Genomic DNA, 110,708 nt, shown 5'->3' with positions numbered 1-110,708 from the left:
GCCCGGTCACATTCCGAACCCGGAAGCTAAGCCCTCCAGCGCCGATGGTACTGCACTCGTGAGGGTGTGGGAGAGTAGGACACCGCCGGACAATCATTCCAGGAAGGGTCACCCGTACAGGGTGACCCTTCCTGCGTTTTTATGCGTCAGGGCCACCCCCACCGGGGTGGCCCTGACGCATATCCGTACCCGGAAAACGGAGTCGGTCAGTTCCGGGTCTGCATGTCCGCGCGGAGGTTGCGCAGCAGGCCCCCGGCGTCGGTGACCGATCGTCCCGGGAACATGGCCATCACGACGCTGCCGTGATCGGCCCAGCCGCACACCGCGAAGTCGCCGCCCTCGCCGCTGGTGCTGCCGCACTTCATCACGCCGCCCAGCTCGCCCGCGGGCACCTCGCGCAGGCCGGTCACCGCGCCGGTCTCGTCGGACATCAGGCCGAAGAGGCTGTCCAGGTCGCGCTCCGGCTGCCAGAGCAGGGTGGTGCCCCCGAAGACGAGCACCGACCGCTTGTCGTCGGCCGGGTCGCGGTAGACCGTGCCGAAGCTGCGGTCCAGCTCGATGTCGGCGGCGAGGCCGCTGCGCAGGTAGTCCGCAGTGCTCTTCGCCCGCTCGCTGTCGTCCCGGGTCAGGCCCGCCACCTGATCGGGCGAGGTCAACTGGGTGTCCTTCTGCTGTGCCACCCGCCATCCGCCGACACCTAGGACACCCGCACCCGCCAGGCCGACGACCAGTGCGACCGTCCAGCCGATCCGGCGGCGCCGGGACCACCCACCCTGCGGCTCGTCGGGGTCGCCGCCGGTATCCCGGGTGCTCAGCTGGATCGGCTCGTCGGTCAGCTCGACCGGCTCGCGACCGTCGTCGAGCGGGCGCTCAGTGAGATGTGCGTCGGACATAGCCGACACCGTACGCGAATGGCAGGCGGTGCACGCCGGGTCCGCCGAAGCCCTCCGTAGACTTTCCAGGGTGACCGACAGACTCGATGCCCGACGCCCCGACGCCCCCACCCTGGCCGGCCAGTACCAGCCCGGCGAGGTAGAGCAGCGACGGTACGAGCAGTGGGTAGCCGCCGGGCACTTCCGGGCCTCCGCCGACAGCGACAAGCCGCCCTTCACGATCGTCATCCCGCCGCCGAACGTCACCGGTTCGCTGCACATGGGCCACGCGTTCGAGCACACGCTGATGGACGCGCTGACCCGGCGTAAGCGCATGCAGGGCTTCGAGGCGCTCTGGCTGCCCGGCATGGACCATGCGGGCATCGCCACCCAGAACCTGGTCGAGCGTCAGCTCGCCGGCGAAGGCCTGTCCCGGCACGACCTCGGCCGGGAGAAGTTCGTCGAGCGGGTCTGGCAGTGGAAGGCCGAGTCCGGTGGGGCGATCCTCGGTCAGATGCGGCGCCTCGGTGACTCGGTCGACTGGGACCGGGAGCGCTTCACCATGGACGAGGGCCTGACCCACGCCGTCCAGACGATCTTCAAGAAGCTCTTCGACGAGGGCCTGATCTACCGGGCCAACCGGATCATCAACTGGTGCCCGCGCTGCCTGACCGCGCTCTCCGACATCGAGGTCGAGCACACCGACGACGACGGTGAGCTGATCTCCATCCGGTACAGCGACGAGGTCGTGGTGGCCACCACCCGGGCCGAGACGATGCTGGGCGACACCGCCGTGGCGGTGCACCCGGACGACGAGCGGTACCAGCACCTGATCGGCACCGAGGTCGAGCTGCCGCTGACCGGTCGTCGCATCCCGATCGTCGCCGACGCGCACGTCGACCCGTCCTTCGGCACCGGCATGGTCAAGGTGACCCCCGCGCACGACCCGAACGACTTCGAGATCGGCCAGCGCCACGACCTGCCCGCGGTGACCGTGATGGATGAGCGTGGCGTGATCACCGTGCCCGGCCCGTTCGAGGGGCTGGACCGGTTCGAGGCGCGGCCCGCGATCGTGGCGGCGTTGCGCGAGCAGGGCCGGATCGTGGCCGAGAAGCGGCCGTACGTGCACGCGGTCGGGCACTGCTCGCGGTGCAAGACGACCGTCGAGCCGCGGCTGTCGTTGCAGTGGTTCGTCAACACCGCGCCACTGGCCCAGGCCGCCGGCGACGCGGTGCGCGACGGTCGGGTCCGCATCGAGCCGGCCGAGCTGGCCAAGCGCTACTTCGCCTGGGTCGACAACATGCACGACTGGTGCATCTCCCGACAGCTGTGGTGGGGGCACCGGATCCCGGTCTGGTACGGCCCGCAGGGCGAGATCGTCTGCGTCGGCCCCGGCGAGCAGCCGCCGACGGGGGACGGCTGGCGGCAGGACGAGGACGTGCTGGACACGTGGTTCTCCAGCGCGCTCTGGCCGTTCTCCACCCTCGGCTGGCCGGAGCAGACCCCGGACCTGGCCAAGTTCTACCCGACCAGCGTCCTAGTCACCGGCTACGACATCCTCTTCTTCTGGGTCGCCCGGATGATGATGTTCGGCCTGTACGCGATGGACGGCCGGCAGCCGTTCGACGTGGTGGCCCTGCACGGCATGGTCCGCGACGAGCACGGCAAGAAGATGTCCAAGTCGTTCGGCAACGTGGTCGACCCGCTGGACTGGATCGACCGGTTCGGTGCCGACGCGACCCGGTTCACCCTGGCCCGCGGCGCGAACCCCGGCCAGGACGTCCCGGTCAGTGAGGAGTGGTGTCAGGGCTCGCGCAACTTCTGCAACAAGCTCTGGAACGCCACCCGGTTCGCCCTGATGAACGGCGCGCACACCTCGGGCGACCTGCCCGCAGCGGAGCGGCTCTCCACCGTCGACCGGTGGATCCTGTCCCGGCTGGCGCACGTCACCGCCGAGGTTGACGAGCAGTTCGAGGCGTACGAGTTCGCCAAGGTGTGCGACCTGCTCTACCACTTCGCGTGGGACGACGTCTGCGACTGGTACGTCGAGCTGAGCAAATCGGTGCTCGCCGAGGGCGGCGAGCGGGCCGAGAACACCCGGCGGGTGCTCGGGCACGTGCTGGACCAGCTGCTGCGGCTGCTGCACCCGGTCATCCCGTTCGTCACCGAGGAGCTGTGGCTCGCGCTGACCGGCGGCGAGACGGTGCAGAGGGCCGCCTGGCCGGTGGCCGACCGTTCGCTGATCGACGACGCCGCCGAGGCGGAGCTGGCCGGCGTGCAGCGGGTGATCACCGAGATTCGCCGGTTCCGTTCCGACCAGGGGCTGCGCCCGACCCAGCGGGTGGCCGCCCGGCTGGACGGGTTGGCGGGGGCCGGTATCGCCGCCCACGAGCCGCTGATCCGCTCGCTGGCCCGGCTGGACCCGGTCGCCGAGGACTTCCAGGCCAGCGCCACGCTGGCCATGCCCGGGGCGGTCGGTGTCGCGTTGGACACCCGGGGGTCGATCGACGTGGCCGCCGAGCGGGCCCGGCTGACCAAGGACCGCGCGGCGGCCGAGAAGGAGGTCGCGCAGGCCCGGGCGAAGCTCGACACCCCGGCCTTCATCGGCAAGGCCCCCGAGCCGGTGGTCGCGAAGATCCGCGACCGGCTCGCCACCGCCGAGGCCGACCTGGTCCGGATCGACGCTGCTCTGGAGACGCTTTCCTCGTGACCGACCGTACCGATTTCGCCACTGTCGAGGCCGAGCTGGCCGCTCGCGGCTTCACCCGCATGGTCTTCGAGCTGGACCGGATCGAGTCTCTGCTCGACCTGCTCGGCAGCCCGCAGCGGGCGTACCCGGCCATCCACCTGACCGGCACCAACGGCAAGACCTCCACCGCGCGAATGATCGACTCGCTGCTTCGGGCGTTCGGGCTGCACACCGGCCGGTACACGAGCCCGCACCTGGAGACGGTCCGGGAACGGATCAGCCTGGACGGCGAGCCGGTCAGCGAGGAGCGCTTCGCCGCCGTCTACCGGGAGATCCGGCCGCTGGCAGAGCTGGTCGACGCCGGGTCGGACGAGCCGCTGACGTACTTCGACATGACCACCGCGCTGGCGTTCGCCACGTTCGCCGACGCGCCGGTCGACATCGCGGTGGTCGAGGTGGGCCTCGGCGGCGCCGAGGACGCCACGAACGTCATCCAGGCCGGGGTCTGCGTGATCACGCCGATCGGCCTGGACCACACCGAATGGCTCGGCGACACGCTTCAGGACATCGCGCTGGCCAAGGCCGGCATCATCCACCAGGGCGCCACCGTGATCGCGGCGGCGCAGGAGGAGGAGGCGGCTCGTCCCCTCCTCGAACGGTGCGCCGAGGTGGGCGCCACCCTCGCCCGGGAGGGTGCCGAGTTCGGCGTGCTGGGCCGGTCCCTCGCGGTCGGCGGCCAGGTGCTCACCCTGCAGGGGCTCGGCGGCATCTACGAGGACGTGTTCATCCCGCTGCACGGCGCGCACCAGGCGCAGAACGCCGCCGTGGCGCTCGCTGCGGTGGAGGCGTTCCTGGGCGCCGGGACCACGCGGCAACTGGACGTCGAGGTGGTCCGGGAGGGCTTCGCCGAGGCCAGCTCCCCGGGTCGGCTGGAGCGGGTCCGGAACGCCCCCACCGTCCTGCTGGACGGCGCGCACAACCCGCACGGCATGGCCGCCACCGTCAAGGCGTTGCAGGAGGAGTTTGCCTTCAGCAAGCTGGTGGCGGTCGTCGGCGTGCTCGCCGACAAGGACGCGTCCAGCCTGTTGGAGCTGCTGGAGCCGGTGGTCGATCTGGTGGTGGTCACCCGCAACACCTCGCCGCGGGCGATGCCGACGGCGGAACTCGCCGCGCTGGCCGGCGAGATCTTCGGCGAGGAGCGGGTCGAGGTGGCCGAGGAGATGCCGGACGCGATCGAGCTGGCGGTGGCGCTGGCCGAGGAGGACGTCCCCGGTGAGCTCAGCGGGGTCGGGGTGCTGGTCACCGGGTCGGTGGTGACGGTGGCCGACGCACGTCGGTTGCTGAAGCGATGACCGGCCCGGAGCGGGACCCCCGCACCGCAGAGCACCCGACAGCGGACCAGCCTGCGGCCGGGGCGCCGGTGGACCAGCCCGAGGCCGAGGCGCCGGCGGACCAGCCGGTGGCCGGGCAGCCGCGGCGGTCCGGGCTGCGCAACCCGGAGGGGGCGGTACGCGGCCTGGGTGCCGGGACGCTCAGCCTGGAAGCGCTGGTGCTGGTGCTGGCGATCCAGCCGATCCGGGTGGTCGGCGGTGACCTGAGCGGCACCGCGATCGGCGCCGTGGTTGCCCTGGCGGTGGTCGCCGTCCTGCTTGCCGGCATGATGCGCCGTCCGTGGGCCTGGCACGCCGGCACCGTGCTCCAGGGCCTGCTGCTGTTGTCCGGCCTGCTGCACTGGTCGCTGTTCGCGCTGGGCGTCATCTTCGCCCTGGTCTGGGCGTACGCGCTGCACGTCCGCCGGGTCATCCTCGGCTGAAGCCCGACCCGGACAGCCGCGCCCGTGCCGTGTCGGCTCAGGCGTCGGCGCGTTCGCGCCACTGGGTGAGGGCGATGCCGTGGCCGTCCGGATCGCGGAACGCCGCCGCCCACACCTCCAGCTTGGTGCCCCGGTTGACCACCCGAGGCGCGTACGTGAAGCGGACGCCCGACCCGCGCAGCCGCCCGTACGCCGCCTCGATGTCGTCGACCTCAAGGTTGACGTGCACCAGCCGGCGGCTGATGGGCGCCGCCCCGGTCACCTCGCGCAGCACCAGCCGGGTCGTGCCGGAGGCGAGCACCGCGTTGCCGGCGCCCTGGTCGACCTCGGTGAAGCCGAGCACGTCGCGGTAGAAGCCGAGCGACCGGGACAGGTCGGTGACCAGCAGGGTGAGGCCCACCCCGCTGATCGGGGCGGCCGAATCGGCGGCGGTCGTCGCGTCGTACCCGAAGATCGCCTCGTCCAACTCCTCGGCGGTGACGGTCTCGCGTGCCGCTCCGGCCGGGGTGGGATCGTCCAGCGGCAGGTCGAGCGGGTCCAGCGGGTCCGTCACGAACGGGCCGGACCGCTGTGCGGGAGGCGGGTCGAAGCGTTGTGCGGCAGGCGGGTCGGAGCGCTCCTCGGCCGGCGGGGGCGGATCGTCTGCCGGCTGGTCGAAGCGGTCGGTGTCGGGCTGGTCGAACTGCTCCTCGGCGGGCGGCCGCGGCGCGGGGGTGGCCCGCCGGGGCAGCCCGCCGCCGGTCTGCTGCTCGACCAGGACCCCCTCCAGCACCACCGGGCCACCCGGGCTCTGGTGCACCACCACCGGCTCGCGCTCCTCGGGCGCGACGCCGAGGTCGTCGCGCAGCGGGTCGGGGTCGAGCGGGCTGCGGAACGGGTCACCGCCGCGCGGATCGCGGAAGTCGTCCCGGAAGTCGTCGTCGGGCGCGCGGTCGGCCCACGGTGGCGCGTCCTGCTGGATCAGCACCTCGTCCAGGGCCTCGGCGTCGGCGAACTCCGGCGGCAGGTCCGCGACGGCCGCCGCGGTCTCGGCGTGGGTCAGCACCTCGTCCCAGAGGACCTTGACGTGCCGCTGGTCGTCCAGCGCAACCCGGATCGGGAGGGTCTGGCCCAGCGACGGCCACTTGGAGACCGGCACCCGCGGCTCGATGATCTTCTTGGATCGGGGCGGCAGCCCGGGCGCGTCGATCACCAGTTGCAGCTCGCAGCGGCCGAACGTGTACTGGGTGGGTGGTTCGGAAGCGCTGTGCACATGCCCGACCCCGACCACCCAGGTGCGCCCGCCACCGCGCACGGTGGCCAGCGCGATCGCCAGCACCAACAGGGCGACGCCGAGCGCCACGATGGCCCAACTGGTCATGCCCAGCCCGAAGAGGACGACGAACGTGGCCACGGTGCCCAGCACCGTGCCGATCAGCTTGCGTACCGGCGCGATGGGTCGGTTCCCGCCATTCGCCACAGTGGACCTCCCGGGGGTCAGGGCCAGGCTAGGCCGGACCGGCCACCGGGGGGAAGACCGGCCGCCGCGCCGGCGCCGGGACCGGGTCGCTAGGCTGACCGTACCGACCCCGAGCGTTCAGCGCGTACAGGAGGAACCCAGCGTGTCCAGCAACAGCGCGGATGAGCGCAGCCTCGTTCTGATCAAGCCCGACGCGGTCCGCCGAGGCCTGGTCGGCGAGGTCCTCTCCCGCTTCGAGCGCAAGGGGCTGCGGATCGACGCGATGGTGCACCGGACGATGGACGCGGCACTCGCCGACGAGCACTACTCCGAGCACGTCGACAAGGCGTTCTACCCGCCGTTGAAGGACTTCATGACCGGCGGCCCGCTGGTGGCCCTGGTGCTCTCCGGCGACCAGGTCATCGAGGTGGTCCGCGGGCTGGTCGGCGCGACCGACGGGCGTAAGGCTGTCGCCGGCACCATCCGCGGCGACCTGTCGCTGTCCAACCGGGAGAACCTGGTGCACGCCTCCGACTCTCCGGACAGCGCCAAGCGCGAGATCGCGCTCTGGTTCCCCGAGCTGGGCTGACGCGTCCTCGCCGGGTCCGGCTGACGGCATCGGCTGACGGTGCCGGGGCTCAGTCGAGCGGCGGTAGCTTCGCCGGATTGCCGACCACGTAGATCCCGGTGATCCGCCCGTCGGCCGCGGTGACCGTCAGCGTGTACCGGCTGCCGTCCGCGCGGGTCATCAGGGCGGCGGGTTCCCCGTTCAGCTCCAGGTGGCGCGCCGCCCAGCTGTGGCGCGGGCCGTAGATCCCGGCGAAGAACCGGGCGATCCGATCCGCTCCGCTGATCGGCCTGCGGGCGGCCGACACCCGGCCGCCACCGTCGGTCCAGGCCGTGGCGTCCGCGGCAACCAGGCCGGTGAGCGTCGCCAGGTCACCGTCCCGGGCGGCGGCCAGGAACGCGTCCAGCAACCGTTCCCGCTCGGACCGGCTGGCGGTGAACCGTCGTTGCTCCTGGTGCACCCGGGCGGTCGCGCGGTGGTGCAGTTGCCGGCAGTCCGCAGGGGTCCGATCCAGGATTTCCGCGATCTCGGCGTACGGCATCTCGAAGGCGGTGTGCAGGACGTACACCGCGCGCTCCGGCGGGGTGAGCCGTTCCAGCACGTGCAGTAGCGCGGTGGACAGCGAGTCGCGTAGCTCCGCGCGGTCCAACGGCCCGAACGGCGAGGGCGCGGTGGGCACCGGCTCGGGCAGCCACGTCCCGACGTACGTCTCACGCCTGGCCTGCCGCGTCCGCAGCCGGTCCAGGGCCAGCCGGGTGACCACCCGGGACAGGTACCGGCGCGGCTCGTCCACCGCTGACCGGTCCACGCCCAGCCAGCGCAGGTACGCCTCCTGGAGCACGTCCTCCGCGTCGTCCCGGCTGCCGAGGAGGCGATAGGCGAGCCCGAGCAGCATGGGCCGGTGCGCCTCGAGCGCACCGGCCGCCTCTGCCGCCTCGGTCGTCACACCTGTGCCGGAGGCTCCAGCTGCATCGTCACCGCGATCCGATTCCACACGTTGATTGTGGCAATCGCGATGACCAGGTCGGCCAGTTCCTTTTCCGACCAGACCTTCGCGGCGGTGTCCCACACCTCATCCGGCACCCCGTGCTCGCCGAGCCGGGTGACCGCGTCGGTGAGCGCCAGTGCGGCGCGCTCCCGCTCGTCGAAGAACGTCGCCTCCCGCCAGGCGGCCACCGCGAACAGCCGCCGGCTCGACTCGCCGGCGGCGAGCGCGTCCCGGCTGTGCATGTCGACGCAGAACGCACACCCGTTCAGGATCGACGCCCGCAGCTTGACCAGCTCCAGCACGGTGTGGTCGACGTTCGTCTGGACGTACTTCTCCATCCCCATGACGGCCTTGTACGCCTGGGGTACCAGCTCGGCCGGGTTCATCCGTGGCACGACTACCTCCCTGATCGGTTCGACACCGTCACGACGGGTGGGCCGGGGTGTGCCGTGACAGTGGGCCGCTGTGACCCCGGTCATGCCGTCCGGAACAGGTCGGGGAAGAGGTCAGCCGCGGGCCGCCGGGGCGGTGTCCGCCAGCACCTCGCGCGGGCGGGGGATCAGCTCGGCCGCGGGGACCTTGGCGGCGTCACCTGTCGTACCGCCCGCACCGGCGTTGTCGCCGCTGTCGCGCGGGCCGCGCCGGGTCACCCGGGCGGCCAGCCGGCGGCCCACCTCGATCATGGGTAGCTCGACCCACCGGTAGAGCACGTCGGCGATGAGCAGCGCCACCACCACGGCACCCAGGAAGAGGCCGGTGCTGCGACGTCCCATGGTGGGCAGCAGTCCGATCGCCGCCCGCGCCGCGATGGACTGGACCAGGTACATCGAGTACGACCGCTCGCCGATGAAGACCAGCGGACGAAGCCCCAACCCGCGGGCGAGCACACTGCGCGAGAGCAGGGCAGGCAGCAGCAGCGCCGCGGCGGCGGCGTAGGTGCCGATCAGCGCCTCCTGGCCGAACCGGATCGGCCAGTACTGCACGGCCACCTGGAACGCGATGAAGACCACGATCACCACGGTGGCCGTCGCCGGGTGGGTCAGCGGCCGGACCAGCGCGAAGCCTCGGGGGTGGTGCATGACCACCGCGGTCAGGCAGCCGAGGAGGATCGCCACGTAGTGGATCGGCCAGCTCAGCCAGGCGATGTCCGGCGGGATCAGCGCGATGAAGAGCACGATCAGGCCGGCCGTGACGGCCAGCCGGCGGCGGAACGCGGCGGTCACCAGGACGAACGCGATGGCCGGCCAGAACAGGTAGAACTTCTGCTCGATCCCGATCGTCCAGGAGTGCAGGTACGGCGCGCTGTCCGGCAGGAGTTCGTTGAGGAACAGCAGGTAGTACTTCATCAGGCGTTCGATCGAGTCGGCACTGCCGCTGAGCCGGGCCAGCCCCCAGGTCAGGAAGAGCACCAGCAGGTAGACCGGCATGATCCGGAAGAACCGCCGCAGGTAGAACGCGCGCAGCGAGACCTTGCCGTACCGGTGCTCCTCACGCAGCAGCAGCGTCGTGATGAGGAAGCCGGAGAGCACGAAGAACAGGTGTACGCCGATCCAGCCGGTCAGCCACTTCCAGGACGGGCCTCCGTAGTGGAAGGCGAAGACCATGATGGCGGCCACTGCCCGCAGCCCGTCCAGGGCGGGGAATCGACGCATGGCCTGGAACTCGTCGTACCGAAGCGAACGCACCGGCGAAGTTTGCGCGAGCGCGCCAGCCGGGTCAAGCCGGCCGGACAACCGGGGTTCCCGCTCTCGTCACCCGGACCGCCGGTCGCGGCCATCTCCGACCGGTAGACCGACGGGGTCAACCCATCATCGGGAGGAAGCATGACCGAGCTTGATCGACGTACCCTGCTGCGGGCCGGCCTGGTGGCCGGGGCCGGAGTCGCCGGCGGCGGCCTGCTGGGCGGTGCCGGGGCGAACGCGGCGCCGGCCTGGCGCCCGGCGGGGCGCCCGGTGCTCACCCATGGTGTGCAGAGCGGCGATGTGACCGCGGACTCGGCGCTGGTCTGGACCCGGGCTGACCGGCCGGGTCGGATGCTGGTCGAGGTGAGTCGCCGGCCGGACTTCCGGGGCGCGCGGCAGCTGCGTGGGCCGGTGCTGGCCCCGACCGGTGACTTCACCGGCAAGGTCCGGCTGCGGGGTCTGCCGGACGCCGAGCGGCTGCACTACCGGGTCCGGGTGGAGAGCCTGGAGCGGCACGGGCTGGTCAGCGAGCCGCTGACCGGGTCGCTGACCACCGCGCCGGGTCGGCACCGGCGGCGCGACGTGCGGTTCGTCTGGACCGGGGACGTGGTCGGGCAGGGCTGGGGGATCGCTCCGGACTTCGGCGGGATGTCGATCTTCAAGGCGATGCGGGAGACCCGGCCGGACTTCTTCCTGTGCAGCGGTGACACCGTGTACGCCGACGGCCCGCTGGTCGAGTCGGTGACGCTGCCCGACGGGCAGATCTGGCGCAACCTGGTGACCCCGGAGAAGAGCAAGGTCGCCGAGACGCTGGCCGAGTACCGGGGACAGTTCGCGTACAACCTGCTCGACGAGCACCTGCGGGCGTTCGCCGCGACGGTGCCGCAGATCAACCAGTGGGACGACCACGAGGTCCTCAACAACTGGTACCCGGGGGAGATCCTGGACGACTCCCGCTACACCGAGCAGCGGGTGGACGTGCTGGCCGCCCGGGCCCGTCAGGCGTTCAACGAGTGGCTGCCGGTGCCGGTCGACGGGCCGATGTACCGGCGGCTGTCGTACGGGCCGCTGCTGGACGTGTTCGTGCTGGACATGCGGACCTACAAGGACGCGAACGACGGCAACACGTACGCCGACCCGAAGCGCGGCCTGCTCGGCCGCGAGCAGCGGGAGTGGTTGATCCGGGAGCTGAAGCGGTCCCGGGCGACCTGGAAGGTGATCGCCAACGACCTGCCGATCGGGGTGGTGGTGCCGGACGGTCCGGGCGCGCAGGAGGGTGTCGCGCAGGGCGACCCGGGCGCGCCGGCCGGGCGTGAGCTGGAGTTCGCCGAGGTGCTGCGGGCCACCCACCGGGCCGGGGTGACCGGCATGGTCTTCCTCACCGCCGACGTGCACTACACCGCCGCGCACCACTACGACCCGTCGCGCGCGGCGGTCGGCGACTTCACCCCGTTCTGGGAGTTCGTCTCCGGGCCGGCGCACGCCGGCGCGTTCGGTCCGAACGCGCTGGACGGCACGTTCGGGCCGCAGGCGGCCTTCGTGCACGCACCGCCGCGCGCCAACACCTCGCCGGCGGAGGGCTTCCAGCACTTCGGTGAGGTCTCCATCGACGGGGAGTCGGCCGCCCTCACGGTGCACCTCCGCGACCGCGATGGCGCCGCCCTGTGGAGCACCACCCTCCCGGCACCCTGATCCGAGCACGGTGATCATGAGGTTGGCGGGCGTGCGCAGTTCGGCGCGCCCGCCAACCTCATGGTCGGCCTCGGTCAGCCCTGGGGTTAGAGGGTGTCGAGGGATGCTCGGCGGCGGGACTCGGCCTCGAAGAGCTTGAGCAGGGTGGCGGCGAGCAGGGCGTAGGCGACCGCGATGGCCAGCTCGACCGCGAGCTGGGGTGCGGCGGCCCGGAAACCCTCGCCGGCGACCAGCCGGCGGGCCGCCTCTGCGGCGTGGGTGATCGGCAGCAGCTCGCCGGTGACCCGCATCCAGGCCGGTAGCCCGGCGGCGGGCACGTTCACCCCGGTCAGCAGGAGCAGCAGCGCGATCGAGACGTTGGAGACCAGCCAGACGTCCCGGAACCGCAGCCCGATCGCGCCCAACGTCAGGCCGAAGAAGCCGCAGGCCAGCGCCGCGACCGCCAGGGTCAGCAGCAGCCCTGGTAGCGCGTCGACCGGCACCCGCAGGCCGAGCAGCAGCGACGCGGCGGTCAGCGTGGTCACCGCGATCAGCAGGCCGTTCGCCGCGTACGGCAGGACCCGGCCGAGGAAGACCGCGGTGCGGCTGCGCGGTGAGAGCAGCACGTGCCCGAGGGTGCCGAAGCGCCGCTCGTTGGAGACCGCCATCGTGCCGCCGAACACGCACGCCAGGGAGGCGGCCAGCACCGCGTTGCCGGTGATGTAGAAGCTGTCGTCGGCGACGCCGAGCTGCCGTCCCAGATAGGCGAAGAAGAGCAGTTGGAACAGCGGGCCGACGAGCAGCGTGCCGACGAACATCGCAGGGGTGGTCCAGTTGAACAGTGCCCGGTAGGCGATCACGCCACCGATGCCGACCAGGCGGAGCAGTGCGGTCATCGTCGCCTCCTCAGGCCAGAGCGAGCGTGGCCGCCGCGCGGGCCCGCCGCTCGACGTGGGTCATCATGATCGCGCCGAGCGCCAGGCAGGCCAGGCTGATCGCCAGGCAGACGCCGAGCGACGGCCAGACCGGCCCGCTGCCGGTGGCCGCCTCGCGGACCGCACGCGCTCCCCACGTGGTGGGCAGCACGGCTGCGATCGGGCCGGTCCAACCGGGCAGCGCGGTGATCGGCACGAGCATCCCGGAGACCAGCCAGATCGGGTACTCCAGCGTGTTGGCCAGCGCGTTGGCGTTGCGGAGCAGCACGAACGTGGAGGCGAGCAGCAGGCCGAACATGCCGAGCCCGATGATGCAGCCGGGCACCGCGACCGCGAACGCCCACGGGTGGGCGAAGGACAGCGGAATGCCGTACAGCAGCCGACCCCAGGCCAGCGTGGCGAGCATGGCGTTCGTGCCGGTGAGCGCGGTGGCCAGCGTGATCGGCAGCACCACCAGGGCGGGCGGCCGGGGCGCCAGCATGATCATCTCCAGGGTTCCCTGCCACCGCTGGTTCTGGATGGCGCCACCGGAACCGAACAGCACCGACGACCAGATGCCCATCAGCCCCGCTCCGACAGCGGCCTCCAACAGTCGGCCCGGCTCCCCGCCGGCCCGGAACAGGTAGACGGCCAGGGTCGCCTGCACCACCGGCACGATCAGCGCGGTGGCGATCTCGAACGGCGACCGGCTGAGCTGCTTGGCGTGCAACAGCGCACCGACCGCGATCATCCGCAGCGTCCTCACCCGGCCACCGCCTCGAACGCACGGGCCTGCGCGTCGACCCGGTTCACGATCGCCACGTACGCGTCCTCCAGGGTGGGCTGCCGCGCGGTGACCCGGCCCAGCCTGACCCCGTCCAGCGCGCGCAGCACGTCCGCCTGCACGTCCACCCCCGCGTCGGACTGCACGGTCAGCACCTGCGCCGCACCGGTGACGGCCACGCTCGCCTCGCGTACCCCGGGCAGGGCGTGGATCACGGCGAGCTGGGTGTCGCCCACCCCGTACGCCTCCACCTCCAGCACCTGCCGGCCGTCGGCGTGGTGCCGAGGGCCTGGATGGTGCCGTTCGCGATCACCGCGATCCGGCCGCACAGCTCGTCCGCCTCGGCCATGTAGTGCGTGGTGAGCAGCACGGTGGTGCCGGTGGCGGCCAGCTCGGCGACGGTCTGCCGCAGCTCCCGGGCGGCCACCGGGTCCACCCCGATCGACGGCTCGTCGAGGAAGAGCACGCTCGGCCGGTGCAGCAGGCCCCGGGCGATGTGCAGCCGCTGCCGCATGCCCCGGGAGTAACCCTCCACCCGGTCGTTCTCCCGGCCGGTCAGCCGGACCAGGTCGAGAAGCTCGGCGATCCGCCGCTTGTGCTCCCGCCCCGGCACGCCGTACAGCTCGGCGAAGTAGCGCAGGTTGTCCCGTGCGGAGAGCCGGTCGTAGAGCCCCCGGTCACCGCCGAAGACGTACCCGATCCGCCGGCGCACCTCGCGGGTCTGTCGAACCACGTCGAAGCCACAGATCCGGGCCTCGCCGGCGGTCGGGATGAGCAGCGTGTTCAGCAGCTTGATGGTCGTCGTCTTGCCAGCGCCGTTCGGTCCGAGCAGGCCGAACAGCTCCCCGTTGCCGACGGTCAGGTCGACGCCGCGGACCGCCTCGACCTCCCGGCGCTGTGGTCGTAACCATCCGGTGCGGCTGCGGTACGTGCGGCGCAGCCCGACCGCCTCGATCGCGTGTTCGCTCATGGCCCGCAGGCTAGGAGTGGTCGGGACGGCGGGAAACGAATTCGGATCCGGCCGAATGCTCAGGCCGAGGCGGTCGCCGGCTCGTCGCCGATCAACTGCACCAGGGCCACGCCGGCTGGTTCCAGGCCGTACAGCACCCGCCGGCCGACCCGACGGCGGTGCACCACGCCGGCGGTGAGCAACGCGGAGAGCTGCTCCGAGACGGTGCTCGGGGCCAGCCCCAGGGTGGCCGCGAGGCCGGCGGTGGTCGCCGGCCGGGTCAGCGCCCGCAACACCTGGGCACGCCCCCGCCCGACCAGCACCGCCAGCCGGTCGACCGCCGGCCCGGTCGGGGCAGCCGGGGCGGGCGCGCCATCGGCGAGCAGCGCCGCGCCACGCGCCTGGTAGGAGACGGCGACGATCTCCGGGTGGTCGGTGGAGCAGGCGAGCGCTCCCCGGGAGAAGATCAGCGGGATCAGCAGCAGTCGCTTGTCGACCGCCTCGAAATGCTGTTCCAGCGGCTTCACCAGGGTCAGCACCGGCCTGTCCCAGCGCACCCGCTCGTGCAGGTCGGCCAGTAGCGCGTCCGGGCCGTGCGCGGCGAGTGCCCGCGCCCGGTGCAGCACCTCCTCGTCCAGCGTCGCCCGCATCGCCGGCCACCACGGCGCGATAGCCGCGTCCCAGTACGCCTCGATACCGTCCGCCAACCGGTGCAGGGCGGCCTGCCGGTCCGTGACGAACGGGCTGAGCCACCCGGGCAGGTCGTCGGGCCGGTGGTAGCGGGGGATCTGGTCGGCGATCACCTCCGGCGGCGTCGCGCGCAGCTCGGCGAGCTGCTCGGCCAGGGTCGGCGTGGCCGATGTGGGAATCGGGCTGAGGAAGTCCGGTGCGCGCGAGCCGATGGCCAGCAGCCGGACCGGGGCGGTAGCCGGCACCTCGGCCAGCACCCGCCGGGCGTGCCGCGCCCAACCGGTGTACGGCCAGGGCGCCTCGCCCGGGTTGCGGTGCAGCACGTACAGGCTGGTCATCACCTCCCACAGCGGGCTGGTGGCGATCCGGGTGCGAGCCAGCGTGGGCTCGTCCAACTCGATCCGGATCACCCGGCCAGCCTAGGCGGCGGTCGGCGGGCGGGATCCGGCGGCGGCGCGTCGGCGGGCGGGATTACTCGGCGGCGCGCCGGTGGGCGGGTCGAGTATCGTTGTGCACCGTAAGGCGATGACCCGGCCATCACCGGTGAGCCTCCGGAAGAACAGCCGGGCAACCGGCCCAGTAGAACCGGACGGGTCCGGCCCGTCACAGCCGGCCAATGAGCGGGCGGTCGATCCTGACCGCCAAGCGGGGTGGTACCGCGGGCCACCCGGGAGCGCCGTCGAGGCGTCCCCGGAGACGCTCGTCCTCGCAGACCCACTGATGAGTGAGCTGCGCGAGGAGAGCGACCCCCGATGGCCTATCCACTGCACGACCCGACCGCCGCCGGTGTCCCGGCGAGCCCGGACCTGCCCGCGGTCGAGCGCCGGGTGCTGGAGCACTGGACGGCCGACAAGACCTTCGAGGCGTCGGTGGAGGCCCGCCCGGCCGGCGACGACGGCAAGAACGAGTACGTCTTCTACGACGGCCCGCCGTTCGCCAACGGTCTGCCGCACTACGGCCACCTCTTCACCGGCTACGTCAAGGACGTGGTGCCGCGCTACCAGACCATGCGCGGCCGGCACGTCGAGCGGCGCTTCGGCTGGGACTGCCACGGCCTGCCCGCTGAGGTGGTGGCCGAGAAGCAGCTCGGCATCACCAGCAAGGCGGAGATCATCGACCTCGGCGTGGCCAGGTTCAACGAGGCCTGCCGCACCTCGGTGCTGGAGTTCACCCAGGACTGGGAGCGGTACATCAACCGGCAGGCCCGCTGGGTCGACTTCACCAACGACTACAAGACCCTCGACCTGGACTACATGGAAAGCGTCATGTGGGCCTTCCGGACCCTGCACGACAAGGGTCTGATCTACGAGGGTTTCCGGGTGCTGGCGTACTGCTGGCGCTGCGAGACGCCGCTGTCGAACACCGAGACCCGGATGGACGACGTCTACCGGGACCGGCACGACCCGACGTTGACCGTGTGGTTCGGGCTGACCCCGGACGAGTCCGCCCCGGAGCTGCTCCGCGGGTCGGTCAAGCTGGGCGTCTGGACCACCACGCCGTGGACCCTGCCGTCGAACCTGGCGCTCGCCGTCGGCCCGGACATCGAGTACGCCGTGCTGGAGCGCGACGGTGACCGCTACGTGGTGGGCGCCGCCCGGCTCGGGGCGTACGCCAAGGAGCTGGACGGGTACGAGCAGGTCGGCACGGTGTACGGCCGGGACCTGGTCGGGCGCCGCTACACCCCGCTCTACGACTTCCTGGTCGAGCAGGCCGGCGAGAACGCCTACCAGGTGCTCGGCGCGGACTTCGTCACCACCGAGGACGGCACCGGGATCGTGCACCTGGCGCCGGCCTTCGGTGAGGACGACCAGAACGTCTGCAACGCCGCCGGCATCCCCACCATCGTCACGGTCGACGACCACACCCGGTTCACGGCGTTGGTTCCGCCGTACCAGGGTGAGCAGGTCTTCGACGTCAACAAGCCGGTGATCCGGGAGCTCAAGGAGCGGGGGGTGGTGCTCAAGCAGGACACCTACACCCACTCGTACCCGCACTGCTGGCGCTGCGACACCCCGCTGGTCTACAAGGCGGTGTCGTCGTGGTTCGTCGCGGTGACCCGGTTCAAGGACCGGATGGTCGAGCTGAACCAGCAGATCAACTGGACGCCTGGGCACATCAAGGACGGCTCGTTCGGCAAGTGGCTGGCCAACGCCCGCGACTGGTCGATCAGCCGGAACCGGTTCTGGGGCTCGCCGATCCCGGTCTGGAAGTCCGACGACCCGAACTATCCCCGGCTCGATGTCTACGGCTCGCTGGCCGACATCGAGCGGGACTTCGGCGTACGCCTGACCGACCTGCACCGGCCGGCGGTGGACGACCTGGTCCGCCCCAACCCGGACGACCCGACCGGGCAGTCGATGATGCGTCGGGTGCCGGAGGTGCTGGACTGCTGGTTCGAGTCCGGCTCGATGCCGTTCGCCCAGGTGCACTACCCGTTCGAGAACGCGGACTGGTTCGAGCACCACTACCCGGGCGACTTCATCGTCGAGTACATCGGGCAGACCCGCGGCTGGTTCTACACGATGCACGTGCTGGCCACCGCGCTGTTCGACCGGCCGGCGTTCCGCAACTGCCTGAGCCACGGCATCCTGCTCGGCTCGGACGGGCGCAAGATGTCCAAGAGCCTGCGCAACTACCCGGACGTCTACCACGTCTTCGACGCGTACGGCTCGGACGCGATGCGCTGGATGCTGATGTCCTCGCCGGTGCTGCGCGGCGGCGACATGGCGGTCACCGAGGCGGGCATCCGGGACGCCGTCCGCCAGGTGATGCTGCCGCTGTGGAACGTCTGGTACTTCTTCTCGCTCTACGCCAACGCGGACGGGTACCAGGCGCGGCGCCGCACCGACTCGCCGGACCTGCTCGACCGGTACGTGCTGGCGAAGACGAACGAGCTGGTGTCGGCAGTCGGCGCGCAGATGGAGGCGTACGACATCTCCGGTGCCTGCGCCACCGTCCGGTCCTACCTGGACGCGCTGACCAACTGGTACGTGCGCCGGTCCCGGGACCGGTTCTGGTCCGGGGACGCGAACGCCTTCGACACGCTGTGGACGGTGCTGGAGACGCTCTGCCGGGTGGTGGCGCCGCTGGCGCCGTTGACCGCGGAGGAGATCTGGCGCGGGCTGACCGGGGAGCGCTCGGTGCACCTGACCGACTGGCCGGAGGCGACCGAGTTTCCGGCCGACCACGAGTTGGTCGCCGCGATGGACGCCACCCGGGCGGTCGCCTCGGCGGCGCTGTCGCTGCGCAAGGCCAAGGGGCTGCGGGTGCGGCTGCCGCTGCCCAAGCTGGTCGTGGCCTCGCCGGCGGCGGAGCAGCTGCGCCCGTTCGCCGACCTGGTCACCGACGAGGTCAACGTGAAGGCGGTGGAGTTCAGCGCGGACCTGGCCGAGTACTGCCAGCAGGTCCTGACCGTGGTGCCCCGGGCGCTCGGCCCGCGGGTCGGCAAGCAGGTCCAGCAGGTGATCAAGGCGGTCAAGGCCGGCGAGTGGGAGCTGGTCGACGGCGCTCCGGTGGCCGCCGGGGTCACCCTGGCCGAGGGTGAGTACGAGCTGCGCCTGGTCGCCGCCGACGCCGAGCACTCCGCGCCGCTGCCCGGCGGTGAGGGCGTGGTGGTGCTGGACACCGAGGTCACCCCCGAGCTGGCCGCCGAGGGGTTGGCCCGGGACGTGGTCCGGGTGGTGCAGCAGGCCCGCCGGGACGCCGACCTGGACGTCTCGGACCGGATCGTGGTGTCGGTGTCGGCGTCCGAGGAGGTGCGCGCGGCGGTGGCCGCGTACATCGATTTCGTCTCCGGAGAGGTGCTGGCCGACTCCGTCGACTTCGCCGAGGGCGTCGACGGCTTCGTCGGCGAGGTCGGCGAGGGTGACCGGGTGACGGTCGTGGTCCGTCGGGTATGAGGTGGTCGGGGACGGACGGGTCGAGGTCGTCCCGTCCGTCCCCGGACGCTCACTCCCGGGCCGCCCCCGTGGGTCCGGGACGCCCGCCACCCGCTCCGGGCGGAGTGCGGGCGTCAGCTAACGTGACACCGCCTGTGCAACCCACGACCGCCGGAGGACCAGTGCCCCTGCTCTACACCATCGGCAAGCTCACCGTGGCGCCCACGCTGCGGTTGGCGTTCCGCCCGACCGTGGAGGGGCTGGAGCACCTGCCGGAGACCGGCGGGGCGGTCTTCGCCGGGAACCATCTGTCGGTGGCCGACGAGCTGTTCCTCGGCACGGTGGTGCCCCGGCACCTGGCGTTCTGGGCGAAGTCGGAGTACTTCAAGGGCACCGGGGTCAAGGGCGCGATCTCCAAGTTCGTCCTCACCGGCCTGGGCGCGATCCCGGTCGAGCGGGCCGGCGGGCGGGCTGCGCTGTCCGCGTTCGACGCGGCCATCCCGGCACTCAAGGGCGGCGACCTGGTGGTGGTCTACCCGGAGGGCACCCGCTCACCGGACGGCAAGCTCTACCGGGGACGGACCGGAGCGGCCCGGCTGGCGCTCTCCGCCGGAGTGCCGGTCATCCCGGTCGGCATGATCGGCACGGACAAGGCGCAGCCGATCGGCGCCCGGGTGCCCCGTCCCGGCACCGCCAAGATCACCGTTCGGTTCGGCAAGCCGCTGGACTTCACCGGCCGGCCGGCCGACCGCACCTCGCTGCGGCAGATGACCGACGAGATCATGAGTGAGATCCAGAAGCTCACGGGCCAGGAGTACGTGCCCCGCTACGCCCCGCCGCGCGCCCACCCGGACCCGACCCGCGACTCCTGACCGACCCCCGGCCCTCAGCTCTGCTCGGGCTGGACGATCTGACCGCGCAGAGTGTCCAGCAGCGCCGCGCTGTCGGCGACGGAGAGCCGGGTGAACACGCCGGTGGCGATGCTGCCGTGGTCGACCGAGGTGCAGACCACCACGTCGCTGCCGGCGGAACGGCCGACCGCGCAGCGTTCGTGCCGGCCCCGCACGCCGGTTTTCACCGTCTCGGGGGCCTCCAGCGCGTAGCGCTCACTGAGTCGGGTGATCTCCGCGTCCGCGTCCGCCTCCGGGGTGAGCCGGAAGCCGGTGCCGCCGAAGACCGTCACCCGCTTGCCGTCCGCGGTGCCGTAGACGCCGGCGAAGGTGTCCTCGGCCAGCCAGTGCTCCCGACGTACCTCGTTCTCCAGGTCACGGGCGGCGTCCGCGTTGCGGCTGTCCTGGCGCAGGCTCAGGTCGGCCACCTGCTCGGGCAGCGCCGCTCGGGCCGGGTACTGGGCCGAGATCGGAAACCCGTAGTAGGCCGGGCAGCCGCAGCAGCAGGCCAGGGTGAGCAGCAGCAGCCACGGCCAGCGGCGTCGCCGACGGACCTTGACCGGGACGTACCCCTTGGGGGCCTGCCAGCCCGGTGGCGGTGACACCGGTGGCGGTGCCGCGGACCGTCGGCCCCGGCGCTGCTTCGGCGGGGCGGGCGGCGGTGCGGGTGGAGACATCGGCCGGGCCGGCATGGTGGGCCGGGCGGCTGGGGACAGCGGGGCGGCCGGCGGCAGTGGGGCGGCCGGCGGCGACGCCGGGTGCGGTCCGACCGGGGGAGTGGGCGGACCGGGCCACTGCCGGGTCGCCGGTGGCACCGGGTAGTGCAGCGTCGGGGGCAGCGGGGGCAGCTCGGCGTGCGGCAGGTCCCAGCCGCCGGTGTCCACGCCGGCCCACGGGTCGACCGGGGTCCGGTGCTCCGGCGGCTCGTCGGGAGTGGGTGGGACAGGGGTCGGCTCGGCCGACGCACCCCAGGCCCGCTTGCGCGGCAGCGGGGGCGGCACCGGCGCGGATCCGCTCCACCGGGGCGCGCTGACCGGCGCGGTGGCGGCCGGGGAGTCGGCCGCACCGGCGGCTGCGGCCTCGTCGGCGGGTCGCGGCTCGTCGGCCGGTCGCGGCTCGTCCGCCGGTCCCGGTGTGTGTGTCGGTGCGGCGTCGTCCGGGCCGGCGGCCTGGTCGGTCGGCGGCTCCGGCTGGTCTGAGGGATCCGGCCGCTGCGGTACTTCCGGCTGGTCCGAGGGTTCCGGCTGGTCCGAGGGTACGGGTGGGGGCGTCGGCTCGTCGGCGACCGCCGGATCCCGGTCCGGCTCCGTGCCCGGGGTGCTCCCGTCGGCCGGACGGCCTGCTCCCGGCTGGGGCTCCGGCATCGCGGCAATCTCCTCTCGCGCCGGTCCGAGGTTAGTACCGCGCCGCCAGCTCCGCCGACCGGGCTGCGGGCTGCCGCGCACGACAGTCGGCGTCGATCGGACGTCATGGCGGCGTGCGCGCGGTCACGGCCGGGCGGACGCGTACCCTTGGGCATCATGAGTGCCCCGTCCACGACGCCGCGCCCGGCCGCGACCAATTCCATCTGGTCCCAGCTGGAGCCGCTGCTACCCCAGGTCACGAAGCCCATCCAGTACGTCGGTGGTGAACTGGGTGCGGTGGTCAAGGACTGGGACGCGGCAACCGTGCGCTGGGCGCTGATGTATCCCGACGCGTACGAGGTGGGCCTGCCCAACCAGGGTGTGCAGATCCTCTACGAGGTGCTCAACGAGCTGCCCGACACCCTCGCCGAGCGGACGTACGCGGTCTGGCCGGACCTGGAGTCCCTGATGCGCACGCACGGCGTGCCGCAGTTCACCGTCGACGCGCACCGGTCGGTCCGCGACTTCGACGTGTTCGGCATCTCCTTCTCCACCGAGCTGGGTTACACCAACCTGCTCACCGCGATCGACCTGGCCGGCATCCCGATGCTGGCCGCCGACCGCACCGACGTCGACCCGGTGATCGTGGCCGGCGGGCACGCCGCGTTCAACCCGGAGCCGGTCGCCGACTTCATCGACGCCGCTGTGCTCGGCGACGGCGAGGAGGCGGTCCTGGAGATCACCGCGATCGTCCGGGAGTGGAAGGCCGAGGGCTCCCCGGGTGGCCGCGACGAGTTGCTGCTGCGGCTCGCCCGCACCGAGAGCGTCTACGTGCCGCGCTTCTACGACGTGGACTACCTCCCCGACGGCCGGATCCAGCGAGTCGTGCCGAACCGGGCGGACGTGCCGTTCCGGGTGCACAAGCGCACGACGATGGACCTGGACGCCTGGCCGTACCCGAAGAAGCCCCTCGTCCCGCTGGCCGAGACGGTGCACGAGCGGTACGCGGTGGAGATCTTCCGGGGCTGCACCCGGGGTTGCCGGTTCTGTCAGGCCGGCATGATCACCCGCCCGGTGCGCGAGCGGTCGATCACCACGGTCGGGCAGATGGTGCGCGACGGGCTGGAGTTCTCCGGCTTCTCCGAGGTGGGCCTGCTGTCGCTCTCCTCGGCCGACCACTCCGAGATCGGCGACATGTGCTCGGGCCTGGCCCAGCAGTACGAGGGCACCAACGTCTCGCTGTCGCTGCCGTCGACCCGGGTGGACGCCTTCAACATCGACCTCGCGCAGGAGCTGTCCCGCAACGGGCGGCGCACCGGCCTGACCTTCGCCCCGGAGGGCGGGTCGGAGCGGATCCGCAAGGTCATCAACAAGATGGTGTCGAAGGAAGACCTCATTCGCACCGTGGTCACCGCGTACAGCAACGGCTGGCGGCAGGTGAAGCTCTACTTCATGTGCGGCCTGCCCACCGAGACCGACGCCGACGTCCTGGAGATCGCGGACATGGCGCACGAGGTGATCAAGGCTGGCCGGGCGGCGACCGGTTCCAAGGACATCCGCTGCACCGTCTCCATCGGTGGGTTCGTGCCGAAGCCGCACACCCCGTTCCAGTGGGCCCCGATGGAGCGCCCGGAGGTCATCGACCACCGGCTCAAGATCCTCAAGCAGGCGATCAACTCGGACCGCTCGCTGGGCCGGGCGATCGGCTACCGCTACCACGACGGCGAGCCGTCGCTGATCGAGGGCCTGCTCTCCCGGGGCGACCGGCGGGTCGGTTCGGTGATCCGCAAGGTGTGGGAGAACGGCGGCCGGTTCGACGGTTGGAGCGAGCACTTCTCGTACCAGCGCTGGGTGGACGCGGCGGCCGAGACGCTGCCCGCGTTCGGGGTGGACCTCGACTGGTACACCACCCGTCAGCGCGACGAGCTGGAGGTCCTGCCCTGGGACCACCTGGACTCGGGCCTGGACAAGGACTGGCTCTGGCAGGACTGGCAGGACTCGGTCTCGGAGTACGAGCAGGACGACTGCCGGTGGACCCCGTGCTTCGACTGCGGCGTCTGCCCCTCCATGGACACCGAGATCCAGATCGGCCCCACCGGCAAGAAGCTTCTCCCCCTCACGCCGCTGGGCGGCAACGGCATGAAGGTGCCGGCGGGCGACCAGTCCGCCTGATCGCGGGGCAGCGCCGGGCGGCGGTCACCCGCTACCCTCCATTACCAACACGTCACCCACCGGGTCTTTGCCCGGTGGGTGAGCGGCGCTGGCGGAGGGGGCTCGGGTGGCCGATTTCTCCACGAACACCGAGAAGCTGGGCGACCTCGTCTCCGAGCTGTCGGCGACGGCAAAGTCGCTGGATACCGGAGTGCTTCCCAAGATCGAGTATCTGCGGCTGCCCGCCGGGGCCGCGCCGGCCTTCGATGCCGGCTTCTCCGCCGCGTACGACGAGATGCACGAGACGACGACGCAGGCCGTGACGGCGCTCGCCGCTGCCGTCGCCGAGGTCGCGAAAGGGCTCGGCCGGGTGGTCGAGCACTACCGCACGATGGAGGAACGGCACGGTCAGTCCTTCGACACGGCACTGGACTGAGCGCGGTCCCCGCGACCTGCCCGGTCTCTCCTTCACGACGGAACAGGGAGGCGAGCTTCTGTGGGTGAGAACGTGGTATCCGGTGCCGACCAGGCCGCCACGATCGCGCTGGAAGCGGTCATCATCGGGTTGGGCGGCACGCTCGCGGTGGCCGCCGAACCCTCCGGCGCGGGGGCGTTGGCGATGGCCTTCGTCACCCCGGTCGCCGTCATGAACGTGCGCAGTTGGGCACCGTTCCAGGAGGCCGACGACAAGTGGACCGGCCTCGCGGAGGAGTTCTCCGAACTTGCCGGCAAGCTGTCCCGGCTGAACGGTGAGGTCGACGGCATCTGGAAGGGCACCGGCTCCGAGGTCTTCAAGAACTTCCTGACCACCAAGGTGGTCGAGCCGCTGGACGCGCTCCAGAAACTCGCCATCACGACCTCGTCCGGGTGCAACACCGTCGCGGACGGGCTCGAGACGCTCTTCTGGGCCTGGTCGGTGGGCACCGGCCTCGCGATCGTCGGCTGCATCGCCGCGAACGCCGGCGGACCGGCGGGGCCCGCCTTCAAGTGGGCGATCATCGGCAGTTGGGCTGCCTTCGTGCTCGGCATCATCACCGCGATCGTCGGACTGATGCAGGGGATGCGCGGTGCGAACAGCGCGATCGGCACGGCCGTGGCCCAGCTCAAGCGAGGGTTCGAGCTGACCGGGGAGAAGGTCGACGCCGAGAGCGCCAAAATCGGGGACCGGTACCGCGACATCGTCAGCAATCCGGAGAACTGGAACAAGGAACCGGTTACCTGAGTCGGGCGAACGGAGCAGTGATGAGCGATGTCTACCGCAGGGCCGTCGAGTCCGTCCGGGAGGTGAGCCGCACCGAGGCGTACGAGCCCGCCATGCGCCGCGCCGAGGCCGCTACCCGCGACCTCGTCGCGCTGGTGACCGAAACCGGGGACCGGACGCACGAGGGGTTCGACGAGACCGGCACGATCACCGCCGTCGTCGACGGCGCGGGCCAGCTCACGGACGTACGGATCAGTGCGCGGGCGGTGCGCGACCTGCCCGCCGAGCTCCTGGGTCCGCACTGCCGACAGGCCGTGACCGCCGCCCGCCTCGCCATGGCGGAGAGCATGCGGGCCAGCCTCGACGACGTCGTGGAGGCGCCGGTCGAGTGGGACGGCCGCACGGAGGATCCGCTCGCGGTGTGGCGGGACGCGACGCGGCGGTTCCAATGAGGAGACAGGAGCTCGCGCGATTGGTCACGGAGATGACGGCGCTGCTGGAGAGCGCCACCACGGAGACCGGACGGCTCGCCCGGGAGGAGTTCGTCGGCACCGCAGCGGACGGCATGGTCACCGCCACGGTGTCCGGCGCGAAGGAGTTGCTGGACATCTCCATCGCCGCGCGGGCCCACCGTACGGTCGACAACATCACGCTCGGCGAGGCGGTGGTGGAGGCCGTGCGGGCGGCGGAGGCGCTGGCCGAGGAGCGACGCGCGGAGGTCATGTCCGGCCTGCGGTTGGGTGGCGTCGGCGCTGACGCCTTCCTGGCCGATCCGATGTCGTTGCTGCCGCGCGGGACGGTCGGCCGATGAGCCCCGACAAGGCCCGTCTGCTGGTGGTGATGCTCTCGGTCCTCGCCCTGCTGCTCGTGTTCCTGGTGGTCCTGATGGCCGTTCAGGCGCTGCGCGGGGAGGCGGACTGGAGCGGCGTGGTCGTGCTTCTGGCCCCGTTGGCCCTGGTCGGGATCGGCATCGCGTTGCTGGTCCCGCAGCTGCGTCGCTGATATCGACGGTCATAATTACCGAATAGCGGTGGCCGGGGCTGCCCTGACTTGGCAACACTCGATACGCTGCGTCTGACATGGACCGACCCCTGCGGGTCGGAAAACGGGGAGGAAGCGGATGGCTGGCATCACGCCGCCGAACATCGGCGATCTGCACGTCAGCGTCGAGGACCTGGACGCCGCGGCAGCGTACGTCGAGCGGCTCAAGCAGTACGTCGACGACACCATCGGCTACGAGATGGAGCGCGTCAAGGAGCGGATGAAGGGCGACAGCACCACCGCCCAGACCGTCCCGAACGGCACCCCCTTCGGGGCCTACGAGGACGCCCGCATGCAGTGGCAGGCGCTGACTCGGTCGACGACCAACATGGAGGCGCACCTCAAGTCGCTCTCCCAGAAGCTCGCCGCGCTCAAGAAGGGCACCGAGGACATCGCCCAGGCGTTCCGCGACACCGAGGAGCGCAACGCTGCCAACGGCTCACAGATCGAGCGGCTGCTCGAGTCCGCGGCCCCGCCGCCCGCTGCCGGCGGCCAGCCCACCTACCCGTACACGGCCTGAGGGGGACGTCATGGCTGGAGGAACCTGGGAGCGGTGCGTCCGCGAGGTGACGCTCTCCGCGGACCCGGAGACGGTCGGATCGGTCGGGGTGGGGTGGAGCAACCTCTCCTCCGGCCTCACACAGCTTCGGGACGCGCTCGTCGGCCGATCGTTCGTCGGCCCGATCGCGACCGGCGTGGAGCGCCCGCACGTCGGCGGTCTGCCCGGCATGCTCGCCGGCTGGAAGGGCAGCGGTGGTGACGCGTACCGCGAGCACCTGGGTGAGATCGGCAAGGACATCGAGAAACTGATCACCGACGCGAGCAACGTCAGCGGGGCGTTGTCGCGGATCGAGGGTGACATCCGCAAGGCGGTTTCCACGATCCCGATCCCACTGATGGACGACTTCGGGTGGAACGAGTGGAGCCTGCCCAACGGCACCGAGCTCGACGACTCCCGCGACGGTGAGAGCACGTCGGGCTTCCTCGCCGCGCTGCGCAAGGACTACCAGAACAACCCCGCCTCGTACGCCGACGGCGCGTTCCGCGACAAGGCCGACGACCTGGAGGCGACCATGAAGGTCGACGGCCAGGCCGGTGACAGCAAGCGGGGTGGCTGGTGGGACACCAAGTCCCACCTGGACAACTGGTACCGGGACAACCAGCAGGCGGCGAACACCGCGATGTCTCCGCTGCCCACGGCGGTGGTGACCGAGCGTCCGAAGCTGACACTCGTCGGGCCAGACCGCGACGACTCGGACGGCTACCGCCCCGACACCCGGGTTCCGCCGACGGGGAAGCCGGACCTGGGTGACTTCGATCGGGGAAATGACCCCAAGATCGACAGCAAGATGCCGACCATCGACAACAAGCCGCCGACCATCGACAGCAAGCCGCCGTCCCTCGACAGCAAGCCGCCGACCATCGGCGACACTCCTGACGGCCCCGGCGTCGGCCCGTTCACGCCCCCGTCCACCGGGTCCGGTTACCCCGGGGGCGACGACGGCTTCAGCAGCGGTCTGGCTGGCGCGGCACCGAGCGGCGTCGGCGGCCTGAGTGGCCTCGGCGGCGGCCCCGGAGTCGGTAGCGCCGGTCTCGGCGGCGCCGGCGGCGGTTTCGGCGGCGGCGGTGCTGGCGGTGGGATCGGCGGCGGCGTCGGATCGGCCGGCGGGATCGGCATGGGCGGTATCCCCGGCATGGTGGGCGGCGGGAACGGCAAGGTGCCGCCGATGACGAGCGCGGCGAGCGCGTTGCGCAACGCCGCAGCCGCCGGTGGCGCTGGCGCGGGCGGCGCGCGTGGCGGGATGGCGGGCGCCGGCATGATGGGCGGCGGCATGATGGGCGGGGGCCAGGGCGGTGCCGGGCATGGCGGCACCGGCTCCGAGCACTCGTCGTGGTTGACTGAGGACGACGATCCGTGGGGCTCCGGTGACGGTGCGTCCCCGGGCATCCTGCGATGAGGACGGACGGATGAGGGTGAACGTCGGAGCGCGTCGGCCGGTCACGGCCTGCCTGCTGGCGGGGCTCCTGGTGCTGGGGGCCGCCCAACCGGCGTCCGCCGCGCCCCGGCGGGCCGAGCAGTGGTATCTGGACGAGCTCAAGATCGCCCAGGTGCACAAGATCTCGACCGGGCGGGGCGTGGTCGTGGCCGTGCTCGACAGTGGCGTCGACGCCACCCACCCGGACCTGCGGGGTCAGGTGCTTCCCGGCGGTCGCAGCTACGGTGCGTCGGGCGACGGACGGGTCGACGAGGACGGGCATGGCACGCACATGGCCGGCATCATCGCGGCGACGAACGCGAGCCGTGACGGCGTGGACGGCATCGCCCCCGGCGCGAAGATCCTGCCCATCAAGCTGCGCGCGGGCACCGGCGGCAACGCCGCCGATGCGGTCGCCCTCGGCATCCGGATGGCCGTCGACGGCGGCGCCAAGGTGATCAACCTGTCCCAGGGTGCACCGGGGGCGGCCAGCGCCGACGAGGAGAGCGCGATCAGGTACGCGCTGGACCGCGACGTCGTCGTGGTCGCCGCCGCCGGGAACACCGCCAAGGGCAGCACCGACGTGGATAGTCCTGCCAACGTCCCCGGCGTGGTCGCGGTGACCGGGACGACCCGGGGCGGCAACTTCTGGTCCGGCTCGGTCCAGGGGCCGGCGGCGGTGATCGCCGCACCCGGCGACGGCATCTACAACGTGGGCCCCGACCACGGCTACGGCTGGGGCGACGGCACCTCCGACAGCACCGCGATCGTCTCCGGTCTCGTGGCGCTGATCCGGGCGAAGTACCCGGACCTCGATGCCGCCAACGTCATCAACCGGATCATCCAGACCTCCCGGGACGCCGGGCCGTCCGGCCGGGACCCGCAGTACGGCTTCGGCCGGATCGACCCGGTAACCGCGCTGAGCGCGGACGTGCCGCGGGTCAACGCCAACCCGCTGCTCGATCCGGCCGCCGCGACCGGTCCGGAGCCTGCCCGGACAGGGGGCACGGACGAGGAGTTCGACGTCACCCAGCACGGTGACCGGGGCGGCCCCACGGACCAGCAGGTCATGGTGATCGCCATTGGCGTCGCCGTGGTGCTGGTGTTGCTGGTGGGGCTGGCGGCCTTCCTGATCTGGAACCGGCGTCGGTACCGCCGTGAGGCGAGGGCGGCTGCCGACGTACCCGAGCACCTGCTCGACCAGCCGCCTCCCGGCGGGTACGGCCCGCCAGGTGCCTACCAGTCGCCGACCCCAGGTGGGGGTTATGCCCCGCACTCCGGCTACGCCCCGCCGCCCGGCTACCCCCCGCCGCCTGGCTACGGCCCTCCTCCGGGGGCGCCGCCCGCCCCGCCCGGGGGCGGCAACCGGTCCTGATCCTGGTGGCCGGCCAGTGACCTGCGGGTCACCGGCCGGCCATTGCCGTCCCCGGTGGGTCCGGACGACCTCGCCGACCGGTTTCAGCGTTTTCGTCGGGCGTTTCGGCCGCCCCGGCTGCGTACCGTCACGAGCCCTGCGCCAGGATGGGACGGACACGCAGGTCCACCCGAGGAGCCCACGATCGCCAGAAAGCCTCAACCCGAGGGCGGCCAGGCGCCGGTCGTCCAGCGCGTCCGTATCCGGTACGCCAAGCGGGGCCCGCTGCGGTTCACCTCCCACCGGGACTTCGCGCGGGCCTTCGAGCGCGCGCTGCGTCGGGCCGCCGTGCCCATCGCCTTCTCCCAGGGCTTCACCCCACACCCGAAGATCTCCTACGCCAGCGCCGCGCCCACCGGAGTCGCCAGCGAGGCGGAGTACCTGGAGATCGGCCTCCAGGCGCCGGTCGACCCGGAGGCGCTGCGGGCCGCGCTGGACGCCGCGCTCTCGCCCGGGCTGGACGTGCTGGACGCCGTGATCGCCGTGAGCGGCAGTCTGCCGGACCGGATCGAGGCGTCGTACTGGCACATCGAACTGCCCGAGGTCGACACGGCCGTGCTGCGCGCCGCCGTGGACGCCTTCAACGCCGCCGACGAGGTGCTGGTCGAGCGGATGACCAAGCAGGGCCGCCGCACCTTCGACGCCCGAGCGGCCGTGATATCGATCGATGTCCTCGATGCGACGCCGACGCCTTCCGGGGCGCCGGCCGTACCGTGTGCGATACTCGAACTGGTCGTGCGGCAGGTCACCCCGTCCGTACGGCCCGATGACGTCCTTTCCGGCCTCCGCGTGGTGGCCGACCTGGAGCCGCCGGTCTCGCCGAGGGTGACCCGGCTGGCTCAGGGCACGTTGACCGCGCAGGGTGCGATCGTGGATCCGTTGGATGCGGACCGCGGCGGGGCAGCCATCGTTGGGCACTGACCGACGGTCAGTGCTCTGGCAGGCAGACTTCGGCGGTCGCGCACCACGCGCGCCCGGCGGAAACACTTTTGCGGCAACCCTGCGTGGCAGCGCTTACCCGCGCCCGGGGCAGCCAGAACTGGAGAACGTCCATGCTCGAGAACGAGCCCGAGGGCGGCGAACGGACCGGTTCACAGCCGGCCGGCGACACCGCTGACCAGAGCACCACCGCCGACGGCGCCGCCGTCGCGAACCCCACCGGCGCCGCCACCACGGAGCCGGCCGGCGCGGAGAGCGCCGAGCCCGCCCCGGTGCGGCGTACCCGGGCGACCCGCCGCCGGGCCGCCCCGCTCAACCAACCGGAGCAGACCGAGATTCCGGTCGAGGCTTCCACCGCCGGGGCCGGCAGCGACGAGTCGCCGCAGGCGGAGGTGTTCGCACCGCTCTCCGGCGATCTGGACGTCGCCCCGAAGACCCCCCGGCGCCGCCGCAAGGCCGCCCCCGTCGAGACGACCGCCGACGAGCCGCTGGTCGCGGCCACCGCCGAGGAGGCCACCGCCGAGGTGGTCCCGCCGGTCAAGGTGACCCGCACGCGGCGGAAGAAGACCACGCCGGCCGCTGTCCAGGAGCCGGCCGCTGTCCAGGAGCCCGCCGCCGTCGAGGAGCCCGCCGCGCTGGAGCAGCCGGAGGCCGAGACGCCGGCGGAGTCCGACCTGCGCGAGGCGGAGACCGCCCCGAGCGAGACCACCGCCGAGCCGGCCCGGACCAGTGGGGCGCAGGAGCGTTCCGGCGAGGTGCCGCCGGGTGTGGCCGTGGCCGGTGTGGCGAATGAGCCGATCGAGCCGGTCGAGGTCAACGAGCCGGAGCAGCCGCGGACCCGCCGTCGGCGTGCGGCGCTCTCCGCGCCCACCGTGCTGTTCATGGCGCCGCAGCCGGACGCCGTGCCGGTGACCCGGCCGGCGGAGCCCGCTCCGGTCGCCGAGGAGCCCGCCGTGGAGGAGGCCGCCGAGCCGTCCCGCCGCCGGCGGCGGGGTCGCCGCGACCTCGAGCCGGTCGAGGCGATCGAGGCCGAGGAGGAGCCGACCGAGGAGGCCGACGAGGCCGCCGAGGCGGATGAGGACGACGAGGACAGCGCCGCCGCGCGCCGCCGCCGCCGGCGTGGTCGCCGCGGCCGGGGCCGGGGCAAGGGCGGTGCCGACGACGCCGAGGACGAGGAGTCCGAGGAGGCGGCGCAGGCCGAGGAGGAAGAGACCGCCGAGGCCGAGGGCGAGGAGGACGAGGAGGCCGAGGGCGGGGACGGGATGACCCGTCGTCGCCGGCGGCGTCGTCGTCGGGGCGCCGGCGACACGGAGGGGGCCGCCGACGACGGCGTACCGACCGTGGTCAAGATCCGCGAGCCGCGCCGGACCGTCGACGAGGTGCAGGGCGTGTCCGGCTCGACCCGGCTGGAGGCCAAGCGCCAGCGCCGCCGGGACGGCCGGGAGCAGCGGCGTACCCGACCGCCAATCCTCAGCGAGTCGGAGTTCCTGGCCCGCCGGGAGGCAGTCGACCGGGTGATGGCGGTCCGCCAGCGCGGTGACCGCACCCAGATCGCCGTCCTGGAGGACGGCGTGCTGGTCGAGCACTACGTCACCCGCAACTCGTCCGGCACGATGGCCGGCAACGTGTACCTGGGCAAGGTGCAGAACGTGCTGCCGAGCATGGAGGCGGCGTTCGTCGACGTCGGCCGGGGCCGCAACGCGGTGCTGTACGCCGGTGAGGTCAACTGGGACACCTCCGGCCTGGAGGGGCGGGCCCGCTCCATCGAACAGGCGCTGCGGTCCGGCGACTCGGTGCTCGTCCAGGTCACCAAGGACCCGATCGGGCACAAGGGCGCCCGGCTGACCAGCCACATCGCGCTCTCCGGCCGGCACCTGGTCTACGTGCCCAACGGCAACGCCTCCGGGATCAGCCGGAAGCTGCCGGACAACGAGCGCAAGCGGCTGCGCGACGTGCTCAAGAAGCTGGTTCCGGACGGCGCGGGCGTGATCGTCCGGACGGCCGCCGAGGGCGCCAGCGAGGACGAGCTGGCCCGCGACGTCAAGCGGCTTCAGGCGCAGTGGGAGGACATCCAGGCCAAGGCCACCGAGGGCGGCGCTCCGGTGCTGCTCTACGAGGAGCCCGACCTGGTCATCCGGGTGGTCCGAGACCTGTTCAACGAGGACTTCCGCGAGCTGGTGATCGAGGGCGAGCAGTCGTACGGCATGGTCGAGTCGTACCTGTCGCACGTCTCCCCGGACCTGGTGGACCGGGTGCGCCGGCACGTCGGCACGAGCGACATCTTCGCCGAGTACCGGATCGACGAGCAGATCATCAAGGGTCTGGACCGGAAGGTCTTCCTGCCCTCCGGCGGCTCGCTGGTGATCGACCGTACCGAGGCCATGACGGTCGTCGACGTCAACACCGGCAAGTACACCGGCTCCGGGGGCAACCTGGAGGAGACGGTCACCCGTAACAACCTGGAAGCGGCGGAGGAGATCGTCCGCCAGCTCCGGCTGCGCGACATCGGTGGCATCGTGGTGATCGACTTCATCGACATGGTGCTGGAGTCGAACCGCGAGCTGGTGCTGCGCCGGCTCACCGAGTGCCTGGGCCGGGACCGCACCAAGCACCAGGTCACCGAGATCACCTCGCTCGGCCTGGTGCAGATGACCCGTAAGCGGATCGGCGCGGGCCTGCTGGAGGCGTTCAGCGAGACCTGCGAGTGCTGCAAGGGTCGCGGCGTCATCATCCACACCGAGCCGGTGCCGGAGAAGCCGCGCCCCGCCGCGGCGGGGGAGAAGGTCAAGGCGGTCGCCTCGGCGGTCGCCGCCGCCCCGGCCGCCGAGCAGGGCACCGCGTCCTCCCGCCGCCGGGCGCGCAAGAACGCCCCGGCCGAGCGGGCGGCGGTCGAGGTCGTCGAGACCGACACCAGCGCCGAACCGGACGCCGACTACGTCGACACCATGGGCTACGACCTGTCCCGCTACGAGGCGGACACCGCCGCAGCGCCGGCTGTCTCCGACGCCCAGCAGGGCGAGTCGGCCCGGCTGGCCGCCGCGGACGACCCGGACGCGCTCGCCGACGGCGACGCCGACGAGGAGGGCACCGAGGGCGGCACCGGCCGTCGCCGCTCCCGCCGGGGTGGCGCCCGCCGGCGGACCCGCCCCTGACCGCCTGACCGGCCCGGTGTTTGACGAGGTCCCTTTCCCGGCAATGTGACGGGGGAGGGACCTCGCCGGTCCGGCCAACCCGGTCCAGGATCGGCCACCCCGGTCAGGAGAAGAAGATGCGTCGTCTGCTCGCCGTCACCGTGCTGGTCACCGCGCTCTCCGCCGGAGCCGGCTGCTCCACCGACCGGCCCGCTGGCGAGACGACCGGGGGATCCAGCCCGGCCGCCGGGTCCGGGGGCGCCTCCGCCGGGTCGACCGGCACGCCAGCGGGGTCGACCGGTACGGGTGGTGCGGCAGGCGGCAACGCCACGCAGGTCTGCGCCGCCGCGCAGCAGGCGGGCAGCACAGCCGTCCAGACGTACGTGGCGGAGCTGGGCCAGATGATCGCTGCGGTTGGTGCCGGGGACAGCGCCACGGCCGAGGCGGCCCGCAGGCGGGCTGAGGCGGCGCTGACCGGTTGGCGGACCGTGCTGCGGGAGCAGTCGGCCCAGGCCACCGATCCGCAGCTCAAGACGCTCCTGACCGACATCGGCACCGAGGTCGCCGCGCTCGGCACCGACGTCGAGTCGATCGACGAGACCGAGCTCGCCCGGCTCCAGCAGCGCCTTGATCAGCTCTGCGCCCGCTGACCGGGGGCGGGCCGGTTTGGGGTCGAGGCCGGCAATGGCGTACTCTTGCCTGCGGCGCACTTTTGGTGTGCCGAGTTCCCGTGTGCCCGCGCCGCCGTGCACTGCTACCCGGCGAGCCGCCGCGGGGACGACCCGCCAGCAGCCTCAACGACAGGGAGTCCGCCTCCGATGTACGCGATCGTCAAGACCGGCGGCAAGCAGTACAAGGTCGCCGAGGGCGACGTGATCGAGGTCGAGAAGCTCACCGGTGCCCCCGGTGACGCGGTGAAGCTCACCGCGGTGCTCCTCGTCGACGGTGACGACCTGGTGACCGACGCGACGAAGCTTGCCGAGGTCGCGGTGTCCGGCGAGATTGCCGCGCACACCAAGGGCCCGAAGATCAAGATCCACAAGTTCAAGAACAAGACTGGCTACCACAAGCGCCAGGGTCACCGTCAGCCGCTGACCCAGGTCAAGGTGACCGGCATCTCCAGCGGGAAGTAGGTCGTCCTCCAATGGCTCACAAAAAGGGTGCGTCCAGCTCGCGTAACGGTCGTGATTCTGCGGCCCAGCGACTCGGCGTGAAGCGCTTCGGTGGTCAGGTTGTCAGCGCCGGTGAGATCCTCATCCGGCAGCGTGGCACCAAGTTCCACCCCGGTGACCTGGTCGGCCGTGGCGGCGACGACACGCTGTTCGCGCTGTCCGCCGGCTCGGTCCTGTTCGGCACCAAGCGCGGTCGCAAGACCGTCAGCATCGTTCCGCAGCAGTAGTTTTCCGGTTAAGCGGGCCGCGGACCTCCGGGTCCCGGCCCGCTTAGCTTTTTCGCAGTGCGGGGTCCGACCTCGCTGGAAGGATTGACGCCGTGGCGACGTTCGTTGACCGGGTCGTTCTGCATCTGCAGGCCGGCGATGGCGGGCACGGTTGTGCCTCGATCCACCGCGAGAAGTTCAAGCCCTTCGGTGGTCCGGACGGTGGCAACGGCGGGCACGGCGGCAGCGTGTCCCTGGTCGTCGACCCACAGGTGACCACGCTGCTCGACTTCCACTTCCGCCCACACGTCAAGGCCGACAACGGCAAGGGCGGCGCGGGGTCGAACCGGGACGGGGCCAACGGCCACGACCTGGTGCTCAAGGTGCCCAACGGCACCGTGGTGCAGACCTCCGACGGCACCGTGCTGGCCGACATGGTCGGCGCCGGCACCACCTTCGAGGTGGCCCGCGGCGGGCGCGGCGGGCGGGGCAACGCCTCGCTGGCCAACGCGAAGCGCAAGGCTCCCGGTTTCGCTGAGCTGGGCGAGCCCGGCGACCAGTTGGACGTGGTGCTGGAGCTCAAGAGCGTCGCCGACGTGGGCTTGGTGGGCTTCCCGTCGGCCGGCAAGTCGTCGCTGATCTCGGTGATTTCCGCCGCCAAGCCGAAGATCGCCGACTACCCGTTCACCACCCTCGTGCCGAACCTCGGCGTGGTCCGGATGGACAACCACACCTTCACCGTCGCCGACGTGCCGGGCCTGATCCCCGGCGCGGCCACCGGCAAGGGGCTGGGCCTGGAGTTCCTCCGGCACATCGAGCGCTGCGCGGTGCTGGTGCACGTCATCGACTCGGCGACGCTGGAGCCCGGCCGTGACCCGGTCGCGGACATCGAGACCATCGAGGCCGAGCTGAAGGAGTACGGCGGGCTGGCCGACCGACCGCGGCTGGTGGCCGTGAACAAGGTCGACGTGCCGGACGGCCGCGACCTCGCCGAGATCGTGCGCCCCGACCTGGAGGAGCGCGGCTACCGGGTGTTTGAGGTCTCCGCGGCCACCCGGGAAGGGCTCAAGGAGCTCACCTACGCGATGGCCGAGATGGTCGAGGCGCAGCGCAAGGCCGCGCCACCGGCCGAGCCCACCCGGATCGTGATCCGACCGATGGCCGTGGACGACGCCGGCTTCACCATCACGACCGAGGCGGACGGGTCGTTCACCGTCCGTGGCATCCGGCCGGAGCGGTGGGTCAAGCAGACCAACTTCGACAACGACGAGGCGGTCGGCTACCTGGCCGACCGGCTGGCCCGGCTCGGGGTCGAGGAGAAGCTGGCCAAGGCCGGCGCGCAGCCTGGTGACCTGGTCCGGATCGGCGCCCGCGAGTTCGACTGGCAGCCGACGCTCTACGCCGGCGTGGAGTACGTGCCCGGCAACCGGGGTACCGACGTCCGGCTGGAGGAGAAGTCGAACCGGGCGTCGGCGGCGGACCGGCTCGCCGCGCGCAAGGCCCGCCGGGTGCGGTCGGCCGACGAGGTGGGTGCCGACGCGTCCGACGACATCGAGGACCTCGACGACGAGGACGACGCCGAATAGCCCGGTGCGCTCCGTGATCGGGTTGATTGCCGGAAACCTCCGCGAAATCCGCCCCGCCTAGCGTTGGGTGATGCTGATCGAAGTCCGGCCCACCACCGATCCGGAGATCGCCGCCCTGGTCATCGCACAGCAGCGTGAGCTGCGCGTGGCCGACGGCGGGTTGGACGGGCAGGTCACCGTCACCCATGACGACATCCGCTACCTCGCGGTGGTGGTGAACGGTCGGGCGGTCGCCTGCGGTGGGCTCCAGTCGCTCGACACCGCCACCGGCGAGGTCAAGCGGATGTACGTCCGGCCGGCGTACCGAGGTCGGGGCATCGCCCGCCAGTTGCTCGCCGCGCTGGAGGAGTTGGCGTTCCGCCAGGGGCACTCGGTGGTATGCCTGGAGACGGGCACCTACCTACCGGCCGCGATCGGGCTGTACACCTCGTGCGGCTACGACCGGATCCCGGTCTACGGCGAGTACGTGGACAACCCGTACAGCGTCTGTTTCGCCAAGCGGTTGCCGGTCGCGGCCTGACGACCCCCGCCGCCGCACCCGGCGCTCAGGCGCCGGTGCTGGCGTGCGACACGGTGACCGGCTTCGACTCCGGCGAGGCGTGCTGGCGCAGGACGATGCTCAGCAGGATCAGCGCGCCGACCGCCAGGAACTCGCTCTGCCAGTTCTGCATGGACTGGAACCAGAAGTCGCTGGTGCCGAGGAAGTCCCACACCCCGATCGGCGGTGCCCCGCTCTGCAACGCCTGCTCCTGGTTGTACGTGGCGGTGCCGCCGAGCAGGTGGCCGACGAACGAGCCGGCGAAGATCAGCAGCAGCGCGATGGAGAGGCTGTTGCGGTAGACGACCAGCGGCATTCCACCGGCGCGCACCGGCCAGGGCGACTGCGGGGTGGCCCGGCGCTCGTCGTCCTCCGGCCGGTCGGTCTGGTCCACCGGCTTCGACTCGGCGGAACCCCGCTGCACCAGGTACGCGGTGAGCAGCACGTACCCGCCCATCTGGAGGAACTCCGACTCCCAGTTCTCGAAGACCGCCTCGGCGAAGTGCCCGGTGGTCAGGTACGCCGGCCAGCTCAGCGGCGCGGCGCCGAACTCGGTCAGTTCCTCATTGTGGGTCTGCCAGCCGAAGACGCTCTGCAACACCAGGAAGACCAGGAACGCGCCGAGCATGGCGACGGCCAGCGCGTTGTCGCGCAGCCAACGAGGCATCTCGTCCTCCTTCGCGGATCAGCTCCCGATACCCACCTCGGTACGACCGCGAAACCGACGAACCGGCAGGTCAGTGCCGGTTGGCGGGAGTGTCCAGCCGCCCGCCGGTGCCCGCCCGGTTGGAGAGCAGCAGCCCGAGCGCGAGCATGCCGAAGCCGAGGGCGAGGTGCAGCCAGTTGTCGGCGTTGTTGAGCGGCAGGATGTTCGCCCCGCCTTCCTCGTCGATGGCCTCGATCGCCAGCCCGTACAGCCAGAGGGCGAGGTAGATCGCACCGCCGCCGGCCAGGAAGAGCCGGGCGCCGGCGAGGCTCCGGGCCATCACGAGGCCGGCCAGCCCGAACAGCAGATGCACCGCGTTGTGCAGGATCGACACCTGGAACAGCCCGACCAGCCGGGCGTCCGAGTGGTGCCCGGCGAACCTCAGCTCGCCGTAGTCGGTGGTGATGCCGGGAATGAAGCCGAGGACGCCGATCAGCAGGAAGACCCCGGCCACGATCAACGCGGCCAGCTGGACCCGGGGTCGTGGGCCAGTCGGCCGGCCACCTCGCGCGTCTCGTGCCATCGCTGCCCCCTTCGTGGATCTGCCAGCCCTCGCGAACCTCACTGTCCGCAGCGGCGACGTGACGCAGCCCGACGATCCTCCATTTTGAAGTCGATCCGGCAGGCCGCGCAGAGAAATGCACGAAGAGGTATGGAAGCCAAAACGCAGGGTAGGTGAATGGTCGGCGGCCGCGGTAACGCAGCCGCATCCCCCCAGTACAACCGCGACGACTATCCGAGCGGAAGGGAAATCATGACTTACGATCTTTCACCTACGTCTTCCACGTACGGGCAGGAGTCGACCAACGGCGGTGGCGTCCGCGACCAGGCGCGCCAGGTCGGTTCCGAGGCCGCGCAGGCCGGCGGTGCGGTCGCCCAGACCGCCAAGGAGCAGGGCACCGAGGTCGGCCGTGAGGCTGTCCGGCAGGCCCGCAACCTGTACGGCGAGGCCCGCACGCAGCTCGCCAGCCAGACCGGTGAGCAGCAGCGCCGGGCCGCCGGTGGGCTGCGTTCGCTGGCCGACGAGATGCGCTCGATGGCCGAGCAGGGTGGCCAGGCCGGCCCGGTGAGCGAGCTGGCCCGTCAGGCTGCTGACCGGGTGCACGGCGCGGCCGGCTGGCTCGAGGAGCGCGAGCCCGGCGACCTGCTCACCGAGGTACGCGACTACGCGCGGCGTAACCCGGGCACCTTCCTGGTCGGCGCGGCGGTTCTCGGGGTGCTGGCCGGCCGGCTGACCCGCGGCATCTCCGCCGCTGGCGACGACTCCGGCAACGGCTCCTCGACCTACCGGGGCGCTGGGGCGTACGACCCGGAGCAGACCGCCGTGATCCCGACGCCGGCGCCCCGCGCGGTGCCGGACGCCGTCCCGTCGGGCGGCTACGCCGACCCGACCCCCGGCACCTACGCCGAGCCGACGCCCGGCACGTACGCCGAGCCGACGCCTGGTGGCTACGCCGACCCGACGCCTGGTGGCTACGCCGACCCGACGCCTGGTGGCTACGCCGACCCGCGCCGGGGCGACTTCCCGGAGCAGACCGGCACCGGCCAGCCGCTGCCGCCGGTGACCCAGACCGATCCGCTGCCCGGCGTGCCGTCCAGCGGCACCACCCGCCCGTGAGCCACCGAGTCATCCGAAGGGAGGCGACGGCATGAGCATGCCGACGCAGGGGTCCGGACTGGACTCCGGTTACCACCCCGACGCGGGTGCCCCGCACACCGCGGCGGAGGTGAAGGGCAGCTCGATCGGTGAGCTGATGCGTCAGGTCACCGGTGATCTCTCGACGCTGATGCGCCAGGAGGTCGAGCTGGCCAAGGCCGAGATCCGCCAGGAGGGCAAGAAGGCCGGCAAGGCTGCCGGGCTCTTCGGCGGGGCCGGCTTCGGCGGCTACATGGTGGCGCTCTTCCTTTCGCTGGCCCTCTGGGCCGGGCTGTCCAACGTCATGGACGCCGGCTGGGCCGGGCTGATCGTGGCCGTCATCTGGGCGGCGATCGCTGCGGTCCTCTACTCCATGGCCAAGAAGAACGCCCAACACGTGCGTGGCCTCAAGCAGACCAACGACAGCGTGCAGCGGATCCCCGACGCGCTCAAGCCCCACCCGGAGGGAGTCACCCGATGAGCACCGATCCCGACCAGATCCGCCGGGAGATCGAAGCCACCCGCAACAGCCTCAGCTCCGATGTGGACGCGCTGGCGTACAAGGTCAGCCCCAGCCGCATCGTTGACGACCGCAAGCAGCGGGCCCGCTCCGCGCTGCAGAATGTGAGGGACAAGGTCATGGGAACCGCGTCTGACCTCGGCCACGGCACCGGCCACGCCGCCCACTCGGTGGGCGACCGCGCCTCGTCGGCGGCCTCCAGCGTCAACGACGCCGCGCATTCGGCGGCCTCCACCGTCAGCGACGCCGCGCACAGCGCGCCGCACGTGATCCGGCAGAAGTCGGCGGGCAACCCGCTGGCCGCCGGCTTGATCGCGTTCGGGGTGGGCTGGCTGGCCTCCTCGCTGATCCCGGCCTCCCGTCGCGAGCAGGAGGCCGCGACCCAGATCAAGGAGAAGGTCGGCGAGCACAGCGGGGCGGTGAAGGAGAAGCTGGGCGAGGTGGCCAGCGAGCTCAAGGACGAGCTGCGCGAGCCGGCCCAGCACGCCGCCGAGTCGGTGAAGTCCACCGCCCAGGGCGCCGTGCACGTGGTCAAGGACGACACGAAGTCGGCTGCGCAGGACGTCAAGGACCAGGCCCAGCAGTCCCGCCAGCAGGTCACCTACTGATCCGTCCCCACCCGACAGCCCGCGGCCACCCCGGTGCCCGCGGGCTGTTCCCTGCAAGGGGGCGGAGGCGGGAGGTGGGGTGGGCGGCTTGGCGGATTCGGGTGTTGCCATAGCGGGCTCCGCCCAGCAGGAAACGCCGGCCCACCGCCAGCCAGCCGCACGCGCCGCGTTCCAGGAGCCACAGCGGGGCCGACAGCGCGGTTGTCGGCGGGAAGACCGTGCTGCCGCCAGCGCGACGGCGGCCCAACTCGGCCAGGGCGACGGTGCCGGCCGCCGCACCGAGCAGTAGTCCGGGTCGACGGGCCGCGACGGCCGCCGCCAGCGCTGGCAGGACCGCGAGCACGGTCAGCAGGCGGGCCGGCTGGGCCAGATCGTCGTACGCCTGGCGGACTCGTTGGCCGCGGAAGTGCGCGGCGTCCGGCGGCAGCCGGCGTACGTACAGCCAGGCCGGTGCCGCCTCGGTGCCGCCGTACGCCCGCACGGTGCGGATCAGCTCCAGGTTCTCGAAGAGCACGTTCGGGTCGTATCCGCCCATGCCGAGGAAGGTGCTGCGGCGAACCGCCAGGGTGCCCGGGTAGTCCGCCCCGAACGCCCGGTTGAGCAGGGTCCGGCCGGTGTCCCACCAGGCGTGCCAGGGCAGCGGGTCGAAGTAGTTCTGCGGTCGTACCAGATCCACCCGGCCCAGCAACCGGTGCACCGCGCCCAGCCCGGCGTCGTCGTACCGGACGTCGTCATCGGCGATCACCACGTGCTCGTGGCCCGCCACGCGGACGCCGGTGAGCACCCCGATCACCTTGCCGTTCAGCCCGTGCAGGGTGGGGTAGGGCGGCAGGTGCCGGAGGTTCAGTCCGCGCCACGCGGCGGCGTGCCGGGCGAAGCGATCCGGCGGCGAACCGTCGACGACGGTCACCTCGACCCGGTCGCCCAGCCAGCGCAGGTAGTCGGTCAGCTCGGCCAGGCCAACGTCGGTGGTCCGGCGCAGCGGCAGGACGTACGCCATCGGCAGTGCGGGTGGCGGCGTGCCGGCGCGGCCGTCGCTCGACCGCTCTCCGGCCCGCGCGCGGCCGGCCTCGGCGTTGCGGGCCGACGCCGGGTAGCGCTGCGGGTGCGGGCGGTCCATTCCCAGACGTCCGGGTCAGGCGGTGCGGCGGATATTGGTGAGGGTGAGGCCGGTGGGGGGCAGGACGGGCATCCTGTGCAGATCCAGGGCCAGGTTCTGCGGGGGGACGTCGTAGCGCATGGTGCTGGTCAGGTTGGTGACCGCCCGCTTCATCAGGTCGATGGTGATCCACTCACCGGCGCAGCGGTGCCCGGTCCTGTGGTCGCCGCCGCCCTGTGGGATCAACGCGAACGGGTCCACGCGGCGGCCGGCGAACCGTTCCGGGCGGAACAGCTCGGGCTGTGGCCAGAGCGCCGGGTGGTGGTTGGTGCCGTACAGGTCGAGCAGTACGCGTCGGCCCTGCGGAAAGTGGTGACCCTCCCAGTCGAAGGAGCGCCGGACCCGGGCGGCGGCGGCCGGGAAGAACGGGTAGTAGCGGCGTACCTCCTGGACGAACTGCTCGGTGGCCTCGTCGTCTTCGCGGACCCGCTGCCGCCAGGCCGGGTGGTCGTGCAGGGCGAGCGCGGCGAAGACGATGAACCGGTCCACGGCGACCGTCGGCCGCAGCACGTTCAGCAGCTCGACGGCGGCGATCCGCCGGGGGAGCATTCTGCCCCGGGCGTCCCGGTGCTCGGCGATCACCTGCAGCGCGCTGCCGGCCGGCGCGGCGACGCTACCGACCCGGGTCCGCTCGATGACGTCGGCGAGCCAGCGTTCGGTCCGGCGACGGGCGAGCCGCCCCCGCCAGTGCCGGGGGCCGACCACCGCCGGGGCTTCGATCATGGCGTGCAGCTCGACGGTACGGCGGTCGACCTGCGACGCGGCCAGCGGCACCCCGGCCCAGGCGCAGACCACCCGGGTGAGCAGCCTGCCCAGCTCGTCGTAGAGCGCCACCGGCGCGGCACCCTCCCAGGCGGGGATCCGGGCCTGCCACTCGTCGTCGAAGAGCTGGCCCAGCTGCCGGATGGCGGTCGGCGTCATGATCGACATGTGCATCGCCTTGCGGTCCCGGTGCTCCGAGCCGTCCAGCCCCTGCACCCCGCCCCGGCCGGTGAGGGTCCGCTGCACCCGCAGCGGCATCGCGGTGCGCCGCTGGAAGCGCTCGGTGTCGTAGAACAGCTCCGCCGCCGGCCTGCCGCGCAGGCAGATGGTCGGGGTCAGCAGGATCCGGGTCTGGAAGACGTCGCTGCCGTACCGGTCGCAACGCTCGCCGATGAACCGGTAGCCGGCGCGGAGGAACGCGAGCGTGCTGTCCGGGCTGCGGTCGGCCGGCATGGTCGCCATCGGGTCTCCTCACCTGCGGGTGGCGGCCGTCGCCGCTGGCCGGTCTCCTCGGTCGGCTGCGTCTACCCGGGTCAGCGCTCCTGAATCCCGCCGCCCGGATCGCTGCTGGGCCGGCCGTCCGCTCGCTGGGACCACCGGATCGGCGTCTGCTGGCCCCTCCCACCGGCGCGGAAACCTGGTTGGCTTCTCGGTAGGTGGCCGGCCACAGAGCCGGGCCGGGCGGGCTGCCCGGTGGCGTGGCCGGGCGGCGACCACGGATCACGGGGAGGGTGGATGCGGGACAAGAGATCACGGTACTGGCGGCAGCGGCGGGTGGTCGGGGCGCTCGGTATCGGCAGGGGTCGAGACGGCGGAGGGCTGATCCGTCCGCCCGGAAGACCCACCCGGCCGCACCGGTTCTTCACGGTGCACCTGGGCTTCACCGCGCCGGGCGCGGCCGACGCCCGCGAGCTGGCCGTGGCGTACGCCGAGGCGCTGAGCCTGCTCCGCCCGGAGCTGGCGCTCGGCGCGGCGGCCCTGTCACCGGCCGACGCCTGGCAACGCGCCGAACGGCTGTTCTGCGGGGCGGTCGGCCCGGACGGGGAGCGGTGCGTCGACGTGGCCGACCACCCCGGCTTCCACCACGCCCCGGGTCCTGGCGGGCTCGGCTGGGGCGACGGCGACGGTCCCGGCGATGGCTGACGGCGTTGTACCCCGGGTGGGGCGCCGCGCCGGCGACGAGTGTCAGTCCAGGTCGAACTCGCCGTCCTGCGCGCCGGCGACGAACGCGTCCCACTCGGCCTGGGTGAAGACCAGCACCGCCCCCTCCGGCTCGGCGGAGTTGCGCATCCCGATCAGGTCATCGACGAAGGCGACCTCGACGGCGCTGTCGGAGGTGTCCCCGTCGGCCCGCTGCCAGACCGCCCGAGAGAGGTCGAAGTCGCCCTTGGGGTGCTGCGCCATGGTTCTTTCCTCCAGTGCCGAGGGTCGTGTGGTGACCGCGTGCGGATCCCCATCGGGCAGGATAAGCGGATGCCGAGCCTGACCCGTGTAGAGGCGACCGCGCGTGGCGCGGCGATTACTGTCGAGTCTTATCAGGTGGACCTCGACCTGACCGGTGGTGGGGAGCTGTTCCGCTCCCGCGTCGAGATCCGGTTCCGGGCGACCCCCGGCACCGCGACCTTCGCCGAGATCAAACCCGCCACACTGCTGGCGGTACGCCTCAACGACCGCGCCGTCGACCCCGCAGCGTTGACCGACAACCGGCTGCCGCTGAGCGACCTTGCCGCGGAGAACACCCTGGTCGTCGAGGCGGAGATGGCGTACTCCAACACGGGGGAGGGGATGCACCGCTTCGTCGACCCGGCCGACGGTGAGACCTACCTCTACGCGGTGACCTTCCTCGACAACGTGCAGCGCATCTTCGCCGCCTTCGACCAGCCCGACCTCAAGGCGTCGTTCACCCTCGCGGTCACCGCCCCGCCAGAGTGGACGGTGGCCAGCAACGCCGAGGTGGCCGCCAATCCCGTGCCCGGTCGTTGGGAGTTCGCCCCGACCGCGCCGCTGGCCACCTACTTCTTCTCGCTGATCGCCGGGCCGTACCACGTGCGGCGGGCCGAGCACGACGGCGTGCCACTGGGCATCTACTGCCGCCGGTCGCTCGCCGAGCACCTGGACGCCGACGCCGACGAGATCTTCACCATCACCCGGCAGTGCCTGGACCGGTTTCACCAGCTCTTCACTGAGCGCTACCCGTTCGGCAAGTACGACCAGGCGTTCGTGCCCGAGTTCAACGCCGGCGCCATGGAAAACCCCGGCATCGTCACCTTCCGCGACGACTACGTGTTCCGCTCGGCGGTCACCGACACCCAGCGCGAGCTGCGGGCCACCACCATCGCGCACGAGATGGCGCACATGTGGTTCGGCGACCTGGTCACCATGCGTTGGTGGGACGACCTGTGGCTGAACGAGTCCTTCGCGGAGTACCTGGGCACCCGGGTCACCGCCGAGGCGACCCGTTTCGATCAGGCGTGGACCACCTTCGCCATGCGCCGCAAGGCCTGGGGGTACGCCGCCGACCAGCGCCCCTCCACCCACCCGGTCGCTCCGGAGGAGGTGGCCGACGCCGACGAGGGCCTGCTCAACTTCGACGGCATCTCGTACGCCAAGGGGGCCAGCGTGCTGCGGCAGCTGGTCGCGTGGCTCGGTGACGAGGCGTTCCTCGCCGGGCTGAACGCGCACTTCTCCGCGCACCGCTTCGGCAACGCGACCCTCGCCGACCTGCTGGCCAGTCTCACCACCGCGAGCGGCCGGGACCTCTCCGGCTGGGCCGATGTGTGGTTGCGCCGGCCGCAGGTCAACACGCTGCGCGCCGAGGTCGCCGTCGACGCCGAGGGCCGCTACGCCGAGGTGGCCGTGGTGCAGACGGCGCCCGAGTCGTACCCGGTGCTTCGCCCGCACCGGATCGGCGTGGGCCGCTACTCGGCGGACGGCGCCGTGCAGCGCGACGAGGTGGACCTCGACCCGGCCGCCGACGGCGGCCGGACGGTGCTCGGCGAACTGACCGGCCAGCCGGCGGCCCGGCTCCTGCTGCCCAACGACGGCGACCTCACCTTCGCCAAGGTGCGCCTCGACCCGGCGTCGGCGGACGCCGTGCCGCTGGTGCTGCCGGGGCTGGCCGACCCGTTGGCGCGGGCGGTGCTCTGGGGCGAGGCGCTGGACGCGGCGACCGACGGGGAGCGGCCGGTCAGCGGCCTGGTCGACCTGATGGTCGCCGCGCTGCCCGCCGAGGCCGAGGTGATCATCGCGGAGGACGTGCTCACCCTCAGCCGGTCGCTGGTCGATCGCTACCTCGACCCGCTGACCCGGTCCGCGGCGCTGGCCCGGGTCGCCGGGGCGTGCCGGCAGTTGCTCGACGGCGCGTCGGCGGGGGAGTCGTTGCAGCTCGCCGCGGCGCGGGCCTGGATCGCCGCGACCACCGACGCGGACCTGCTCACCGGCTGGCTCGCCGGCCGGGACGTGCCGGCGGGGCTGAAGGTCGACGCCGAGCTGCGCTGGGCGGTGCTGCGCCGGCTGGTGGTGCTGGGCGCCGCCGGCGAGGCGGAGATCGTCGCTGAGGCGGCCGCCGACCCCAGCGCCACCGGCGCGGAGCGAGCCGCCCGCTGCCGGGCCGCGCTGCCCGACCCGGCCGCCAAGCAGGCGGCATGGGAGATCATCGTGCGGGACACCGAGCTGTCCAACCGGCTGTTGGAGGCGACGGCCGAGGGGTTCTGGCAACCCGAACAGGCCGAGCTGACCGCCGCGTACGTCGAGCGGTACTTCGCGGACATGCCGTCGGCCGCGCGACGGCGTACCGCGTGGACGGCCGACCGGGTGGCTTCCCTGGCGTTCCCCCGCTACGCCGTGGCGCAGCCGACCCGGGAGGCGGCCGCCGCGCTGCTGGCCCGCGACGACCTGACCCCGGGCCTGCGCCGGGTGGTCACCGACGCCGACGACGACCTGCGTCGCGCGCTGGTCGCCCGGACCGCGATGGCCGCCGCGGGGGCCTGACAGACCGGTCGGGGCGGGGTGGCCCACCGGCCACCCCGCCCCCGGCTCAGCGCAGCGCGGGCTCAGCCGTGACCGGCGCGTCCCAGTCGATGACGTAGCGCTGCTCGTGGGCGACCGTCTTCTCCGGGTCCATGGCGGTGCGCGTCAGCAGGGGCATCAGCAGCGGCATCAGCGTCCGGGCGACCGGCCCCGGCGCCTTGGCGTGGTTGATCCGCGCCGCGCGGGCGGCGACCTTCTCGACCCGCGAGCGGCGGAGCCGCTCGAACGCGGCGAACGCCGACGCCACGTCCGGCAGGTCGCGCAGGCAGCGGGCGAGCTGCACCGCGCTCTCGATGGCCAGCGACGCGCCCTGCCCGGAGCTGTTCGACGGCGCGTGCGCCGCGTCGCCGACCAGCACCATCCGCCCCCGGTGCCAGTGCGGCACGGGCGGCATGATCTGCAGCGAACCGACCACCTGGAGCTCGTCGGCGTTGCTGGTCGCCACCAGCTCCCGGCCCGGATCGTCGTCGCCGTAGGTGGTGCGCAGCGTGGCCAGCCATTCCGCCGACGGCACCGCGCGGGCCTCGACCAGGCTCATCGGCCGCTGCTGCGGCAGGTTGGCCCCCCACCGGGTGCCGCCGCCGGGCTCCGGCCAGTAGAGGTAGTAGCCGCGTCGCCCGAACGCGAAGGTCATCGTGCCCGGCTCGACGTCCACCTCGTGCCGGGCCACCGCCTCGAAGCCGAGCAGCCCGGTGAACCGGGGGCCGGGGGCGGCCGGGTCGATGAGACCACGGACCGTCGACCGGATGCCGTCGGCGCCGACCAGAATGTCGGCGGTGGCAGCGCTGCCGTCCTCGAAGCGGGCGGTCACGCCACTGTCCGTCTGCTCGGCGCCGACCAGCCGCTTGCCGTACGCGAAAGCGACGCCCTCGGCGACCGCCCGGTCGTGCAGCACCCGGTGCAGTTCGGCCCGGTGCACCACGCGCAGCGGCGGCACTCCGGCCAGGGTGGGCAGGTCGATGCGGCGGCGGCCGACCGCCATGACGCTGCGCTCGATCGGGGTGGCGATCGCCGTCACCGCCTGGTCCGCGCCGACCGTGCGCAGGGCCGCCACGCCGTTGGGCGCGAGCGCGAGCGTGCCGCCGATGCCGCCAACTCCGCTGGCGGTGGCGGGGTACGCCTCGTGGACGGTGGCGGTGATGCCGGCGCGGCGCAGTGCGAGTGCCGTCACCGGGCCGGCGATGCCGCCGCCGATGACGATCGCGGTTCGTACCGTGGTCATGTTCTCTCCCTGGGTGTCGTCGGTCCGTGCGCGGGCGAACCGACCTGGGAGGGAACCCGGTTATCCTCGTGTTTGCCGCTTCGGGCCGGGTGCCTTTCCAGGTGTCGGTTCGAGGTAAGGGCTCCGGCGGGGTGTTGGCGCACCCCGCCGGGGCCGTCTTTCAGTTGGGGGTCTCGGGGCGTCGGGTGCTGGGGTCGGGGGTGCTGGTCCTCTCCGCCAGCTCGGTCAGCTCGGCTGGCACCTCGCCGGTCTCGTGGTAGGCCCGCCAGATGTCCAGCCCCGGGTAGCTGCCCGAGGTCAGCTCGGCGAGCAGTGCCCGCAGCCAGGCCGCCTCGGCGGCGCGCATGGCCAGGTCGTACTCCGTCTCGACCAGGAACAGTCGCGGGATCTCCCGCAGGTGCGCGTCGAGCGCTTCGCGGTCCTGGCGGATCGCGTCGTCCAGCAGGTCGAGCCGCTGCCGCAGCAGGTCGGTGGCCTCGTCGGGATGCAGTGCGGCGAGCACGGACAGGCCGGCGCGGAAGCGGGGATGCTCGGGCATCGGGGTGGAGACCAGCTCGCGGGCCCAGTCGACCAGCTCCGCCCGCCCCGCGTCGGTGATCCGGTAGACGGTGCGTTCCGGGCGCCGGCCTTCGCGGAGGCTCTCCACCTCCTCGATCATGTCGTGTTTGTCCATGTTGCGGATCACCGTGTAGAAGGATCCCCACTTGAACTCCATGTCCTGGTCCTTGCCCCAGGCGCGCAGTGCGGTGGCGATCTCGTACGGGTGCATCGGCCGCTGGACCAGGGCGGACAGCACGGCCAGCGCCAGCAGGTTGCCGACCTTGCGCCGCTTCGGCACGACGTTCTCCCGTTCCTCGTATCCGATTACTCGTAGGCGAGTATATGCGCACGAGTGCCCGGAGCGCGACCCCTGAACCGGGCCGCAACGGCCCGCCCCGACGCCCGGCCTACGATCACGGGGTGGAGGAAGATATCCGGCGGATTGGGATCATGGGTGGCACCTTCGACCCGATCCACCACGGGCACCTCGTCGCGGCCAGCGAGGTGGCGGACCGGTTCGGCCTGGACGAGGTGGTCTTCGTCCCCACCGGGCAGCCGTGGCAGAAGTCCGACGAGCCGGTCAGCCCTGCCGAGGACCGGTACCTGATGACGGTCATCGCCACCGCCTCCAACCCCCGCTTCCAGGTCAGCCGGGTCGACATCGACCGGAATGGGCCGACCTACACCGTCGACACGCTGCGCGACCTCCAGGCCGAGTACGGCCCCAAGGTGCAGCTGTTCTTCATCACCGGCGCGGACGCGCTGCAACGCATCCTGTCCTGGAAGGATCTGGACGAGATCTTCGAGCTGGCCCACTTCATCGGGGTGACCCGGCCCGGCTTCCGGCTCACCGACAAGCACCTGCCGGCGGACACTGTCAGCCTGGTCCAGGTGCCGGCGATGGCCATCTCGTCGACCGACTGCCGCGCGCGAGTGGCCCGGGGCGAGCCGGTCTGGTACCTGGTGCCCGACGGTGTGGTGCAGTACATCGGCAAGCGCAGCCTCTATCAGCGCTAATCACGCCCGATATGGGCCGTTTCATGCGCCTAATCGACCAGAACTGACAAGTCGGGGCGTCGCCGGGTATGAGACGCTTGGTGGATCGCACGGTTGATCGAAGGAGAACGGTGACAGTTTCCGAACGCGCTCACGAGCTGGCAATCGCTGCCGCCCAGGCCGCCGCCGACAAGAAGGCGCAGGACATCGCGATCATCGACGTCGGCGACCAGCTCGCCATCACCGACGCGTTCCTGCTCGCCGCCGCCCCCAACGAGCGTCAGGTGCTGGCCATCGTCGACGCCATCGAGGAGCGCCTGCTGGAGCTGCCGGAGAAGGCCAAGCCGATCCGGCGCGAGGGCGAGCGTGGTGGCCGCTGGGTGCTGCTCGACTACGTCGACATCGTGGTGCACGTCCAGCACACCGAGGAGCGCGAGTTCTACGGGCTCGACCGGCTCTGGAAGGACTGCCCCACCATCCCGTTCGTCGACCGCGACCTGGTCGAGGCCGACGCCGGCGGGTCCGCCGCAGCCGAATGACCCGACTGATCGTCTGGCGGCACGGCAACACCGACTGGAACGCTGCCAACCGAGTTCAGGGGCAGACCGACGTACCCCTGAACGAGCTGGGCCGCGACCAGGCCCGCGCCGCCGCCCCGCTGCTCGCGTCGCTGCGACCCGACGCCATCGTGTCCAGCGACCTGAGCCGCGCCGCGGAGACCGCCGCCGCGCTGGCCGCGCTGACCGGGCTGCCGGTCCGCACCGACGCTCGGCTGCGCGAGCGGCACTTCGGCCAGTGGCAGGGCCTGCACCTCACCGAGGTCGCCGAGCGCTTCCCGGCGGAGTACGCCCGCTGGCGGGCCGGTGACCCGGCCCCGGGTGCTGACCTGGAACCCCTGCGCGACCTCGGCGAACGGGTCGCCGCCGCGCTGCGGGAGGCGGCCGACGCGGCACCCGGCGGCACCGTGGTGATCGCCACCCACGGTGGCGGCTCCCGGCAGGGCGTCGGTCACCTGCTCGGCTGGGATCCCAGTGTGCTGCGCACCATCGGCTCGCTGGCCAACTGCCACTGGACCGAGCTGCGGCACGACGACGTCCGGGGCTGGCAGCTGCGGGCGCACAACGTCGGCCTGGTCACCGCGCCGGCCGTCGTCGACGCGGTCTGAGCCGCCGTCCCGTCCCACCGTCGGCGTGATCCGACCGCCGTCCCCACTGCCCGTGGTGCGCTCGCGCTTCGGCGTTCAGGGCCTCGATCGGCTAGCGTGCCGGGCATGCCCGTCGCGGTCGTCATCGACTCCACCGCCTACCTCCCGCCCGACCTGGTGCAGGCGCACCGGCTGACCGTCGTCCCGTTGACCGTCGTGCTCAACGGCGCGGAAGGGCTGGAGGGGGTGGAGACCCAGCCCGCCGACGCCACCCTGGCGTTGAGCGGCCGGCGGGTCACGGCCACCACATCCCGGCCGGCACCCGAACAGTTCGCGCAGACGTACCGCCGGCTGCTCGACGCCGGCGCCGACGGAGTCGTCTCGGTGCACCTCTCCGCCACTCTCTCCGGCACGGTCGAGGCGGCCCGGCTGGCCGCCGCCGACCTGGACGGCCGCGTTGCCGTGGTGGACAGCCGCTCGACCGGCATGGGCCTCGGGTTCCCGGCCATCGCGGCCGCCAAGGCCGCCGAGGCCGGCGCCGACCTGGCCGGGGTACGCGACGCTGCGCTCGCCGCCGTCGCCCGGACCACGGTCTGGTTCTACGTCGACACGCTGGAATTCCTCCGCCGGGGCGGCCGGATCAACGCGGCCGAGGCGCTGTTCGGCACCGCCCTGTCGGTCAAACCGATCATGCACATGCCGGACGGCGCGATCGTGCTGCGGGAAAAAGTGCGGACCGCCAGCCGGGGAGTGGCCCGGCTGGTCGACCTGGCCGTCGAGGCGGCCGGGGACGACGAGGTGGACCTCGGGGTGCACCATTTGGCCGCGCCGCAGCGGGCCGAGGCGCTGCTCGCCGCGCTGACCGAGCGGCTGGGTGACCGGCTGCACGACACGTACGTCTCCGAGGCGGGCGCGGTGGTCGCCGCGCACGCCGGTCCGGGGCTGGCCTGCGTGGTCGTCCACCGACGGCCGGCAGCCTGAGCCGGTGCCCACATCGTGCGTGGTGACCGGCGGTGGCCGTGGTGTCGGCCGGGCCGTGGTGGAACGGCTGGTGACGACCGGTGCCACCGTCGTCGTCATGGAGCGTGACGCCGACGTGCTGGACTGGCTGGCCGGACACCCGGCCGCCGACCGGCTGGTCGCCGTTGTCGGTGACGCCAATGACGAGCGGGTGGCCGAGCAGGCCGCCGACCAGGCGGAGCGGGCCGCGCCGCTGACCGGCTGGGTGAACAACGCGGCGGTGTTCCGGGACGCCTCGCTGCACTCGGCGTCGGCCGACGCGGTGCTGGACCTGATCGGGCAGAACCTGCGCCCGGCCGTGGTGGGTGCCGCGGTGGCGGTCCGCCGGTTCCTGGCCGCCGGCGCGGGCGGGTCCATCGTGAACATCTCGTCGCACCAGGCCCACCGGCCGGTGTCGGGTGCCCTGCCGTACTCGACGGCGAAGGCCGCCGTGGAGGGGCTCACCCGGGCGCTGGCCGTCGAGTACGGGCGGCACGGCATCCGCGCCAACGCTGTCGCGCTCGGCTCGATCGCCACCGAACGCCATGCCGACTTTCTCGCCACCCAGGAGCCCACCCAGGCCGAGTGGATCGACGCCGAACTGACCCGGCTGCACCCGGTGGGCCGGATCGGGCGGGTCGACGAGGTGGCGGAGGCGGTCGCGTACCTGCTGTCGCCAGCGGCGAGCTTCATCAACGGGGTGACTTTGCCGGTGGACGGGGGACGGGCCGTGCTCGGCCTCGACCCGGAGGCCCGCTGACCCGGGGTTGGCTCGCACGCTGGTCCTTCTGACGTCAGCGGACGCGAGCCCAGTCGACGAAGCGGTCAGCGAGGTTGGTCGGCGGGTTGCTCGGGTTCAGCGCGGTGAGGTCGCCGGTGGCTTCCTGCTGAAGGGACGCCAGGAGGACCAGCAGTGCCGGGCGGTCGTCGCGGTACTCGCCGAGGAGCCGCAGCTTCGCGGCCGAGCAGGGCCAGGCGATCCCGCAGGTCCGGCAGCGCCACGATGGCTTGATCACGGGGTGCTCCGAGCGGACGGTCATCCGCCGACCCTCACCGGGTCCCGGCGGACTGGCCGGCGACTCTCCGGAGCGACCGCAGGGACCTCCACCTCCTGTGCACCCTCCGGCATGAAGTACAGAGACCGCCGGGCCAACGCCATGCCGTCAGGCCCGAGTTGGTAGGCGTCGATCCACAGCCAGCCGTCGTACATGATCCAGTCCAGGACCCGGATGACCCGGACCGTGATGGGTCGAAAGAACTGCGGGCTTGCCGCACGGGTCAGGAGCAGAACTTCGCTGGGATGAACCTTGCGCGTGGTCACCGCGACCACCGACGGCGATCGCGAACGCGGTTCCCGACCTGGCCCGGCCCACGGAACGGCGGGATGAACGGCCCGATGGGGCCCGGTACGACCGGCCGGGCGGGCGGCGACGCCGGCGGTGGCGTCGGTGGCGGGTTTGCGGGCTTCGGCTGCGGCTTGTTGTTCGGCACGGTCTCCCCTGGGTGCTGGTGGGAGGGGCCGCCCCGTGAGTGCTCGCCCGTGGGGCGGCCCCGCTACGAACGCGTCCGCCGGGTTCGGGTCCCTGCCGGCCGCGCCGTCCACGAAGCACCTTGCCAAGGGTTGCGGGTCGAACACACTGCGTAGCAGTATCTCCTGTGGACGTGCAGAACGTTCCGGGGAGGATTCGGATGAACCACGCAGTCATTGAGGCGATGTCGGCAGCGGGCGAGACAGCGGACAGCCTCGCAGCTCAGATAGGCGTCGACCCGAAGACGGCAGCCAAGTGGGCGAACCCTGGACGTATTCCGCAGACTCGCCACCGATCGAAAGTCGCGGGAATTCTCGGCCGCGAAGAGGCGGACCTTTGGCCCGACCTGTTCAAGCGACGAGAGCCAGCATGGTTCCGGCCGTGGACCGACATCGAGCGTGAGGCTCTCGCGTTGCGTTGGTACGAGTCCGCCGTGTTACCCGGTCTCCTTCAGACCGAGGCGTACGCGCGAGCCGTGCTGAGTAGCGGGCAATGGGCTAGCGACGATATTCAAGGGCACGTCGAGACCCGCCTTCGCCGTCAGGCTGCCGTGTTTGATCGGCCTCGTCCGCCGCTCACCGTCTTCGTCGTCGACGAGGCCGCACTACGCCGGGGGAAACCCGACATTATGACCGATCAGATCGATCACCTGATGGCGCTCGCCGAGCGGCCAGCCGTCATGATTCACGTGGTCCCGCTGATGGCTGGTTTCCACCCCGGACAGGCCGGACCCTTCGTCATCGCCAGCACACCGGCAGGTCAGGATGTCGGCTACCTAGATGACCAGGCATCCGGGCGCATCAGTAATGACGTTGCTCCGTTGTGGGCGGTGTGGGATACCGTGAGGTCGGTCGCGCTACCGCGAGACCTGACCATCGATCTGATGAGAGCGCGAGCATGGTTGACCTGACCGGCGCCCACTGGCGCACCAGCACCCGCAGCAGTTCGAACGGTGGGGCGTGCGTGGAGGTCGCCGACAACCTTCCCGGCGTCGTGCTCGTCCGCGACACGAAGGACCGCGACGGTGGCACGCTGACCTTCGGGCCGGAGGCCTGGCAGAGCTTCGTGAACCTGGCCAAGGGGATCGCCGCCCAAGGCTGATCGACGCAAGGTGGAGCCCCGGTCACCCGTGATGGGTGTGCCGGGGCTTATTCGTGGCAGATCGCAGCCATCTCGCCCTTGCGCACCTGGCTGGCCGGGCGGGGTATAGCGCAAGTCGCCTCGCCATTCGGTCAGCGGGCGATGTGCTGATCTTGACGACGCCGCTGTGTTAGCCTCCCTGCGCGCCCCAGATGGGCCTACCCCCCGGAGGTTCTGGCTACTTCAGCCACCACGCCGAGATAGACGCGACGTACGCGTCTCTCGTGCGGGATCCGGGGCGTCGGTGCCCTCGGGGCTTTGTCATCGGTGTGGCTGGGTGAACGCTGTGGGCTTCCGGTCGGGTCTTCGGATCGAGCGGGAAGACGGTACGCATGACAGTCACGTTCAACCACACCATCATCGCCAGCAAGGACAAGCACGCGTCGGCCGCGTTCTATCGGGGGTTGTTCGAGCTGCCCGAGGCACACTCTTGGGGGCCGTTCGTCAACGTCCTGCTGGATGAGGGCGTGCTGCTCCAGTTCGCCGAGCCGCCGGTGGACATCCAGATGCAGCATTACGCGTTCCTTGTCGACGACGACCTGTTCCCGCGGTGCCTGGCGTTTGTCGAGGAGCGAGGCATCACGTACTGGGCCGACCCGCAGATGAAACGGCCGGGGGAGACCAACACCGAGCACGGCGGGCGCGGCTTCTACTTCATGGACCCGGCGGGGCACGCTGTCGAGATCATCACGCGGCCGTACCTGTAGCACGTTGATGCATGATCAGGGCGTTGTCCACACTGGCGTTACTTATCCACAGGGCGAGGCCAGGCCGCGCCGCCGCGCCGTCCGTCGCCATAGCGTCGCGTCGTGTCGCACGACGAGGAGACAGAGGTACGCCAGCGCCTGCACCGGCTGACGTCCCGGCCGGTTGGCGCGTTGCCGCCCCGGGCTGAGACGCCCCTCGCGGGCGTACCGCTGGTCGGCGCGTTGCCGCCCCGGGCCGGGGTGCCGCTCGTGGAGTCGGACGCGGGCGTGCCCCCGGGGCCGGACGGCCTCGCAGCCGGGCCGGGTTCGCGGCTGCCCGGTCCCGGGGCGTTCGACCCGGGGCGGCGCGGCGTGCGGGCGCTGGCGGTCGTGGCCGCGGTGGTCGTGCTCGGTGCCGCCGGTTGGGCCTGGCGGTCCCGGCCGCAGCAGGAGCCGGTCGCGCCGCTGGCCAGCGAGGCCGCTCCGGCCACTTCGGTGGGCGATCCCAGCGCGTCCGGCTCGGGCGAGCTGGTGGTGGCGGTCGCCGGCAAGGTCCGTCGACCCGGGCTGGTGCGGTTGCCGGCCGGATCCCGCCTAGCCGACGCGGTGCAGGCGGCCGGCGGCGCGCTGCCCGGTGTCGACGTGGCGCTGCTCAATCCCGCCCGCAAGGTCACCGACGGGGAGCTGATCGTGGTGGGGGTGACGCCACCGCCGGTGCCGGGCGATGCGGCCGGCCCGGCGGCGGGTGGGGCGGCACCCGCCGCCCGGCCGCTGAACCTCAACACCGCCACACTGGCGCAGCTCGACGCGTTGCCCGGAGTCGGGCCGGTGCTCGCCCAGCGGATCCTCACGCACCGGGATCAGCACGGCGGGTTCAAGTCCGTCGGCGACCTGCGCCAGGTCGACGGGATCGGTGACGCCCGCTACGAGCAGCTCAAGGATCTGGTAACGGTGTGAGGGGCCATTCCATCGTCAGTGCGCCGGGCGGCTTGAGCGTTGCCCAAGGTCAGACCCAACCGCCGGACCTGCGGCTGGCCGGGCTCGCCGTGGCCGCCTGGCTCAGCGCACTCGCCGGCCTGCACCTCGGCGCCCGGCCGGTCCTGGTGCTGGGCGGCACAGCCGCCGGCCTGACGGCGTTGAGTGCCCTGCACCTGCTTGGCCGCCTCGGCCACCCCCGTGCCACCGCCCGCCGGTACGGCTGGATCGCTGTGGCGGTCGGCCTCGGCGTGGTCTGCGGTGCGACGGCCACCGCCGCCCGGCTCGCCGTCCGGGACGCGCAGCCGATCCGCGTCCTGGCCGAGCAGCGCGCCCCGGTCACCGCTGACCTGGTCGTCCGGGACGATCCGCGTCCGATCCGGTCCGCCGCGCGGCCGGGCATGCTGCTGGTGCCGACGGAGCTGGTGCGACTCACCAGCGCGGACGGCCGACGGGTCGAAGCATCGGTGCGGTTGCTGATTCTGGCCACCGACCCGGCCTGGCGGGGGTTGCTGCCCGGGCAGCGCCTCACCGCCGAGGGTCGGCTCGGCGTCCCGCGCGGAGGTGACCTCACCGCGGCGGTGCTCAGCACCACCGGCCCGCCCGTGCGGCACGGTGTGCCGTCCTGGGCGCAGCGCGCCGCCGGGACGCTGCGCGCCGGCCTGCAACGGGCCTGCGCACCGCTCCCCGACGAGCCGGGTGGTCTGCTGCCCGGGCTGGTGGTGGGCGACACCAGTCGACTGCCACCCAGCGTCGAGGAGGACTTCCAGGCCACCGGCATGACACACCTCAACGCCGTCTCCGGTTCCAACGTGGCGATCGTCGTGGGCGCGGTGCTGTTGCTGGCCCGATGGGCACGGGCCGGCCCGTGGCTCGCCGCCGGGCTCTGCGGGGTGGCGCTGGTGGGTTTCGTCATCCTGGTGCGCCCGTCGCCGAGTGTCGTGCGGGCCGCCACGATGGGCGCGATCGGGCTCGCCGCGCTGGCCGCCGGCCGGCCCCGGGCCGCGCTGCCCGCGTTGGCCGCCGCCGTCACCGTGCTGGTGCTGGCCGACCCGGAGTTGGCCGGCGACGCCGGGTTCGCGCTCTCCGTGCTGGCCACCGGTGGCCTGCTGTTGCTCGCACCCCGCTGGCGGGACGGGCTGCGTCGACGGGGCGTCCCGGCCGGGCTGGCCGAGGCTCTGGCCGTGCCGGCGGCCGCGCAACTGGCCTGCGGGCCGGTCGTCGCCGGCATCTCCGGCACGGTCAGCCTGGTGGCGGTGCCGGCGAACCTGCTGGCGGTGCCGGCCATCGCGCCGGCGACCGTGCTGGGCGTGCTGGCGGCCACCGTGTCGCCGCTCTGGCCGGCCGGCGCCGAGTTCGCCGCCTGGCTGGCGAGCTGGCCGGCCTGGTGGCTGGTGGTCATCGCCAAGCAAGGCGCCCGACTGCCGGCCGGCACCCTGCCGTGGCCGGGCGGGGTGTGGGGCGCCCTGCTGCTGGCCGGGCTGACCGTGGCGCTGCTGATCGCGGTGCGCCGGCCGCTGGTGCGCCGGCTGGTGGCGGTGGTCGGCGTGGCCGCGCTGCTGGGCGCCCTCCCGGTCCGACTGGTGGCCTCCGGGTGGCCGCCGTCCGGCTGGGTGGTGGTGGCTTGCGCGGTCGGTCAGGGCGACGCCCTGGTGCTGCCGGTCGCCCCGGGCCGGGCGGTCGTGGTGGACGCCGGTCCGGAGCCGTCGGCGGTGGACGGCTGCCTGCGCCGGCTCGGCGTCCGGGAGGTGCCGCTGCTGGTGGTCAGCCACTTCCACGCCGACCACGTGGGCGGGGTGGCCGGGGTCTTCCGGGGGCGCCGGGTGGCCGCCGTGCTCACGCCACAGTCGACGGATCCGGAGAGCGGCCGGGAGTTGGTACGTGCGGCGGCGACCGCCGGGCGGGCCGCGGTGCTGACCACCGTCGCCGGTGCTCGCCATCCGGTCGGCGGAGTCGACCTGCTCGTGCTCGGCCCGCCGTACCCGCTGGCCGGAACGAGGTCCGACCCGAACAACAACTCGCTGATGCTGCGCGCCACGGTGGCCGGGGTACGGATCCTGCTGCCCGGCGACGCCGAGACCGAGGAGCAGCACGCGATCCTGGCGCGAGCAGGGCCGGGGCAGTTGCGGGCGGAGGTGTTGAAGGTGGCCCACCACGGCTCGGCGTACCAGGATCCGGGGTTTCTCGACGCCGTCCGGCCGGCCGTCGCCCTGGTGCCGGTGGGCACCGGCAACACCTACGGGCACCCGAATCCGGGGCTGCTCGCCCGGCTGAGCAGGGGCGGTGCCCGGGTGTTGCGGACCGACACCGACGGGGACCTGGCGGCGATCCGGGCGGGCGATGGCCTGGCCGTGGTCCGCCGGGGCGTACCGGCGGGTCAGCGCCCCTGACGGCCGGGTGCCGGTCAGCCGGTGAGGAGGTTGACCAGGATGCCTGCGGGGATCGACGCGGCGACCCCGGCCAGGAACCACCAGATCTGGGACTGCTGGCCCCTGCGGGTGGTCTCCACGATCGTCGTGATGCCCCTCAGCATCTCGTCAGGTGTCGGCGAGTGAGCCGCCATCGTGGCCCGCGTGGAAAGGTTCGACGCGGGCGCCTCCGGTCGCCGGACCCGGCTGGTCGCCGAGTGGGAGTCGCGTGCCTGGGACGCACGGAATCGGGGGCCTGCCTCGCCCGGCCGTGCGGCCGGCCGTTCTGACGGTCTCCCCCATGGTGCCGGCCCGGTCTGGTGCGGATACGACGGCGGCGCATCGGTGGTTGGTGGGAACCATGGCTCAGGCAGGTCGTCCAGCGGAGGTGGGGGCGGCGGTGCGGTGGTGCCGCGCCACGGAGCGCTCCCCACCCGGATATCTCCGTCGCCCGGCCGGGTCTCGCTCGTCCCCTGGTCGTGCTCGCCAACATGGCCGGGGCGCTGGCCGATCGGAGGGACGTCCTCCAACCTTCTCGCTTCGACGATGTTCGCGCTGCGTCCGGGTTGGACGACGCTCGCACGGCGTCCGACCCTGGTGAGGAGTACAGCCGTCGACAGCAGGAGGAGGTCGAGCGCGACCGCGACGACAGACCACGGCGTCGGAATGAAGTAGCCCGCCGTGCCGACTGCGATGGCCGCCGCGATCGAGAGCCGGGATGCGTTTCTCACCCGGGTAATCGAAGCACTTCAGTGCATCGGACGCTACGTACGACATGGCCTCGACATCAGCGCTCGCTGGTGCTGTTGCCGTTCACGTCTGCCGTCTTATGCATTAGATAATGAAATGCGATAAATGTCGGGATTTGCACTGAGTGCGGGCTGCGCCGAGTGAGCGGCGAATGACCAGGCACGATCCCACCGTGGGCCGTGCGAATATGGGCGGCGTGACCCCCGCCAGCCTCGCCCCCATTCTGCTCGTCCTCGGCGATGAGGAACTGCTCGCCACGCGCGCCGTGACCGAAGCGATCGCGAGGGTCCGCAGCGTCGACCCCGAGGTGGACGTCCGCGAGTACCAGGCGAGCGCGCTCACCGTCGGCGAGATCGCCGAGATGCTCAGCCCGTCGCTGTTCGGCGGGCGGCGGCTGCTCATCCTGCGCTCCGGCCAGGATGCCCGCAAGGACCTGGTCACCGCGCTGCTCGCGTACGCGAAGAACCCCGACCCGGAGGTTCAGCTGCTGGTGCTGCATCTGGGCGCTGCCAAGGGCAAGGCATTCGCCGACGGGCTGCGGGCGGCGGGCGCGACGGTGGTCCCGGCGGCGAAGCTCAAGGGGCACCGCGAGCGGGTGGCCTTCGTCCGCGACGAGATTCGCCGGGCCGGTGGCAAATGCACCGACGACGCCGCCGAGGCGCTGATCGCGGCGGTCGGCAACGACCTGCGCGAGCTGGCCGCCGCCTGCTCCCAACTGATCGCCGACACCGACGGGCGGATCAGCGCCGACACCGTCTCCCGCTACTACCGGGGTCGGATCGAGGTGACCGGCTTCACGGTGGCGGACGCCACCATGGTCGGCGACGTGCCGGCGGCTCTGGAGGCGCTGCGCTGGGCCCTGCACGTCGGGGTCGACCCGGTGCCCATCGCCGACGCCCTGGCCGACGGGGTGCGCACGGTGGCCCGGGTCGCGTCGGCCGGGCGGGGCAACCCGTACCAGCTCGCCAGCAGTCTCGGCATGCCGGCCTGGAAGATCGAGCGGGCGCAGCGACAGGGGCGCGGCTGGACGCCTGAGGGCCTGGTCCGGGCCATGCAGGTCGCCGCCGAGTGCAACGCGGCTGTCAAGGGCGGCTCGGACGATCGGGCGTACGCCCTGGAGCGTGCCGTCTTCTCGGTCGCGGCGGCCCGGCAGGGCAGCGGCCGGTGACCGGGCCGAACCGTACGGCGTGGGCCACCATCCCCGCCGATGAGGAGCGTTACCGGCCGCTCTACGCCCGGCTCCTCAACCTGCGGTTCGTCAACCCCGGCGGGGTGCTCTGCTTTCTCTTCTTCGAGGGCACCATCGCGCTGGCCGCACTGCTCGCCCTCGCCGAGCTGGTCACCTGGTGGTCCGTGCTGGTGCTGCCGGCCGTGGTGGCGGTGATGGTCAAACTCAACGACATGGTGGCCGCGATCGTGGTCCGCTCCGCCGCGCTCGTGCCCGAGCAGGAACGGGATCGCTTCCGCCGCCAGATGGAGCCGGTTGTCGGCCGGGCCCGGGTGGAGTGGATCTCGCACAGCGTCACCGGCGTGGTGATCGACGCCGATCCGGCGCGGCCTGTTCGCCGCCCGGACCGGTCGGACTGGCCGACGCCAGCGACCGAGGCTGGACACACGGAAGCCCCGGACCGGAGTCCGGGGCTTTCCGAATAGGTCTGACGGCGAGTCGTCAGGCGGAGAGAGCCACCACGCGCTTGGCGATCGCGGACTTGCGGTTCGCGGCCTGGTTGGAGTGGATCACGCCCTTGCTGACGGCCTTGTCCAGCTTGCGCGAGGCGTCCTGCATCAGCGCGGTGGCCTTCTCGACGTCACCGGCCTCAGCAGCCTCGTTGAACTTCCGGACGGCGGTCTTCAGCGACGACTTGACCGACTTGTTGCGCAGCCGGGCCTTCTCGTTCTGCCGGTTGCGCTTGATCTGGGACTTGATGTTCGCCACGCGACAGCCTCGTCTTGATAGCTCGGGTTGGTCAGCTTATGCGCGGGATGACGAACATGCGTCATCGCTGCGCGAAGAGCCAGGTTACCAGGTCGCCCGGGACGAGCCAAAACGGCCAGCCACCGCGCGGCCGAACGCGTCGATCACCCGGCCCATCGAGGACAAGTTTACGCCCCGGCCGTCACCGCCAGCCCTGGCGGTGGGCGAGCCAGTCGAGTGCCTGCTCGCCACTCCACCGCTGGTGCGCGGGCAGGTGCGGCGAGGCCGTCACCGGCGCTGCCGCGGCACCGGTGAGGTAGTAGCCGGCCAACGCGGCCAGGGTGGCGTCCAGCACGTCCGGGGGTGTGCCCGCGGTCGCCGGGTGCGCGGCGAAGAGCCGGTCCGCGTCCAGGCCGCCGGCGTACGCGGTGATCAGCAGGCCGGCCAGATCGAACCAGGCCGGCCCGTGGCAGACCCAGGTCCAGTCGCAGAACCAGGCCCGGCCGTCCGCACCGATGAGCACGTTGTCCACCCGCAGGTCGCCGTGGATCAGGCCGGTCACACCGGCGGCGTACCGGGGGAGGCGGGACTCCAGCGCCACCAGCTCGGGCAGCCGGTCCCGCAGGGGCGGCGGCAGCACCGGCGACGGCTCCCGACCGGCCGCGACCTCCTCCCACCAGAGGATGTCCGACCGGGCCAGGTCGGCCAGGTGCGGCAGGCCGAGTGCGGTCAGCTCGGCCGGCGGGTCGGCCAGCGCGGCGGCGACCTCGGCGTACCCGGTGAGCGTGGCGTTCAGCTCTGCCGGCACCCAGGGCAGCTGCGGCGTGTGGCCGTCGACGGCGTCGGTGCACAGCACGAACCAGCCGGCCTCGGACAGCGTCCACCGGGGGCGGGGCGCCGGCAGGCCGGCCGGCAGCCGGTCGAGGATCGCGGCCTCCCGGGCGTACCAGTCGACCAGGTGCGGTTGCTCGGCGGCGGGTGCGGCCTTGACGAAGGCCCGGCCGCCGACGGCGGTGCCGAGCACGGCGGCGAAGCCCCGGGTGAAGCCCGCGCCGGCGACCCGGGCGGTGACCACCGGCGCGCCGAGCCGGTCGGCGATCGCGTCCCGCAGCGCCGCCGGCAACGACGGCCACGACGGGCGCAGCGCGCTCGCGTGGTACGGGACCGGAGGCAACGGCGTGGGGGACGACACCCCACCATGCTGCCCCGGGGTACGTGCGCGGCGTGCGGCGACACTGCGAGACTGCCAAGCCATGAGGACCGAGGACTTCTGGCAGCTGATCGACCAGGCCCGTGCCGGCGGTGGGGGAGAACCGGGTCCGGTCGCCGCGCGGGCTGTCGCGCTGCTCGCCGAGCGTGACCCGGAGGACATCGTCGGATACGCCCGGCACCAGACGCGGGTGCTGGCCGCCTCGCACAAGGCGGATCTCTGGGGAGCGGCGTACCTGATCAACGGGGGTGCCTCGGCGGACGGCTTCGAGCACTTCCGGGGCTGGCTGATGACCCAGGGCCGGACGGTCTTCGCGCGCGCGGTCACCGACCCGGACTCGCTGGCCGAGCTGCCCCAGGTGCGGGCCGCCTCGCTCAGCGGCGAGGAGTTCTCCGCCGAGCACATGTTGGCGGTGCCCTGGGACGCGTACCGCAAGGCCACGGCGGCGGAACTGCCGGCGGACCGGGAGCCGGTGCGCGCGCCGGACCTCAACGACTTCTGGGACTTCGACGACGAGGAGGAGGCCCGCCGCCGGCTGCCCCGGCTGGCCGCGCTCTTCGTTGAGCCGCCGATGGAGTGAGGTGTTGGGCGGTTCGGCGCCCAGTGCCGGGGTCGCGGGGTAGGGAGGATCGCCCGCGCAGCGGACGCACCCCGGCGGCGTGGGAGCATAGAGGGGGTCGGCGGCGCGCCGGCCTGCTCACGTCAGCCGACCAGAACGGACCGCTGTGCCACCGAAGCTCGATCCCGGCGCGAACGCTCCTGGTGCCACCGACCCCGGTCGCATCCGGAACTTCGGCATCATCGCCCACATCGATCACGGGAAGTCGACCCTGGCCGACCGGATGTTGCAGCTCACCGGCGTGGTCGACCCCCGGCAGATGCGCGCCCAGTACCTGGACCGGATGGACATCGAGCGCGAGCGCGGCATCACTATCAAGAGTCAGGCCGTCCGGATGCCGTGGACCATCCGCGAGGGCGACCGGACCGGCGAGCACGCGGTGCTCAACATGATCGACACCCCGGGGCACGTCGACTTCACCTACGAGGTGTCCCGGTCGTTGGCCGCCTGCGAGGGGGCCGTGCTGCTGGTCGACGCCGCGCAGGGCATCGAGGCGCAGACCCTGGCCAACCTCTACCTGGCCCTTGAGAACGACCTGCGCATCATCCCGGTGCTCAACAAGATCGACCTGCCGGCCGCCCAGCCGGAGAAGTACGCCGAGGAGTTGGCGCACCTGATCGGCGGCGACCCCGCCGACTGCATCCGGGTCTCCGGCAAGACCGGCGAGGGGGTTCCGTACCTGCTCGACGAGATCGTCCGGCAGTTCATCCCGCCGGTCGGTGACGCCGCGGCGCCCGCCCGGGCGATGATCTTCGATTCGGTGTACGACGTCTACCGCGGCGTGGTCACCTACGTGCGGGTCATCGACGGCCGGATCAGCGCCCGGGACCGGATCAAGATGATGTCCACCGGGGCGGTACACGAACTGCTGGAGATCGGCGTCATCTCGCCGGAGATGGTGAAGGCCGAGGCGCTCGGTGTCGGCGAGGTCGGTTACCTGATCACCGGCGTGAAGGACGTCCGGCAGTCCCGGGTCGGTGACACGGTCACCATCAACAGCCGGCCGGCGTCCGAGGCGCTGGGTGGCTACAAGGACCCGAAGCCGATGGTCTACTCCGGCCTCTATCCGATCGACGGGTCCGACTACCCCAACCTGCGTGAGGCGCTGGACAAGCTCAAGCTCAACGACGCCGCGCTGGACTACGAGCCGGAGACCTCCGGGGCGCTCGGCTTCGGCTTCCGCTGCGGCTTCCTCGGCCTGCTCCACCTGGAGATCATCCGGGAGCGGCTGGAGCGCGAGTACAACCTCGACCTGATCTCCACCGCGCCGAACGTGGTCTACCGGGCGATCACGGACGACGGCGAGGAAATCGTCGTCACCAACCCCAGCGAATACCCGACCGGCAAGATCGCCGAGGTGTACGAGCCGGTGGTCCGGGCCACCGTGCTGACGCCCAACGACTACGTGGGCGCGGTGATGGAGCTGTGCCAGGGCCGCCGCGGCAGCCTGCTCGGCATGGACTACCTCTCCGCCGACCGGGTCGAGTTGCGCTACACGCTGCCCCTCGCGGAGATCATCTACGACTTCTTCGACCAGTTGAAGAGCCGGACCAAGGGCTACGCCTCGCTGGACTACGAGCCCTCCACCGAGCAGGCATCGGACCTGGTGAAGGTGGACATCCTGCTGCACGGCGAGCCGGTGGACGCGTTCAGCGCCATCGTGCACAAGGACAAGGCGTACAACTACGGCGTCACCATCGCCGCCAAGCTGCGCACCCTGATCCCGCGCCAGCAGTTCGAGGTGCCGATCCAGGCGGCCATCGGCAGCCGGGTCATCGCCCGGGAGACCATCCGGGCGATCCGCAAGGACGTGCTCGCCAAGTGCTACGGCGGTGACATCAGCCGTAAGCGCAAGCTGCTGGAGAAGCAGAAGGAAGGCAAGAAGCGGATGAAGATGGTGGGCCGGGTCGAGGTGCCGCAGGAGGCCTTCATCGCCGCCCTCTCCTCCGACTCCGGCGACGGCAAGGCCGCCGGCAAGAAGTGACCCCGACGCCGGTCCGCCGGCGCTGACTCACGAGAACCGCCGGTACGCCGGCGCTGACTGACGAGAACGGCCGGTGCCCCGGCCGGGCCGGTCGCCACGATCAGGCGTACGGCCGGGGGCGCCGGCCGTCGCCGTATCCGGATCCCGGTGGCCCGCCGCCTGCCGCCCGCCGCCCGCCGTGGGCAGAGCGCCAGCACGGCCTGGCGGCTGGCGGCAGGGCTTGCTCGCGACAGGGCGCGCTGGCGACAGACGGCTGACGACAGACGGCTGGCGGCTGGTGAAGAAAATTTTCTCCGCCTCGCCGTGCGGTGGGCGACCCGACGAGATGGCCTTCCACCTGGATGGACGCGCTCCCGTGCCAATCGACGCACCCGATCAGCATTGACGTGTGCCGCTCTCCGTTGAGAGTGAGTCGGTTTGGATTTCCGGTGGGTCGGGAACTTAGCGGTCACGACAGGAAGCACACATTGTGTGTCAGACATTCTTTGAAGGAGGGCGATCGTGGAGCTCACCGTGTGGGGCATCATCACTGCGCTTGTTGTTGGTCTCATCATCGGGGCCCTGGGCCGCCTGGTCGTCCCGGGCCGGCAGAACATGCCCATGTGGCTGCACATGCTGATCGGCGTCGGCGCGGCCCTGCTGGGCACGGTACTGGCGCGAGCCATCGGCATCGCGACGGAGACCAGCGGGATCGACTGGGGCGAGCTGCTGGTGCAGGTCGTCGTGGCGGCCATCGCGGTCGCGCTGGTGGCGGGTGTGGGTAGCCGCCGCAGGGTCACCCGATAACACCCCCCAACGTCACCTCGTACCACCGCGACACTTCCGATGGGCGCCCGACCAACAGGTCGGGCGCCCATCGGCGTTCACCTGGCCGCCCGGGGTGACCGCGCCGCGCGATGGCCTCAAGATCCGCGCACTTTCGCCGAAAGCGCTGTCTCAACCCGTTGGGAGGCAGCACTTTCGGCGATGTTGCGCGGATCTTGCGGCATCTCTCGAGAGGCCGGTTGCCGCGGGAGAGCGGTCGCCGGTGGAACACGTCCGTGTATGCCTGATCGTGATCCTCTGGCGGACAAAGTCGGTTTGGAATTTCGGTGGATCGGGCACTTAGCGGTCACGACAGGAAGCGCACGTTGTGCGTCAGACATTCTTTGAAGGAGGGCGACCGTGGAGCTCACCGTGTGGGGCATCATCACTGCCATCGTTGTTGGTCTCATCGTCGGCGCGCTGGGCCGCCTGGTCGTCCCAGGCCGGCAGAACATGCCGATCTGGCTGCACCTGCTGATCGGCGTCGGCGCGGCCCTGCTGGGCACGGTGCTGGCGCGGGCCATCGGCATCGCGACCGAGACCAGCGGGATCGACTGGGCCGAACTGCTGGTGCAGGTCGTGGTGGCCGCGATCGCGGTCGCGCTGGTGGCTGGCGTGGGTCGCCGCCGAAGCGTCACCCGATAACGACCTGGCATCACCTACGACCACCGCACTACTGAAAGAAGCGCCCGGCCATCGGCCGGGCGCTTCTTCGTGCTGAAGTGCCCGACTTCGGCCTGATGCCACGGTCCCTTTCGCCGATCCGCTGCGGTACGGTCGCCTCGCTCCGTCGATGCGCCCACTGTCGTAAAGGAATTCTTCGTACTAGGGTGCGGCGTGGAAGGTTAGTTCCAGGCGGCGCGAGGGGAGAAGTGGCGTGAACAGGTGGAAGCGGCTGGCCCCGGTCACTGCCGTAGTGGCCTCGGCCGCGATGGTGCTGACCGGCTGCGGCGGGGGCTCCGATGACGACGCGGCCGACAACAGCAAGCTCACGGTCTGGATGATGGGCGAGGGCGGCGACGCGCAGAACGCCTTCCTCGACGGAGTCGAGACCGAGTTCCGGCAGAAGCACCCCGACACCGACGTGGTGGTGCAGTACCTCCCGTGGCTCGAGGCGCCCAAGAAGTTCCAGGCCGCGCTCGCCGGCGGTGAGGGACCGGACATCACCGAGCTGGGCAACACCGAGACCCAGGGCTGGGCGGCCCAGGAGGCACTCGCCGACGTGAGCGGGCGGATGGGTGGCTGGACCGACGGCAAGGACCTGCTGCCCGACCTCGTCCGCAACGCGCAGCTCGACGGCAAGCAGTACGGCGTGCCCTGGTACGCCGGCGTCCGGGCCATCTACTACCGCACCGACTGGTTCGCCGAGGCGGGCGTGCAGCCGCCGAAGACCTGGGACGAGCTGGTCAGCGTGGCCAAGGCTGTGCAGGCCAAGAAGCCGGGCACCTACGGCATCGCGTTGCCGGGCAACTCCGAGCTGCCGTTCTACTCCTTCCTCTGGGGGGCCGGCGGTGAGATCGCCAGCAACCAGGGCGGCACCTGGAAGTCCGGCTACACCACCCCCGAGGCGCAGCGGGCGGTCAAGTTCTGGACCGACCTGGTGACCGTGCACAAGGTGGCTCCGCCGGCGGCGGCAGGCTGGAACGAGATCGACGCCCGCACCCAGTTCGCCACCGGCAAGGCCGCGATGGCCTTCGCCGGCAGCTGGCAGCAGGGTGCCATCAAGAAGGACAACCCCGAGATCGAGAAGGTCTGGGGTACGTTCCCGATCCCCGGCCCCGACGGCAAGGCGGCACCCGCTTTCGCCGGTGGCTCGGACCTGGCGATCTGGAAGGACAGCGAGCGCCAGGACCTGGCCTGGGACTACCTGACCGTGCTGCTGAACAAGAAGAACTCGCAGAGCTTCGCGAGCAGCCTCGGCTTCTTCCCGGTCTACCAGGACCTGGTCGCCGGTGACACGTACGCCAACGACAAGATCATGGCGGCGTTCGCCACCACCATGCAGAACACCAAGCTCACGCCGCTCACCCCGAAGTGGGTGGAGGTCAGCCGGACGAAGACGGTGACCCAGGCGATGAACAGCTCGGTCATGAAGGGTCAGAAGACGGTCGAGAAGGCTACCGCCGATGCGGCCGGTGAGATGGAAAGCATCCTCAACGCCAAGTGACCACGCTGACCGAGGCGCCGGAGGCCGCTGCCGCGCGGGAGATCCCCGCGCGGCGGCGCCGCCCGGTGGACCGCCTGCCCTACCTGCTGCTCCTGCCCGCGCTGGTGATCATCGGTGTGCTGCTGCTCTGGCCGCTCGGCCAGGTGGTGACGATGTCCTTCTACCGGCTGAACAGCGTCCGGCAACTGCGCGGCGACCGGGAGTGGCCATGGGTGGGGCTGGGCAACTACACCGAGATCCTCTCGGATCCGTTCTTCCTGACCGTGCTGCGCAACACGGTCCTGTTCGCCGCGGCCAACGTGCTGCTCACGATGGTTCTCGGCACCCTGGTCGGGCTGCTGCTCAACCGGCTCGGCCGCAAGATGGCCACCTTCGTGGCCAGCTGCGTGATGCTCGCCTGGGCCACCCCGGCGCTGACCGGCACGATCGTCTGGAAGTGGATCTTCGACGACACGAGCGGCCTGGTCACCTGGCTGTTCAACGCGCTGCCGGACGGCCTCTCCAACGGCCTGTTCGGCCGCAGTGACTGGACCGGCTACGGCTGGTTCAACTCGCCACTGCTCTTTTTCGCCATCCTCACCCTGGTGGTGGTCTGGCACTCGTTCCCGTTCATCGCGGTGAGCGTGCTCGCCGGCCTGAAGAGCGTGCCGAGCGAGCTGCACGAGGCGGCCCGGGTGGATGGCGCCAGCCCTTGGCGGGTGTTCTGGAAGATCACCTTCCCGCTGCTGCGCCCGGTCTTCGGGATCCTGATCGTGCTCTCCACCATCTGGGACTTCAAGGTCTTCACCCAACAGTTCGTGCTGGCTGGCGGCACCCAGGACCGGCCGACGTTCATGCTCTCCATCTACTCCTACGCGGAGGCGTTCTCGCCGCCGCCGAAGTACGGCCTCGGTGCGGCCATCGCGGTGATCCTCACGCTGATCCTGCTCGTGGTCACCGGCTTCTACGTGCGGATGGTGCTCAAGCAGGAGGACGAGTAGTGAAGAAGGTCGCCCTCAACGCCGCCGGGCTGCTGGTCGCGCTCTTCGCGGCCTTTCCCGTCTACTGGATGATCTCCACCTCGCTGAAGCCGAGCAGCGAGATCTTCTCGGCCACCCCGCAGCCGGTGCCGACCCACCCGACGCTGACGCACTACCGGGAGATCCTGACCGGCAACCTCATCCCCGGCGTGAGCTTCTTCGATTTCTTCCTCAACAGCGCGCTGGTGGCGGTCTCGACGGTGGTGCTCAGTGGCCTGGTCGCGCTGCTCGCCGCGACGGCGGTCGCCCGGTTCCGGTTCAAGCTGCGGACCAGCTTCCTGATCATGCTGCTGGTGGTGCAGATGATCCCGCTGGAGGCGTTGGTCATCCCGCTGTTCCTGATGATCCAGCGGCTCGGGCTCTACAACACCCTGCCCAGCCTGATCCTCACGTACCTCGGCTTCTCGCTGCCGTTCGCGGTCTGGATGCTGCGGGGCTTCGTCGCGGCCGTGCCCAAGGAACTGGAGGAGGCGGCGGCCATCGACGGGGCCACCCGGGCCCAGACCTTCCGCCGGATCCTCTTCCCGCTGGTGGCGCCCGGCCTGGTGGCCACCAGCATCTTCTCCTTCATCACCGCGTGGAACGAGCTGATCTTCGCGCTGACGTTCATCAACGACCAGGGTCGCTACACCCTGCCGGTGGCGATGACCTTCTTCTTCGGCCGGGACGACACCAACTGGGGGCCGGTGATGGCCGCCTCCACCCTGTTCACCCTGCCGGTCATCATCTTCTTCCTGCTGGTGCAACGACGGATGGTCTCCGGCCTGGTCGCCGGCGCCGTCAAGGGCTGACCAGGGCAGGCAGCGTCGGGCCTGACCGGACCGCGTGCGGCCCAGGCCGGACCGGGCCGCCACGCCGCGTCGAGCGCGGGTATCGGCGGGCGCGTCGGGCGCAGCGCCGCCACTAGGCTGACCGTCATGACGGGCAGGGTGGCAGCGGTGAACCTCGGCGTGGTGACCGAGGCGGAGTGGGCCGGCGACGCGAGCGGTCGCAGCGGCATCGACAAGCGACCGGTCGACGGGCCGGTGCCGCTGCTCGCCGGTGGCCTGGTCGGCGACTTCATCGCCGAGCGCGCCCACCACGGCGGGCCGGACAAGGCCGTCTACGCGTACGCCGAGGAGGACGCCGCGTGGTGGTCCGCGGAGATCGGCCGCGCCGTCCGGCCCGGCGGCTTCGGCGAGAACCTCACCACCTACGCGGTCGACGTGACCGGGGCGGTGATCGGCGAGCAGTGGGCGATCGGCACGGCGGTGCTCCAGGTGACCATGCCGCGTACCCCCTGCACCACGTTCGCCGGCTTCTGGGGGATGCCCGACCTGATCCGGCGGTTCACCGTGCGTGCCACCCCGGGGGCGTACCTGCGGGTGCTGCGCGAGGGCGAGGTGGGTGCCGGTGACCCGGTCGAGGTCGTGGAGCGGCCGGCGCACGGGGTGACCATCGGCGAGGTGTTCCGGGCGACCAGCCTGGAGCCGGAGTTGCTGCCCCGGCTGCTCGACGCGGAGGACCTGCCGGTGGCGATCAGGGAGAAGGCCCGCCGCCGCCTCGCCAGCCGCGCCTGACCGACCACCGACCGCGCCTGAGGGCCGGCCGTGCCTGACACTTGGCTGCCCTCGGGGCGGTTCACCCTTGCTCCGTCCGACCGCGCACGCCCCGAAGCGGCGCTCGTCAGGACGTCGCGGCCGACTGCCCGCTGCGGGTGCCCTGCCTCGTGTCGTGCCCGGGGCGGGGGGTCAGCACCTGAGGGCCGGCCTTGGTGATCGCGACGGTGTGCTCGGAGTGGGCCGTGCGCGAGCCGTCCGCGGACCGGATCGTCCACCCGTCCTTGTCATATTTGATCTTGTCGGTGCTGTGGCAGAACCACGGCTCGATCGCGATCGTCAGGCCGGGCTTGAGCTTCATGCCCCGGCCGGAGCGGCCGTCGTTGGCCACGTGTGGGGCCTCGTGCATGGTGCGGCCGATGCCGTGCCCGCCGAATTCGGCGTTGACCTGGTAGCCGTAGCGGCGGGCGACCCCGCCGATGGCGGCGGAGATGTCGCCGAGCTGATTGCCCAACCGCGCGGCGTCGATCCCGGCCTCCAGCGCGGCCTCGGTGGCCTCGATCAGCTTCAGGTCATCCGGGGAGGGGGTGCCGATGACGGCGGACAGTGCGGAGTCGGCGACCCAGCCGTCGATCCCGACCGCCATGTCGATGCTCAGCAGGTCACCGTCGCGCAGGGCGTAGTTGTGTGGCAGGCCGTGCAGCACGGCGTCGTTGACCGAGAGGCACAGGACGTTGCGGAACGGGCCGCGACCGAACGACGGCGTGTAGTCCCAGTAGCAGGACTCGGCGCCACGCTCCTTGATCCGGCGACGGGCGTGGTGCTCGAGGTCCATCAGGTTGACCCCGACGGCGGCGACCTCCCGCAGCTCCGCCAGCAGCTCGCCGACGAACTGGCCGGTCACGGCCATCCGTTCGATCTCCTCAGGGGACTTAAGCTCGATCACGATCAACCCTTCCCTCTTCGTAGCGGTATATTTATACCACGCTGGTCGGCGCGCCGGCCGGTGGGCGTTGCCGGTCCGAGAAGGCGGATCTATCCTGCTGACATGGTTCGCCCACCGCTCACACCTGAACAGATCGCAGCGGGGCAACGTCTCGGGGCGGCGCTTCGGGTCGCCCGAGGTGGCCGCAGCCCCGTCGAGGTGGCCTTGGCGGCCGGCATCTCACCGGAGACGCTGCGCAAGATCGAGGTGGGCCGGCTCCCGGCACCCGCGTTCGGCACGGTGGTCTGCCTCAGCGAGGTTCTCGGCGTCGCGCTCAGCGACCTGGCCGAGGTGTGGCTGGCCGACCTGCGCCTCCGCGAAGCCTCCTAACCGCGGGCCGGCCGCGCCGAAGGGCCGGCCGGGCGGCGGACACGCGAGAGCCCCCGACATCGGCGATGTCAGGGGCTCTCGGCTAACGACTCAGCGAAGCCAGGGGACGCTGCGGTCCAGCTGGCCGCGCTCCTTGAGCTCCTTGCGCAGCGGGATCTCGTCGTCGACGTACCCGTCCCAGTTGATGCCCCAGTAGTTGGCGGTGTGGGTGCCCTCACCGATCAGCTGGCGCTGCACCGGCGTGCGGTTGCGGTACCACTCGCCGTTCACGTCCGGGTGCAGCTCGTCCAGCGGGCGGATCCACCGGTAGGTGTAGCCCACGAAGAGCATCTTGCGGGTGATGGTCGACAGGTTCGTCGACCGGGAGTGCCACTGCCGGCGGTCGAAGATGAAGGCGTCGCCCGGCTTGGCGGTGATCTCCACCGTGCCCTCCGGGTCGGGGTTGTGCACGCTGAGGTCCTTGGGCCGGTCCAGCGAGTTCCACAGGTGGCTGCCCGGGATGACCTTGGTGGCGCCGCGGCCGGTCTCGGAGAGGTCGGAGAGCACGTACGCGACCTTCAGCGAGAACATCGGCCGGGGCAGGTTCGGGTCCATCGTCTCCGGGTCGGAGTTCTGCCGGTACCCGTCCTGGTGCCAACCCCAGTACGGCTTCTCCGGCTCGGCGGCCGGCGGAGTGACGTCCAGGTGGTTGTGGTGGGTGTAGATGTTCCAGCCGGCCAGCCCCCACATGTACGGGAAGGCGATCGGGTGGGTGAGCAGCTCACCGAAGAGCTCGTCGCGCTCCAGGAAGCCCAGCAGGTGCAGGGTGCCGTCCTTCTTGGTGGTGCCCTTTGCCTGCTCCTCCGCGTAGACGCGGTCGACCGCCGCCTCCAGCGCCGCCCGGTGGTCCTCCGTCAGGACGTTGCGCAGCAGGAGGAAGCCCTGCTCGTGAAACTCCTTGCGGTCAGTGTCGCTGATCGGTTCGTAGCCGGTCCGGTCGCCGTAATCGAACACCGCGTCGTACCCCTCCCCATGAGGTGAAACCATTTCTGGCACAGGCCGCCGATCGTAACGCGATCACCTTGGCGGCGGGGAGTGCGCATGACAGGAATGGACCTCAGCCGGACCATGCGCAGCGGAGCCACTCCGTAGAGTCAGATTTCCGCGATAAATAGCGGCGTCTGTTGGCCGTTGTCCGATTGTGCGGTGACTGCCGGTTAAGAGATCCGGGCCGCTCACCCCTCGGCGAACACCTCGGCCACCACCTGACCGGCCGCGCTCTGCTCACCGGTCACCCGCCCCCAGGTGCCGTCCCGGGCGGTCCACTCCAGGTCGCCGAAGCGGACCCGCTTCACCCCGTGGTCCTGGGCGTGCGAGACCAGCCAGTGCGCGTACCGCCAGCCGTCGCGCTGGTCGCCCGCGGTCACCGCCAGCCCGGTCTGGCCTGCGGTGTCCGTGCCCGACAACCCCCAGTCCAGCACCAGGTTGCGGGTCAGTTGGGCGGCCGCTGCCGCGCCGTGCATTACCGGGGTACGCCCCACCGTGCAGGCGACCGCCCCGGTGACGTCGCCCAGTAGCGCCCGGCTGAGCACCTCGGAGTCGTCGGCCCACTTCTGGTACGCCTCGGGGAACGCCGAGCGCTGCACCCGCTGGGCGGCGTCGGTGACCCGCATCTTCTCCCAGCCGCGCACCTTCTTCAGTGCCGCGTAGAACCGGTTCGCCGCGTAGCGCGGGTCGCGGATCTGTGTCGGGGTGCCCCAGCCCTGGCTCGGACGTTGCTGGAACAGGCCGACCGAGTCACGGTCGCCGTCGGCGAGGTTGCGTAGCCCGGACTCCTGGTACGCGGTGGCAAGCGCGACCACCACGGCCCGCTCTGGCATCCCGCGCTGTGCGCCGATCGCCGCGATGGTCGCCGCGTTGGCCATCTGGTCGGCGTCCAGGGCGACCCGGCCGTCGGCTTGGACCGTGCATTTCCGGCTCGCCAGTGGTAGCTGCAGACGGTCCCCGACCTGCCGCACGACGAGCCAGACTGCGATCACGGCGACGAGGATGAGAACCACCCCGCCCGCCACGGCTGCACGAGTTCGCACCCACACCCCCAGATCGACAGTCCGCCAAGCGTACGTCCCCGATGGCGTCGTCCGGGTCGTCCGACCGGTTCACGCCCGAGGGGAGCGGGGAAGGCCAGAGTGGCGTTCCCCGCCGTCGGCAGGACAAACCGGCTAATCCGCAGCGGGTACCCAGCTGGCGTCCCGCTTCTCCCGGAACGCGGTGACCCCTTCGCGTCCCTCGTCGCCAAGGAAGTAGCCCGTCGACAGCGCCGACAGCCGGGCCAGTTCGCCGCGCAGCTCGGCGGTGCCCGGCCGGCGCAGCAGGTCCTTCGCGCCGGCCAGCGCGCCGGGCGCGCCGCGCACCAGCGAGTCGCAGTACCGGCGTACCGCCGCGTCCAGCCCGTCCGCCGGGACGGCGGCGGTGACCAGGCCGATCTCGGCGGCCCGCCGGCCGTCGAAGGTGTCCCCGGTCAGGTACAGCTCGGCGGCGGCGCGCGGGTGCAGCCGGGGCAGCACGGTCGCCGAGATGACCGCGGGGATCACCCCGATCCGCACCTCGGTGAAGGCGAACGTCGCCTCGTCGGCGCAGACCGCCAGGTCGGCGGCCGCGATCAGGCCCAACCCGCCGGCCCGCGCCGGCCCCGCCACCCGGGCCAGCACCGGCTTGGGGCACTCCCAGATCGCGGCGAGCACCTCGCCCAGCATCCCGGCCGGCACCGTCCCGCTGGCGTACGCCAAGGCGGTCTCCTTCAGGTCCGCACCCGAGCAGAAGACCGGGCCGGTGTGGTCCAGCACGATCACCCGGACCGCCTCGTCGGCGACCGCGTCGGCCAGCCCGCCCAGTAGCTGGGTCATCAGGGCTGTGGAGAGTGCGTTGCGGTTGTGCGGGCTGTCCAGGGTGAGGGTGGTCACCCCGCGGGCCGTGGCGACCCGCACGAGGACGTCGGGAGAGGTCATGCCGGGCACACTAGTGGCCATGCCCGGCGTCCTTCCAGATGGTGAGACCGTCCCCGTCGACGGATCGCTGCCCGCCACCGCCACCGCCGCGGTCGGCCAGCGCGGCTTCGGCGTGTACGTGCACGTGCCCTTCTGCGCCAGCCGCTGCGGCTACTGCGACTTCAACACCTACACGGCGAGCGAGCTGGGCGGCGGTGCCAGCCGTGAGGGGTACGCCGACACGGTGCTGGCCGAGCTGGCGCTCGCCGCCCGGGTGCTCGGTGACAGCCCACCGCCGCGGGTCGACACGGTCTTCGTCGGCGGTGGCACGCCCACCCTGCTCCCCGCCGACGACCTGGCCCGCATCCTCGACGGCATCGACCGCACCTGGGGGCTCGCCGCCGACGTCGAGGTGACCACCGAGGCCAACCCGGAGTCGGTCACCCCGGAATCGCTGAAGTTGCTGCGGGCAGCCGGCTACACCCGGATCTCGCTCGGCATGCAGTCCGCCTCACCGGGGGTGCTGGCGATCCTCGACCGCCGGCACAGTGCCGGCCGGGCCACCGCCGCCGCCCTTGAGGCGCGCGACGCCGGGTTCGAGCACGTCAACCTGGACCTGATCTACGGCACTCCGGGGGAGCGGGCCGAGGACTTCGCCGCCTCTCTGGACCAGGTGGTGGCCGCCGGGGTGGACCACGTCAGCGCGTACGCCCTGATCGTGGAGGACGGCACCCGGCTGGCCGCCCGAATGCGTCGCGGTGAGCTGCCGTACCCCAGCGACGACGTCGCCGCGGACCGCTACCTGGCTGCGGAGGCCGCCCTCGACGCAGCCGGCCTGTCCTGGTACGAGGTCTCCAACTGGGCCCGCACCGACGAGGCCCGGTGCCGGCACAACCTGCTCTACTGGACCGGCGCGGACTGGTGGGGTCTCGGCCCCGGGGCGCACAGCCACGTCGGCGGGGTGCGCTGGTGGAACGTCAAGCACCCGTCGGCGTACGCCCAGCGGTTGGCCGCCGGCGCGTCGCCCGGCCTGGCCCGGGAGGTGCTCACCGTCGACGAGGCGCACATGGAGGACGTCATGCTCCGGCTGCGGCTCGCCACCGGGTTGCCGCTGGCGGTGCTCGACGCCACCGGCCGGGCCGGCGCCGAGCGGGCGCTGGCCGGCGGCCTGCTGGCCGCCCCGGAGTACGCGGCCGGCCGGGCGGTGCTCACCCTGCGCGGCCGGCTGCTCGCCGACGCCGTGGTCCGCGACCTGCTGCCCTGACCGTCGCGCCGCCCCCCGGTCGGCGCGACGGTGTGCCGGACCGGCCGGGGGAGCGGCCGGCCCGGATCACTTGATGAAGCTGCCGGAGAGCGGGTAGCGGTAGAGCTGGCCCTCGTTGGCCTTGATCCCGGCGATGATGCCGAACACGGCGCCGAGGATGATCGCCGCCGCGACCGGAATGAAGCCGATCACGATGCAGGAGAGCACCCAGCCGACCAGGCCGACGATCGACCAGATGAGCTGGAAGTTGAGCGCCGCCACCGCGTGCGCCCGAACCGTCGGGGACTGGTTGCCCCGGGCCAGCATCGCCACCAGCGGGCCGATCCAGCCGAGCACGCCGCCGCTGATGATCATCCCGGCGGCGCCGCCGAAGTGCGCGACCAGCGCCCAGGTCTTGTCCTCGTTGTTGGCGTAGCCGCCGCCGGGGCCGCCGTAGGCGCCACCGGGCGGATAGCCGCCAGGAGGGTAGCCCCCGGCTGGCGGATAGCCGCCCGACGGAGGGTAGCCACCCGACGGCGGTTGGTCACCAGTGGGCGGCGGATAGCCACCGGCCGGGGGATAGCCGCCCGGGCCGGGTGCCCCGGACAGTGGTGCGGTGGGTGGCTCGGCCGAGGCGCCCGGAGATGGCGGCGGGGATGTCGGGTCCGTCGGGTATCCGCCGGGGTCTCCCGCGCCGGGAGGGCGAGGTGGTTCAGTCATGGATGTCACGGTAAGGGCCCGTGGCAACGCCGCACCAGAGCGACACCGCCGGGTCGGCCCGGCTGAACGGACAGCGACGACCTTGATCATCGCGCCGGCGGGTACGCCGACGTAGACTGGCACTCGTTACAGTCGAGTGCCAGGACGGTCCGCCGGCCCCACCGTGGCCGGCGGCCGACGTGCGACAGGAGGTGCGGAGGATGGGTCTCGACGACCGCAAGCTAGCCGTGCTCCGCGCCATCGTCGAGGACTACGTCTCCACCCAGGAGCCCGTCGGCAGCAAGGCGCTGGTCGAGCGGCACCAGCTCGGCGTCTCCCCGGCCACGGTCCGCAACGACATGGCCGTGCTGGAGGAGGAGGGCTACATCCGGCAGCCGCACACCAGTGCCGGCCGGGTGCCCACCGACCGCGGCTACCGCCTCTTCGTCGACCGGCTGTCCCGGGTCAAGCCACTCAGCCCGGCCGAGCGCCGGGCCATCGAGCGTTTCCTGGTCGGTGCGGTCGACCTCGACGACGTGGTGCACCGCACCGTGCGGCTGCTCGCCCAGCTGACCCGGCAGGTCGCCGTCGTGCAGTACCCGAGCCTGGCCCGATCCTCGGTGCGGCACCTGGAGCTGGTGCCGATCTCCACCACCCGGCTGATGCTCGTCATGATCGCCGACACCGGTCGGGTGGAGCAGCGGCTGGTCGAGCTGCCCGGGCCGGTGCCCGCCGACGACGTCACCGACCTGCGTCGGCTGGTCAACGAGAAGCTCGCCGGCGCCCGGCTGTCCGATACGCCGCCGCTGGTGCAGACGCTGGTCGAAGAGGCGCCGACCGAGCTGCGTCCGACGATGACCACCCTCGCCACGGTGTTGCTGGAGACGCTGGTCGAGCGGCACGAGGAGCGGATCGCGCTGGCCGGCACCGCCAACCTCACCCGGGGCGGCCTGCTCGACTTCCAGGGCTCGCTGCGCCCGATCCTCGAAGCGCTGGAGGAGGAGGTCGTGCTCCTCAAGCTCATCGGCGAGACCGAGCCGAGCACGACCCGGGTGCTGATCGGCGACGAGAACGAATTCGACAACCTGCGCGCCGCCTCGGTGGTCAGCACCGGGTACGGCCCCGGCGCCACCATCGTGGGCGGCCTGGGGGTGCTGGGGCCCACCCGCATGGACTACCCCGGCAACATCGCCACGGTGCGCGCCGTGGCACGCTACGTGGGCGAGCTGCTGGCCCAGAACTGACCAGTCAGGGCCGACGGCCGGCTCCGGCCGACGACCGGCGCAACGCGAGACGAACATGAGGACACGGAACGCAGTGGCCAGGGACTACTACGGCATTCTCGGTGTGAGCCGGGAAGCCTCCGACGACGAGATCAAGCGCGCCTACCGCAAGCTGGCGCGCCAGTTCCACCCGGACGTCAATCCGGACCCGGAGGCACAGGAGAAGTTCAAGGACATCAACGCCGCGTACGAGGTCCTCTCGGACGACCGGAAGCGGCAGATCGTCGACCTGGGCGGCGACCCGCTCGCCCCCGGTGGTGGCGGCGGCGCCGGTGGTCCGGGCGGTCCGGGCGGGGCCGGCCCGTTCGTCGGTTTCCAGGACATCATGGACGCGTTCTTCGGCGGTGCGGCGGGTGGCGCCCGTGGCCCGCGTCCGCGGACCCGGCCGGGCGCCGACGCGATCCTGCGCCTTGAGCTGGACCTGCACGAGACGGCGTTCGGCGTCGAGGCGCCGATCACCGTCGACACCGCGGTGCTCTGCACCACCTGCTCCGGCGCCGGCACGGCCGCCGGCACCCACCTGGCCACCTGCGAGGCGTGCGGCGGTCGGGGCGAGGTGCAGTCGGTGCAGCGCACCTTCCTCGGCCAGGTGGTCTCCGCCCGGCCGTGCACCGTCTGCCAGGGCTACGGCACCACCATCCCGCACCCCTGCCCCACCTGCGCCGGCGACGGCCGGGTGCGTACCCGCCGTTCGCTGACCGTCAAGATCCCGGCCGGTGTCGAGGACGGCATGCGGATCAGGCTGGCCCAGCAGGGCGAGGTGGGCCCGGGTGGCGGCACCGCCGGTGACCTCTACGTGGAGATCCACGAGCGGCCGCACGACGTCTACTCCCGCAAGGGCGACGACCTGCACTGCCGGGTCACCGTGCCGATGACCGCGGCGGCACTGGGCACCCGACTGACCATCAAGACGCTGGACAGCGAGGAGACGGTCGACGTCAAGGCCGGCACCCAGCCGGCCAGCACCCTGCGGCTGCGCGCCAGGGGTGTGCCGCACCTGCGCGGCACCGGCCGGGGCGACCTCTACGTGCACCTGGACGTCCGGACGCCGACGAAGCTCGACCCGGACCAGGAGCGGATGTTGCGCGACTTCGCCAAGACCCGCGGCGAGGAGGTCGCCGAGCTGTCCAAGCAGGGCGGCTTCTTCTCCCGGATGCGCGACGCGTTCAACGGTCACGCCTGACCACTGCGGCTAGCCTGATCATCGTGTCCGCGCCGCTGTTCCTGGTCGAGTCCCTGCCCACCGCCGACGCGTTGACCCTCGACGGTCCCGAGGGGCACCACGCCGCCACCGTGCAGCGGTTGCGGGTCGGCGAGGAGTTGCTGCTCGCCGACGGCCGGGGCGGCACGGCCGCCGCCGTGGTAACCGCCGTCGGCCGGGGCAGCCTGGAGCTCACCATCACCTCCCGGGGGTACGCGGACGCGCCCGTACCCCGGCTGGTGACCGTGCAGGGCATCGCCAAGGGCGACCGGGGTGAGCTGGCCGTGCAGGCGATGACCGAGGTCGGGGTCGACGAGATCGTGCCCTGGGCGGCGGCCCGTTCGGTGACCCAGTGGCGCGGTGACCGGGGCGTACGGGCCCGGGAGAAGTGGGTGGCCACCGCCCGGGAGGCGGCCAAGCAGGCCCGCCGGCCGTGGCTGCCAGTGGTGGCCGGTGCACCGGACGAGTCCACCGCCACGGTGGCCCGCCGGATCGCCGGTGCCGCCGCCGGGTTCGTGCTGCACGAGGAGGCCGAGGAGCGGCTGACCACGGCCGAGCTGCCGACCGCCGGGGAGATCGTCCTGGTGGTCGGCCCCGAGGGCGGCATCGACGCGGCCGAACTGACCGCGTTCCGCGCGGCCGGAGGCCGGCCGGTGCGGCTCGGGCCGGCGGTGCTGCGCACCTCCACGGCCGGGGTCGCGGCGCTCAGCGTGCTCGCCACCCGGCTCGGCCGCTGGTGACCGTCCGACAGCTGTACCCCGGCGGTCAGCTGCGCAGGTAGGAGGCGCCGTTGAGGTCGACGATGGTGCCGGAGGCCCACTCGGCCTGCGGCGACGCCAGCCAGTGCACCGCGGCGGCGATCTCCTCCGGCCGGGCCACCCGGTCGAACGGGCTCTGTGCGCGGATCGCCGCGCCGCTCTCGCCGCGCAGGTGCTCGGTGGTCATGTCGGTCGCCACGAAGCCCGGCGCGACGGTGGCCACCGCGATGCCGTACGGCGCGAGCGCCACGGCGAGGGACTGGCCCAGCGCGTTCAGCCCCGCCTTGCTGGCGCCGTACGCCGGCTGCTGCGGCTCGCCGCGGAACGCGCCCCGGGACGAGACGTTGACGATCCGGCCGCCGCGCTCCCGCATGTGCTGGGCGGCACACCAGATGACGTTGCCGGCACCGGTCAGGTTGGTCTCCAGCACCTGCCGCCAGCGCCGCTGCCACTGCTCGTAGGACGCGCCGAAGATCGGGTGCGGGTCGTCCCGGTCGCCGTACACCCCGGCGTTGTTGACCAGCACGTCCAGCCCACCGAGCAGCTCGGCGGCCCGGTCCACCATGGCCCGCACCGCATCCGGGTCGGTGAGGTCGGCGCGGACCACCACGTGCCCCTCGCCGGGCAGCTGCGCGCGCAGCTCCTCGGCCGCGTCCGCCGAGTCGCGGTGGTGGATCGCCACCCGGTCGCCGCCGGCCGCGAACGCTGTCGCCACCGCCCGCCCGATTCCGCGCGAGGCCCCGGTCACCAGTACCGCCCGATCCGTCATGCAGGGCATCCTGCCGTAGCCGGCGCGAACGCCGGGAAGGGACCCGTGCGCCACCGGAGGCGTTGACAGGGGGCCCTTTCCTTACACTGCCCGGATGGGATCCGACTGCCTGTTCTGCCGCATCGTCGCCGGGGAGATCCCGGCCACCGTGGTCCGGGAGACCGCCACCACGCTCGCCTTCCGGGACATCGACCCGAAGGCGCCGGTGCACGTCCTGGTCATTCCGAAGGAGCACTACGCCGACGTCGCCACCCTCGCCGAGGGTGACCCGGCGCTGGCCGGTGAGGTGCTGGCCACGGCCGCCGCGGTGGCGGACGACGAGGGGCTGCTCGGCGACGGATTCCGGCTGATGTTCAACACCGGCGCGTACGGCGGCCAGGAGGTCTTCCACGCGCACGCGCACCTGCTCGGTGGCGCGCCGCTCGGCCCGATGCTCGCCCGGGACCTGGCGTGAGCACTGGACCGGGCCCCGACGCCCGCGTGGACGAGCGGCTGGGCCGCCTGGTCCGCCGGGTGCAGGCCGACGCCCGGGTGCCGGCGGTGTCGGCGGCGCTGCACCGGGCCGACCGGCCGCTGTGGCAGTGCACTGTGGGCGACACCGGCAGCGACAACGCGCTGGGACCGCGCACCCAGTTCCGGATCGGCTCGGTGACCAAGACGTTCACCGCGGTGCTCACCCTCCAGTGCCGCGACGACGGGCTGCTGGACCTGGACGACCCGGTGGGCCGGCACCTGGACCTGCCGGCGCACGGAGAGCTGACCGTCCGCCGGCTGCTCTCGCACACCGGCGGCCTGCAGCGCGAGCCGTTCGGTGACGTCTGGGACACCCTGAGCGCGCCGGACGCCGATCGGCTGGTGGCCGAGCTGGACCGGGCCGAGCGGGTGCTGCCGCCGGCCCGCCGCTTCCACTACTCCAACCTCGGGCTCGCCGTGCTCGGCCAGCTGGTCGCCCGCCTGCGCGGTGGCAGTTGGGCACAGGTGCTCACCGAGCGGGTGCTGACGCCGTTGGGGCTGACCGACACCACGGTGACCCCCGGCCCGGCTGCGGCCACCGGGTTCCTGGTCGACGCGTACTCCGACGAGGCGCATCCGGAGCCGCCGACCGACTTCGGCGCGGTCGGCCCGGCCGCCCAGCTCTGGAGCACCGCGACCGACATGGCCCGCTGGGCGGCGTTCCTCGCCGACCCGGCGGCGCTCGACCCGGCCGGCGCGGTGCTCACCCCCGGCACCCTGGACGAGATGCGCTGGCCGCTGACCACCACCGACGAGACGCTCTGGGGCGCCGGCTTCGGGCTCGGGCTGATCCTCATCCCGCAGGGCGAGCGGGTGGTGCACGTGGGGCACGACGGGGCGATGCCCGGTTTCCTGGCCGCGGTCTACGGCCGGCGGGGTGGCGACGGCACGGCGGGCGCGATGGGTGCCGCGGTGCTCGGCTCCTCCGGCACGGCGGCCGAGCTGTTCGACCTGCCGCACCAGTTGCTCGCCGCGGCGGTCGAGCACGACCCAGCCGAGATCGAGCCGTGGCGGCCCGGCCCACCCGCTCCGGCGGCCCTGCGGGGCATGCTCGGCCGCTGGTGGGGTGAGGGTTTCGAGTACGTCTTCTCCTGGCACGACGGCACCCTGCGGGCGCGCGGGGCCGGCGACCCGGCGGGGCGCCCACCAGCGGTGTTCACCCCGCTGCCGGACCGCCCGGACGTGTTCCGCACGGTCTCCGGTCGGGAGGCCGGCGAGCTGCTGAGGATGACCCGGGACGAGGCCGGCACGGTGGTCCGGATGCACTGGGCGACGTACCGCTTCTCGCGCCACCAGGAGACCTTCGACCGGTACGACTTCCGGTCCGGGAGTTGATCGCGGCCAGCGGAAATGGACACGATGCGGGCCGCGTTGACCCGATACGATGGGTGTAACGTCCGCACGCCGTGCCAGTAGAGCCGGCGCTGAGATCGAGAGCAGGTGCGCAGGGGCCTTCGGCCCGACCTATGACCGGCACCCCACCTCCCGGCCCGCCCCGGGTGCAGACCAGGATCACCGTGCCCGACTCGAAGATCATGGTCAATCTGCTTGGCGCGGGTGACGAGATCCTTCGACTCGTCGAACGCTCGGTCACCAGTGACGTGCACGTCCGTGGCAACGAGATCACCATCACCGGCGCCCCTGCGGACAACGCCCTCGCCGAGCGGGTCTTCAGCGAGCTACTCGAACTCATCGAGAAAGGCGAGACCCTGACCACTGACGCGGTAAGACGTACCGTCGGCATGCTCGAGCAGGGTAGCGCCGAGCGGCCCGCCGAGGTCCTGACGCTCAACATCCTCTCCCGGCGCGGGCGCACCATCCGTCCCAAGACGCTCGGGCAGAAGCGGTACGTCGACGCGATCGACTCGCACACCATTGTCTTCGGCATCGGCCCGGCCGGCACCGGCAAGACCTACCTGGCGATGGCGAAGGCCGTCCAGGCGTTGCAGGCCAAGCAGGTCAACCGGATCATCCTGACCCGACCGGCGGTTGAGGCGGGCGAGCGGCTGGGCTTCCTGCCCGGCACGTTGAACGAGAAGATCGACCCGTACCTGCGCCCGCTCTACGACGCGCTGCACGACATGCTCGACCCGGAGTCGATCCCGAAGCTGATGGCCGCGGGCACGATCGAGGTCGCCCCGCTGGCGTACATGCGGGGCAGGACGCTCAATGACGCGTTCATCATCCTGGACGAGGCGCAGAACACGACGCCCGAGCAGATGAAGATGTTCCTCACCCGGCTCGGCTTCAATTCCAAGATCGTCGTCACCGGTGACGTCACCCAGGTGGACCTTCCCGGTGGGACGACCAGCGGTCTGCGGGTGGTCCGGGACATCCTGGAGAACGTCGAGGACGTGCACTTCGCCCAGTTGTCCAGCTCCGACGTGGTCCGCCACCAGCTGGTCGGGCAGATCGTCGACGCGTACGCCCGCTGGGACGCCGAGCGGGAGAACCAGCAGGCGCAGGGTGTCCACGCCGTGCCCGGGCGACCCGCCCAGGGCGGCCGGGCCGGCCGACGCCGCTAAAGCAGAGGAAAGCAGTTGTCCATCGAGATCGCCAACGAGTCCGGCGTCGACGTCGATACCGACGCCGTGCTCGCCGTCGCCCGGCACGCCCTCGACGAGATGGGGGTCAACCCCCTCGCCGAGCTGTCCGTGCTGCTGGTCGACATCGACTACATGACCGAGCTGAACCACCGCTGGATGGGCGGCGAGGGTCCGACCGACGTGCTCGCCTTCCCCATGGACGAGGGCAGCGTCGACCACGGCCCGGGCGAGAGCGCCCCGGCCGGCGGCGAGCCCGCCCTGCTCGGTGACATCGTGCTCTGCCCCGAGGTGGCGGCCAAGCAGGCGGCGACCGCTGGGCACGCCCCGGCCGACGAGCTGCACCTGCTCACCGTGCACGGGGTGCTGCACCTGCTCGGGTACGACCACGCCGAGCCGGAGGAGGAGCGGGAGATGTTCGAGCTCCAGGCCCGACTGCTGGCGAGCTGGCGGTCGACCCGCAACCAGTGATGTCCACTCCACTACTGGCGGCCGGCCCCACGGCCGGCCTACCCGATCTACAACTGATCGTCTTCGCGGCCGGCCTGGTCGTGCTGGCCGGCGTGATCGCGATGACCGAGGCGGCGCTCGCCGCCGTCTCCCCGGCCCGAGCCGCCGAGTTGGCCCGGGACGGCGTACGCGGTGCCCGGACCCTCCAGGCCGTGGCCGGCGACGTGGTCCGGCACCTCAACCTGCTCCTGCTGTTGCGGCTGCTCGCCGAGCTGACCGCCACCACGCTGGTGGCCCTGGTCGCGGTGGACAGCTTCGGCGCCGGCTGGCGGGCCGCGCTGGTCACCGCCGGCGCGATGACCGTGGTCAGCTTCGTGGTGGTCGGGGTCGCCCCGCGCACCATCGGCCGGCAGCACGCGTACGCCGTGGGGCGGGCGGTGGCGCCGCTGGTCCGCTGGCTGGGCCGGGCGCTCAACCCACTCGCGTCGCTGCTCATCCTGATCGGCAACGCGGTCACCCCGGGGCGCGGCTTTCGGGAGGGGCCGTTCGCCACCCAGGTGGAGCTGCGCGAGCTGGTCGACCTGGCCGAGCAGCGGGGTGTGGTCGAGCACGGCGAACGACAGATGATCCACTCGGTCTTCGCACTCGGCGACACCATTGCCCGTGAGGTGATGGTGCCGCGTACCGAGATGGTGTGGATCGAGGAGGGTAAGACGCTCTCGCAGGCGCTGGCGCTCTTCCTGCGTTCCGGCTTCTCCCGCATCCCGGTGATCGGCGAGAGCGTCGACGACGTGCTGGGCGTGCTCTATCTCAAGGACCTGATCCGGCGCTCCCGGGGCGGTGACCCGGCCGCCGAGCAGCTGCCGGTGGCCGAGCTGATGCGCCCGGCGACCTTCGTACCGGAGTCCAAGCCGGTCGACGACCTGCTGTCGGAGATGCAGGCGGCCCGCAACCACCTGGTCATCGTCGTCGACGAATACGGCGGCACCGGCGGCCTGGTCACCATCGAGGACATCCTGGAGGAGATCGTCGGCGAGATTACCGACGAGTACGATGTCGAACGCCCGCCGGTCGAACGTCTGGCCGACTCCTCGGTGCGGGTCACCGCCCGCCTGCCGGTGGAGAATCTCGGCGAGCTGTTCCACACCGACCTGCCCGCCGACGAGGTGGAGACGGTCGGTGGTCTGTTGGCCCAGTCGCTCGGGCGGGTGCCGATCCCCGGAGCGGAGGTCGAGGTGGCCGGCCTCCGGCTGGTCGCCGAGGGCACCACCGGCCGGCGCAACCGGATCGACACCGTCCTGGTCAGCCGGGTGGAGCCGGGCGACGAGCAGGACAACGGGGGGCGCGGCGAGCAGGCCGGCCCCGGAGACGACCAGGACCACAATCGAGACGAGGAGAGGCAACCCGCCGATGCCTGACACACCCGCCGCGCACGCCGCCCGGCCCACCCCCACCGCGCCGGCCCCGCTGAGCGCCGAGGACGGCAAGCTCGTCGTCCTGGCCCGGGGCGCCCGCGGGCGGGTCGGCGCCGTGGAGGGCGCCGCGGTCCGGGACCAGGACGGCCGGACGTACGCGGCCGCCAGCGTCGCGCTGCCCTCGCTGACCCTCACCGCGTTGCAACTGGCGGTGGCCTCGGCCGTGGCGGCCGGGGCGACCCGGCTGGAGGCGGCGGCGGTGGTGACCGAGGCGTCGACGCTGGACGGCGCCGGGCACGCGGTGGTGCGTGACCTCGCCGTGGACGCGCCGATCCATGTGGCCGCACCGGACGGCACCGTGCTCGGCACGGTGACCCAGTGACCGGCGGCGTGAAGGATCCGGAGGCACGCCCCTACCGGGCCGGGTTCGGCTGTTTCGTCGGCCGACCCAACGCCGGCAAGTCCACGCTGACCAATGCCATCGTCGGCACCAAGATCGCGATCACCTCGAACAAGCCGCAGACCACCCGGCACGTCATCCGGGCCGTGCTGCACCGGCCGGAGTCGCAGTTGGTCCTGGTCGACACGCCTGGCCTGCACCGCCCCCGTACGCTGCTCGGCGAGCGCCTCAACGACCTGGTCCGATCGACCTGGACCGAGGTGGACGTGATCGGCCTGTGCATCCCGGCCGACGAGCCGGTCGGGCGCGGCGACCGGTTCATCACCGGCGAGCTGGCCGAGTTGAAGGCGACCGTGCTGGCGGTGGTCACCAAGACCGACCTGGTGGACAAGCGCCGGCTGGCCGAGCAGTTGCTCGCGGTCAGCAAGATGGGCGAGTTCGCCGAGATCGTGCCGGTGAGCGCGGTCTCCGGGCACCAGGTGGACACCCTTGTCGACGTGATGACCAGCTACCTGCCGCCGTCGCCGCAGCTCTACCCGGACGACATGCTGACCGACGACCCGGAGCAGGTGCTGGTCGCGGAGCTGATCCGGGAGGCGGCCCTGGAAGGGGTCCGCGACGAGCTGCCGCACTCCATCGCGGTGGTGGTGGAGGAGATGATCCCCGAGGGTCAGCTCATGAAGATCTACGCCGACCTGTATGTGGAGCGGCCCAGCCAGAAGGCGATCGTGCTCGGTCACCGGGCGAGCCGGCTCAAGGAGGTCGGCACCAACGCCCGCAAGCAGATCGAGGAGTTGCTCGGCACCCGGGTCTACCTGGACCTGCACGTGCGGGTGGCGAAGGACTGGCAGCGCGACCCGAAGCAGCTGCGCAAGCTGGGCTTCTGACCCATCTCACCGGTCCGGCCGGGCACTCCGGTCGGGCCGGCCGAGGGGTGGGTGCCACCCGGCAACACGATCATCTTCGGTCGGGCCGATGGCAAGATTCACGTTTGATCGGGGCCACGGCCGTTTGGCGATGCCGCCGCGCAGGGTAGGGGAGGTACATCCCGCGTCCCCGACCCAGATGCAGGCTGATGCGCAACAGGTACCTAGATCTGCTCCGTTTCCTGGCCATCGTCCGAGTGGTCGTCTACCACGTCACCGGGTGGGCGACCCTCACGCTCGTCTTTCCTGCCATGTCGGTGATGTTCGCGCTGGCCGGCTCGTTGATGGCCGCCTCGCTGAACCGCTCGGGGCCGGTGGCGGTCGGCCGCCGGCTGCGCCGGTTGCTGCCGTCGCTGTGGGTGATGGCCGCGGTCTTCGTGCCGGCCATGCTGTTCACCGGGCTGCCGGTGTCGCCGCGGCTGCTGCTGTGGTTGTTCCCGATCGCTGACCCGCCGGCCAACAACTGGGGTGCCCTGGCGCTGAGCGTCATCTGGTATCTGCGCGACTACCTGTGGTTCGTGCTCGCCTCACCGATCGCGCTCTGGCTGTTCCGGCGTGCCCCGCTGCCCACCCTGCTCGCCCCGTACCTCCTGCTGGTGGCGATCGAGGTGGGGATCTACCCGGCGCCCCCGGCGGTGCTGCGCGAGTTCGGGCTCTATTTCGGCGCGTGGCTGCTCGGCTTCGCCCACCAGGCCGGGATGCTGCGCCGGCTCGCCGGCCGGGTGCTGTACCCGGCGGCGCTGGTGCTCGCCGCGGCCGGCGGGGCCTGGATCGTCGCGCATCCAGGCCCGCGCGGGTACGACCTCAACGACAACCATCTCGGCAACGCCCTCTGGTCCACCGCGTTCATCCTGATCGTTCTTGGTCGGGCGCCGGCCGGGATTGACTGGCTGAGGCGTAGCCGGTTGGCCGACCGGGCGGTGACCGTGGTCAATCGGCGGGCGCTCACCGTCTACCTCTGGCACATGCCCTTCGTGGTGGCGCTCACCCCGCTGGTGGACGTGGTCGGCTGGTCCCACCAGGATCCGCTGGGGCTGGCCATCCGGGTGCTGCTGGTCTTCGCACTGGTCGGGGTGGTGACCCTGGCCGTCGGCTGGGTCGAGGACGTCGCCGCCCGCCGGCGCCCGGAACTGCTCCCCGGTGGCCCGCCCCGCCAGTCCGGCCCGCCGATCCGCTCCGACAATCGACCGGCGAACCAGACCGGCGTGGGGGCGACCGTCGGACGGCCCGTCGTACCGGCGCAGCGGGTGGCCGGGGAGGTGGCCACCGTCGAGGTCAGCGCTGGCTGATCGTCACGTTGCCGCTGCCCGCCGAGCCGTCGAGCACCAGCGACGCGGCCGGGTTGTCGGCAACGGTGACCCGCGCGTCGCCGGAGCCGGTGCTGGAGCGGACCCGGTAGCTGCCCGCCGGCACCACCAGCGTGACGTCCCCGCTGGAGGCGTGCGCACGGGCCGAGGCGGGCGCGTCCAGCTCGACGGTGACGTTGCCGGACTGCGCCTCGGCGTCGACCGCGCCGCTCAGCCGGCGCGCGGCGATGTCCCCGGACGAGGCGCGTAGCCGTACCGCCGCGCTGGCCTCGCTCACGACGATGTCGCCGGAGCCGGTCTCCACACCGACCGCGCCAGTGGCGCCGGCGACCCGCACGTCGCCCGAGCCGAGTCGCAGGTCGACGGTGCCGACCCGGGTCAGCTCGACATCGCCGGAGCCGGTCTCGCCCTGCACGGCGACCCCCTCCGGCACGGTCACCTCGTAGGAGATGCTGCACCGGTCGCCGCAGTCGGCGTCCAGTAGCAGTTCGCCGTCCTTGATCTCGTACCGGCTGTTGGGCTCGCCGCCCTGGTAGCGCACCACCCGCTTGATCCGCACCTCGGACGCCGAGCCGGTGCCGTGCACCACCAGATCGCCGGAACCGGGCAGCACCCGGATCGTGGTGATCTTCACCGCCTCGGTGTTGTCGTAGTCGAGGCGGCGGAACGCCAGGTTGTCGCACCCGGTGAGCAGGATGAGGGCGGTGGCCGCCCCCAGTGCGACGGGAGCGACGGCGCGGTGACGGGGGTGGCCGGTGGTCCGGTGCAGTGCCATGTCCAGCACGCTACGGCCGGTCGCGCGCCGGGCGCATCGGGGTTCGTCCGCGCGTCCACCCCGATCCGACCCTGATTTCACACCCCGAGGGAGAATGGTCCGATGGCCGGGTATCGCCGACAGCTCTACCGCGACGACGCGGTGGTGCTGCGCGTGCAGAAGCTCGGCGAGTCCGACCGGATCATCACCCTGCTCACCCGCCGGCACGGCCGGCTGCGCGCGGTGGCCCGGGGGATCCGCCGCACGACCAGCAAGTTCGGTGCTCGGCTGGAGCCGTTCGGCCACGTCGACCTCCAGCTCGCCGGTGACCCGAAGGGCAACCACGGCAGCTCGCTGCACACCGTCAGCCAGGTCGAGGGCATCGAGCTGTACGGCAAGCGGTTCCTCGGGGACTACCCCCGTTACACGGCGGCCAGCGCGATCGCCGAGACCGCCGAGCGGCTGACCCCGGTGGAGCGGGAGCCGTCGCTGCGGCTTTTCCAGCTCACCGTGGGCGCGTTGAAGGCGCTGTCCCGGGGCGAGCACGCCACCACGCTGGTGCTCGACGCGTACCTGCTGCGCGGGATGGCCCTCGCGGGCTGGGCGCCGGCGCTGATCGCGTGCGCGGTCTGCGGCACACCCGGGCGGCACCGGGCGTTCTCCGTACCGGCCGGTGGCGCGGTCTGCCCGGACTGCCGACCGCCCGGCGCGGCCCATCCCGCGCCGGCCACCATCGACCTGATGTCCGCGCTGGCCACCGGCGACTGGGTGGTCGCCGACGCCACCGAGACCGGCGTCCGCCGGGAGTGCAGTGGGCTGGTCGCGGCGCACCTGCAGTGGCATCTGGAACGCGCGCTACGCTCGCTCCCGCTGGTCGACCGGGGTCCCTCGGTGACCGGCACGGTCCCGCCACCGGGGGGCGCTGGGGCCGCGATGCTCCGGCCGCGCGGCGACGTCGAGGCCGGGGCGGACGGTGCGAGCAGGGGGAGAGAGAGTGATCCGATCGATGAGGGCCGGCCGGCGTGAGCCGATGCCGCCGACACCGCACCCGTCGGGCGCCCGTCCGCCGGCGCTGCCCACCGAGGCGGTGCCAAAGCACGTCGCCGTGGTGATGGACGGCAACGGCCGGTGGGCCAAGGAGCGCGGGCTGCCGCGCACCAAGGGTCACGAGGCGGGGGAGCACAGCCTCTTCGACACCATCGAGGGTGCGATCGAGATGGGCATCCCCTACCTGTCGGCGTACGCGTTCTCCACGGAAAACTGGCGGCGCTCGCCGGACGAGGTCCGGTTCCTGATGGGGTTCAACCGGGACGTCATCCGCCGCCGCCGCGACCAGTTGGTCGACCTCGGTGTCCGGGTGGTCTGGTCGGGTCGGCCCGGGCGCCTGTGGAAGAGCGTCATCTCCGAGCTGCAGACCGCCGAGGAGATGTCCCGCGGCAACTCGACGCTGACCCTGCAGTTCTGCGTCAACTACGGGGGGCAGGCGGAGATCGGTGACGCCGCCGCCGCGATCGCCCGCGACGTGGCGGCCGGCCGGCTGGATCCGGCGAAGGTCACCGAGAAGACCGTGGCGAAGTACCTCTACCACCCGGAGATCCCGGAGGTGGACCTGTTCCTGCGCCCTTCCGGGGAGGAGCGGATCTCCAACTTCCTGCTCTGGCAGACCGCGTACGCCGAGCTGGTCTTCCTGGACACGCTCTGGCCGGATTTCGACCGCCGCCACCTCTGGTACGCCTGCGAGCTGTACGCCCAGCGGGACCGGCGGTTCGGCGGTGCGCTGCCCAACCCGGTCGCCCCGGTGGTCTGAGAGGCTTACCGGCACGTCACGCTGGGTATCAGTGATGTCAGGAGCCACTGACGGAGGTGAACCCACATGATCCAGAAGCGCATTGCACAGTGGGCGGTGATGGCGATCGCGGTGCCACTGGCCGCGGCCGGCGCCCGCCGCCTCAGCCACACCCTGGAGGCCCGACGTGGTCCCTCCGGGGCGAGTCGGCTGCTGACCAAGGGTGCCGACCTGATCCGCCCCCAGAAGGCCAAGCGTCGCCGATTCTGGTAACCCTGTGATCCTCGGCGCCGCCCCCACATCTTCGGGGGCGGCGCCGCTCCGTGTCCGCACCCGTCGGGTCGGCGGTGGCGGCGACCCGACCGGAGCGGTCGCCCCGGGAGGGAGTCGTTTCGGGGTGCTGCGGGTTGGTGGCGGGTAGGGTCCGAAGGTGGTGGGACCGAGGCGGTCGGAGGTGGACATGCGGGATCTCCGGTACAAGATGATCATGGCGTTGAACGCGGCCGACCTGGGCGACCCGATCTGCGAGCAGGTGGCCGAGATCTGCTCGGAGATCGCCGAGCAGCACTGCGCCGAGTTCGGCCACACGCCGCAGCTGCGCAGCGGCGAGATCGCCGAGCTGGCCACCGGGGAGCCGGCCCTGACCTGGGCGCCGTCGTCTTCCGACACCGGGCAGCGTGCCTGGTGACCGCGCCCGCCCCATCGGTCGACGTACGCCGGGCCGAGGACCGCTTCGCCACCAGGATCTCCTGGCTGGACTCGAAGCACTCCTTCTCGTTCTCCCGGCACTACGACCCGGCCAACACCCACCACGGTCTGCTGCTGGTCAACAACGACGACGTGGTCCGCCCCGGTGCCGGCTTCGAGACCCACCCGCACGAGGACATGGAGATCGTCACCTGGGTGCTGCGCGGCTCCCTGGTGCACCAGGACTCCACCGGCCACTCCGGGGTGATCTACCCGGGGCTGGCCCAGCGGATGAGCGCCGGCACCGGCATCCTGCACTCGGAGAAGAACGACGCCTGGCGACTCAACAACCAGGCGCCACACAGCGACCCGGTGCACTTCGTGCAGATGTGGGTGCTCCCCGACGAGCAGGGCGTCGACCCCGGCTACGAGCAGTTGGAGATCGAGGACGAACTGCTGCGCGGCGGCCTGGTCCCGATCGCCTCCGGAATGGACCGCTACGACGGGGCGTCCGCGATCCGGATCCGCAACCGGTACGCCACCCTGCACGCCGCCCGGCTCGGCCCCGGCGACGAGGTCACTATCCCGGATGCGCCCTTCGTGCACCTGTACGTGCCCAACGGCACGGTGACCCTGGAGGGCAGCGGCCCCCTCGGCACCGGCGACGCGGCCCGACTCACCGCGACCGGCGGCCGTCGGGTCACCGCGGACGAGCCGGCCGAGATCCTCGTCTGGGAGATGCACGCGACCATCGCCTGACCCCACCCCGAGACGGGGAGAGGCCAGGCGTACGCCGTCAGGCGGGGGATTCGGTGCGCACTCCCGCCCAGGTGGTGTGGAACGAGCCCTCGCGGTCGACGCGCTGGTAGGTGTGCGCACCGAAGTTGTCCCGCAGGCCCTGGATCAACGCGGCGGGCAGCCGCTCGGCGCGCAGCGCGTCGAAGTACGCCAGCGACGACGAGAACGCCGGCGTCGGCACTCCGGCCCGGACCGCGTCGGCCACCACCCGCCGCCAGCTCGGCACGCCGGCACCGACCGCGTCGGCGAAGTACGGCGCCACCAGCAACGTCGGCAGGTCGGGCTGCTCGTCGTACGCCTCGCGGATCCGGTTCAGGAAGCGGGCCCGGATGATGCAGCCGCCCCGCCAGATGGTCGCCGTGCCGCCGAGGTCGATGTTCCAGTCGTACTCCTGGCTGCCGGCGCGGATGTGGTCGAAGCCCTGCGCGTACGCGACGATCTTCGAGGCGAGCAGCGCGCGGCGGACATCCTCGATGAACGCCTCCCGGTCGGCCACCTGCCACTTCTCACCGGCGTCCGGGAACGCCCGGCGGGCCGCCTCGCGCTGGTCGACGTGCCCGGAGAGCGAGCGGGCGAAGGTCGCCTCCGCGATCCCGGTGATCGGGATGCCCAGGTCCAGCGCGCTCTGCACGGTCCACCGTCCGGTGCCCTTCTGCTCGGCCCGGTCCTGCACCACGTCCACGAAGGGCCGGCCGGTGGCGGAGTCGCGGTGAGCCAGCACGTCGGCGGTGATCTCGATGAGGAAGGACTCCAGCTCGCCGCTGTTCCAGTCGCGGAAGATCTCCGCGATCTCCGCCGGCTCCGCGTCCAGGCCAGCCCGGAGCAGGTCGTACGCCTCGGCGATGAGCTGCATGTCGGCGTACTCGATGCCGTTGTGCACCATCTTGACGAAGTGCCCGGCGCCGTCCGGCCCGATGTGCGTGCAGCACGGGACGCCGTCCACGTGCGCGGCGATCTTTTCGAACATCGGCCCGAGCTTGGCGTACGACTCGGCGGAGCCGCCCGGCATGATGCTCGGCCCGAGCAGCGCGCCCTCCTCGCCGCCGGAGACACCGGTGCCGCTGAAGTGCAGCCCTCGCGCCCGGAGCGACTCCTCCCGGCGACGCGTGTCGGCGAAGTGGGCGTTACCGCAGTCGACGATGATGTCGCCCTCATCCAGCAGCGGCACCAGCTCGTCGATCACCGCGTCGGTGGGCGCACCCGCCTTGACCATCACGATCACCGCGCGGGGTCGTTCCAGCGACGCCACGAAGTCGGTCATCGACTCGCCGGGCACGAACGTGCCCTCGTCGCCGTGCTCGGCGATCAGGCTGCGGGTGCGCGTAGGCGAACGGTTGTGCACCGCCACGGTGAAGCCGTTGCGGGCCAGGTTGCGGGCCAGATTGCGGCCCATCACCGCCAGCCCGGTCACACCGATCTGCGCCGTCGCCTGCTCAGCCATCCGTGCCGCCACCTCTCACCGTCGCACTGCCGTGCTGCGACCGTATCGCGGTGCGTGGGAGTGCGGGCGTCGTCGTCGACAGCCGGTCACCGGCCGGTAGCGCTCAGCCCTGGGCCAACCGATCCTCCACGTGGGCCACCTTCGCGGTGAGCGCGTCGGTCACTCCCGGCCGGATGTCGGCCTTGAGCACCACACTCACCCGGGGCGCCTGCGCGGCCACCACGTCGACCGCCCGCTTCACCACCGCCATCACCTCGTCCCACTCGCCCTCGACGGTGGTGAACATGGCATCCGTCCGGTTGGGCAGGCCGGACTCGCGGACCACCCGCACCGCCTCGGCCACCAGGTCACCGACGGACTCACCGACACCGAGCGGGGTAATCGAGAACGCGATCAGCATGGTGCCGATCGTGCCAGGAAAACCGGATGCGCCGGTGCCCGCCAACGGGATAGCGTCTGGGCATGCGCATCTGACGCCCCACTCTCCGAGCCGGCCCGCCGCCCCGCGCCGCGGTCCGTGCGCTCCCGGGCGTCCCGCATCCCCACCCGCCGTGCGGCGGTGCTGGCCCTGCTCGACCCCGGTGAGCAGTCCCTTCCCCGTTCGACCGTCACGCTGCGACGGTCACCAGCCGAACCGACCGACCGCCGGAGCGCGGGACCGGCCGTGTCGATCGGCCCGAAGGAGGCCCGGATGCCAGCCAGGCGCAACCCGAAGAAGTCCCGTACCCCCGCACCGACGCCGCCCGGCACCGACCCGGCGGCCGGCCGTGGCTCGCTGCCGCTACCGCTGACCCGTCCCGACCTCCCACCGGTCGAGCCGGCCCTACCGGCCATGCTGGTCGGGTCGGGGCTGCCGACCGAGCCGGCGGAGCCGGTCGACCTGTTGCCGCTGGCCGACCTGCCGACGGCAACCGAGGTGCCGGCAGGGATCGAGGTGCCGCCGGTGGTCAACGTGCCGGCGGTGGTCGACCTGCCGGCGGCCGAACGGCCAGCGGCACCGACGGCCGGACCGCCGCACGGCGGTGGCCCCCGCTCCGCTGGCGGCCGTAGCCAACGCGCCGGCCAACCCCGCCGCTACGCCTTCCGCCGCAGCTGAACCAACCCTTGTCGGCCCCGCCCCGCCCTCAGCTTTGCTGTGGGTGGGGCGGGGTCAGCCGATCAGGGGGCGGAAGGTTCCCAGGAGGATGCTGGTGGTCAGGGCGGTGCCGGCCAGCACCGCTGCGGCGACGATCAGCAGGGTGTCGGCGCGGGTGAAGGGCTGACGGCGGGCCACGGTACGCGGCGTGCCGGCGTCGAAGCCGCGCGCGTCCATCGCCACGGCCAGCCGGGTGCCCCGGCGGATCGCACCGACCAACAGCGCGAACGCCGTGGAGGTGAACAGCCGCAGCTTCGCCACCGGGTTGCGCCCGGCGTCGACGCCACGCGCCCGCCGGGCCATGCTGATCATCTGCCACTCCTGACCGAGCAGCGGCACCAGCCGGAACGCGGCCAGCGCCCCGATGGCGAACCGGGCTGGCGCCTTCGCGTTCTGGATCAGCGCGTCGGCCAGGTCGGTGGGATCGGTGGTGGCGAAGACGATCACGCCGGGCAGGGCCACCGCGAGCACCCGCAGCACCAGGCCGAGCGCGGTGAGCAGCACTCCGGTGGTCACCAGCACCGGTCCCGCGTCCAGCAGGACCCGGCCGGACCGGTCGGCGGCGAACAGCACCAGGGTGATCAGGATGCCGGCGGCACTGACCAGCAGCGGCCACGCTCGCCGGGCCAGCACCCGGTAGCGGATGCCGAACAGCGGCAGCACGGCGAGTTCGACCGCGATGGCGATCGCCGGGGCCACCGGGTCCAGGGTGGCCAACAGGATGAACGAGAAGAGCAGTGCGGCGGCCACCTTCGCCACCGGGTTGCGGCGGGCCAGCGGCGCACCGGGCGCGGCGACCGGCTCGATGCTGATCATCGGTTGTCGTCCCCGCTGGTCACGATCGCTCCAGGGTGACGGTGCGGTCGGCGAGCGCGGCGACGAAGTCCGCGTCGTGGGTGACCGTGACGACGCCGTGTCCGGCGTCGCGCAGGTCGGCGAAGAGGTCGACCAACTCCCGCCAGGTGCGTCGGTCCTGGCCGAAGGTGGGTTCGTCGCAGATCAGCAGACGGGGCGCGGTGGCCAGGGCGGTCGCCACGCTCAGCCGCCGCGCCTCGCCACCGGAGAGGGTGTACGGGTTGGCAGCGGCGAGCCGGGTCAGCCGCAGCCGGTCCAGCAGCCCGGCCACGGTCTCCTTGACGGCCGCCTCGGGTTGGCCGGTCCGGCGCGGACCGAGCGCCAACTCGTCGAAGACCGTGCTGGTGACGAACTGGTGCTCCGGATCCTGAAAGACCGACCCGATCCGCCGGGCCAGCGCGGGTGCCCGCCACCGGTGCGGGGGAGTGCGCTGGTCCGGCCCGGCCAGCTCGGCGGACGCGGTGACCCGGCCGACGCCCGGCCGGAGCAGCCCGCCGAGCAGCAGTGCCAGGGTCGACTTGCCGGCGCCGTTGGGCCCGCGTACGGCGAGCGCCTCGCCGGCGCGTACCGCCAGGTCGGTCGGGCCCAGCCGGGGCGGCAGGCCGAGCCGGTCGGCGGTGAGCAACAGCTCGCCGGGGGCGGCGGTCGCCGGCCGGGGCGCGATGGGGTGACCCGGCACCCAGACACCCTCGGCGGCGAGGGCGTCGCCGTGCGCGGCGAAGATCGCCGCGGGCGGGCCGTCCGCGCGGACCCCGCCGCCGGGCTCCAGGACGACGACCCGGTCGACCAGGGGCAGCGCCTCGGTGACCCGGTGCTCCACCAGGATCAGCGTGGTGTCCGCGTCCAGCGCGCCGGCCACCGCCCGCCGGACCAGGTCGGCGCCGGCCGGGTCGAGGTTGGCGGTCGGCTCGTCGAGCAGGAGCAGGCCGGGTCGCAGCGCCAGCGCGCCGGCCAGGGCGAGGCGTTGCTGCTCGCCGCCGGAGAGCGCGGCGGTGTTCCGGTCCCGGGAGTACGGGAAGCCGACCCGATGCAGGGCCTCGTCCACCCGGGGCCAGATCTCGCCGGCCGGCACGCCCCGGTTTTCCAGCCCGAACGCGACGTCGTCGCCGCAGCGGGCCATCACCAGCTGGGTCTCCGGGTCCTGGAAGACGATGCCGACCCGTTCCCGCCCCTTGCGTGGGTCGAGCCCGTCGATCTCGACCGTGCCCTCCTGCTCGCCGGAGTCCTCGGGTAGCAGCCCGGCCAGTGCGCTGAGCAGGGTGCTCTTGCCGGCCCCCGAGGGCCCGAGCAGCAGCACCCGCTCCCCAGCCTCGACCCGCAGGTCCACCCCACGCACCGCCCAGGCGAGGCGCCCGGCGTGCCGCCAGCCGAACCCCCGCAACTGCACCCCGCTCACCGCACCCACACCCCCACTCCGCGTCCGGTCCACCCTGCCCGGTCGATCATGAGGTTGGCGGGTGTTTCGAAGATCAATCCGCCGGTCAACCTCATGATCGACACGGATGGTCAGATGGCGGGGCGGTCGCGGGCTACCGGGAAGCGGTCGAGGACGCCGGTGTTGGCCAGGGCGCGGGTGAGCAGCCAACCGCCGGCGCCGGCGAGCACCGTGGCGCTGACGATGGTGAGCAGTGCGTACGGGATGCGGTAGTCGGTGAGCGCGTAGTCGACGTTCCAGACGAAGAAGTCGAACAGGGCGGCGCTGAGCCCGGTCAGCGCGCCGGCCAGTACCGCGGTCGGCAGCCGGAACGACCGGTACCGGAAGGCGGCGAAGGCCAACTCGGCGCCGATTCCCTGCACGATGCCCTGCGGGATGACCGTGCCGGCCCACTGGCTGCCCAGCAGCGCGGAGAGGACCGCGGCCACCGTCTCGCAGTAGAGCGCGGCGCCGGGCTTGCGGATGACCAGGCCGCCGAGCACGGCCGGCATCAGCCAGACCCCGTAGAGCAGGGTCTGCGCCGGCGGGAAGAAGGCGAAGGCGCCCTCGGTGGCACTCCAGACCAGGCCCCAGGCCCAGAAGATGACGCCGAAGGCGACCGCGATCACCGAGGCGACCACGATGTCGATGGTGCGCCAGCGGTTGGTGTCGGTGTGGTTCATGTGGATGCTCCTAGTCCTGAATGCGAACCAGGAGAAGACGCACGCCGCAGCCCGGTTGGCACCGGACGGCGGCGCGGCTGGAGGTCGACCGAACTCCCTGCGCTGGCATTACCCAGATCAGGTTCGAGGGTCTGCGGGCGTGCCCGCACTCTCAGCGCTGTGCGCTCCCCTGTCGGATGTGAAGTTGTCTCGGTGACGCTAGCACCGACCGGGGGTGCCGGCCCAGCAGGACGTCCGCCACCTCGGCGGCCGGCCCGCACGACGCCGGCTGGGTAGGCTGACGATCATGCGGGTCGACGCGCGAGGTCTCACGTTCGAGGTACGCACCGGTGGCCCGTCGGGCGGTGCACCCGTCGTGCTGCTGCACGGCTTCCCCCAGCACTCCGGCGAGTGGGACGAGGTCGTCCCGGCGCTGCACGCCGCCGGGCTGCGCACGTACGCGCTGGACCAGCGGGGCTACTCGCCGGGCGCCCGGCCGGCAGCGGTCGCCGAGTACCGGATCCCCGAGCTGGTCGCCGACGTGGTGGCCGTGCTCGACGCTCTCGGTCTGGACGCCGTTCACCTGGTCGGCCACGACTGGGGCGCCGTCGTGGCGTGGGCGATGGCCGCTGAGCACCCCGAGCGGGTCCGCACGCTGACCGCGGTGTCCGTGCCCCATCCGGCGGCCATGGCGCACGCGCTCGCCAACGACGGCCAGCAGAAGGCCCGCTCGTCGTACATCGCGCTGTTCCGCAAGCCGGAAAAGGCGGAGAAGGTGCTGCTGGCGTGGAACGCGACCGCGCTGCGCAAGCTGCTCGGCGGGGTGGGCGATGCGACCCGGGTGGCCCGCTACGCGGACCCGATGCGCGAGCCGGGGGCGCTCACCGCCGCCCTGAACTGGTACCGGGCGATGTCGCGCGCCGACCTGGCCGACGTCGGCCAGGTCGCGGTGCCCACCACGTACCTGTGGAGCGACCGGGACATGGCCATCGGCCGGACCGCCGCGGAGGCGTGCGCCGCGAACGTGACCGGGGATTACCGCTTCGTACAACTGCCCGGGGTGAGTCACTGGATTCCGGACGCCGCGCCGGGCCCGCTGGCCGAGGCGATCCTGGCCCGGGTCGGCGGCGCGGCCTGAACCGCGCCGGGCAGCGAGGAGGACCACTGTGACGACGGACGCCGGCACGCCGGGCACCCGGCGGTCGCTCGCCGCGCAACTGCGCCTGCTGGGCGTACGCCCCGGTGCAACGCTGCTGGTGCACGCCGCGCTGCGTCCGCTGGGCTTCGTCTGTGGCGGGCCGCAGGCGGTGGTGCTCGCCCTGCGCGACGCCCTCGGCCCGGACGGCACCCTCGTGGTGCCCACCCACACTCCCGACAACAGCGACCCCGCGCAGTGGCGCAACCCGCCGGTGCCGGCGGACTGGTGGCCGCTGATCCGCGCCGAGATGCCGGGCTTCGACCCGGCGGTCACCCCGAGCCGGTACATGGGTGTGCTCGCCGAGACGGTCCGTGGCTGGCCGGGCGCACTGCGCAGCTCGCATCCGCAGGTGTCGTTCGCCGCGCTCGGGCCGGCCGCCGAGCAGGTGATGGCCGGGCACGACCGGGCCGACATGCTCGGCGAGGGCTCCCCGCTGGCCCGGCTCCACGATCTGGACGCCGACGTGCTGCTGCTCGGCGTGGACCATGGCGTGAACACCTCAATGCACCTCGCCGAGTACCGCCGACCGTCCCCGCCCAGGGAGCGGCTGGGCGGGGCGGTGCGTACCGCCGATGGTGGCCGTGAATGGGTGTGGTGGCAGGACGTACGGCTCGACGAGACCGACTTCGGCGCGTTGGGCCGGGACCTGGAGGCCACCGGGGCGGTCCGCATCGGACCGGTCGGCACCGGGACCGGCAGGTTGATGCGCCAGCGGGCGGCGGTCGACTTCGCGGTGCACTGGCTGGCCCGCAACCGGACGATGGAGGATGCATGAGCGTGAGTGCCGAGGACTACCTGGCCGTGGTGACCGAGACGATCGGCCGGGTGGCCGCCAGCCAGCGTGCGGCGGTGGAGCAGGCCGCCGACCTGATCGCCGACGCGGTGCGCGCCGACGGGGTGGTGCACGCGTTCGGCACCGGGCACTCGGAGGCGCTGGCCATGGAGATCGCCGGCCGGGCCGGTGGCCTGGTGCCGACCAACCGGATCGCGTTGCGTGATCTGGTGCTGCTTGGCGGGGAGCCGGCCGAGCGGCTCGGCCCGCTGCTGGAACGGGACCCGGCGGTGGCGCACCGGCTCTACGAGCTTGCCCCGGTGCGGCCCGCCGACGTCTTCGTGCTCGCCTCGAACTCTGGGGTCAACGGCGCGATGGTGGAGTTCGCCACGTTGGTCAAGCAGCGCGGGCACGGGCTGGTGGCGATCACCTCCGCACAACATTCCGGTGGGATGGCCTCCCGGCACCCGTCCGGGCGCAAGCTGGCCGACCTCGCCGACGTGGTGCTCGACAACGGCGCACCGTACGGCGACGCGACGCTGCCGCTGCCCGGCGGTGGCGCGGTCGGCGCGGTCTCCTCGATCACCGCGGCTCTGCTGGCCCAGCAGATCACCGTGGAGGTGGTGGCCCGGTTGCTGGCGGCGGGGGAGCGGCCCCCGGTCTACCTGTCGGCGAACATCCCGGACGGCGACGCGCACAACGCGGAGTTGGAGGCCCGGTACGCGGGCCGGATCCGGCGCGGCTCCTGAGCCCGCTCGGGCAGGGCAGGTGACCGACTGGTGTCGTGAACCTGTTTCGTGCTCGGCCGGGTGGGGCATTGGCGTTGCTGCCGGCGGCCAGGATCGCCGGCAGTACCGTCGCACCGGAGGTAGCACGTGTCAAAGGAGACCGACAAGCAGCGTTGGCAGCGCAACTTCGCCGACCTGTTGCAGGAGTTGCGGGTCGCCCAGACCGGCGTGCAGATCCTCTTCGCCTTCCTGCTCACCCTGCCGTTCAGCAACGGCTTCACCCAGACCAGCGAGTTTCAGCGGGACGTCTACATCGTCGCGCTGCTCGCGGCGGCCGCCGCCACCGCGATGATCATCTCCCCGGTGGCGTTCCACCGGGCGCTGTTCCGGCAGGGCCGCAAGCCGGAGCTGGTCCGTTTCGCCCACCGGATGGCCACCGGCGGCCTCGCCTTCATGCTGATCGCGATGGTCAGCGCGGTGCTGCTGATCACCGACTTCGTGCTGGACCGGCCGATCGCCTTCGTGCTCAGCGCGCTGACCGGGCTCTGGTTCCTCACCTTCTGGATGCTCCTGCCGTTCGCCCGCCGCAACTGGGGCGAGGACGACATCGACGATGACGACGACGACCCGCGGGCCCTGGCCGACTGACGTCGTCGGGCGAGGCCGAACTCGATCTTCACGGAGCGCTACCCCTGGGTAACAACCGGGGGTAGCGTGACGGTAGTCGCGCATGTCGACGCAGCCGCACCGAGCTTCGAGGGGGCAGCCGTGACCACGACGCAGAACAGCCGACCCGCACCGGACGGCCCCGACTCCGGCGCCACCCCCAGCACCCAGGGCGGCGCGGCGCCGCTGCCGGCAGAGGCCGGGCAGGTCTCCGAGAAGGAGGCTCGGCAGGTCGCCGAGGCCGCCCGGGAGTCCGTCTGGGACCGGCCCAGCTTCGGCAAGGAGTTGTTCCTCGGCCGGTTCCGGCTCGACCTGATCGATCCGTGGCCCCGTTCCGACCCGGCCGATGTGGCCCGCGCGGAGGATTTCCTCGGCCGGTTCCGCGCCTTCCTGACGTCCGAGGTGGACGGTGCCGCCATCGAGCGGGACGGGTCCATTCCGGACGCGGTGTTCCACGGTCTGGCCGACCTCGGTGCGTTCGGCATGAAGATCGACCGCTCGTACGGCGGTCTCGGGCTGAGCAACCTGCACTACTGCCGGGCGCTGATGCTGGCCGGCTCGGTCAGCCCGGCGATCGGCGCGCTGCTCTCGGCGCACCAGTCGATCGGGGTGCCGCAGCCGCTGAAGATGTTCGGCACCGCCGAGCAGAAGCAGCGCTTCCTGCCCCGGCTCGCCGCTGGCGAGGTCTCCGCGTTCCTGCTCACCGAGCCGGACGTCGGCTCCGACCCGGCCCGGCTGGCCACCATCGCCGAGCCGACCGAGGACGGCACCGGCTACCGGCTCAACGGGGTGAAGCTGTGGGCCACCAACGGCATCGTGGCCACCCTGCTGGTGGTGATGGCCCGGGTGCCGGCCGCCGAGGGTCGGCGCGGTGGCATCACGGCGTTCGTGGTGGACGGCGACAGCACGGGCATCACGGTGGAGCGGCGCAACGAGTTCATCGGCCTGCGCGGCCTGGAAAACAGTCTCACCCGGTTCCACGACGTGTTCGTGCCGGCCGAGAACGTCATCGGCGGTGAGGGCAAGGGGCTGAAGATCGCTCTGACCACGCTGAACACCGGCCGGCTCTCACTGCCGGCGATGTGCGTGGGCGCCGGCAAGTGGGCGCTGAACGTGGCCCGGGACTGGGCTGCCGACCGGGTCCAGTGGGGTCGGCCGGTGGGCGAGCACGAGGCGGTCGCGCAGAAGCTCTCCTTCATCGCCGCCACCACGTACGGCATGGAGACGATGCTCGACCTGTGCTGCCTGCTCGCCGACGACGACCGTAACGACATCCGGATCGAGGCGGCGCTGGTCAAGCTGTACGCCAGCGAGATGGCCTGGAAGATCGCCGACGAGCTGGTCCAGATCCGGGGTGGGCGCGGCTACGAGACGGCCGACTCGCTGGCCGCCCGCGGCGAACGCCCGGCCGCCGTCGAGCAGATGCTGCGCGACCTGCGGATCAACCGGATCTTCGAGGGCTCCACCGAGATCATGCATCTGCTGATCGCCCGGGAGGCGGTCGACGCCCACCTGTCGGTGGCCGGCGACATCATCGACCCGGAGGCGGGGCTCGGCCGCAAGGCCCGGGCCGGCGCCCGAGCCGGGGCCTTCTACGCGAAGTGGCTGCCCACCCTGGCCGTCGGCCGGGGGCAGAGCCCGTCGGCGTACGCCGAGTTCGGGCCGCTGGCCGCGCACCTGCGGCAGGTGGAGCGGTCGTCGCGCAAGCTGGCCCGGTCGACGTTCTACGCGATGTCCCGCTGGCAGGGAAAGATGGAGCGCAAGCAGGCGTTCCTCGGCCGGGTGGTGGACATCGGCGCGGAGCTGTTCGCGATGTCGGCGGTCTGCGTCCGGGCCGTCGCCGAGCGGGACAGCCGACCGGAGAACGTCGAGCTGGCCGACCTGTTCTGTCGGCAGGCCCGGGTCCGGGTGGACGCGCTGTTCAGCGCCCTCTGGGACAACACCGACTCGGTCGACACCGCCGCCGCGAAGCGGATCCTCGCCGGCCGTTACGCGGGCCTGGAGGAGGGAGTCATCACCCCGTCCGACGAGCTGCCCTGGGTGGCCGGCTGGTCGCCCGGCCCGTCCACCGCGCAGGACGTTCGCCGCCGCATCCCGCCCAAGCCGTGACCGGTACCGCCCGGCGTGCCGTCGCGCCGCGCGGTCAGCGGGAGACCGCCCAGGCCAGCACCGCCGCCAGGATCAGGCCGTTGAGCCCCGCCAGGGCCAGGTACGCCGCGGGCGGGATCTTTTTGCCCCGCCGGACGAAGGAGACCAGGACCGCGGCGTAGCCGAGCAGCAGGACGGCGATGACGATCAGGAAGTAGAACACGCCGACGACCTTAGCGGGCCAGTCAGCGACTCCTGGCGCGCAGGCCGAGTTGGCGCAGCTCCAGCGCGGCCAGCGCGTCGACGGTGTCGTCGTCGCCGCGCCGCCACGCCTCGGCCACGTCCGGCGCTATCCGGGTCAGCCGGCCCAGCGGCTGGGTGGCCAACGCGCGCAGGGCGAGCAGGTCCCGCCCGGCCGGGCCGGAGGCCAGTTGTGCGGCCGAGGAGGCCCTGCGCATCCAGCGGACCCGCAGCGGCAGCCAACCGAACAGCACCAGGCCGAGTGGGAAGATCAGCACCGCGATGGCGAGCGCGAGGGCGAGCTGGTCGACCAGGTGCTGCTGGTCGCGGCCAGCGTCGGCGAGGGACCGGGCGGCGTCGGCGGCCCGCTGGAAGGGCGCGGTCAGCTCGTCGCCGACCAGCGGCACCCGGCCGACCTTGCCGCCGGCCTCGCCCAAATTGTCGGCGAGCCCGCTGCCGGCGCCCTCCAACTTCTGTCCGGGTACGGCGAGCTTCTGCACCAGGTCGTGCAGCCAGAGCGCGCCGCGGATCGCGACGTACACCCACGCGACGACGAGCAGGTCGGTGAACAACTGGCGGGCGGCGGTCGGAAAGCGATCGGCGTAGATCTTCACGCCGGACAGCGTGCCACGAACGGCCCGGCCCGGCACCCGTCGGATCAACCGCCGGGACGGCCACGACCCGAGCGGCCCCGACGCGGCCGGGGCGACGCTGTCAGTGCACGCAGGTCGGGCAGGTGCCGAAGATCTCCAGAGTGTGGCTGACGTCGGCGTACCCGTGCTGAGCCGCGACCCGGTCGGCCCAGCTCTCCACGGCCGGGCCGGCCACCTCGACGGTGCTCCCACAGGCCCGGCAGACCAGGTGGTGGTGGTGCCCCTCGCTGCAACGGCGGTAGAGATGCTCGCCGCCCGGTGGACGCATCACGTCGATCTCACCCGCGTCGGCCAGCCCCTGCAGGGTGCGGTAGACCGTCGTCAGGCCGACCCGCTCGCCGCGCTGCCGGAGCATCGCGTGCAGATCCTGGGCACTGTGGAAGCCCTCCATCTCGCCCAGCAGGGCGCTCACCGCCGAACGCTGCCGGGTGTTGCGCACCGCTGTGCTGCTCTCGCTCATGATCCCTCCCCGGCGTGGCTGACCGCGTCCGCCACGATGTGCGCCACGTGCTCGTCGACCAGGCTGTACGCGATCTCCCGACCTCGGCGGGAACCCCGCACCACGCCCGCGCCGCGAAGCACGCGCAGGTGCTGGGAGACCAGCGGTTGGGCGGCGCCGAGCTTCTCCACCAGCTCGTGCACGCACCGCTCGCCGTCGGCGAGCTCGCTGACGATGGCCAGCCGGATGGGCGCCGACAGGGCGCGGAGCAACTCGCTGGCCCCATCGAACCCCTCGTAGCCTGTTGCGCTGGTCATCCTGCAACGGTAACCAATATCGCGGACATTCCGCTGATCCGGCTCAGCGGAGCACGACCTCGTGCGGTTCCGGGGCCAGCGCGGCGGTCGGGGTCGCCCGGCGGCGCACCGCCCGCCAGACCCCGCCGGCCACGGCCACCACCAGGAAGGAGGCGATCGCCACCAGCACCACCGAGGCGCCCGGCGCGGTGTCCGCCGTCGCCGCCACCCAGACGCCGGAGCCGGCGGCGAAGAACCCGAGCGCCATGGCGGCGGTCATCGTGCTGCGGAAGCCCCGGGTGACCTGCTGGGCGGTGGCCACCGGAACCACCATCAGCGCGCTGATCAGCAGCACCCCGACGGCCCGCATCGCGATGGTCACGGTGATCGCGGTGGTGACCGCGATCAGCAGGTTGAGGGTGCGCACCGGCAGGCCGGAGACCCGGGCGTACTCCTCGTCGTGACTGACCGCGAAGAGCGCCGGCCGCAACGCGATCATGGTGACGAGGATCGCCGCGCCGAGCACCCCGATAGTGGTCAGGTCGGCGGACGAGATGGTGGTCAGCGACCCGAACAGGTAGGCGTTGAGGTTGGCGCTGGTGGCATCGGAGAGGCCGACCAGCAGCACACCGCCGGCGATGCCGCCGTAGAAGAGCAGGGCCAGGGCCAGATCGCCGGAGGTACGCCCGCGAGCGCGGACCAGCTCGATGGCGATCGCGCCGACGGTGGCGACGATCACCGCCACCAGCACCGGCGAGCGGTTGAGCAGCAGGCCCGCGCCGACGCCGGTCAACGCCACGTGCCCGATGCCGTCGCCGATCAGCGTGAGCCGGCGCTGCACCAGGTAGATGCCGAGCGCCGGTGCGGCCAGGCCGATCACCAGGGCGGCGATCAGGGCGCGCTGCATGTACGGGTACTGGAAGAGTTCCATGGTCAGTTGCTCCACAGCCCGGCGGGCTCGTCGGGACCGTGCGGGTGCACGTGGTCGTGGTCGGGCTCCGCGTGATGGCCGGCCGGATCCGGCACGGCGCCGTCGTGACAGATCCCGCCCTGGTGGACGACGACAGCCCGGCTGATCACCGGTCGCAGCGGGCCCAACTCGTGGGCCACCAGCAGCACCGTGCCGCCGTCGGCCACGAAGCCGCGCAGCGCGGCGGCGAACGCCTCCTGGCTGGCCGCGTCCACCCCGGCGGTGGGCTCGTCGAGGACCAGCAGCTCCGGTTGGCCGGCCAGCGCGCGGGCGATCAGGGTGCGCTGCTGCTGGCCGCCGGAGAGGGTGGACACCGGGTCGGCGGCCCGGTCGGCGAGCCCGACCGCGTGCAGCGCGGCGTCGACGGCGGCCCGGTCGGTCGCACCCGGCGGCCGGAGGATCCCCCGGCGGGCCAGCCGGCCCGAGGCCACCACCTCGCGGACGGTGGCCGGCACGCCGCCGCCCGCGCCCAGCCGCTGCGGGACGTACCCGATGCGTTCCCACTGCCGGAAGCGGCGCAACGGCCGGTCGAAGAGGGTGATCGAGCCGGCGCTGAGCGGCACCAGCCCGAGCACGGCGCGGATCAGCGTGGACTTGCCGGAGCCGTTGGCCCCGAGCACCGCGACCACCTCCCCGGCGGTCACGGTGAGCGAGACGTCCCGGAGCACGGGGCGGCCGTCGTAGCCGACCACCCCGTGCTCGACGGTGATGACGGGTGCGCTCACGAGCAGCTCAACGCCGTCCGCAGGGTCTGCAGGTTGGTACGCATCACCGAAAGGTAGTCCGCGCCGCTGCCGGCGGCGAGCCCTTCGATCGGGTCCAGCACGGCGGTCTTCGCGCCGACCTGACCAGCGATGGTCTCGGCGACCTTCGGGCTGACCAGCGTCTCGAAGAAGATCGTGGTGGCCTGGTGCTCCTTCGCCTCCTCGATCACCTGCGCGAGCCGCTGCGGCGAGGGCTCGACGTCCGGGGTCAGCCCGGTGATGCCGACCTGGTCGAGCTTGTACCGGTCGGCCAGGTAGCCGAACGCGGTGTGGCTGGTCACGATCTCCCGCCGCTGGCAGGTCTGCAATCCCTGGTTGAACTCGCCGTCCAGGGCCGTCAGGTCGGCGCGCAGCGTCGCGGAGCGGGCGGTGTAGTCGGCGGCGTGGCCCGGGTCGGCCTTGCCGAGCCGCTGGGCGAACTGGTCGCCGATGCCGGCGAGCCGGGTCGGGTCGAGCCAGACGTGCGGGTCCTTGCCGCCGCCGTGCTCCTCCTCGCCGTGCTCCTCCTCGCCCTCGTGGTTGTGCCCCCCGGCGGTCGCGTCCAGCAGCGGCTGCACGCTGGTCACGTCGAACGCCCGGTCGCCACCGCTCTGCGCGATGGCGTCGTCCACCGCCAGCTGGAAACCCTTCAGGTAGACGATCAGCTCCGCCTCACTCACCTGGCCGACCTGGCTCGGGCTGAGCTCCAGGTCGTGCGGCTCGGCGCCGGGCTTGGCGAGGTTGGTGACCCGGACCGCGTCGCCGCCGATCCGCTCGGCCAGGAACTGGAGTGGGTAGAACGCGGCCACCACGTCGACCCGTTGGGGATCGGCGCCGGCGGCACCGCCGGTGGAACAGCCGGCCCCGGCGCTCAGGGCGAGCACAGCGGTGGCGGCGGCCAGGACACGGGACGTGGTGCGGTTGGTCATGCCGCCAACTGTCCGTCGTAACGATAATGATTGTCAAAAACGCATGAGTGCATGTCAGAGCAGCTTCGCCAGACCCACCGTGACCAGCAGGGTCAGCATCAGCAGCCGGATCAGCCGCGTCTGCGGGGCCTGAACCGGCCAGGTGGTGACCATCAGGGCGATCAGGCCCGCGGCGAGCGCGAGCGTCAGCAGCCCGCCGATCACGCCGGGGGTGAAGAACGCGACCAGCACCACCACCAGGGTGAGCAGGAACACCGACGTCGGGTTCGCCCCGGCCAACCGGGCGAGCAGAGGGCGCTGCGTACGCTGCATCCCACAGACTCTACGAGGAGGAACCCCCGGTGCTGGTGACCAACCGGTTCGTGGTCGACGTCGATGTCGCCGACGACTTCACCGAACGGGCGCACGCCGCCCTCTCCGCGCTGGCCGCCCGGCCCGGCTACCTGCGCGGTCAACTGGTCCGGGCGCTGGACGACCCCCGGTACTGGTCCCTGGTCACCGAGTGGGAGTCGGTCGGCACCTACCGGCGGGCGCTGGGTGCCTTCGAGGTCAAGGTGAGCGCCGTGCCGTTACTCGCCGAGTCCGTTGACGAGCCGTCCGCGTACGAGGCGCTGGCCAGTGCGGCGCCCGGTGGGGCCGTGGTCATAGCCGAGAGTGATCGGGCTGCTGGTCCTTACCGCTGAGCCGTCTGGCACTACCCTGCTCCTATGACCGCACCCGCCCCGCCACCCGGTCCCGGGGTAGCTCCGCCGTTCGCCGCGCCGCCCACCGAGGGCCGCCGGACCCGGCTCTGGATCGGCCTCGGCGTCGGCGCGCTCGCCGTGCTGCTCTGCTGCGGCGGGGGTGGCGCGGCCGTGGTCGGCCTGGCCGTCAGCGGTGTGCAGGCGATCCGCGAACAGGGCCGCACCGTGACCGGCGACTACTACCAGGCGCTGGTCGAGCGGAACTACGGGCGGGCCTACGACCAGCTCTGCGACGACGCGCAGCGGCGCGAGTCCCGCCCCGAGTTCGAGCGGCGGGCGGCCGCCGAGCCGCAGGTCGCCGCGTTCCGGGTGGGTGAGGTGGACACCACCAACCTGACCGTTCCGGTGGACGTGACGCTCGACGGCGGCGACCGGGAACAGCAGCAGGTGAGCCTGGGCCAGGACGGTCAGACCGGCGGCATGGAGGTCTGCGGGGTGAGCTGACCTGCCCCCGGTATTCTCCTGGGCTCGGGGCGACGGTGGTCGTACCGTTGTCCCGAACCGACCGTTCCATCCACATCTCGCCCCCGCCGACCGCCAGCCGGCGTAGGAGGAAACATGCCAGCCGACCGTATCGACGCCGTCGTCAGCCTCGCCAAGCGCCGAGGCTTCGTCTTCCCCTCCAGCGAGATCTACGGAGGCACCCGATCGGCGTGGGACTACGGTCCGCTCGGCGTGGAGCTGAAGGAGAACGTCCGCCGACAGTGGTGGAAGACCATGGTCCAGCAGCGCGACGACGTGGTCGGCCTCGACTCCGCGGTGATCCTGGCGCGCAAGGTGTGGGAGGCGTCCGGCCACATCGCCGAGTTCGTCGACCCGCTCACCGAGTGCCAGTTCTGCCACAAGCGGTTCCGGGCTGACCACCTCGAGGAGGCGTACGCCGAGAAGCACGGCAAGCCGCTGACCTCGCTCGCCGAGCTGAACTGCCCCAACTGCGGCAACAAGGGCACCTTCACCGAGCCGAAGATGTTCAACGGCCTGATGAAGACCTACCTGGGCCCGGTGGAGAGCGACGAGGGGCTGCACTACCTGCGCCCGGAGACCGCCCAGGGCATCTTCGTCAACTACAAGAACGTCGAGACGGTCGCCCGCAAGAAGCCGCCGTTCGGCATCGCGCAGACCGGCAAGTCGTTCCGCAACGAGATCACCCCGGGCAACTTCATCTTCCGGACCCGCGAGTTCGAGCAGATGGAGATGGAGTTCTTCGTCGAGCCGGGCACCGACGAGCAGTGGCACGAGTACTGGCTCCAGGAGCGCTGGAACTGGTACCTCGACCTGGGCCTGTCGGCCGACAACCTGCGCCTGTACGAGCACCCCAAGGAGAAGCTCTCCCACTACTCGAAGCGGACGGTGGATATTGAGTACCGCTTCCAGTTCGGCGGCACCGAGTTCGCCGAGCTGGAGGGCGTGGCCAACCGCACCGACTTCGACCTCTCCACGCACAGCAAGCACTCCGGCGTCGACCTGTCCTACTTCGATCAGACCAAGAGCGAGCGCTGGATGCCGTACGTCATCGAGCCGGCCGCTGGTCTGACCCGCGCGGTGCTCGCCTTCCTGCTGGAGGCGTACGACGAGGACGAGGCGCCGAACACCAAGGGCGGCGTGGACAAGCGCACCGTGATGCGGTTCGACCCACGGCTGGCCCCGGTCAAGGTGGCGGTGCTGCCGCTGTCCCGCAACGAGGCGCTGTCGCCGAAGGCGAAGGATCTCGCCGCGCTGCTGCGCAAGCGCTGGGTGGTGGAGTTCGACGACTCGCAGGCGATCGGCCGCCGGTACCGCCGGCAGGACGAGATCGGCACGCCGTTCTGTGTGACGGTGGACTTCGACACCCTGGACGACAACGCCGTGACGGTCCGCAACCGGGACACCATGGCCCAGGAGCGGATCTCCCTGGACCAGGTCGAGCGTTACCTGATCGAGCGCCTCCCCGGCTGCTGAGACGGTGGTTACGGGGCCTCGGCCGACGCGGAAAGCGCCGGCCGGGGCCCCGTACACTTGTCCGGTGACCGCCTCGACCGTCCCTGCGCTGCGCCCGTTGACTCTCGGGCGGTACCAGGTGTGGCCGCCGGTGGTGCTCGCGCCGATGGCCGGGATCACCAACGTCGGATTCCGCCGGCTCTGCCGGGAGCAGGGCGGCGGCATCTACGTCTGCGAGATGATCACCACCCGGGCGCTGGTCGAGCGGAACCCGAAGACGCTGCACATGATCGCGTTCGGCGCGGACGAGCAGCCGCGAAGCCTCCAGCTCTACGGCACCGATCCGGAGATCACCGCCGCCGCCGTGCGGATCGTGGTCGAGCGCAATCTGGCCGATCACATCGACCTCAACTTCGGCTGTCCGGTGCCCAAGGTGACCCGCCGGGGTGGCGGCGCGGCGCTCCCGTGGCGGCGCCGGCTCTTCGCCCGGCTGGTGAAGGCCGCGGTGGACGCCGCGACACCGGCCGGCGTGCCGGTCACCGTGAAGATGCGCAAGGGCATCGACGACGACCATCTGACGTACGTCGAGGCTGGGCTCGCCGCGCAGGACGCCGGGGTGGCCGCGGTCGCCCTGCACGGCCGGACGGCCGGGCAGCGCTACTCGGGCACCGCCGACTGGGACGCGATAGCCACCCTCAAGCAGGCCCTGGACGTGCCGGTGCTCGGCAACGGCGACATCTGGGAGGCCGACGACGCTCTGCGGATGGTCGCCCACACCGGGGTCGACGGCGTGGTGGTCGGGCGCGGATGCCTGGGCCGCCCGTGGCTCTTCGCTGACCTGGAGGCCGCCTTCAACGGCCGGCCGGAGCGGCGGCTGCCCACCCTCGGCGAGGTGGCGGTGACCATGCGCCGGCACGCCGAGCTGCTGGTCGACCAGTTCGTCGCGGGCGCGCGCAACCCAGCCCGGGGCGAGCGGGACGGCTGCACCGACTTCCGCAAGCACGTCGCCTGGTACCTCAAGGGTTTTCCGGTCGGCGGCGAGCTGCGCCGCTCGCTGGCGATGATCGAGAGCCTGGCTCAGCTCGACGATCTGCTCGGCAAGCTCGACCCGGCGGAGCCGTTCCCGGTGGCAGCCCTGGGCCAGCCGCGCGGGCGGACGAACTCCCCGGGCAAGGTCTTCCTGCCGGACGGCTGGCTGGCCAGCCGGGACGACGACGTCGTACCCGAGGGCGCGGAGATGGACGACTCCGGCGGCTGACCCGAACGACGACGAAGGGCCGGACCCCTACCGGGGTCCGGCCCTTCGTTGTTGGTTGCGGGGTGTCAGCTGGTGGCGTAGCCGCGGGTGGCGATCCAGTCGGCGAGGTGCTCGACGGTGACCTCGTAGGAGGCCTGGTTCGGGTCGGCGGAGTCGGCG

At 72.1% G+C, this 110,708-nt stretch carries 119 protein-coding genes, 1 rRNA gene, 1 pseudogene and 1 riboswitch; of the genes and pseudogenes, 77 read left to right on the top strand and 44 right to left on the bottom strand.

Translation table 11 applies throughout. The features are described from left to right. Positions 1-91, top strand: a 5S ribosomal RNA gene (rrf, locus tag ABZV00_RS22325); the annotation flags it as partial. A gap of 115 nt (positions 92-206) precedes the next feature. Here the strand turns inward: rrf and ABZV00_RS22320 are convergent. Further along, positions 207-893, bottom strand: a complete 687-nt coding sequence (locus ABZV00_RS22320) for a hypothetical protein (protein ID WP_355609220.1) — start codon at positions 891-893, stop codon at positions 207-209. Between the two features lie 70 nt (positions 894-963). On the opposite strand from ABZV00_RS22320, the gene ABZV00_RS22315 reads away from it, so the two are divergent. The 3 genes from ABZV00_RS22315 to ABZV00_RS22305 are packed head-to-tail and all read left to right on the top strand — an operon-like array spanning position 964 to position 5,374. Next, on the top strand, positions 964-3,582 hold the full coding sequence (locus ABZV00_RS22315) for a valine--tRNA ligase (RefSeq protein WP_355609217.1): 2,619 nt from the start codon (positions 964-966) through the stop codon (positions 3,580-3,582). Further along, positions 3,579-4,913, top strand: a complete 1,335-nt coding sequence (locus ABZV00_RS22310) for a folylpolyglutamate synthase/dihydrofolate synthase family protein (protein WP_328419472.1) — start codon at positions 3,579-3,581, stop codon at positions 4,911-4,913. Before ABZV00_RS22315 ends, ABZV00_RS22310 begins: the two co-directional genes overlap by 4 nt. Continuing rightward, on the top strand, positions 4,910-5,374 hold the full coding sequence (locus ABZV00_RS22305) for a DUF4233 domain-containing protein (RefSeq protein ID WP_355609213.1): 465 nt from the start codon (positions 4,910-4,912) through the stop codon (positions 5,372-5,374). Before ABZV00_RS22310 ends, ABZV00_RS22305 begins: the two co-directional genes overlap by 4 nt. Positions 5,375-5,411: 37 nt before the next feature. Here the strand turns inward: ABZV00_RS22305 and ABZV00_RS22300 are convergent, their stop codons facing one another. Continuing rightward, complete coding sequence (locus ABZV00_RS22300) at positions 5,412-6,833, bottom strand: VOC family protein (protein WP_355609210.1); 1,422 nt, start codon at positions 6,831-6,833, stop codon at positions 5,412-5,414. A 142-nt stretch (positions 6,834-6,975) separates the two neighbouring features. On the opposite strand from ABZV00_RS22300, the gene ndk reads away from it, so the two are divergent. Continuing rightward, positions 6,976-7,401 carry a nucleoside-diphosphate kinase gene (gene ndk, locus ABZV00_RS22295; protein ID WP_328419466.1) on the top strand — a complete coding sequence of 142 codons (426 nt, stop codon included), beginning with the start codon at positions 6,976-6,978 and terminating at the stop codon, positions 7,399-7,401. Positions 7,402-7,450: 49 nt separating this feature from the next. Here the strand turns inward: ndk and sigJ are convergent, their stop codons facing one another. The 3 genes from sigJ to ABZV00_RS22280 all read right to left on the bottom strand — a co-directional run bounded on the left by sigJ (position 7,451) and on the right by ABZV00_RS22280 (position 10,053). Then, entirely contained in the window at positions 7,451-8,326 is an 876-nt protein-coding gene (gene sigJ / locus ABZV00_RS22290) for an RNA polymerase sigma factor SigJ (protein WP_355609207.1), read from the bottom strand. After that, positions 8,323-8,754, bottom strand: coding sequence for a carboxymuconolactone decarboxylase family protein (locus ABZV00_RS22285; protein WP_355609233.1), 432 nt, complete (start codon positions 8,752-8,754; stop codon positions 8,323-8,325). The genes sigJ and ABZV00_RS22285 overlap by 4 nt, the downstream gene beginning before the upstream one ends. Before the next feature lie 120 nt (positions 8,755-8,874). Next, positions 8,875-10,053, bottom strand: coding sequence for an acyltransferase (locus ABZV00_RS22280; RefSeq protein ID WP_355609205.1), 1,179 nt, complete (start codon positions 10,051-10,053; stop codon positions 8,875-8,877). A 138-nt stretch (positions 10,054-10,191) separates the two neighbouring features. Between ABZV00_RS22280 and ABZV00_RS22275 the strand changes: the two genes are divergently transcribed. Continuing rightward, the gene (locus tag ABZV00_RS22275; protein ID WP_355609203.1) at positions 10,192-11,742 is read left to right on the top strand and encodes an alkaline phosphatase D family protein; all 1,551 of its coding nucleotides are present in this window, start codon (positions 10,192-10,194) and stop codon (positions 11,740-11,742) included. 86 nt (positions 11,743-11,828) lie between these two features. On the opposite strand, the gene ABZV00_RS22270 is transcribed toward ABZV00_RS22275, so the two are convergent. The 5 genes from ABZV00_RS22270 to ABZV00_RS22250 are packed head-to-tail and all read right to left on the bottom strand — an operon-like array spanning position 11,829 to position 15,468. Further along, entirely contained in the window at positions 11,829-12,617 is a 789-nt protein-coding gene (locus ABZV00_RS22270) for an ABC transporter permease (protein ID WP_355609200.1), read from the bottom strand. Positions 12,618-12,627: 10 nt separating this feature from the next. Next, positions 12,628-13,386: an ABC transporter permease gene (locus ABZV00_RS22265; RefSeq protein WP_355609197.1), complete on the bottom strand. Its 759-nt coding sequence runs from the start codon at positions 13,384-13,386 to the stop codon at positions 12,628-12,630. 11 nt (positions 13,387-13,397) lie between these two features. Then, positions 13,398-13,655: a hypothetical protein gene (locus tag ABZV00_RS22260; RefSeq protein ID WP_355609195.1), complete on the bottom strand. Its 258-nt coding sequence runs from the start codon at positions 13,653-13,655 to the stop codon at positions 13,398-13,400. Next, positions 13,631-14,389 carry an ABC transporter ATP-binding protein gene (locus ABZV00_RS22255; protein WP_355609192.1) on the bottom strand — a complete coding sequence of 253 codons (759 nt, stop codon included), beginning with the start codon at positions 14,387-14,389 and terminating at the stop codon, positions 13,631-13,633. The genes ABZV00_RS22260 and ABZV00_RS22255 overlap by 25 nt, the downstream gene beginning before the upstream one ends. Positions 14,390-14,448: 59 nt before the next feature. Beyond that, on the bottom strand, positions 14,449-15,468 hold the full coding sequence (locus ABZV00_RS22250) for an ArsR family transcriptional regulator (RefSeq protein WP_355609189.1): 1,020 nt from the start codon (positions 15,466-15,468) through the stop codon (positions 14,449-14,451). A 342-nt stretch (positions 15,469-15,810) separates the two neighbouring features. Here ABZV00_RS22250 and ileS point away from each other — a divergent pair, with 342 nt between their 5' ends. Continuing rightward, positions 15,811-18,957 carry an isoleucine--tRNA ligase gene (ileS, locus tag ABZV00_RS22245; RefSeq protein ID WP_355609186.1) on the top strand — a complete coding sequence of 1,049 codons (3,147 nt, stop codon included), beginning with the start codon at positions 15,811-15,813 and terminating at the stop codon, positions 18,955-18,957. A gap of 161 nt (positions 18,958-19,118) precedes the next feature. After that, on the top strand, positions 19,119-19,808 hold the full coding sequence (locus ABZV00_RS22240) for a lysophospholipid acyltransferase family protein (RefSeq protein ID WP_355609184.1): 690 nt from the start codon (positions 19,119-19,121) through the stop codon (positions 19,806-19,808). Positions 19,809-19,822: 14 nt separating this feature from the next. On the opposite strand, the gene ABZV00_RS22235 is transcribed toward ABZV00_RS22240, so the two are convergent. Continuing rightward, positions 19,823-21,190, bottom strand: a complete 1,368-nt coding sequence (locus ABZV00_RS22235) for a hypothetical protein (RefSeq protein ID WP_355609181.1) — start codon at positions 21,188-21,190, stop codon at positions 19,823-19,825. A 156-nt stretch (positions 21,191-21,346) separates the two neighbouring features. On the opposite strand from ABZV00_RS22235, the gene ABZV00_RS22230 reads away from it, so the two are divergent. From ABZV00_RS22230 to ABZV00_RS22155, 16 genes are all read left to right on the top strand, one after another. Further along, positions 21,347-23,341: a TIGR03960 family B12-binding radical SAM protein gene (locus tag ABZV00_RS22230; RefSeq protein ID WP_355609178.1), complete on the top strand. Its 1,995-nt coding sequence runs from the start codon at positions 21,347-21,349 to the stop codon at positions 23,339-23,341. A gap of 106 nt (positions 23,342-23,447) precedes the next feature. After that, on the top strand, positions 23,448-23,756 hold the full coding sequence (locus tag ABZV00_RS22225; protein ID WP_355609175.1) for a hypothetical protein: 309 nt from the start codon (positions 23,448-23,450) through the stop codon (positions 23,754-23,756). 60 nt (positions 23,757-23,816) lie between these two features. Further along, a complete protein-coding gene (locus tag ABZV00_RS22220) occupies positions 23,817-24,542 on the top strand; it encodes a hypothetical protein (protein ID WP_328419440.1) in 726 nt (241 codons plus the stop codon). Between the two features lie 20 nt (positions 24,543-24,562). Beyond that, positions 24,563-24,973 carry a YbaB/EbfC family nucleoid-associated protein gene (locus tag ABZV00_RS22215; protein WP_328419438.1) on the top strand — a complete coding sequence of 137 codons (411 nt, stop codon included), beginning with the start codon at positions 24,563-24,565 and terminating at the stop codon, positions 24,971-24,973. After that, a complete protein-coding gene (locus ABZV00_RS22210; protein ID WP_328419436.1) occupies positions 24,970-25,332 on the top strand; it encodes a YbaB/EbfC family nucleoid-associated protein in 363 nt (120 codons plus the stop codon). Before ABZV00_RS22215 ends, ABZV00_RS22210 begins: the two co-directional genes overlap by 4 nt. Further along, positions 25,329-25,523 carry a hypothetical protein gene (locus ABZV00_RS22205; protein WP_328419434.1) on the top strand — a complete coding sequence of 65 codons (195 nt, stop codon included), beginning with the start codon at positions 25,329-25,331 and terminating at the stop codon, positions 25,521-25,523. The genes ABZV00_RS22210 and ABZV00_RS22205 overlap by 4 nt, the downstream gene beginning before the upstream one ends. A gap of 118 nt (positions 25,524-25,641) precedes the next feature. Further along, positions 25,642-26,082 carry a hypothetical protein gene (locus ABZV00_RS22200; RefSeq protein WP_328419432.1) on the top strand — a complete coding sequence of 147 codons (441 nt, stop codon included), beginning with the start codon at positions 25,642-25,644 and terminating at the stop codon, positions 26,080-26,082. Positions 26,083-26,092: 10 nt separating this feature from the next. Beyond that, positions 26,093-27,520 (top strand): hypothetical protein, encoded by a 1,428-nt coding sequence (locus ABZV00_RS22195; RefSeq protein WP_355609170.1) that lies wholly within the window; start codon positions 26,093-26,095, stop codon positions 27,518-27,520. A gap of 10 nt (positions 27,521-27,530) precedes the next feature. Further along, on the top strand, positions 27,531-28,913 hold the full coding sequence (gene mycP, locus ABZV00_RS22190) for a type VII secretion-associated serine protease mycosin (protein ID WP_355609167.1): 1,383 nt from the start codon (positions 27,531-27,533) through the stop codon (positions 28,911-28,913). A 240-nt stretch (positions 28,914-29,153) separates the two neighbouring features. Further along, on the top strand, positions 29,154-29,873 hold the full coding sequence (locus ABZV00_RS22185; protein ID WP_328426849.1) for a TIGR03936 family radical SAM-associated protein: 720 nt from the start codon (positions 29,154-29,156) through the stop codon (positions 29,871-29,873). 131 nt (positions 29,874-30,004) lie between these two features. Then, a complete protein-coding gene (locus ABZV00_RS22180) occupies positions 30,005-33,043 on the top strand; it encodes an Rne/Rng family ribonuclease (protein WP_355609165.1) in 3,039 nt (1,012 codons plus the stop codon). A 116-nt stretch (positions 33,044-33,159) separates the two neighbouring features. After that, positions 33,160-33,672 (top strand): hypothetical protein, encoded by a 513-nt coding sequence (locus ABZV00_RS22175; protein WP_355609162.1) that lies wholly within the window; start codon positions 33,160-33,162, stop codon positions 33,670-33,672. Positions 33,673-33,840: 168 nt separating this feature from the next. After that, on the top strand, positions 33,841-34,155 hold the full coding sequence (rplU, locus tag ABZV00_RS22170) for a 50S ribosomal protein L21 (protein ID WP_328419425.1): 315 nt from the start codon (positions 33,841-33,843) through the stop codon (positions 34,153-34,155). Between the two features lie 11 nt (positions 34,156-34,166). Further along, on the top strand, positions 34,167-34,421 hold the full coding sequence (rpmA, locus tag ABZV00_RS22165) for a 50S ribosomal protein L27 (RefSeq protein ID WP_109818441.1): 255 nt from the start codon (positions 34,167-34,169) through the stop codon (positions 34,419-34,421). A gap of 92 nt (positions 34,422-34,513) precedes the next feature. Further along, a complete protein-coding gene (gene obgE, locus ABZV00_RS22160; protein ID WP_328419421.1) occupies positions 34,514-35,986 on the top strand; it encodes a GTPase ObgE in 1,473 nt (490 codons plus the stop codon). Positions 35,987-36,056: 70 nt separating this feature from the next. Next, complete coding sequence (locus ABZV00_RS22155) at positions 36,057-36,506, top strand: GNAT family N-acetyltransferase (RefSeq protein WP_355609158.1); 450 nt, start codon at positions 36,057-36,059, stop codon at positions 36,504-36,506. A gap of 25 nt (positions 36,507-36,531) precedes the next feature. Here the strand turns inward: ABZV00_RS22155 and ABZV00_RS22150 are convergent, their stop codons facing one another. Continuing rightward, a complete protein-coding gene (locus ABZV00_RS22150; protein WP_355609155.1) occupies positions 36,532-37,191 on the bottom strand; it encodes a DUF6766 family protein in 660 nt (219 codons plus the stop codon). A gap of 70 nt (positions 37,192-37,261) precedes the next feature. Further along, entirely contained in the window at positions 37,262-37,753 is a 492-nt protein-coding gene (locus tag ABZV00_RS22145; protein ID WP_355609152.1) for a DUF4383 domain-containing protein, read from the bottom strand. 231 nt (positions 37,754-37,984) lie between these two features. Here ABZV00_RS22145 and ABZV00_RS22140 point away from each other — a divergent pair, with 231 nt between their 5' ends. The 3 genes from ABZV00_RS22140 to ABZV00_RS22130 are packed head-to-tail and all read left to right on the top strand — an operon-like array spanning position 37,985 to position 39,994. Beyond that, a complete protein-coding gene (locus ABZV00_RS22140; protein ID WP_355609149.1) occupies positions 37,985-38,848 on the top strand; it encodes a hypothetical protein in 864 nt (287 codons plus the stop codon). A gap of 31 nt (positions 38,849-38,879) precedes the next feature. Continuing rightward, entirely contained in the window at positions 38,880-39,347 is a 468-nt protein-coding gene (locus ABZV00_RS22135; protein WP_328419412.1) for a phage holin family protein, read from the top strand. Next, a complete protein-coding gene (locus tag ABZV00_RS22130) occupies positions 39,344-39,994 on the top strand; it encodes a DUF3618 domain-containing protein (RefSeq protein WP_328419411.1) in 651 nt (216 codons plus the stop codon). The genes ABZV00_RS22135 and ABZV00_RS22130 overlap by 4 nt, the downstream gene beginning before the upstream one ends. Here ABZV00_RS22130 and ABZV00_RS22125 read toward each other — a convergent pair. Both ABZV00_RS22125 and ABZV00_RS22120 read right to left on the bottom strand, forming a co-directional pair. Next, positions 39,984-41,114, bottom strand: coding sequence for a glycosyltransferase family 2 protein (locus tag ABZV00_RS22125; protein ID WP_355609145.1), 1,131 nt, complete (start codon positions 41,112-41,114; stop codon positions 39,984-39,986). The two genes, ABZV00_RS22130 and ABZV00_RS22125, sit on opposite strands and share 11 nt — an antisense overlap. A gap of 15 nt (positions 41,115-41,129) precedes the next feature. Beyond that, on the bottom strand, positions 41,130-42,377 hold the full coding sequence (locus ABZV00_RS22120; protein ID WP_355609142.1) for a cytochrome P450: 1,248 nt from the start codon (positions 42,375-42,377) through the stop codon (positions 41,130-41,132). A gap of 273 nt (positions 42,378-42,650) precedes the next feature. On the opposite strand from ABZV00_RS22120, the gene ABZV00_RS22115 reads away from it, so the two are divergent. Beyond that, complete coding sequence (locus tag ABZV00_RS22115; protein WP_355609139.1) at positions 42,651-43,058, top strand: hypothetical protein; 408 nt, start codon at positions 42,651-42,653, stop codon at positions 43,056-43,058. Positions 43,059-43,100: 42 nt separating this feature from the next. On the opposite strand, the gene ABZV00_RS22110 is transcribed toward ABZV00_RS22115, so the two are convergent. After that, complete coding sequence (locus tag ABZV00_RS22110) at positions 43,101-43,319, bottom strand: DUF397 domain-containing protein (RefSeq protein WP_121653657.1); 219 nt, start codon at positions 43,317-43,319, stop codon at positions 43,101-43,103. 69 nt (positions 43,320-43,388) lie between these two features. Between ABZV00_RS22110 and pepN the strand changes: the two genes are divergently transcribed. Then, a complete protein-coding gene (pepN, locus tag ABZV00_RS22105; protein WP_355609136.1) occupies positions 43,389-45,905 on the top strand; it encodes an aminopeptidase N in 2,517 nt (838 codons plus the stop codon). Between the two features lie 46 nt (positions 45,906-45,951). On the opposite strand, the gene ABZV00_RS22100 is transcribed toward pepN, so the two are convergent. Next, positions 45,952-47,166, bottom strand: coding sequence for an FAD-dependent monooxygenase (locus ABZV00_RS22100; protein WP_355609133.1), 1,215 nt, complete (start codon positions 47,164-47,166; stop codon positions 45,952-45,954). Positions 47,167-47,326: 160 nt separating this feature from the next. Continuing rightward, entirely contained in the window at positions 47,327-48,004 is a 678-nt protein-coding gene (locus ABZV00_RS22095; RefSeq protein WP_328419398.1) for a PadR family transcriptional regulator, read from the bottom strand. 122 nt (positions 48,005-48,126) lie between these two features. Here ABZV00_RS22095 and nadD point away from each other — a divergent pair, with 122 nt between their 5' ends. The 5 genes from nadD to ABZV00_RS22070 all read left to right on the top strand — a co-directional run bounded on the left by nadD (position 48,127) and on the right by ABZV00_RS22070 (position 51,605). Beyond that, positions 48,127-48,723, top strand: a complete 597-nt coding sequence (gene nadD, locus ABZV00_RS22090; protein WP_328419396.1) for a nicotinate-nucleotide adenylyltransferase — start codon at positions 48,127-48,129, stop codon at positions 48,721-48,723. A gap of 110 nt (positions 48,724-48,833) precedes the next feature. Further along, entirely contained in the window at positions 48,834-49,241 is a 408-nt protein-coding gene (gene rsfS / locus ABZV00_RS22085) for a ribosome silencing factor (protein WP_328419394.1), read from the top strand. Beyond that, entirely contained in the window at positions 49,238-49,867 is a 630-nt protein-coding gene (locus tag ABZV00_RS22080) for a histidine phosphatase family protein (protein WP_355609127.1), read from the top strand. Before rsfS ends, ABZV00_RS22080 begins: the two co-directional genes overlap by 4 nt. Positions 49,868-49,972: 105 nt before the next feature. Next, positions 49,973-50,827: a DegV family protein gene (locus ABZV00_RS22075; protein ID WP_355609125.1), complete on the top strand. Its 855-nt coding sequence runs from the start codon at positions 49,973-49,975 to the stop codon at positions 50,825-50,827. A gap of 4 nt (positions 50,828-50,831) precedes the next feature. Next, on the top strand, positions 50,832-51,605 hold the full coding sequence (locus ABZV00_RS22070) for an SDR family oxidoreductase (protein ID WP_355609122.1): 774 nt from the start codon (positions 50,832-50,834) through the stop codon (positions 51,603-51,605). Between the two features lie 34 nt (positions 51,606-51,639). On the opposite strand, the gene ABZV00_RS22065 is transcribed toward ABZV00_RS22070, so the two are convergent. Together ABZV00_RS22065 and ABZV00_RS22060 are read right to left on the bottom strand one after the other, a co-directional pair. Beyond that, the gene (locus tag ABZV00_RS22065) at positions 51,640-51,885 is read right to left on the bottom strand and encodes a flavin reductase (protein ID WP_355609119.1); all 246 of its coding nucleotides are present in this window, start codon (positions 51,883-51,885) and stop codon (positions 51,640-51,642) included. Continuing rightward, positions 51,882-52,166: a hypothetical protein gene (locus ABZV00_RS22060; RefSeq protein WP_355609116.1), complete on the bottom strand. Its 285-nt coding sequence runs from the start codon at positions 52,164-52,166 to the stop codon at positions 51,882-51,884. Before ABZV00_RS22060 ends, ABZV00_RS22065 begins: the two co-directional genes overlap by 4 nt. 368 nt (positions 52,167-52,534) lie before the next feature. Here ABZV00_RS22060 and ABZV00_RS22055 point away from each other — a divergent pair, with 368 nt between their 5' ends. From ABZV00_RS22055 to ABZV00_RS22035, 5 genes are all read left to right on the top strand, one after another. Then, positions 52,535-53,284, top strand: coding sequence for a DUF5753 domain-containing protein (locus ABZV00_RS22055; RefSeq protein WP_355609113.1), 750 nt, complete (start codon positions 52,535-52,537; stop codon positions 53,282-53,284). Further along, entirely contained in the window at positions 53,281-53,475 is a 195-nt protein-coding gene (locus ABZV00_RS22050; protein WP_355609230.1) for a DUF397 domain-containing protein, read from the top strand. The genes ABZV00_RS22055 and ABZV00_RS22050 overlap by 4 nt, the downstream gene beginning before the upstream one ends. Positions 53,476-53,846: 371 nt before the next feature. Continuing rightward, positions 53,847-54,221 (top strand): VOC family protein, encoded by a 375-nt coding sequence (locus ABZV00_RS22045; RefSeq protein WP_355609110.1) that lies wholly within the window; start codon positions 53,847-53,849, stop codon positions 54,219-54,221. A gap of 102 nt (positions 54,222-54,323) precedes the next feature. Further along, entirely contained in the window at positions 54,324-55,157 is an 834-nt protein-coding gene (locus ABZV00_RS22040; protein WP_355609108.1) for a ComEA family DNA-binding protein, read from the top strand. A 32-nt stretch (positions 55,158-55,189) separates the two neighbouring features. Continuing rightward, positions 55,190-57,565 carry a ComEC/Rec2 family competence protein gene (locus ABZV00_RS22035; RefSeq protein WP_355609105.1) on the top strand — a complete coding sequence of 792 codons (2,376 nt, stop codon included), beginning with the start codon at positions 55,190-55,192 and terminating at the stop codon, positions 57,563-57,565. A gap of 14 nt (positions 57,566-57,579) precedes the next feature. On the opposite strand, the gene ABZV00_RS22030 is transcribed toward ABZV00_RS22035, so the two are convergent. Beyond that, on the bottom strand, positions 57,580-57,708 hold the full coding sequence (locus ABZV00_RS22030) for a hypothetical protein (RefSeq protein WP_328419377.1): 129 nt from the start codon (positions 57,706-57,708) through the stop codon (positions 57,580-57,582). A gap of 812 nt (positions 57,709-58,520) precedes the next feature. Between ABZV00_RS22030 and holA the strand changes: the two genes are divergently transcribed. Together holA and ABZV00_RS22020 are read left to right on the top strand one after the other, a co-directional pair. Next, positions 58,521-59,501: a DNA polymerase III subunit delta gene (gene holA, locus ABZV00_RS22025; RefSeq protein WP_355609227.1), complete on the top strand. Its 981-nt coding sequence runs from the start codon at positions 58,521-58,523 to the stop codon at positions 59,499-59,501. Beyond that, entirely contained in the window at positions 59,498-59,986 is a 489-nt protein-coding gene (locus tag ABZV00_RS22020) for a hypothetical protein (protein ID WP_355609102.1), read from the top strand. The genes holA and ABZV00_RS22020 overlap by 4 nt, the downstream gene beginning before the upstream one ends. 16 nt (positions 59,987-60,002) lie before the next feature. Here ABZV00_RS22020 and rpsT read toward each other — a convergent pair whose 3' ends face one another. Together rpsT and ABZV00_RS22010 are read right to left on the bottom strand one after the other, a co-directional pair. After that, complete coding sequence (gene rpsT / locus ABZV00_RS22015; protein WP_109818418.1) at positions 60,003-60,269, bottom strand: 30S ribosomal protein S20; 267 nt, start codon at positions 60,267-60,269, stop codon at positions 60,003-60,005. Between the two features lie 181 nt (positions 60,270-60,450). Further along, on the bottom strand, positions 60,451-61,440 hold the full coding sequence (locus tag ABZV00_RS22010; RefSeq protein ID WP_355609099.1) for a phosphotransferase: 990 nt from the start codon (positions 61,438-61,440) through the stop codon (positions 60,451-60,453). 61 nt (positions 61,441-61,501) lie between these two features. On the opposite strand from ABZV00_RS22010, the gene ABZV00_RS22005 reads away from it, so the two are divergent. From ABZV00_RS22005 to ABZV00_RS21970, 8 genes are all read left to right on the top strand, one after another. Next, entirely contained in the window at positions 61,502-62,038 is a 537-nt protein-coding gene (locus ABZV00_RS22005) for a DUF4240 domain-containing protein (protein WP_355609096.1), read from the top strand. A gap of 145 nt (positions 62,039-62,183) precedes the next feature. Then, positions 62,184-64,061 carry a translation elongation factor 4 gene (gene lepA / locus ABZV00_RS22000; RefSeq protein ID WP_355609094.1) on the top strand — a complete coding sequence of 626 codons (1,878 nt, stop codon included), beginning with the start codon at positions 62,184-62,186 and terminating at the stop codon, positions 64,059-64,061. 501 nt (positions 64,062-64,562) lie between these two features. After that, positions 64,563-64,847: a GlsB/YeaQ/YmgE family stress response membrane protein gene (locus ABZV00_RS21995; protein ID WP_355609091.1), complete on the top strand. Its 285-nt coding sequence runs from the start codon at positions 64,563-64,565 to the stop codon at positions 64,845-64,847. A 378-nt stretch (positions 64,848-65,225) separates the two neighbouring features. Beyond that, the gene (locus ABZV00_RS21990; protein ID WP_091410004.1) at positions 65,226-65,510 is read left to right on the top strand and encodes a GlsB/YeaQ/YmgE family stress response membrane protein; all 285 of its coding nucleotides are present in this window, start codon (positions 65,226-65,228) and stop codon (positions 65,508-65,510) included. A 232-nt stretch (positions 65,511-65,742) separates the two neighbouring features. Then, positions 65,743-67,032 carry a sugar ABC transporter substrate-binding protein gene (locus ABZV00_RS21985; RefSeq protein WP_355609088.1) on the top strand — a complete coding sequence of 430 codons (1,290 nt, stop codon included), beginning with the start codon at positions 65,743-65,745 and terminating at the stop codon, positions 67,030-67,032. Beyond that, on the top strand, positions 67,029-68,012 hold the full coding sequence (locus ABZV00_RS21980) for a sugar ABC transporter permease (RefSeq protein WP_355609086.1): 984 nt from the start codon (positions 67,029-67,031) through the stop codon (positions 68,010-68,012). The genes ABZV00_RS21985 and ABZV00_RS21980 overlap by 4 nt, the downstream gene beginning before the upstream one ends. Continuing rightward, complete coding sequence (locus ABZV00_RS21975) at positions 68,012-68,842, top strand: carbohydrate ABC transporter permease (protein WP_328419360.1); 831 nt, start codon at positions 68,012-68,014, stop codon at positions 68,840-68,842. Before ABZV00_RS21980 ends, ABZV00_RS21975 begins: the two co-directional genes overlap by 1 nt. 126 nt (positions 68,843-68,968) lie before the next feature. Further along, positions 68,969-69,610 (top strand): MOSC domain-containing protein, encoded by a 642-nt coding sequence (locus tag ABZV00_RS21970; protein WP_355609083.1) that lies wholly within the window; start codon positions 68,969-68,971, stop codon positions 69,608-69,610. Between the two features lie 106 nt (positions 69,611-69,716). Here the strand turns inward: ABZV00_RS21970 and map are convergent, their stop codons facing one another. Further along, the gene (map, locus tag ABZV00_RS21965) at positions 69,717-70,535 is read right to left on the bottom strand and encodes a type I methionyl aminopeptidase (RefSeq protein ID WP_328419356.1); all 819 of its coding nucleotides are present in this window, start codon (positions 70,533-70,535) and stop codon (positions 69,717-69,719) included. A 102-nt stretch (positions 70,536-70,637) separates the two neighbouring features. Here map and ABZV00_RS21960 point away from each other — a divergent pair, with 102 nt between their 5' ends. Further along, positions 70,638-70,904 carry a helix-turn-helix transcriptional regulator gene (locus ABZV00_RS21960; RefSeq protein ID WP_355609080.1) on the top strand — a complete coding sequence of 89 codons (267 nt, stop codon included), beginning with the start codon at positions 70,638-70,640 and terminating at the stop codon, positions 70,902-70,904. A gap of 90 nt (positions 70,905-70,994) precedes the next feature. Here ABZV00_RS21960 and ABZV00_RS21955 read toward each other — a convergent pair whose 3' ends face one another. The 3 genes from ABZV00_RS21955 to ABZV00_RS21945 all read right to left on the bottom strand — a co-directional run bounded on the left by ABZV00_RS21955 (position 70,995) and on the right by ABZV00_RS21945 (position 73,891). After that, complete coding sequence (locus ABZV00_RS21955; protein ID WP_355609078.1) at positions 70,995-71,897, bottom strand: phytanoyl-CoA dioxygenase family protein; 903 nt, start codon at positions 71,895-71,897, stop codon at positions 70,995-70,997. Positions 71,898-72,118: 221 nt separating this feature from the next. Continuing rightward, entirely contained in the window at positions 72,119-72,979 is an 861-nt protein-coding gene (locus ABZV00_RS21950) for a hypothetical protein (RefSeq protein WP_355609076.1), read from the bottom strand. A gap of 126 nt (positions 72,980-73,105) precedes the next feature. Then, complete coding sequence (locus ABZV00_RS21945; RefSeq protein ID WP_328419348.1) at positions 73,106-73,891, bottom strand: enoyl-CoA hydratase-related protein; 786 nt, start codon at positions 73,889-73,891, stop codon at positions 73,106-73,108. 19 nt (positions 73,892-73,910) lie between these two features. Here ABZV00_RS21945 and hemW point away from each other — a divergent pair, with 19 nt between their 5' ends. Next, positions 73,911-75,134, top strand: a complete 1,224-nt coding sequence (hemW, locus tag ABZV00_RS21940) for a radical SAM family heme chaperone HemW (RefSeq protein ID WP_328426841.1) — start codon at positions 73,911-73,913, stop codon at positions 75,132-75,134. Positions 75,135-75,200: 66 nt separating this feature from the next. Here the strand turns inward: hemW and ABZV00_RS21935 are convergent, their stop codons facing one another. Then, the gene (locus tag ABZV00_RS21935; RefSeq protein ID WP_328419346.1) at positions 75,201-75,833 is read right to left on the bottom strand and encodes a DUF4870 domain-containing protein; all 633 of its coding nucleotides are present in this window, start codon (positions 75,831-75,833) and stop codon (positions 75,201-75,203) included. A gap of 200 nt (positions 75,834-76,033) precedes the next feature. Between ABZV00_RS21935 and hrcA the strand changes: the two genes are divergently transcribed. From hrcA to ABZV00_RS21920, 3 genes are all read left to right on the top strand, one after another. Continuing rightward, the gene (hrcA, locus tag ABZV00_RS21930; RefSeq protein WP_328419344.1) at positions 76,034-77,056 is read left to right on the top strand and encodes a heat-inducible transcriptional repressor HrcA; all 1,023 of its coding nucleotides are present in this window, start codon (positions 76,034-76,036) and stop codon (positions 77,054-77,056) included. Between the two features lie 73 nt (positions 77,057-77,129). After that, a complete protein-coding gene (gene dnaJ, locus ABZV00_RS21925) occupies positions 77,130-78,278 on the top strand; it encodes a molecular chaperone DnaJ (RefSeq protein WP_328426840.1) in 1,149 nt (382 codons plus the stop codon). Positions 78,279-78,301: 23 nt separating this feature from the next. Next, positions 78,302-79,036 (top strand): 16S rRNA (uracil(1498)-N(3))-methyltransferase, encoded by a 735-nt coding sequence (locus ABZV00_RS21920; protein ID WP_355609071.1) that lies wholly within the window; start codon positions 78,302-78,304, stop codon positions 79,034-79,036. 25 nt (positions 79,037-79,061) lie between these two features. On the opposite strand, the gene ABZV00_RS21915 is transcribed toward ABZV00_RS21920, so the two are convergent. Next, the gene (locus ABZV00_RS21915) at positions 79,062-79,823 is read right to left on the bottom strand and encodes an SDR family oxidoreductase (protein ID WP_355609069.1); all 762 of its coding nucleotides are present in this window, start codon (positions 79,821-79,823) and stop codon (positions 79,062-79,064) included. A 94-nt stretch (positions 79,824-79,917) separates the two neighbouring features. Between ABZV00_RS21915 and ABZV00_RS21910 the strand changes: the two genes are divergently transcribed. From ABZV00_RS21910 to ABZV00_RS21875, 8 genes are all read left to right on the top strand, one after another. Continuing rightward, positions 79,918-80,277, top strand: coding sequence for a histidine triad nucleotide-binding protein (locus tag ABZV00_RS21910; RefSeq protein ID WP_355609066.1), 360 nt, complete (start codon positions 79,918-79,920; stop codon positions 80,275-80,277). After that, positions 80,274-81,671 carry a serine hydrolase domain-containing protein gene (locus ABZV00_RS21905; protein WP_355609064.1) on the top strand — a complete coding sequence of 466 codons (1,398 nt, stop codon included), beginning with the start codon at positions 80,274-80,276 and terminating at the stop codon, positions 81,669-81,671. The genes ABZV00_RS21910 and ABZV00_RS21905 overlap by 4 nt, the downstream gene beginning before the upstream one ends. Positions 81,672-81,802: 131 nt before the next feature. Further along, positions 81,803-82,861, top strand: a complete 1,059-nt coding sequence (locus tag ABZV00_RS21900) for a PhoH family protein (protein WP_328419334.1) — start codon at positions 81,803-81,805, stop codon at positions 82,859-82,861. Between the two features lie 15 nt (positions 82,862-82,876). After that, entirely contained in the window at positions 82,877-83,350 is a 474-nt protein-coding gene (ybeY, locus tag ABZV00_RS21895; protein ID WP_355609061.1) for an rRNA maturation RNase YbeY, read from the top strand. Next, positions 83,350-84,747 carry a hemolysin family protein gene (locus ABZV00_RS21890; protein WP_328419328.1) on the top strand — a complete coding sequence of 466 codons (1,398 nt, stop codon included), beginning with the start codon at positions 83,350-83,352 and terminating at the stop codon, positions 84,745-84,747. The genes ybeY and ABZV00_RS21890 overlap by 1 nt, the downstream gene beginning before the upstream one ends. Beyond that, positions 84,740-85,126, top strand: a complete 387-nt coding sequence (locus ABZV00_RS21885; protein ID WP_328419326.1) for a cytidine deaminase — start codon at positions 84,740-84,742, stop codon at positions 85,124-85,126. The genes ABZV00_RS21890 and ABZV00_RS21885 overlap by 8 nt, the downstream gene beginning before the upstream one ends. 8 nt (positions 85,127-85,134) lie before the next feature. Beyond that, positions 85,135-86,031, top strand: coding sequence for a GTPase Era (gene era / locus ABZV00_RS21880; RefSeq protein WP_328426839.1), 897 nt, complete (start codon positions 85,135-85,137; stop codon positions 86,029-86,031). 188 nt (positions 86,032-86,219) lie between these two features. Continuing rightward, a complete protein-coding gene (locus ABZV00_RS21875) occupies positions 86,220-87,359 on the top strand; it encodes an acyltransferase (protein WP_355609058.1) in 1,140 nt (379 codons plus the stop codon). Here ABZV00_RS21875 and ABZV00_RS21870 read toward each other — a convergent pair. After that, positions 87,346-88,152, bottom strand: coding sequence for a DUF4097 family beta strand repeat-containing protein (locus ABZV00_RS21870; RefSeq protein WP_355609055.1), 807 nt, complete (start codon positions 88,150-88,152; stop codon positions 87,346-87,348). The genes ABZV00_RS21875 and ABZV00_RS21870 overlap by 14 nt on opposite strands. 102 nt (positions 88,153-88,254) lie before the next feature. Here ABZV00_RS21870 and recO point away from each other — a divergent pair, with 102 nt between their 5' ends. The 5 genes from recO (at position 88,255) to ABZV00_RS21845 (ending at position 91,363) form a co-directional block, all read left to right on the top strand. Next, positions 88,255-89,157 (top strand): DNA repair protein RecO, encoded by a 903-nt coding sequence (gene recO / locus ABZV00_RS21865; protein ID WP_355609052.1) that lies wholly within the window; start codon positions 88,255-88,257, stop codon positions 89,155-89,157. Positions 89,158-89,161: 4 nt separating this feature from the next. Continuing rightward, the gene (locus ABZV00_RS21860; RefSeq protein ID WP_355609049.1) at positions 89,162-89,938 is read left to right on the top strand and encodes an isoprenyl transferase; all 777 of its coding nucleotides are present in this window, start codon (positions 89,162-89,164) and stop codon (positions 89,936-89,938) included. Between the two features lie 66 nt (positions 89,939-90,004). After that, on the top strand, positions 90,005-90,190 hold the full coding sequence (locus tag ABZV00_RS21855; protein ID WP_328419316.1) for a hypothetical protein: 186 nt from the start codon (positions 90,005-90,007) through the stop codon (positions 90,188-90,190). Positions 90,191-90,377: 187 nt separating this feature from the next. Beyond that, the gene (locus ABZV00_RS21850) at positions 90,378-90,605 is read left to right on the top strand and encodes a thioredoxin reductase (RefSeq protein ID WP_355609046.1); all 228 of its coding nucleotides are present in this window, start codon (positions 90,378-90,380) and stop codon (positions 90,603-90,605) included. Further along, complete coding sequence (locus tag ABZV00_RS21845) at positions 90,602-91,363, top strand: pirin family protein (RefSeq protein WP_355609044.1); 762 nt, start codon at positions 90,602-90,604, stop codon at positions 91,361-91,363. Before ABZV00_RS21850 ends, ABZV00_RS21845 begins: the two co-directional genes overlap by 4 nt. Before the next feature lie 37 nt (positions 91,364-91,400). Here ABZV00_RS21845 and gndA read toward each other — a convergent pair whose 3' ends face one another. After that, positions 91,401-92,843: an NADP-dependent phosphogluconate dehydrogenase gene (gene gndA, locus ABZV00_RS21840; RefSeq protein WP_355609041.1), complete on the bottom strand. Its 1,443-nt coding sequence runs from the start codon at positions 92,841-92,843 to the stop codon at positions 91,401-91,403. A 103-nt stretch (positions 92,844-92,946) separates the two neighbouring features. Continuing rightward, on the bottom strand, positions 92,947-93,243 hold the full coding sequence (locus ABZV00_RS21835) for an MTH1187 family thiamine-binding protein (protein WP_328419308.1): 297 nt from the start codon (positions 93,241-93,243) through the stop codon (positions 92,947-92,949). A gap of 291 nt (positions 93,244-93,534) precedes the next feature. Between ABZV00_RS21835 and ABZV00_RS21830 the strand changes: the two genes are divergently transcribed. Beyond that, positions 93,535-93,939, top strand: a complete 405-nt coding sequence (locus ABZV00_RS21830) for a hypothetical protein (RefSeq protein WP_355609038.1) — start codon at positions 93,535-93,537, stop codon at positions 93,937-93,939. A gap of 54 nt (positions 93,940-93,993) precedes the next feature. On the opposite strand, the gene ABZV00_RS21825 is transcribed toward ABZV00_RS21830, so the two are convergent. The 3 genes from ABZV00_RS21825 to ABZV00_RS21815 all read right to left on the bottom strand — a co-directional run bounded on the left by ABZV00_RS21825 (position 93,994) and on the right by ABZV00_RS21815 (position 96,930). Continuing rightward, positions 93,994-94,794 carry an energy-coupling factor transporter transmembrane component T gene (locus ABZV00_RS21825; protein WP_328419304.1) on the bottom strand — a complete coding sequence of 267 codons (801 nt, stop codon included), beginning with the start codon at positions 94,792-94,794 and terminating at the stop codon, positions 93,994-93,996. A gap of 19 nt (positions 94,795-94,813) precedes the next feature. Further along, the gene (locus ABZV00_RS21820; protein ID WP_355609223.1) at positions 94,814-96,229 is read right to left on the bottom strand and encodes an ABC transporter ATP-binding protein; all 1,416 of its coding nucleotides are present in this window, start codon (positions 96,227-96,229) and stop codon (positions 94,814-94,816) included. 110 nt (positions 96,230-96,339) lie between these two features. Next, positions 96,340-96,930 carry an ECF transporter S component gene (locus ABZV00_RS21815; protein ID WP_328419300.1) on the bottom strand — a complete coding sequence of 197 codons (591 nt, stop codon included), beginning with the start codon at positions 96,928-96,930 and terminating at the stop codon, positions 96,340-96,342. Positions 96,931-97,006: 76 nt separating this feature from the next. After that, a riboswitch (TPP riboswitch) is annotated at positions 97,007-97,111 on the bottom strand. Positions 97,112-97,216: 105 nt separating this feature from the next. On the opposite strand from ABZV00_RS21815, the gene ABZV00_RS21810 reads away from it, so the two are divergent. The 5 genes from ABZV00_RS21810 (at position 97,217) to ABZV00_RS21790 (ending at position 102,382) form a co-directional block, all read left to right on the top strand. Further along, positions 97,217-98,047, top strand: coding sequence for an alpha/beta hydrolase (locus tag ABZV00_RS21810; protein WP_355609035.1), 831 nt, complete (start codon positions 97,217-97,219; stop codon positions 98,045-98,047). Between the two features lie 28 nt (positions 98,048-98,075). Then, the gene (locus ABZV00_RS21805) at positions 98,076-98,882 is read left to right on the top strand and encodes an AAC(3) family N-acetyltransferase (protein WP_355609033.1); all 807 of its coding nucleotides are present in this window, start codon (positions 98,076-98,078) and stop codon (positions 98,880-98,882) included. Beyond that, positions 98,879-99,628, top strand: a complete 750-nt coding sequence (locus tag ABZV00_RS21800) for an SIS domain-containing protein (RefSeq protein WP_328419294.1) — start codon at positions 98,879-98,881, stop codon at positions 99,626-99,628. Before ABZV00_RS21805 ends, ABZV00_RS21800 begins: the two co-directional genes overlap by 4 nt. Positions 99,629-99,754: 126 nt before the next feature. Further along, positions 99,755-100,255, top strand: coding sequence for a DUF6328 family protein (locus ABZV00_RS21795; protein WP_328419292.1), 501 nt, complete (start codon positions 99,755-99,757; stop codon positions 100,253-100,255). Positions 100,256-100,375: 120 nt separating this feature from the next. Then, positions 100,376-102,382: an acyl-CoA dehydrogenase family protein gene (locus tag ABZV00_RS21790; RefSeq protein ID WP_355609029.1), complete on the top strand. Its 2,007-nt coding sequence runs from the start codon at positions 100,376-100,378 to the stop codon at positions 102,380-102,382. 34 nt (positions 102,383-102,416) lie between these two features. Here the strand turns inward: ABZV00_RS21790 and ABZV00_RS21785 are convergent, their stop codons facing one another. The 8 genes from ABZV00_RS21785 to ABZV00_RS21750 form a co-directional block, all read right to left on the bottom strand. Then, a complete protein-coding gene (locus ABZV00_RS21785) occupies positions 102,417-102,584 on the bottom strand; it encodes a hypothetical protein (protein ID WP_328419288.1) in 168 nt (55 codons plus the stop codon). 22 nt (positions 102,585-102,606) lie between these two features. After that, a complete protein-coding gene (locus ABZV00_RS21780) occupies positions 102,607-103,215 on the bottom strand; it encodes a hypothetical protein (protein ID WP_328419286.1) in 609 nt (202 codons plus the stop codon). A 100-nt stretch (positions 103,216-103,315) separates the two neighbouring features. Continuing rightward, positions 103,316-103,714, bottom strand: coding sequence for a Fur family transcriptional regulator (locus tag ABZV00_RS21775; protein WP_328419284.1), 399 nt, complete (start codon positions 103,712-103,714; stop codon positions 103,316-103,318). Then, on the bottom strand, positions 103,711-104,010 hold the full coding sequence (locus ABZV00_RS21770; protein ID WP_282257156.1) for a metalloregulator ArsR/SmtB family transcription factor: 300 nt from the start codon (positions 104,008-104,010) through the stop codon (positions 103,711-103,713). Before ABZV00_RS21770 ends, ABZV00_RS21775 begins: the two co-directional genes overlap by 4 nt. 43 nt (positions 104,011-104,053) lie before the next feature. Continuing rightward, positions 104,054-104,920, bottom strand: a complete 867-nt coding sequence (locus tag ABZV00_RS21765) for a metal ABC transporter permease (protein WP_355609024.1) — start codon at positions 104,918-104,920, stop codon at positions 104,054-104,056. Between the two features lie 2 nt (positions 104,921-104,922). Beyond that, positions 104,923-105,684 (bottom strand): metal ABC transporter ATP-binding protein, encoded by a 762-nt coding sequence (locus ABZV00_RS21760; protein ID WP_355609022.1) that lies wholly within the window; start codon positions 105,682-105,684, stop codon positions 104,923-104,925. Further along, the gene (locus ABZV00_RS21755) at positions 105,681-106,631 is read right to left on the bottom strand and encodes a metal ABC transporter substrate-binding protein (protein WP_355609019.1); all 951 of its coding nucleotides are present in this window, start codon (positions 106,629-106,631) and stop codon (positions 105,681-105,683) included. The genes ABZV00_RS21760 and ABZV00_RS21755 overlap by 4 nt, the downstream gene beginning before the upstream one ends. A 54-nt stretch (positions 106,632-106,685) precedes the next feature. Further along, positions 106,686-106,943 (bottom strand): hypothetical protein, encoded by a 258-nt coding sequence (locus ABZV00_RS21750; protein WP_328419274.1) that lies wholly within the window; start codon positions 106,941-106,943, stop codon positions 106,686-106,688. A gap of 29 nt (positions 106,944-106,972) precedes the next feature. On the opposite strand from ABZV00_RS21750, the gene ABZV00_RS21745 reads away from it, so the two are divergent. From ABZV00_RS21745 to dusB, 4 genes are all read left to right on the top strand, one after another. Beyond that, positions 106,973-107,314, top strand: a complete 342-nt coding sequence (locus ABZV00_RS21745) for an antibiotic biosynthesis monooxygenase (protein ID WP_355609016.1) — start codon at positions 106,973-106,975, stop codon at positions 107,312-107,314. 24 nt (positions 107,315-107,338) lie between these two features. Beyond that, positions 107,339-107,818: a hypothetical protein gene (locus tag ABZV00_RS21740; RefSeq protein WP_355609013.1), complete on the top strand. Its 480-nt coding sequence runs from the start codon at positions 107,339-107,341 to the stop codon at positions 107,816-107,818. 114 nt (positions 107,819-107,932) lie between these two features. Continuing rightward, on the top strand, positions 107,933-109,312 hold the full coding sequence (locus ABZV00_RS21735; RefSeq protein WP_328419271.1) for a glycine--tRNA ligase: 1,380 nt from the start codon (positions 107,933-107,935) through the stop codon (positions 109,310-109,312). 64 nt (positions 109,313-109,376) lie between these two features. Next, positions 109,377-110,549, top strand: coding sequence for a tRNA dihydrouridine synthase DusB (gene dusB, locus ABZV00_RS21730; RefSeq protein ID WP_328419269.1), 1,173 nt, complete (start codon positions 109,377-109,379; stop codon positions 110,547-110,549). A 65-nt stretch (positions 110,550-110,614) separates the two neighbouring features. On the opposite strand, the pseudogene ABZV00_RS21725 reads toward dusB, so the two are convergent. Further along, a pseudogene (locus tag ABZV00_RS21725) lies at positions 110,615-110,708 on the bottom strand (phytochelatin synthase); the annotation flags it as partial.

The sequence above is a fragment of the Micromonospora sp. NPDC005173 genome (genome assembly GCF_040608515.1).
Taxonomy (GTDB): Bacteria; Actinomycetota; Actinomycetes; order Mycobacteriales; family Micromonosporaceae; genus Micromonospora.
This window is presented reverse-complemented; position numbering and strand designations above follow the sequence as displayed.

Coding starts and splice junctions, on each gene's coding strand:
- ABZV00_RS22320 (WP_355609220.1), bottom strand. CDS start 893: ATGTCCGACGCACATCTCACTGAGCGCCCGCTCGACGACGGTCGCGAG.
- ABZV00_RS22305 (WP_355609213.1), top strand. CDS start 4,910: ATGACCGGCCCGGAGCGGGACCCCCGCACCGCAGAGCACCCGACAGCG.
- ABZV00_RS22285 (WP_355609233.1), bottom strand. CDS start 8,754: ATGAACCCGGCCGAGCTGGTACCCCAGGCGTACAAGGCCGTCATGGGG.
- ABZV00_RS22275 (WP_355609203.1), top strand. CDS start 10,192: ATGACCGAGCTTGATCGACGTACCCTGCTGCGGGCCGGCCTGGTGGCC.
- ABZV00_RS22270 (WP_355609200.1), bottom strand. CDS start 12,617: ATGACCGCACTGCTCCGCCTGGTCGGCATCGGTGGCGTGATCGCCTAC.
- ABZV00_RS22265 (WP_355609197.1), bottom strand. CDS start 13,386: ATGATCGCGGTCGGTGCGCTGTTGCACGCCAAGCAGCTCAGCCGGTCG.
- ABZV00_RS22255 (WP_355609192.1), bottom strand. CDS start 14,389: ATGAGCGAACACGCGATCGAGGCGGTCGGGCTGCGCCGCACGTACCGC.
- ileS (WP_355609186.1), top strand. CDS start 15,811: ATGGCCTATCCACTGCACGACCCGACCGCCGCCGGTGTCCCGGCGAGC.
- ABZV00_RS22235 (WP_355609181.1), bottom strand. CDS start 21,190: ATGCCGGAGCCCCAGCCGGGAGCAGGCCGTCCGGCCGACGGGAGCACC.
- ABZV00_RS22230 (WP_355609178.1), top strand. CDS start 21,347: ATGAGTGCCCCGTCCACGACGCCGCGCCCGGCCGCGACCAATTCCATC.
- ABZV00_RS22215 (WP_328419438.1), top strand. CDS start 24,563: ATGAGCGATGTCTACCGCAGGGCCGTCGAGTCCGTCCGGGAGGTGAGC.
- ABZV00_RS22210 (WP_328419436.1), top strand. CDS start 24,970: ATGAGGAGACAGGAGCTCGCGCGATTGGTCACGGAGATGACGGCGCTG.
- ABZV00_RS22205 (WP_328419434.1), top strand. CDS start 25,329: ATGAGCCCCGACAAGGCCCGTCTGCTGGTGGTGATGCTCTCGGTCCTC.
- ABZV00_RS22200 (WP_328419432.1), top strand. CDS start 25,642: ATGGCTGGCATCACGCCGCCGAACATCGGCGATCTGCACGTCAGCGTC.
- ABZV00_RS22195 (WP_355609170.1), top strand. CDS start 26,093: ATGGCTGGAGGAACCTGGGAGCGGTGCGTCCGCGAGGTGACGCTCTCC.
- mycP (WP_355609167.1), top strand. CDS start 27,531: ATGAGGGTGAACGTCGGAGCGCGTCGGCCGGTCACGGCCTGCCTGCTG.
- ABZV00_RS22180 (WP_355609165.1), top strand. CDS start 30,005: ATGCTCGAGAACGAGCCCGAGGGCGGCGAACGGACCGGTTCACAGCCG.
- ABZV00_RS22175 (WP_355609162.1), top strand. CDS start 33,160: ATGCGTCGTCTGCTCGCCGTCACCGTGCTGGTCACCGCGCTCTCCGCC.
- rplU (WP_328419425.1), top strand. CDS start 33,841: ATGTACGCGATCGTCAAGACCGGCGGCAAGCAGTACAAGGTCGCCGAG.
- rpmA (WP_109818441.1), top strand. CDS start 34,167: ATGGCTCACAAAAAGGGTGCGTCCAGCTCGCGTAACGGTCGTGATTCT.
- ABZV00_RS22155 (WP_355609158.1), top strand. CDS start 36,057: ATGCTGATCGAAGTCCGGCCCACCACCGATCCGGAGATCGCCGCCCTG.
- ABZV00_RS22150 (WP_355609155.1), bottom strand. CDS start 37,191: ATGCCTCGTTGGCTGCGCGACAACGCGCTGGCCGTCGCCATGCTCGGC.
- ABZV00_RS22145 (WP_355609152.1), bottom strand. CDS start 37,753: ATGGCACGAGACGCGCGAGGTGGCCGGCCGACTGGCCCACGACCCCGG.
- ABZV00_RS22140 (WP_355609149.1), top strand. CDS start 37,985: ATGACTTACGATCTTTCACCTACGTCTTCCACGTACGGGCAGGAGTCG.
- ABZV00_RS22135 (WP_328419412.1), top strand. CDS start 38,880: ATGAGCATGCCGACGCAGGGGTCCGGACTGGACTCCGGTTACCACCCC.
- ABZV00_RS22130 (WP_328419411.1), top strand. CDS start 39,344: ATGAGCACCGATCCCGACCAGATCCGCCGGGAGATCGAAGCCACCCGC.
- ABZV00_RS22125 (WP_355609145.1), bottom strand. CDS start 41,114: ATGGACCGCCCGCACCCGCAGCGCTACCCGGCGTCGGCCCGCAACGCC.
- ABZV00_RS22120 (WP_355609142.1), bottom strand. CDS start 42,377: ATGGCGACCATGCCGGCCGACCGCAGCCCGGACAGCACGCTCGCGTTC.
- ABZV00_RS22115 (WP_355609139.1), top strand. CDS start 42,651: ATGCGGGACAAGAGATCACGGTACTGGCGGCAGCGGCGGGTGGTCGGG.
- ABZV00_RS22110 (WP_121653657.1), bottom strand. CDS start 43,319: ATGGCGCAGCACCCCAAGGGCGACTTCGACCTCTCTCGGGCGGTCTGG.
- pepN (WP_355609136.1), top strand. CDS start 43,389: ATGCCGAGCCTGACCCGTGTAGAGGCGACCGCGCGTGGCGCGGCGATT.
- ABZV00_RS22100 (WP_355609133.1), bottom strand. CDS start 47,166: ATGACCACGGTACGAACCGCGATCGTCATCGGCGGCGGCATCGCCGGC.
- ABZV00_RS22080 (WP_355609127.1), top strand. CDS start 49,238: ATGACCCGACTGATCGTCTGGCGGCACGGCAACACCGACTGGAACGCT.
- ABZV00_RS22075 (WP_355609125.1), top strand. CDS start 49,973: ATGCCCGTCGCGGTCGTCATCGACTCCACCGCCTACCTCCCGCCCGAC.
- ABZV00_RS22065 (WP_355609119.1), bottom strand. CDS start 51,885: ATGACCGTCCGCTCGGAGCACCCCGTGATCAAGCCATCGTGGCGCTGC.
- ABZV00_RS22055 (WP_355609113.1), top strand. CDS start 52,535: ATGAACCACGCAGTCATTGAGGCGATGTCGGCAGCGGGCGAGACAGCG.
- ABZV00_RS22045 (WP_355609110.1), top strand. CDS start 53,847: ATGACAGTCACGTTCAACCACACCATCATCGCCAGCAAGGACAAGCAC.
- ABZV00_RS22030 (WP_328419377.1), bottom strand. CDS start 57,708: ATGCTGAGGGGCATCACGACGATCGTGGAGACCACCCGCAGGGGCCAG.
- holA (WP_355609227.1), top strand. CDS start 58,521: ATGGGCGGCGTGACCCCCGCCAGCCTCGCCCCCATTCTGCTCGTCCTC.
- ABZV00_RS22005 (WP_355609096.1), top strand. CDS start 61,502: ATGAGGACCGAGGACTTCTGGCAGCTGATCGACCAGGCCCGTGCCGGC.
- ABZV00_RS21970 (WP_355609083.1), top strand. CDS start 68,969: ATGACGGGCAGGGTGGCAGCGGTGAACCTCGGCGTGGTGACCGAGGCG.
- ABZV00_RS21960 (WP_355609080.1), top strand. CDS start 70,638: ATGGTTCGCCCACCGCTCACACCTGAACAGATCGCAGCGGGGCAACGT.
- ABZV00_RS21945 (WP_328419348.1), bottom strand. CDS start 73,891: ATGACCTCTCCCGACGTCCTCGTGCGGGTCGCCACGGCCCGCGGGGTG.
- hemW (WP_328426841.1), top strand. CDS start 73,911: ATGCCCGGCGTCCTTCCAGATGGTGAGACCGTCCCCGTCGACGGATCG.
- ABZV00_RS21935 (WP_328419346.1), bottom strand. CDS start 75,833: ATGACTGAACCACCTCGCCCTCCCGGCGCGGGAGACCCCGGCGGATAC.
- hrcA (WP_328419344.1), top strand. CDS start 76,034: ATGGGTCTCGACGACCGCAAGCTAGCCGTGCTCCGCGCCATCGTCGAG.
- ABZV00_RS21915 (WP_355609069.1), bottom strand. CDS start 79,823: ATGACGGATCGGGCGGTACTGGTGACCGGGGCCTCGCGCGGAATCGGG.
- ABZV00_RS21910 (WP_355609066.1), top strand. CDS start 79,918: ATGGGATCCGACTGCCTGTTCTGCCGCATCGTCGCCGGGGAGATCCCG.
- ABZV00_RS21900 (WP_328419334.1), top strand. CDS start 81,803: ATGACCGGCACCCCACCTCCCGGCCCGCCCCGGGTGCAGACCAGGATC.
- ABZV00_RS21890 (WP_328419328.1), top strand. CDS start 83,350: ATGTCCACTCCACTACTGGCGGCCGGCCCCACGGCCGGCCTACCCGAT.
- ABZV00_RS21885 (WP_328419326.1), top strand. CDS start 84,740: ATGCCTGACACACCCGCCGCGCACGCCGCCCGGCCCACCCCCACCGCG.
- ABZV00_RS21875 (WP_355609058.1), top strand. CDS start 86,220: ATGCGCAACAGGTACCTAGATCTGCTCCGTTTCCTGGCCATCGTCCGA.
- ABZV00_RS21870 (WP_355609055.1), bottom strand. CDS start 88,152: ATGGCACTGCACCGGACCACCGGCCACCCCCGTCACCGCGCCGTCGCT.
- recO (WP_355609052.1), top strand. CDS start 88,255: ATGGCCGGGTATCGCCGACAGCTCTACCGCGACGACGCGGTGGTGCTG.
- ABZV00_RS21860 (WP_355609049.1), top strand. CDS start 89,162: ATGCCGCCGACACCGCACCCGTCGGGCGCCCGTCCGCCGGCGCTGCCC.
- ABZV00_RS21855 (WP_328419316.1), top strand. CDS start 90,005: ATGATCCAGAAGCGCATTGCACAGTGGGCGGTGATGGCGATCGCGGTG.
- ABZV00_RS21850 (WP_355609046.1), top strand. CDS start 90,378: ATGCGGGATCTCCGGTACAAGATGATCATGGCGTTGAACGCGGCCGAC.
- gndA (WP_355609041.1), bottom strand. CDS start 92,843: ATGGCTGAGCAGGCGACGGCGCAGATCGGTGTGACCGGGCTGGCGGTG.
- ABZV00_RS21835 (WP_328419308.1), bottom strand. CDS start 93,243: ATGCTGATCGCGTTCTCGATTACCCCGCTCGGTGTCGGTGAGTCCGTC.
- ABZV00_RS21830 (WP_355609038.1), top strand. CDS start 93,535: ATGCCAGCCAGGCGCAACCCGAAGAAGTCCCGTACCCCCGCACCGACG.
- ABZV00_RS21825 (WP_328419304.1), bottom strand. CDS start 94,794: ATGATCAGCATCGAGCCGGTCGCCGCGCCCGGTGCGCCGCTGGCCCGC.
- ABZV00_RS21815 (WP_328419300.1), bottom strand. CDS start 96,930: ATGAACCACACCGACACCAACCGCTGGCGCACCATCGACATCGTGGTC.
- ABZV00_RS21810 (WP_355609035.1), top strand. CDS start 97,217: ATGCGGGTCGACGCGCGAGGTCTCACGTTCGAGGTACGCACCGGTGGC.
- ABZV00_RS21800 (WP_328419294.1), top strand. CDS start 98,879: ATGAGCGTGAGTGCCGAGGACTACCTGGCCGTGGTGACCGAGACGATC.
- ABZV00_RS21775 (WP_328419284.1), bottom strand. CDS start 103,714: ATGAGCGAGAGCAGCACAGCGGTGCGCAACACCCGGCAGCGTTCGGCG.
- ABZV00_RS21770 (WP_282257156.1), bottom strand. CDS start 104,010: ATGACCAGCGCAACAGGCTACGAGGGGTTCGATGGGGCCAGCGAGTTG.
- ABZV00_RS21765 (WP_355609024.1), bottom strand. CDS start 104,920: ATGGAACTCTTCCAGTACCCGTACATGCAGCGCGCCCTGATCGCCGCC.
- ABZV00_RS21755 (WP_355609019.1), bottom strand. CDS start 106,631: ATGACCAACCGCACCACGTCCCGTGTCCTGGCCGCCGCCACCGCTGTG.
- ABZV00_RS21750 (WP_328419274.1), bottom strand. CDS start 106,943: ATGCAGCGTACGCAGCGCCCTCTGCTCGCCCGGTTGGCCGGGGCGAAC.
- ABZV00_RS21740 (WP_355609013.1), top strand. CDS start 107,339: ATGACCGCACCCGCCCCGCCACCCGGTCCCGGGGTAGCTCCGCCGTTC.
- ABZV00_RS21735 (WP_328419271.1), top strand. CDS start 107,933: ATGCCAGCCGACCGTATCGACGCCGTCGTCAGCCTCGCCAAGCGCCGA.